This is a genomic window from Burkholderia sp. 22088 (genome assembly GCF_052045915.1).
Taxonomy (GTDB): domain Bacteria; phylum Pseudomonadota; class Gammaproteobacteria; order Burkholderiales; family Burkholderiaceae; genus Burkholderia; species Burkholderia cepacia.
The window spans coordinates 1-113,806 of the sequence record NZ_JBQEPY010000023.1; the positions used below are offsets into that span (position 1 = coordinate 1).

The window sequence follows — 113,806 nt, forward strand, 5'->3', positions numbered from 1 at the left end:
GAGCTGCACGACGCCGGCGCCGGTCAGCGGCACGCCGTCGTACAGGCTGTCGCCGAGCTTGAAGGCACGTTCGCAAGCCCGTTATTAGCGTGAACAGCCCCTTGAACACTGCCGCGTCTCGCGCGGCAGTGTGAAGAGTGCGGATCAGGGCGAGATCATGCCCAGGCGTTTCTTCAACGACTGTGGTTTGCCCTCGAAGAGCGCCGCGTAATAAACGGTGTTCGACAGCACGTTCTTCACGTAGTCGCGCGTCTCGTTGAACGGAATCGTTTCTGCGAAGATCGCGCCTTCGACCGGCTGCGTCAACACCTGGCGCCACTGGCGCGGCCGGCCCGGGCCCGCGTTGTAGCCGGCCGTGGCGAGCACCGGCGAGCTGTCGAAGTTGTTGTAGATGTCCGCCAGATACCAGGTGCCGAGCTGGATGTTGGTATCGATGTCGTGCATCTGCGTGCGCGAGATCGTGCCGAGGCCGAGCTTCTTCGCGACCATCTGCGCGGTGGCCGGCATCAGCTGCATCAGGCCGCCCGCGCCTACCGACGAACGCGCGCTCGTGATGAAGCGCGACTCCTGGCGGATCAGGCCGTACGCCCATTCGGTGTCGAGGCCCGTCGACTGCGCGTAGCGCTCGACGATGTTGCGGTACGGCGACGGGTAGCGCAGCGTGAAATCGTGCTCGGCTTTCGTGCGGTCGGCCGTGTTGACCGTGCGGTCGAGCAGGTCGACACGCTTGCCGTACTCGGCGGCCGCGAGCAGCTGGCGATCGGTCATCCCGCGCAGCGGCCAGTTCCATTCGCGGTTGCCCTCGAGGCGCAGGTTCAGCGCGTAGAAACGCTGCGCGAGCGCGAAGCCCGGAATCTTGCCCATCGCGTCGATCTCGGCGTCGCTCACCTTCGTGCGCGGCGGGATCGTCGTGCGCTGGCCGAGCTCTTCCCCGGCGAGCTGCCCGTAGAAGTTGTACTGCCCGGCGACCTGCTCGAATTCCTGGTTCGCCTGCAGCGTGTCGCCGCTCTGCTTGAGCGCGCGCGCATGCCAGTAGATCCAGGCCGGATCGTCGCGCAGCGACGGCGGCATCTGCTCGATCGACCAGCGCACCATCGGCCAGTTGCCGGCGAGCAGCGCGGCGCGCGTGCGCCATTCGTAGCCTGGGTTCGACAGCGGCGCATTCGCGGATTTCGCGTACCAGACCGACGCGAGCGGCGAGCGCTTGATCGCACCCTGGTAGCCGATCGCACCCCACGCGATCGCCTGCTCCTGTTTGGTCAGCGAAGGCGCGACCGTCGTGAGCATGCCGGCGGCCGCGTCCGGATCGTTGCGCGCCATGCGGCCGAGCGCGATCAGCGCGAGCTGGTGCGACGTCGCGTCGGGGCCGACGCCGCGCGCGAGGTACAGCGGCGGCGCGCTCGTCGCCTGGTCGAAGCCGACCGGACGCGCGCCGAGCGCGTCGACGATCTTGCCGCCGAGCGTCGTGTAGTTCTGCTCGTACGCGAGGCGCGCCTGCTGCCACACGTCGTCGCTCGTGAACTGCTGGTTGACCGTGAGCGCGGTGATCAGGTCGACGCATGCGTCGCCGTAATTCTTCGGCTCGACGAGCAGCGCGCGTGCCGCATCGGCGACGTTCTCGCCGCGCGCCGCGCGCGATTCGAGCGCATAACACTTGACCTGCGTGTCGTCGTCGAGCACGAAGCGCTTGTATTGATCGTCGAAGTTGCGCCAGTCGTGGCGCGCGCCGAGCACGAGCAGGTAGTCGTTGCGCAGGCGGTCGGCGATCGCCTGGCCGTCGTAGCGCTGCAGGAACGACTGCACGGGCGCGTCCGGCGCATCCACGCGCGCGCGGCCCGTCGAATCGAACAGCTGCGGCTTGATCTGGAAATACTCGACGTAGGACGGTACCGGATAGTTCGGAATCATCGACGCGAGCTGCGCGGCTTTCGCGGCGTCGTTGCGGCGCGCGGCTTCACGAAGCTGCACGAAGGTCTGGTCGTCCCCGGAGACCGTATCGTCGTTCGGTGCGGCGCACGCGGCCGTGCCCGCGACGAGCGCGGTGGCCGAAAGCGTCAGCGCGACCGCGCGATATACTCGGAAAAGGCTGTTCGACATCGTTTTGAATGGAGCACGAAGTGAGCGAAAGCATAGCACGCAACCCTGTGCCGAACCCGAAGGTTGCGCTACGCAAAACGCTGTCCGGCGCGCGTCGCGACGCCGCGTCGCAACCCGCCGCGAACGCCGCGCTCGACGCGCGGCTGCGCACGCTGCTCGAGCGGCTCGCGCCGCGCACGGTCGGATTCTACTGGCCGCTGCCGGGCGAATTCGATGCGCGCGATGCGGTGCTCGCCTGGTGCGCGGCCGGTGCCGGCCGGCGCGCCGCGCTGCCCGTGATCGGCGAGCGGCACACGCCGCTCGAGTTCCATGCATGGGACACGCATACGCCGATGCGCGAAGGCCATCACCGGATTCCGGAACCGGCGTCGGGAATCGTCGTCGTGCCCGACCTGTTGCTGATTCCCTGTGTGGGATTCGATCCGCAGCGCTACCGGCTCGGCTACGGCGGCGGCTATTACGACCGCACGCTCGCCGCGTGGCCGGGCAGCCAGCCGCCCGTGACGGTCGGCATCGCCTATGAAGCGTGCCGCGTCGACGCACTGCCGGCCGAAGCGCACGATCTCGCGCTGCGCTGGATCGTGACCGACGGCGCGCTCTACCCGGCCGCCGGATGATGCGGCGGGCGGCGCGGCGTCCGTCGTCGCACGACCGTCAGCGCATTGCCGCGCGCCACCGCCGGCGCAACCCCGGCCCGACCCCGGTCCAACCGCTTACAGCGACGCCGCCGCGCGCGCGGCCGTGTCGTACAGCCCCGATGCGTTGCGCAGCAACTGCGCCGCGTCGCCGATCTGCTCGTTGGTGAGCCCGCTGTCCTTCAGCGTCTCGATCAGGCAGTGCTCGCGCACCTCGCGGTACTTCAGGCACAGGTCGCGGCCCGCGTCGGTCGCGAAGAAGAACACTTCCTTGCCGTTCTTCTCGCTCTTCACATAGCCGCGGGCGATCAGTTTTTTCAGCGCATAGGTCGCGACGTGCGTATCCTCGATATTGAGCACGAAGCAGATGTCGGCGAGCTTCTTCTTGCGTTCACGGTGGCTGACGTGATGCAGCAGCGACACCTCGACCGCCGTCATGTCCTTCGCGCCGGCCGCCGACATGCAGCGCACCATCCACCGGTTGAACGCGTTGCCTGCCATGATGAGCCCGTATTCGAGCTCCGACAGCTCCGCGCTCGAATCGGAAACGAGGTGTTCGGATGACACGATCTTGGTCGCAGGACGCTTCATGTAAAGACGGAGCAAGCCGGATGACAGGGTGTGCCGAGTGTACGCCAGAAGCCCGGACATCCGGGCTAGGCGAAAACGCTTATTGGGAAGTTGTCGATATTTTATTGACAATGTGCGCTAACATTGCCGTCCGAACCGTGCCAGTCCGATGACGCAACCCCGCATTTATCCGCTCGGCGATGCCGCCCTCGTCTGCGAGGTGCCGCCGCCCGCCACGCTCGATTGCCAGCGCCGCGTCTGGGCCGTTGCCGAGGTCGCGCGCGCGTGGCCCGACGTGGTCGACGTCGTGCCCGGCATGAACAACCTGACGATCGTGTTCGACGCGCTCGCCACGACGGCCGAATCGCTCACGCCGGCGCTGCGCGACGCGTGGGAGACGGCCGACGTCGAGCATGCGGACGGTCGCGAGGTCGAAATCCCGGTCGAGTACGGCGGCGCCGCCGGCCCCGACCTGGCGGCCGTCGCCGCCCATACCGGCCTGTCGGCCGACGAGGTCGTCGCGCGCCACGCAGCCGGTGCCTACGTCGTATTCTTCGTCGGCTTCCAGCCGGGCTTCGCGTATCTCGGCGGGCTCGATGCCGCGCTGCACACGCCGCGCCGCGCGGCGCCGCGCCTCGAGGTGCCGGCCGGCTCGGTCGGCATCGGCGGCGCGCAGACAGGCATCTACCCGGCCACGTCTCCCGGCGGCTGGCAACTGATCGGCCGCACGTCGCACGTGCTGTTCGATCCGGCGCGGCCGCAGCCGACGCTGCTGCTGCCCGGCGACCGCGTGCGCTTCACCATTGCGGGAGTCGACGCGCGATGACCCAGAGCAACGCACCGGGCACCATCGAGGTGGTGCGGGCCGGCCCGCTGTCCACCGTGCAGGATCTCGGCCGCCGCGGCACGCGCCATCTCGGCGTCGCGCAGGGCGGCGCGCTCGACAGCCTCGCGCTCGAGGTCGGCAACCGGCTGGTCGGCAACCGTCCCGACGCGGCGGCCGTCGAAATCACGATCGGCCCGGCCGCCTTCCGCTTCACGCGCGCGACCCGCATCGCGATCACCGGCACCGAGTTCGGCGCCACGCTCGACGGCCGGCGCGTATATTCGTGGTGGAGCCTGCCGGTCGAGGCCGGGCAGACGCTCGTGCTGCCGGCCGCGAAACGCGGGATGCGCGGCTACCTGTGCATCGCCGGCGGCATCGACGTGCTGCCGATGCTCGGCTCGCGCAGCACCGATCTCGCGTCGCGCTTCGGCGGCCTCGGCGGCCGCGCGCTGCGCGACGGCGATCGCCTCCCGGTCGGCGTGCTTCCGGCCGGAATGGGCTGCCTCGCGGCCGATGCGCCCGAATTCGGGGTAAAGGCGCCGGCGTGGTGCGCGTTCGCGCGCGTCGACGAGCCGCCGCGCCGCCACCGCCCCGCGCATGCGCCGTGGGCGATGCCCGTGCGCGTGCTGCCGGGCCCCGACTACGCGTCGTTCGCCGCCGATGCGCAGCAGGCGTTCTGGGACGAGGAATGGCTCGTCACGGCGAACAGCAACCGCATGGGCTATCGGCTTGCGGGCGTCGAACTCGTGCGCGAGCGGCCGGCCGAGCTGCTGTCGCATGCGGTACTGCCCGGCACGATCCAGGTGCCGCCAAACGGCCAGCCGATCGTGCTGATGCACGACGCGCAGACCACCGGCGGCTACCCGAAGATCGGCACGGTGATCCGTGCGGATCTGTGGAAACTCGCGCAGGCGCGGCTCAACCTGCCGGTCCGCTTCGTGCGCACGACACCCGACGCCGCGCGCGCCGCCCTGGCCGCAGAACGTGCCTATCTGCGGCAGATCGACGTGGCGATCGACATGCGCGAGGAAGCGCGCCGCCGCGCCCAGTCGCGCGCGGCATGACAATGGCGGTAGCAGTACCGAAGGCAGTAGCAGCAAGGACGGGCCACGCAATCAGTGGACGAGGAACACCATGGAAATCGATCTGAATGCCGATCTCGGCGAAGGCTGCGGTTCGGACGAGGCGCTGCTCGACCTCGTCACGTCCGCGAACATCGCATGCGGGTGGCATGCGGGCGGCGCGAACGCGATGCGCGACTGCGTGCGCTGGGCCGTGCAGAAAGGCGTGGCGATCGGCGCGCATCCGAGCTTTCACGATCCGGAGAATTTCGGCCGCAAGGAAATGCAGCTGCCGGCCGGCGACATCTACGCGGGCGTGCTGTACCAGCTCGGCGCGCTGTCGGCGATCGCGCAGGCCGAGGGCGGGCGCATCGCGCACGTGAAACCGCACGGCGCGCTGTACAACCAGGCCGCACGCGACCCGATGATCGCCGATGCTGTGGTGTCCGCGATCCGCGATTTCGATCCGTCGCTCGCGGTCTTCGGGCTCGCGAACAGCGTGTTCGTCGCGGCCGCGCGGCACGCGGGGCTCGCCGCGGTGGAGGAAGTGTTCGCCGATCGCGGCTACCGCGCGGACGGCTCGCTCGTGCCGCGCAACCAGCCCGGCGCGCTGATCGACGACGAAGACACGATGATCGCGCGTACGCTGGACATGGTGCGCAGCCGTCAGGTGCGCGCGATCGGCGGCGAGTGGGTAATGCTCAATGCGCAGACCGTCTGCCTGCACGGCGACGGGCCGCATGCGCTGGTATTCGCGAAACGGATTCGCGCCGCGCTCGAGGCGGTGGGCGTCGACGTCGTCGCGCCCGGCATGCTGCAGGCCGACGAACGCACGTGACCCGGCCGGCTGCCTGATCCGTCGCACAAAAGAAAAAAGCGCCCTCGTGGCGCTTTTCCGTTGGCGCAATCGCTGCGGCTTCGCCGTCTGTCGATTCGCCCCCCGAAACCGTCTTTCGACGGTGACCGGAAAAAACTTCCGGATTAAAAAACGTCCGCCGCCGCCCGATCACTGCATTCCCCGGTCAGACGACGGAACGTTGCTTTATCTGCAAGTCGGCCTGCATGCATGTTTTGTACGACGATGATTGGCCCCGCCGTGCATGCAGACACTCCGCGGCCGGCACGTGCTTCACGTGCCGGCAACGCTAACCCCGCGCTTATTTCTGCTACCCCGTAGAACTTATCTATTCTTTTCATTTTTTCAACTTGTGGGGTGAAGAATAGATATTGGCAGAACGGGATGTCAATCGTTTTAAACGCTATTTTCCGACGATTCAAGGGTTTTCCTTATCGATTGCCGCCCACGCGCACGCGTTTCGCCGCGGGTGCGCGAGGCCAATCAAACAGGGGAAGATCGGTGCGGGCCGTCGGGCGCGATCAGTTCGCGTCGACCCGGTATCCTTGCTGGCGCAACAATTCGAGCACGCCGCGCGGACCGCCCAGATGCAGCGCGCCGATCGCGACGAACAGCGGCCGGTTCGGTGCGGCGATTGCCGTCATCCGTGCAACGAAGCGGCGGTTGCGCTCGTACACGATCTTGTTGTCGATCGACGCCGACAACACCTTCGAACGCGCGAGCCGTTCGCTCTTCGCGACGGCCCACGCCGAGATCGCATCGGCGTCGCCAATTCGCCACAGTCGGTGCAGCGCCTTGATGTCGTCGGCGTTCTGTGCGGGCGTCTGCACCATGTCCTGCGCGAGCATCTCGCGCTGCTCGGCGAGCGTCAGCCCGGTGAACGCGCGCATCTGTTCGGCGAGCGTCTCGAGCCCGATTACGCGGCCGCCCTTCTTCTTCAGGAACACGTTCTGCAACTGCGCCTCGGTGCCGTACTCGGTCTGCAGGCCGGCCGACAGCGAATCGTAGGTCTCGACGACGAGCGCCGCGAGCCACGGCCGCATCTTGCGGATCTCGGCGAGCGCGGCCGGGTTGCCGCGCAGGCGCGCCGCGAGCCGCTGCCACAGCGGATCCGGCAGCAGGCGCTGCAGGCACGGGTAGCGGCATACGCCGTACTTCGACACGTCGTCCTGGGATTCGAGCAGGTCGTCGGGCGACAGCTCGAGCGCGAGCGTCGGCGACGCGGCGAGCGCCGCGAGGATGCGCGGCCGGAACGGCTGCGCGCTCGGGTAATCGGACGGATCGCCCGTGTGCAGCGTGCCGAGCACGTAGAGCGTGACACGCCCCTTGGTCGCGACGTAGAACGGCATGCGCGCGGGCTGCACGCGCACCGCGCCGCTCGCGACCGTGCCGTTCGACACGGCGGGTGCGTGAAAGCCCGGCAGGCTCATGCCGGGCGGCGGGACTTGCGACGGATGGATCGGTGAGGTGGCCGGCGCGCGCCCTTCGGCGCGCGCGGATTCGACGGGAACCACGAGGCTGGCCGCCACGCACGCGCCGGCCAGCGCGGCGCCCGTGACGGTACGCACGCCCCAGCGCCGCGCGTAGCGGTACGCGCGCATCACGCGCGCGCCGCCTGCCCCCGCACGGCGCACGCCGGACGCGCGCGCCGCCAACGCTTCAGGCATTCGCCTCCCCTACCTCCTCGGCCCGATGGCAGGCCACGCGCCGGCCGTCGACCTCGCGCAGCTGCGGCTCCTCCGCACGGCAGCGCTCGACCGCATACGGGCAGCGCTGGTGGAACGCGCAGCCCGACGGCGGATTGAGCGGCGACGGCAGTTCGCCCTGCAGCTTGATCTGCACGCGGCGGTCTTCCTCGAAGATCGCCGGCGTCGCCGACATCAGCGCGCGCGTGTACGGATGGCGCGGCCGCGCGTAGATCGTCGCCTTGTCGCCGAGCTCGGCGACGCTGCCGAAGTACATCACCATCACGTCGTCCGCGACGTGCTCGACCACCGACAGGTTGTGCGAGATGAACACGTAGCTCGTCTTGAACTGCTCCTGCAGATCCATGAACAGGTTCAGGATCTGCGCCTGGATCGACACGTCGAGCGCGGACACCGGCTCGTCGGCGACGACGATGCGCGGATCGAGGATCATCGCGCGCGCGATCGCGACACGCTGGCGCTGGCCACCCGAGAACATGTGCGGATAGCGCTTCGCGTGTTCGGGCCGCAGGCCGACCGTGCGCATGATCTGCGCGATGCGCTGCGCGCGCTCGGCGGCCGTCAGGTTCGCGTTGATCTCGAGCGGCTCGGAGAGCGTCTGCTCGACGGTCTTGCGCGGGTTCAGCGACGCGAACGGGTTCTGGAACACCATCTGCACGCGGCGGCGCAGGTCGGCGACCGTCTCGCGGTTCGCGCCGGCGACGTCCTTGCCGTCGATCGTCAGGTGGCCCGCGGTGGGCGTCTCGATCATCGTGAGCTGGCGCGCGAGCGTGGATTTTCCGCAGCCCGATTCGCCGACGACGGCGAGCGTCTTGCCGCGCTTCAGCGAGAACGACACGCCGTTCAGCGCCTTCACCGTACCCTGCCCGAACATCCCGCGTTTCACCGAATAGTGTTTCGCGAGGCCGTCGGCCACCAGCACGGCTTCCTCGTCGTGCGGCGTGGCACGCGTCTGATTGACTGCATTCATCGTGCACCTCCCGTCAGGTCGAGGTTGGAAACATTGAGCGGCTTGATGCAGCGCGCACGCATCGCATCGTTGGCCGGCACCAGCGTATCGAGCGCCGGCCGCGCCTTGCGGCAATCGTCGACGACGTACTTGCAGCGCGGCGCGAACAGGCACCCGGACGGGCGATCATCGCGGCCCGGCACCATGCCCGGCAATGCGGCAAGGCGACGCGCCCCCTTATTGTGCTCGGGAATCGCGGCGAGCAGCGCTTCGGTGTACGGATGGTGCGGCGCGCGGAAGATGTCGGGCACGCGATTGGTCTCGATGACCTCGCCCGCATACATCACCGCGACACGCTGCGCGACTTCCGACACCACGGCCAGGTCGTGCGAGATCAGCACGAGCGCCATCCCGCGTTCCTTCTGCAGCTTCACGAGCAGGTCCATGATCTGCGCCTGGATCGTCACGTCGAGCGCGGTGGTCGGCTCGTCGGCGATCAGCAGCTTCGGGTTGCACGCGACGGCCATCGCGATCATCACGCGCTGGTTCATCCCGCCCGACATCTGGTGCGGGAACGACGCGATGCGGTTCTTCGCATCGGGAATGCCGACCTGGTCGAGCAGTTCGAGCGCGCGCCGGTGCAGCGCGTCGCCGCGCAGCCCTTCGTGCAGCTTCAGCACTTCCTTGATCTGGTAACCGACGGTGTAGCTCGGGTTCAGGCTCGTCAGCGCATCCTGGAACACCATCGCGATGTCCTTGCCGACGATCTTGCGGCGCGCTTTCGGCGATGCCTTCAGCAGGTCCACGCCGTTGAACGTGACCTCGTCGGCCGTCACCTTGCCGGGTGCGTCGATCAGGCCCATCAGCGCCATCATCGTCACGCTCTTGCCCGAGCCCGATTCGCCGACGACGCCCACCACCTCGCCCGGCGCGATCGACAGGTTGATCCGGTCGACGGCGGGCAGGCCGTTGAAGTTCACCGCGAGATTGCGGATGGTCAGTAGGTTCTCGCTCATGTCATGCCATCCGCTTCAGTTTGGGATCGAGCGCGTCGCGCAGCCCGTCGCCGAGCAGGTTGATCGCGAGCACCGAAATCAGGATCGACAGGCCGGGCATCGTCACGATCCACCATGCGTTGTCGATGTAGTCGCGCGCGGACGCGAGCATCGCGCCCCACTCGGCGGTCGGCGGCTGCACGCCGAGGCCGAGGAAGCCGAGCGCGGCCGCGTCGAGGATCGCCGACGAGAAGCCGAGCGTCGCCTGCACGATCAGCGGCGCCGTGCAGTTCGGCAGCACCTGCGAGAACATCAGGCGCAGCGTGCCGGCACCGGCCACACGCGACGCCGTCACGTACTCCTTCTGCAGTTCGCCGAGCGCCGACGCACGCGTGAGACGCACATAGGCCGGCAGCGCGACGATCGCGATCGCGAACATCGTGTTGGTGAGACCCGGGCCGATGATCGCGACGACCGCGACCGCGAGCAGCAGCGACGGCAGCGCGAGCAGCACGTCCATGATGCGCATCACGGGCGTGTCGGCCCACTTCTGGAAGAACGCGGCGACGAGCCCGAGCACGATGCCGGGGATCAGCGCGAGCACGACCGACACGAAGCCGATCCAGAACGACATCCGTGCGCCGAACATCAGGCGCGACAGGATGTCGCGGCCCGCTTCGTCGGTGCCGAGGATGAATTGCCAGTTGCCGCCCGCGAGCCACGCGGGCGGAATCTTCACGTAGTCGCGGTATTGCTCGACCGGGCTGTGCGGCGCGAGCACCGGTGCGAGCAGCGCGACCAGGATCAGCACGATCACGACGATCCCGGCGCCGACGGCGCCGCGGTTGCGCGAGAAGTTGGCCCAGAACTCGCGCAGCGCGAGCGCACGGCCGCCGGCCGGCGCGGATTCGCTCGGCAAGGTGTTTTGCAGATTGCTCATGGAATTACCTCGTGTGGCGGATGCGCGGATTCAGCACGCCGTACAGCAGGTCGACGACCAGGTTCACGACGATCACGAGCGTCGCGATCAGCAGGATGCCGCCCTGGACGACCGGATAGTCGCGACGGCCGATCGCATCGATCAGCCACTTGCCGACACCGGGCCACGAAAAGAGCGTCTCGGTCAGCACGGCGCCCGCGAGCAGCGTGCCGATCTGCAGGCCGATCACGGTGACGACCGGAATCAGCGCATTGCGCAGCGCATGCACGACGACCACGCGCGCGGGCGACAGCCCCTTCGCGCGTGCGGTGCGGATGTAGTCCTCGCGCAGCACTTCGAGCATCGACGAGCGCGTCATCCGTGCGATCACCGCGAGCGGGATCGTGCCGAGCACGATCGCGGGCAGGATCAGGTGGCTGACCGCCGACTTGAACGAGCCTTCGTCCGGCGCGAGCAGCGCGTCGATCAGCATGAAGCCCGTCGGATGGGGGAAGTCGTATTCGACGGCGATGCGCCCCGACACGGGCGTCCAGCCGAGGTATGACGAAAACACCATGATGAGGATCAGCCCCCACCAGAAGATCGGCATCGAGTAGCCGGTGAGCGCGGTGCCCATCACGCCGTGATCGACGACCGAGCCGCGCCGCAGCGCGGCGATCACGCCGGCCGGCAGGCCGACCGCGAGCGCGAACACGAGCGCGCACAGCGACAGTTCGACGGTCGCCGGGAAGCGCGCAAAGAACTCGCCCGCGACGCTCGTGTTGGTGATGATCGACGTGCCGAGGTCGCCATGCAGCGCCCGGCCGATGTAGTGGAGGTACTGCATGGGCAGCGGCTGGTCGAGCCCGAGGCGTTTCATCGCCTCCGCATGCATCGCGGGATCGACGCCGCGCTCGCCCATCATCACTTCGATGGGGTCGCCCGGTATCAGGTGAATCAGCGCAAACGCCAGGATGGTGATGCCGATGAAGGTCGGGATCACCATCCCCACGCGGCGCAACACGAATGTGAACATGATGCGTCTCGTATTTTCTTGTGGGAAATGTGCGACCGGCGACGGGAAGCTTTTGGCCTCCCGCCGCCGGATGAATTAGCCGGTCTTCGCGACAGCTTACGACAGGCGTATTACTTCACGCCAACACCGTCGAAACGGGCGTAGCCGAGCGGCTCGATACGCATGTCGACCACGTTCTTGCGCACCGGCTGGTAGACCGTCGAGTTCGCGATCGGCGAGAACGGCAGCTGTTGCGCGAAGATCTGCTGGGCCTGCGTGTAGAGCTTCGTCCGCGCGTCCTGGCCCGTCGTCGTGCGGCCCTTCTGGACCAGCTCGTCGAACGGCTTGTAGCACCAGTGCGAGAAGTTGTTGCCCTTGATCGCTTCGCAGCCGAGCAGCGTGCCGAGCCAGTTGTCCGGGTCGCCGTTATCGCCCGTCCAGCCGATCAGCATCGTGTCCTGCTCGCCCGAGTGCGCGCGCTTGATGTACTCGCCCCACTCGTACGTGACGATCTTCGCCTTCACGCCGATCTTCGCCCAGTCGGCCTGGATCATCTCGGCCATCAGGCGGGCGTTCGGGTTGTACGCGCGCTGCACGGGCATCGCCCACAGCGTGATCTCGAAGCCGTTCGCATAACCGGCCTTCGCCAGCAGCGCCTTCGCCTTCGCGGTGTCGTACGCGGCCATCTTCAGGTTCTTGTCGTACGACCATTGGGTCGGCGGCATCGGCGCGGAAGCCGCTTGACCGGCACCCTGGTAGACGGATTCGAGGATCGCCTTCTTGTTGATCGCCATGTCGAGCGCCTGACGCACCTCGAGCTTGTCGACCGGCTTGTGCTCGACGTTGTACGCGAGGTAGCCGAGGTTGAAGCCTGCCTGCGACGGCATGTCGACACCCGAATCGGCCTTCAGCGTCGCGATGTCGGCCGGACGCGGATAGCTCATCACCTGGCATTCGTTGCGCTTGATCTTCTGCACGCGCACGCCCGGGTCGGGCGTGATCGAGAAGATCAGCTTCGAGATCTTCACTTCGCCCTTCTTCCAGTAATCAGGATTGCCGTCGAACCGGATCGTCGCATCCTTCGTGTAGCTGCGGAAGATGAACGGGCCCGTGCCGACCGGCTTCTGGTTGATGTCGGCGGCCTTGCCGGCCTTCATCAGCTGGTCGCCGTATTCGGCCGACAGGATCGACGCGAATTCCATCGCCATGTTCTGGATGAACGGCGCATTCGGCTCGGCCAGCGTGAACTTCACGGTGTACGGATCGACCTTCTCGACCTTCGTGATCAGCTTGTCGAGGCCCATGTCGGTGAAGTACGGGAACGACACCGGGTACGCCTTGCGGAACGCCTGGTTCGGGTCGAGCATGCGCTGGAACGTGAACAGCACGTCGTCCGCGTTGAATTCGCGCGTCGGCTTGAAGAAGTCGGTCGTGTGGAACTTCACGCCGTGGCGCAGGTGGAACGTGTACACCTTGCCGTCGGGCGATACGTCCCATTTCTCGGCGAGGCCCGGCTCGACCTTCGTGCCGCCGCGCTCGAATTCGACGAGGCGGTTGTAGACGGTGAACGTGGCGGCGGTGAAATCGACGCCGGTCGTAAATTGCGCGGAATCGAAACCCGCCGGGCTGCCTTCTGAGCAGTAGACGAGCGTTTTGTTCGGAATCTGTGCGAATGCAGAACCCGCGACGCCGAGCGATGCCGCTGCCACGCCTGCAATGGCGGTAACACGCAGGGTGTGCAACAGACGGTTGTATTCCATGTTTCCTCCAGGTCTCCAGGTCGGAACCGGCCCGCCAGGGGCCGGCGTACGCGGATATTACTTGAGCTAACGATGTGGCAACAAGCTGGAGAAAAAACTCTTCTACATGACCGCGCGGGTTTGTGCCGATGTTTAGTGTGGGTAAAAAATGCGAAAACGCGCGCGAGCGACAATTTCGTTCATCTCGCGCAAGTTTCGTTCGGCAACTAAACAATTCGGGCGCGAACACGAAGGCTCGATACGCCGTTTCCGCGTGTTCCGCAGCACATCATTGCGTTTTGCGAAACGATCCGATGACCATCTTCAAATCGTCATGTCGTCATGCGGGTGCGTCGAGGTCGGCGCTGCGCGCGGGCACGAACGCGACCGCGACGATCGACAGCGCGATCCCCGCCATCACGTAGTAAGTCGGCGCGAGCGGCGTGCCCGTGACCTTGATCAGCCACGTGACGATGAACTGCCCGAAACCGCCGAACAGCATCACCGCGACGTTGTACGCGATCGACAGCCCGGTCGAGCGCACGTTGGCCGGGAACAGCTCGGCAATCATCGCGCCGAACGGCCCGTAGTAGCCCGCGAGCGTGATCGACAGCACGACCTGCACCGCGATCAGCCGCGCGATGCTCGGCGCCGCGTCGAGCCACGCGAACAGCGGATACATCAGCGCGAGCGTCAGCACCAGCGACCACAGCGACAGCCCCTTGCGGCCGATGCGGTCCGACCACGCGCCCGCGACCGGCGACAGCACCATCAGCAGCAGGTTGCCGGCGATCACCGCGTAGAACGATTCCGCGTAGGGCAGCTTCAGCTGCTTCACCGCGAAGGTCGGCAGATAGCTGATCAGCACGTAGATCGTCACCGTCAGCGCGATCACCGAGCCGAGCCCGCACAGCACCTCGCGCGGGTGGCGCGTGAACACTTCGCCGAGCGTCGCGCGGCGCGCGTTCTGCTGCGCATGCAGGAACGCTTCGGAATCGGCGAGATGGCGGCGGATGTAGAAGCCGATCGGGCCGATCACGAGCCCGAGGATGAACGGCACGCGCCAGCCCCAGCTGCGCAGTGCATCGTGCGACAGCCCGCGCGTGACGGCCGCGCCGACGAGCGCGCCGATCAGCAGCGCGGCCGCCTGGCTCGCCATCTGCCAGCTGCCGTAGAAGCCGCGTTTCGAGAACGGCGCGGCCTCGATCAGCAGCGCCGTCGCGCTGCCGAATTCGCCGCCCGCGGAGAACCCCTGCAGCAGGCGGCCCAGCACGATCAGGATCGGGCCGCCGATGCCGATCGCCGCGTAGGGCGGCGCGACCGCGAGCAGGAAGATGCCGCCCGTCATCAACAGGATCACGAGGGACAGCGCGGCCTTGCGGCCGGCGCGATCCGCGTACAGCCCGAACACGATGCCGCCGATCGGGCGCATGAAGAACGCGACGCCGAACGTCGCCGTCGTCAGCAGCAGCGACGAATATTCGCTGGAGGTCGGGAAGAACAGCTCGGCGATCACGACCGTCATGAAGCCGAACACCGTGAAGTCGTACCACTCGAGCGCGTTGCCGATCACGGCGGCGAACACCGCGCGGCGGTTCAGCGCACGCTCGGGCCGGATCGTTTTCGTTGAATTCGCAATCGTCGCCATGCGTGCCTCGTCCTCGTCAGTACGCCGTGTCGGGCGGCGCGGCGCGCGGGGTGCCCGCGGCGCGCTGGTTTGCAGCGAGTGTAGAAAGCGACGGAACCGTTTTCAAGCAATAAAAAACGCCCGCCATCGTTCGACGGCGGGCGTTTTGCGGTTTTCGCCACAATGCGGCATCGCACGATGCCGCACGGGCCTCAACCCATCTTCGAGAAGGCGCTGCACCAGCCCTTCGCCGACACCTGCTTGCCGGGGAAGGCGCCGCACGGGCCCGAGGCCGAGCCCTTCTTGCCCTGGTACAGCATGCAGGCCGCGCAATCCTGGCCCGCTGCGTATTTCGGGTACTTCGTCTTGTCGACCTTCGTGGCATCGGCCTTGTAGCCGAGCGCCACGGCGGTCGGATCGGTTTCCGACAGCATCGGCGCATCGGCCAGCGCTTCGCGCGACAGCGCCAGCGCGGACACGGCACCAATGCTCGTAATCAGGAAACTCCGACGGGATGTTTTCATGGGGGACTCGCTCCAACGTTATCGGTTTGAAAGCTGTTCTGGCGACAGCCGTTCGACAGAATAACGCTCAAGCGAATAAATGTGCGTGCCGAAATTCCAGAGATAAGGAATTTCACACGGCTGCCATGTGGCCGCAACCTGGCCGACACGTGCCCGCTACATATCCGCTACACGCCCGCCACATCAGCGGTAAGCCGCCATCTCGCCCACGCGCTGCGCGAGCGCGAGCGACGCGGTGAGCCCCGGCGACTCGATGCCGAACAGGTTCACAAGCCCGCGCACGCCATGCTGCGCGGCGCCCTGCACGATGAAATCGGCCGGCGGCTCGCCCGGCCCCGCGAGCTTCGGCCGGATGCCCGCGTACGCCGGCTGCAGCGCATCGTCGGGCAAGCCCGGCCAGAACGCGCGGATCGACGCGTAAAACGCGGTCGCACGCGCCGGATCGACTTCGTAGCGCAGCGAATCGCACCACTCGACATCCGGGCCGAAGCGCGCCTGCCCGCCGAGATCGAGCGTCAGGTGCACGCCGAGCCCCGCGCGATCGGGCATCGGGTAGATCAGGTGCGAGAACGGCGCGCGGCCCGACAGGCTGAAGTAATTGCCGCGCGCGAGATAGAGCGGCGGCACCCAGCGCGGGTCGAGGCCGCGCGTGCGGCGCGCCAGCGCCTGCGCGCCGAGGCCCGCGCTGTTGATCACGCACGCGGCCTCGATCTCGGCAGGCGCTTCGCCGCCCGTGCGCACGACGAAGCGCCCGCCGCGCAGCACGTCGATCGATTCGACCGGGGATTTCAGCGCGCACACGGCGCCGTCGCGCTCGGCGTCGCCGAGCAGCGCGAGCATCAGCTGGTGGCTGTCGACGATGCCGGTGGACGGCGAGAACAGCGCCTCGACGCATCCGAGCGCGGGCTCGAGCGTCTGCGCCTCGGCACGCGTGAGCGGCATCAGGTCGAGCACGCCGTTTTCGGCCGCGCGCGCGGCGATCGCCTTCAACTGCTTCACCTGCGCGGCGCTCGTGGCGACGAGCAGCTTGCCGGTGCGCCGGTGAGGCACGTGATGCGTCTCGCAGAATTCGTACAGCAGGTCGCGCCCGTGCACGCACGACGTCGCCTTCAGCGACCCGCGCGGATAGTAGAGCCCCGCATGAATCACTTCGCTGTTGCGCGAGCTCGTACCCGTGCCGATCGCATCGGCGGCCTCGAGCACGAGCGTTTCACGCCCGCGCGCGGCCAGTTCGCGCGCAATCGCAAGACCGACGACGCCCGCGCCGATCACGACACAATCCATCTGCTCCATGACGTTTCGCGCCGTTAGCGCGTCGAGGGGAGAGAAGAGAATTGTACGTCCCGGTTCTCCCGCTTGCCGAAGGTCGCGCACCGCGTCGCGACGACACGGTGCACGCCGCACGGCACGGCGCGCGCGTGCCGCCGCCGGGCACGCGCCGCCGGGCACGCGCCGCCGGTTCAGAAGCCGATCGGCCGGCGCTTCGCGGCGCCCTCGTCGGCCCGGATGTCGCGCGGCCCGATCGCGTCGCGCCCGTCGAGCCGGGCGGCGCCGAATGCGTGCAGCAGCGCGCGGCGCATCGTGCGCGGCGGTGTCGCGGCCAGCACGTCGAGCGCGTCGTCGCCCAGGGTATCCGGGAAGCGCCGCCCCCACGCATGCGACGTGCGGATCTCGTCGTAGATCGTCTGCGCGATCCGGCGCGCGCCGGCCGCATCGGGCGGCTCGATCTCGTACACGTTCATCCGGTTGAGCAGCGGCTCCGGGATCGCTTGCGCATCGTTCGCGGTCGCGATCCAGATCACGTTGCCCGCATCGATCGGCACTTCCGCGAATTCGTCGATGAACGCGCGCGCGGTGTCGTGCTCGAGCAACGCGTACAGCGCGCCGAGCGGATCGTATTGCGCATCGCTGCCGGCCTTGTCGATCTCGTCGACCGCGATCACCGGGTTCGCGTAGCTGCCGTTCACGAGCGCATCGAACACCTTGCCGGGCTTCGCGTTCTTCCATTGCGACGACGCCCCCGACAGGATCCAGCCGGCCGTCAGCGAACTCATCGGCACGTAGTGGTACGCGGTGCCGAGCAGCTGCGCGAGCGCCTTCGCGAAATGCGTCTTGCCGATGCCCGGGGGCCCGAGCAGCAGGATCGGCATCAGTTCGAGCCGGTCGTCCGTTTCGAGGCACAGCGCGATCTGCTTGCGCACGTCGTCGAGCGGCTCGGCGAAATTGGGCAATGCCTCGCCGAGCGCGTCGAACGACGGCATCCGGTTCGGCTTCACGCAAAAGCGCAGATTGCCCGTCTTGAGCATCTTCTCGTAGGTGGCGCGCAGTGCGTCGCTCGCGCTCTCGTTCAGGTCGCTCAGCGCCGTCTCGACCTGCTCGAGGTCGTACACCGTGCTGAAGGACGCCACCGCCAGTTCCTGTTTCACCATCGCCGTCGTCATACCAACCTCGCTGCCGCTTGCTGTCACACGATCATCAGACCCTTACGATTTCAGTGTAGCGATCCCGCATCCCCGCGCAAGCAAGCAGCCACGCGCGTGTGCTGCTAACACCCGCGCGCGCTGCACGCCGGCGCACCGCGGCGTATGATCGGCGGTTCACCCACCCGCCGCACCGGCCCGGCCGACGGCGCCCGCGCGGCGTGTCGGATCTCGCCCCGAAGGTATGCCGATGTCCGTCCCCACTGCTTTCCCGCGCGTCGATGCCGATGCGACCGGCGCCGTCGACGCGGCGCTCACGTCGCGCCGTGCGATCCGCGCGTTCCTGCCGACGCCCGTGCCGCGCGACACGCTCGAGGCGATCCTCGAAGCCGCGAGCCGCGCGCCGTCGGGCACCAACATCCAGCCGTGGCGCGTGTACGTCGCGACGGGCGCCACGCGCGACGCGCTCGCCGCCGCGCTCACCGCGGCCCACGACGATCCCGCGCGCGACGAGAAATACGTCGCCGAGTACGACTACTACCCGCGCGAGTGGGTGTCGCCGTATATCGACCGGCGCCGCAAGGTCGGCTGGGACCTGTACGGCCTGTTGAACATCCGCCGCGACGAGAAGGCGCGCATGCATGCGCAGCACGCGCGCAACTTCCGTTTCTTCGATGCGCCGGTCGCGCTGTTCTTTACACTCGACCGCGTGATGACCCACGGTGCATGGCTCGACTGCGGGATGTTCCTGCAAGGCGTGATGACGGCCGCGCGCGCACGCGGGCTCGATACCTGCCCGCAGGCCGCGTTCGTGCCGTTTCACCGGATCATCACCGAACATCTCGGCATTCCCGCCAACGAACAGTTGGTCTGCGGCATGTCGCTCGGCCATGCGGACCCCGACGCGATCGAGAACCGCCTCGTCACCGAGCGCGCGAGCGTCGCGGAGTTCGCGCGTTTTTTCGGTTGAAAACGCATGACGCGGCCCTACCTTTCGAACAGGACCACATCGTGCGGCGAACCTGTCGCGACGCGTCCTGTCACATCACGACCGAAATCGATCGGGCGTAAGATGTGCGTCCGTTCCCCGCTATCGCGCGTTCCCGGAGACGTTTCATGCTGAAACACGGCCTGGCCGTCCTGCTCGCGAGCATCGTGCTCGCCGCCCATGCGCAGAGCCCCGCGCCGGCCTCCGTCGCGTGGGAGATCCAGGTGGTACGCGACGGTCAGACCATCGACACGTTCCAGCAGCGCACCACCGTGGGTCAGACCCGCACCGACACCCATCGCTATCCGTCCGCCGTGCCGGTCGGCTGCGGCAATGCCGCGCGCGTCGTGCCGACCGAGCGCTCGCGCTCGGTGACGGTCGCGCCGCTCACCGTCGATGCCGGCGCGAACACCGTGTCGCTCGCGCTCGACGTGCAGGAAACGCTCGACGACGAAAACGCGACGCGCAGCGATCCGTGCGTACCCGCGTCGCCGCGGCAAATCGTCGCGAGCCACCCCGGCCTGACGGTCGGCGCCGACGCGTGGACCGACTGGACGCTCGTCGAACAGCGTCCGCACCTCGTGTACCGCGTGCGCGCGCACGTCGCGAAGGATTGAGCGTCATGTCCGCCGACGCTCTCTCCCTGCCGTTCGCCGAACCGCACGCCGCGCCCGACGAAATCACCGCGGTGAGCTGGAACCTGCACAAGGGCCGCTCGCCGCTCGGCTTCACCGCGTGGAACGCGATGCGCAACTGGATGCAGTCGACGCACGCCGACGTGTATTTCCTGCAGGAAGCGATGGCGCGCCGCATGCCGCGCCCGATGCTCGCCCCCGGCTTCGGCGCGCCGATGGACGACGCGGTCGACGACGTGTGGCACTGCCAGGCCACCGAGATCGCGCAGGCGCTCGACTGGCAGATCGCGCTCGGGCCGAACGTGTTCAAACCGTCGTGGCGGCACGGCAATGCGATCCTGTCGCCGCATCCGCTCGACCTCGGCGGCCGCTGGGACATCTCCGCGCACCGCTTCGAGCGGCGCGGGCTGCTGGTCGCGCGGGCGACGCTCGCGGGCGCGCGACCGGTCACGCTGCTGTGCGCGCACCTCGCGCTCACGCGCGCCGCGCGGCTGCGCCAGATGCACTGGATCGCGCACTGGATCGTGCGCAACGCGGGCGACGGCCCGCTGATGCTGGCCGGCGACTTCAACGACTGGCGCAACGATTCGGTCGCGCTGTTCGGCGAGATCGGGTTGTCCGAGGTCGCGACGCTGCTCGGCGAATCGGGCCGCACGTTCCCCGCGTTCTCGCCGGCGCTCGCACTCGACAAGATGTTCGTGCGCGGGCTGACGCCGCTCGAATGGCGCGCGCCGTCCGGCGAGGCCGCGTGGCTGTCGGACCACCTGCCGTACATCGCGCGGCTGCGCCTCGATCCGCAATAACGGCTAAACGGCTGCAAAACGCTCGCAACAGCGACCGCGACCGCGAGTCGATCACGCCTCCGGTCGCCCCCGGCCAAAGCGCGGCCGCGCGGCGCGCGCTACATTAACGGCTTGCCCGTTCCTCCCGCGCCCGCCGCCGGGCCGCGCCGCCATGAACTACCTGCCGATCCTGCTGCAAATCGCCGCCGTCTATCTCGTCGCCGCGATCACCCCCGGCCCGAATTTCTTCATGATTTCGCAACTGTCGCTCGCGGGGCGGCGCAGCCTCGGCGCCGCGTCGGCGCTCGGCGTCGGCACCGCGTCGGTCGCCTGGGCCTCGCTCGCGATGCTCGGCCTCGCGGCCGTGCTGCACCAGGTCGAATGGCTGTACGAGGCGATCCGGATCGGCGGTGCCGTGTACCTCGTGTATTTCGGCTTCAAGCTGCTGCGCTCGGGCGTGCGCCGCGACGCGGCACCGGCCGACGCGCCCGACGAACGCGCGCCGCTGGCCGCGCCGCACGCGCGCGACTACCTGCGCGCGTATCGCAGCGGCCTGTTCACCTGCCTGACGAACCCGAAATCGTGCGCGTTCTGGACCAGCGTGTTCGCCGCGATGCTGCCCGCGCACGTGCCGCTGTGGTTCAACGGCGCGGTGCTGGTGACGATCGGCGTGCTGTCGGCCGGCTGGTATTCGTGCGTCGCGTACCTGTTCGCGAGCCCGCGCGCGCAGCGCGGTTACCGGCGCGTGCGGCGCCCGCTCGACGCGCTGTGCGGCGTGGCACTCGTCGGCCTCGGCGCGAAACTCGCGGCCGAGCGCTGAAAACTGAAAGCAGATTGAAATAATTCGTTGCGCCAAATCCGCGCAGCCGCGGGGGTCAAGCCCGCGATCCGCGCCAACAGGGTAAAATAACGAGTTCCTCAATCGTCTGTCATCGAGAAGGCGCGTGTCCGACGCGCCGGCCGGCCGATCCTCGATCGGGCCGTCGCACTCGGTTTTTTGCCCGTTTTTGGGCCCGTTACTCGCGTTCGCTACGCGCGTCCGTTTTCAAAGCCATGAGCAAATACGACACCGCCACCGTCCAATCCGTCCATCACTGGACCGACACGCTGTTCAGCTTCACCTGCACCCGTGAGGCGAGCCTGCGCTTCAACAACGGCGAATTCACGATGGTCGGCCTCGAAGTCGACGGCAAGCCGCTCGCGCGCGCCTACTCGATCGTCAGCCCGAACTACGAAGAGCATCTCGAATTCTTCAGCATCAAGGTGCAGAACGGCCCGCTGACGTCGCGCCTGCAGCATCTGAAGGTGGGCGACACGGTGCTGATCGGCAAGAAGCCGACGGGCACGCTGGTTGCCGACAACCTGCTGCCGGGCAAGACGCTGTGGATGCTGTCGACGGGCACGGGCCTCGCGCCGTTCATGTCGATCATCCGCGACCCGGACATCTACGAACGCTTCGACAAGGTGATCCTGACGCACACGTGCCGCCTGAAGGGCGAGCTCGCGTACATGGACTACATCAAGCACGACTTGCCGGGCCACGAGTACCTCGGCGACATCATCAAGGAAAAGCTCGTCTACTACCCGACGGTCACGCGCGAAGCGTTCGACAACGAAGGCCGGATCACCGACCTGATCGCGACGGGCAAGCTGTTCACGGATCTCGACGTCCCGCCGTTCTCGCCGGAAAACGACCGCGTGATGCTGTGCGGCAGCACCGCGATGCTGAAGGACACGACCGACCTGCTGAAGCAGGCCGGCCTCGTCGAAGGCAAGAACAGCGCGCCGGGCCACTACGTGATCGAACGCGCATTCGTGGACTGATCGATCCCCAGATTTGCGCGCCATCAAGAACCGGAGCGAAAGCTCCGGTTTTTTTTCGTCCCTACTTGGCGAATTCGTAACAAATTGGGATCATTCCATCTCAAATAGTTACATTTGGATACGTCATCGTCCGGTGCTCGGGTGTCAGTGTTTTTCCTACAACACGTTCATTCCGATTATTCACATTTACCCTTAAATGTCCGCCCGACATGACCTTTTCGGAAATTTTGAGATATTATTCGCCGCGCGTGGTTGCCGTTCGGATGAGAGTGGAAGGGTCGGATGCAAGTGTTACAAGACGTAACTTTTGTTACCTCGGCAGGGTGCGATTCTCTGGCGGCGACCGTCTTCGAAACGGCAGCCGATCCACGCAGCCAGCCGGTGTCTGAACCGCTTTCTGACAGCAGGGAGAGTCATGGATACGTCGCTTAACGCGCCTTTGGGCGCCCACGCCCCGTTCCCGTCGCAACAGCTCGTGCCGGGCTGCGCCGCGACTCCGCCCATTACCGACGCCGCGCCGAAACGCGGCGCCTCCGCCGCGCGGATCGCAGCGCTGTCTGCCCAATTGCTCGCCGCCGACGAAGCCGCTCGCCGCCACCTGGCCGGCGAGTTGCATGACGGGCTCGGCGCCGAACTCACCGCCGCGCGTTTCGCGCTCGCAAACGTTCAAACGTGGCTGCCTGCCGACGCGCCGGACGGTTGCCTGCGCGCGCTGGAGCTGGCGCAGCAGGCGCTCGACGCCGCAACCGACGCGAATCGCCGGCTGATCGACGAGCGCGACACGCCGGCGCTCGACGCGGGCGTGGTCGGCGCGTTGTCGTCGTGGGTCGACACCCATGCGGCACGCACGGGCCTGCGCACCAGCTTCGTGTGCGCGGCCGATGCGCGCCTGACGCAGGTCGCCGGCGCCGGCGCACTCGCGGTGTTCCGCGTCGCGCAGGAGGCGTTGTCGAACGTCGCGAAGCACGCCCGCGCGACGTCGGTCGACGTGCGGATCGTCACCGACGGCACGCATCTGTCACTGATTGTCTCCGACGATGGTACCGGTTTCGCCCGCAGCCGCCGCAGCGGCTACGGGCTCGCCGGCATGCGCGCCCGCTGCGAGGCGTTCGGCGGCAGCTTCGAGACGGCCACGCCGGAAGCCGGCCACGGCACGCGCGTCACCGCGCGCTTCGCCTGGGATTCGCTGCTCGCGGTGCCCGTCACGGCCCGCCGCGCGTCGCTTTCGTGAGGTCGTCATGAGCCTGAACATCCTGCTCGTGGACGATCACGCGATCGTCCGGCAAGGGATCCGCCAGTTGCTGATCGACCGTGGCGTCGCGCGCGACGTCACCGAGGCCGAGAACGGCGGCGACGCCATGGCCGCCGTCGACAAACAGGAATTCGACGCGATCCTGCTCGACATCTCGCTGCCGGACACGAACGGCATCGAAGTGCTCAAGCGCCTCAAGCGCAAGCTGCCGCGCACGCCGGTGCTGATGTTCTCGATGTACCGCGAGGATCAGTACGCGGTACGCGCGCTGAAGGCCGGTGCCGCCGGCTACCTGTCGAAGACGGTCAACGCCGCGCAGATGATCGGCGCGATCCAGCAGGTCGCGGCCGGCCGCAAGTACGTGAGCCCCGCGATGGCCGAGGCGCTCGCCGAATACGTGTCGTTCGAGAACGAGCCGCTGCCGCACGAGAAGCTGTCCGACCGCGAATACCAGACGCTCTGCATGCTCGCGTCGGGCAAGCGGCTCACCGACATCGCGAACACGCTGTCGCTGTCCGTGAAGACGGTGAGCGTGTACCGGTCGCGGCTGCTCGAGAAGATGCGGCTGTCGAACAATGCGGAACTCACGTTCTACGTGATGAGCAACCAGCTCGTCGACATGGCGCCCACGGCCGGCGCCTGATTTCCCCGCCCGGCCCGACTCACCTGACCCGACCCGGCGACGCGGCGCATGCCGCGCCGCCGCCGAGTGCCGTCCGCCGACCGTCCTTTTGGCGCGCAAGCGCTTGTTTTATCGGACTATTTCGCGGCACACCGCTGCGCCGCAGCGAGTCTTGCGCGCCAAATCGGCTAAAATTGCGGGTTTTCACTCAGTCAGCGCTATCGCGCCCGCGCGCGCTGGCGATTCATCCGCAATGTCTCTCTTCCGCAAGAAAAACGTCGATCGCATGATCGCCGGCGCGCAAACCGCCGGGCTCAAGAAAGCGCTCGGCGCGATCGACCTCACCTTCCTCGGCATCGGCGCGATCATCGGCACCGGCATCTTCGTGCTGACCGGTACCGGCGCCGTGCAGGCCGGCCCCGCGCTGATGCTGTCGTTCGTGATCGCCGCGATCGCATGCGGCCTCGCGGCGCTGTCGTACGCGGAATTCGCGTCGACGATCCCCGTCGCCGGCTCGATCTACACGTACTCGTACGCGACGCTCGGCGAACTCGTCGCGTGGATCATCGGCTGGGACCTGATGCTCGAATACGGCCTCGCGTCGTCGGCCGTGTCGGTCGGCTGGTCGGGCTACCTGCAGTCGCTGCTGCAGGGCTTCGGGCTGACGCTGCCAACCGTGCTGACGGCCGCGCCCGGCGCGGTGCCGGGTGTCGTCACGTGGTTCAACCTGCCCGCGTTCCTCGTGATGATCGTGATCACCACGCTGCTGTCGATAGGCATCCGCGAGTCGACCCGCATCAACAACATCATGGTGTTCATCAAGGTGTCGGTCGTGCTGCTCGTGATCGCGGTCGGCGTGTTCCATGTGACGCCCGCCAACTGGAAGCCGTTCATGCCGCACGGCTGGAACGGCGTGTTCGGCGCCGCGGCCGTGATGTTCTTCGCGTTCATCGGCTTCGACGCGGTGTCGTCGGCGGCCGAGGAAGTGAAGAATCCGAAACGCGATTTGCCGATCGGCATCATCGCGTCGCTCGCGGTGTGCGCGGTGCTGTACGTGACGGTCGCCGCGGTCGCGACCGGCATCGTGCCGTCGGCCCGGTACGCGAACATCTCGCACCCGATCTCGTACGCACTGCAGGTCGCCGGCGAGACGTGGGTGGCGGGCTTCATCGATCTCGGCGCCGTGCTCGGCATGCTGACCGTGATCCTCGTGATGAGCTACGGCCAGACGCGCGTGATCTTCGCGATGTCGCGCGACGGGCTGCTGCCGGCGACGCTGTCGCGCGTGCACCCGCGCTACGCGACGCCGTTCCTGACGACCTGGCTCGTCGGCCTGTTCTTCGGGCTGATCGCCGCGCTCGTGCCGCTCAACGTGCTCGCCGAGCTGATCAACATCGGTACGCTCGCGGCGTTCTCGATGGTGTCGATCGCGGTGCTCGTGCTGCGCCGCACGCACCCCGACCTGCCGCGCGCGTTCCGCTGCCCCGGCGTGCCGGTCGTGCCGATCCTCGCGGTCGCATCGTGCCTGTTCCTGATGCTGAACCTGCAGCCCGTCACGTGGGCCGCGTTCGGCATCTGGCTCGTGATCGGTCTCGTGATCTACTTCCTGTACTCGCGTCACCACTCGAAGCTCGCGCACGGTCGCCACGACGCGCACTGAGCGCCGCCGTGCCGCACGCGGCACGGTGCGCACCCGCGGGGCCGCCATCCGGCCCCGCCCCCTCCTCTCCGCTCCCTCGCCCGTCTCGCCGCCGCGTTGCGTTTCCCGCAACGATTCGCGCGGCAGTTCCCGTTTTCATCGGCTGTTTTTCGAATACCGGTATATTCGATTCCGATCGACAAATTAATCGATGAAAAATGTAATTCAATTGAATTGAATATGAATAGAAGAAAATAATCTCGCGAACGACATTGAACTCTTTCATCCGCCAAACTAGTATTCAGGTCGGCCGGCCGCACACACCCGCCCAGCCTGCGTCAGACGGGGAATTCGCCGCAGCATGAGCGCAACGCGATGCAATCGGCTTCATCGAATCGCATTTCCATCAAACAGAAATTCATTGCGTGTTCACGAACGAATTTTCAGCATCTTTTTAATTAAAAACATTTAAAACCGGATAATCCGGTCGCTGGTATTGAATTGCCTCCGAGCGGAGGCATGTCGCTGCACCTGTCCGAAGTTCAACAAGAACCAGAGAGGTCTGTCATGAGCAATACATTGGTCAACGTCACGGCGAAGGTCGAAATCAGCGCGACCAACCAGACGATTGCGGGGCTCAGGGATTATCAAAGCAAGAACTGGGCGATCGGGCTGAACGGGGATACGCTCGCGCCGGATGGTTTCCTCACGTTCTTCACGGAACGCAACCTGCCGTTCAGCTACTACGTCCGCGCGCGTGGCGTCTCGGTCGGCGAGCCGAGCGCATACCAGGCGAACATCGAGACGCTGACGCAGCACATCGCCGCGATTCGCGCGTCGGAGACGAACCAGGTCCAGGCGACGATCCGCGAGCTCGAGCTGTACAAGTCGCGGAACTGGGCGATCGGCCTGAACGGCACGACGCTGCAGCCGGACAATTTCCTGCCGTTCTTCGGCACCCGCTCCGTGCCGTTCGAGTATTACGTGCGCAGCGGCGGCGTCGAGCTCGGCTCGCCGAGCGCGTATGACAACAACATCCGCAACCTGACGCAGTACCTGGGCTCGCTCTGACGCATCGCCCCGCCGGGCGGATGTGTCCGCCCGGCAACCTGCCGACGGCCCGGCACGGGCCGTCCCGCTCGCCTTCCCCGCCGCTGCGCGCCTCCCCCGCCCCGTTTTGCGCCTTCCCCCGTCCCTGCACGCTTGTCGCGGCCGGTTCATAATCGCGCCATCGAACGGCGGCCCGCATCGACGGGTGCGCCCGGCAACAGGAAGAAGATGATGGAAAGCGTCGATCTCGATGTATTGAAATCCAGCGCGCGCTGGCTCGAAGAAGGGCGCCGCGTGCTGCTCGTGACGGTCGTGAAGACCTGGGGCTCGTCGCCCCGCCCCGAAGGCGCGATGCTCGCGGTCCGCGAGGACGGGCTCGTGGTCGGTTCCGTGTCCGGCGGATGTATCGAGGACGACCTGATCGCCCGCGTGCATGCGAGCGGCATCGCGGCCGACGCGCGCCCGGAAGCGCTCAAGTACGGCGTGACGGCCGAGGAAGCACATCGCTTCGGGCTGCCTTGCGGCGGCACGATCCAGCTCGTGCTCGAGCCGCTCACGCGCGACAGCGGGATAACCGCGCTGTGCGCGGAAGTCGAGGCCGGGCGCCTCGTCACGCGCACGATGACGCTCGCGACGGGCCGCGCATCGCTGTCACCTGCGCAGGCCGCCGACGGGCTCGCGTTCGACGGCGAGCGGCTCGTGACGATCCACGGGCCGCGCTACCGGATGCTCGTGATCGGCGCCGGCCAGTTGTCGCGCTATCTGTGCCAGATCGCGATCGGGCTCGACTACCAGGTGACGGTATGCGATCCGCGCGAGGAATACACCGATGCGTGGGACGTGCCGGGCACGCGCGTCGTGCACACGATGCCCGACGATACGGTGCTCGAGATGAACCTCGATGCTCGCTCGGCCGTGATTGCACTGACGCACGATCCGAAGCTCGACGATCTCGCGCTGATGGAGGCGCTGAAGACGCCCGCGTTCTACGTGGGCGCGCTCGGCTCGCGGCGCAACAACGCGGCACGGCGCGAGCGGCTGCGCGAATTCGACCTGAGCGAAGCGGAACTGGCCCGGCTGCACGGGCCGGCCGGCATCTACATCGGCAGCCGGACGCCGCCGGAAATCGCGATCTCGATCCTCGCCGAGATCACCGCCGCGAAGAACCATGTGTCGCTGCCGACGATCCTGCAGGTCGAGGGCGCGAAGGCCGCGCGGGAGATCGCGGCGAACAGCGGCGCGGCGTGCGGCCTGTGATCGTCGGGCGGTCGCGCGGAATACGCGGCCGCGACGGGCGAAGCCGACGAAGCCGACGAAACTGACGACAGCGCACGCGCCGGCGCCCGGCCGGCGCGCCCGCCGGTCAGGTCAGGCCGGCGGCAAGCGCCGCGGCGACCGAACCGACCACCAGCACGACGCCGACCGTGCGGCGCTTGTTCAGCTCGGTCCACAGCAGCACGCCGGTCAGCGACAGCAGGATCAGCGAGCCCGCGATCGTGTCCATCAGCAGCACCCAGCCGAGATTCATCCCGACGCCGCGATGCAGGTTGTTCAGCGTCGTCAGGAACGTGTTGCCCGTACGCTTCACGGAGACGTAGCCGTTGCCGACCCAGTATTCGGCCTGCAGGTTCTGGTGCGGGCCGAACAGGCCGAACTGCCAGTGCTCCGGCTGCATCACGCGCTTGTCGCCCCACGCAACGGGCTGCGCGGCCTCCTTGCGCATGCGCCCCGGCTTGCCGTCGAAATTCAGCTCGTGCTGCAGCCACTTCGTCATCGCGGCGGGCGTCTTCGGCACAGGATCCGGCAGCGCGATCTGCATCTCCTCGACCTGCGGCTCGCCCGTCGAAATCTTCAGCGGCGGCGCGCGGTGGTTGAGCAGCACGCCCGTCACGCCGAACAGCAGCCCGAGCACCGCGCCCCACAGCCCGACCCAGCCGTGCACCTTGCGCAGCCACTTGATGAAGGTCGCGCGGCGCGAACGCTGGCGGCGCGCGGCCAGTTCGTCGTCGCTCAGCGGGCGGGCCGCCGGGTGCAGCACGGTGACGCCCGCGCGGGCAGTACCCGTCTTGGGCGGATTGATCGTTTCGGGCGCGTTCACGCGAAAGGTTCCATTCGTTCAAAACAACGGGCGGCGCGCAAAACGTGCGCGCCGCCCGGGCAGCATGAAAATGAGAATGGATATCATTACACAAACAAACCGGCGGCTCAATCCACCCGGGTGCGTCGCGGCACGCCCGGCAAGAGCAAGAAGGCGGGAAAAGCACGCGCGTTGCGCCACGATATCGGCCGATAGACGGAAAATGCCGCCCGAATGACCTTGCAAGACCAGGACAGCATTTCGTAAGAAGTCGCGCGATGCCGGGCGATTCAGCGCAGCGGCGGCAGCGGAAAGCGCGGTGTGGTGTCGTCCGGCGCGGGCTCGGTGCGGTCGAGCGCGTACAGCCACGCGAGCAGATCCGCGACCGCCTGGTAGAGCTGCGGCGGAATCCGGTCGTCGAGGTCGACCTGCATCAGCAGCGACACCATCTCCGGCGCCGTATGCACGTACAAGCCCGCATCGTGCGCACGCGCGACGATCATCTCGGCGAGCACGCCGTAGCCTTTCGCAACCACGCGCGGCGCCGCATCGCCGCCCTTCGGATCGTAGACGAGCGCGGCCGCGCGCTTGCGGGACGTCATGCTCATGGCAGCGCCTCGTCGTCGGTATCCGGCGCCTGCGTCGCCGGGCCGCCGGCCGAGCCGCGCGCATACGCGGCGGCCGCCGCCTGGGCTGCAAACAGGTCGAAGCCGTCCGGGCCGTCGTCGACCGCGCGGATCGACAATCCTCCCACCCGCAGCCCCGACACCTCGAGCCGCTGCCGCAGCGCGGCCTCGTGCCGCGTGAGGCGGTCGGCGCCCGTCTGGTTCGCACGCAATCGCGCGACCAGTTGCGTGCCGTTCAGCACCAGTTCCGCGTCGACCGTGCCGAGCGACGGCAACGTCAGCGTCAGGCGCGTGCGCCATGCGATGCCGTCGCCCGGGCCGTCGTCGCCGCGCGGCGCGCGGCTGCCCGGATCGTCCGGCTCGATCGTCCAGTCGAGCCGCGCGCCGGGCCACGCCTCGCCCGTCCAGCGGAACTGGTCGGTCGCGAGCGCGTCGAGCTGCTGCCTGACGAGCGGCACGGCGGCCGGATGCACGGGCGCCAGCGTCTGCGCCTGGGAGTCGGACGACGCGGTGGCCGGTTGCGCGGGCGTCCCGCGCACATCAGGGCGTTCGCCGAGCAGATCGAACGTGTCGGGCGGCAGCGACGCGCCGTGCCGCGCGCCCGCCGGCAAGCCCTGCGCAGAGTCGCGAGTCGGTGCGCCACCCTGGGCCGGTGTACCCGGCTGCGCCGTCGCCCGCGCGGTCGTGGGCAGCGGCGGCCGCTGCGCGAGCAGTTCGTCGAGCACGTCGGTCGAGTCGTGCTGCGCGGCATCCGGGTCGACCGGCGCGAGCGCGGCCGCAAGGCGCGCCTGCGGCTCGCGCATCAACGCCGCGAGCGGGCGCTGGCCGGCCAGCCACTGCGCCAGATGGGATTCGTAGAACAGGCCGCTTTCGCTCACGGCCTGCGCGAGCGCTGCGCGCAGCGCCGCGACCGGCAGGGCTGCGGCCGCTTCATGTGCCGCCGCAGCAGCGGAAGATGCCGCGGCGGAGGCCGGTGTGGAAGACGCAGCCGGATCGGAAGCGGCCGGCGCGCGGGCCGGCAAGGCCGTATCGGTCAGCAGCACGGTGGGATCGGCCAGCAGCGGCACGCGCCCGGCAATGGCCGGCGTCGAGTCGCCACCGGCCCGCGAGATCGCGTCGAGCACGCGCCCGACATCGGACAGTGCGGTCTGGGTAGAGGCCGGCGGCGCGGCCGGCGGACTGCCGGCCGAGGGCGTGGACGCCGTGCCGGTGCCCGGCGTGCCGACCTGCGAGGTCGCGCCGCCGCCGGCGGGCGCCGATACGGTGCCGGTCAGCAGGCTGTCGAGGCGGCTCGCCAGCAGCGCGGCCGCAACGGAGTCGATACCGGTCATGATCGGAGCCTGCTCACCTCAGCCACATCGTTGCGAATCCGGGAACGGCACGCCGGTGCCGCTCGCGGGAACTGCGCGCCTCCCGCAACGGGCTCGTGCGCCCCGCGCCCGCCCCTCCGCCTCCCCGTTTCCCGGGAAACGGGCCCTACCCGCGCGCGCGGTAGAGATCGGTCAATACCTTGGTCGAGCGCCGCGCCTCGAACAGCGCGGACAGCCGCGCGACGTCCGGGCTCGCGAGGTCGCGGATCGCGGCGTCGTCGGCCAGGATGCGGCGGATCAGGTCGAGCTTGCGGCCGAGATCCGATTCGTCGAGCACGACACCCGGATCGGCTTCCTTCAGCCCGTCGACGAGTGCCGTGAATTCGGCCTGCAACCCCGGCAACGCGCTCCAGTCGGCGCTGCGGGCGGCGCCCAGCATCCGGCCCGACACGGCGGCGAGCGCCTCGTAACGTGCGAAGTATTCGGCCTTGCGATTCATCTCGATGCTTCCACTGCCTGTTGCGCGGCCATCCGCGCGACTTCCGGGGCGATCCCCGTCCATGCTTCCTCGAGCGTCGCGAGCAGCCCGTCGACCTCGACCAGCATCGCGTCGCTCGCCTGCGCGTTCGCTTCCAGCAGACGCCGGCCGATATACGCATACAGCGCGTCCAGCCGTTCCGCGATCTCGCCGCCCGCGTCGCGGTTCAGCGACGCCTTCAGCCCGCTCTCGACGATCCGGATCGCCTTGCCGATCGCATCGCCGCGCGCGGACACATTGCCCTGCTGCAAATGCATGCGCGCCAGCGCAACCGCCTGCCGCGCGCCCTGGTACAGCATCGCGATCAAACGGTGCGGGGAGGCGCCCATCACCCCCGTCTCGACGCCGACACGCGCGTATGCACTGGCTCCAGCGTGTCCTGGGGAAAACATGCGCTTCTCCTTGTTATGCCTTGGCTATACGGGAACCGCCGCCGTGCATCGCACGACGCGGCCTTCACCGGAGTTATCGGAAGGGATTTGAAAAGCTTTAGGCAAGCGCGGCCTGCCTCCGGGGCGCCGAAGGCGCCGGCCCGGAGGCCTTCCCTGAACGACTTTCGCCGGATGGCCGCCCACGGGTGCCCGTCGCCGGGTACCCGTCCCCGGGTGCCGCGCGCATCACACCGACATCTGCATGATGTCGTTGTAAGCGCTCACCAGCTTGTTGCGGACCTGGAGCCCGAACTGGAAGCCGATGTTGGCTTTCTGCATGTCGACCATCACGTCGTTCAGCGAGACGTTCGGCGCACCGACCTCGAACGCCTGCGCCTCGCCGAGCGCGTGCTGCTGGTCGCCGCTGATCTTGTCGAGCGACGCCTTCATCGCGCTCGCGAACGTGCCGGCCGTCGCCGCGCCCGAACCGGCCAGCGCTGCCGTCGGGCTCGCGACGCCGCCGGACGCCTGCGCGGCCATCGACTGCATCTGTTGCAACACCGAACCGATTCCGCTGACGTTCGCAGTCATGCTGTCCCCAAAACCGAGAGAAGAAACCCGGCGCACCGGGTGTTTCCGCCGGCGCCGCACCACGCGCACCATGCCGGATCGCGAAAAAGGATAGCAGCGCGCCGCGCGTCAAAGCCGAGAAAGTACGGGGGAAACCCCGCTCTTTTCAGTCGATCGGAACAGGGCCCGGGTCACGATAATCGCATCGTGTCATTGTCCGCCCGCTCGTCCGAGCGAGCTCAGTCGTCCCGCTCCGGAGAAACTCGACGCATGGATTCGCAGGCCAACTCGCTGATCAACCCAGACGCCCGCGCGGGCCTCGCCAGCCCGGCGCCCGGCGCCGCCGCGGCCGCCGCGTTGCCGGGCGCGGGTGGCGCAGGCGCGGACTTCGGGCTTGGCGGCTTCGCGGAACGCATTCCCGGCATCTCGCGGATGAAGGGCAACCCGAAGCTGCCGTTCCTGATCGCCGTCGCGTTCGCGGTCGCCGTGATCACCGCGCTCGTGCTGTGGAGCCGCGCGCCCGACTATCGCGTGCTGTACAGCAACCTGTCGGATCGCGACGGCGGCGCGATCATCGCCGCGCTCCAGCAGGCAAACGTTCCCTACAAGTTCGCCGATGCCGGCGGCGCGATCCTCGTGCCGTCGAACCAGGTACATGAAACGCGCCTGAAGCTCGCCGCGATGGGGCTGCCGAAGGGCGGCTCGGTCGGCTTCGAGCTGATGGACAACCAGAAGTTCGGCATCAGCCAGTTCGCCGAGCAGATCAACTACCAGCGCGCGCTCGAAGGCGAGCTGCAGCGCACCATCGAATCGATCAACGCCGTGCGCGGCGCGCGCGTGCATCTCGCGATCCCGAAGCCGTCGGTGTTCGTGCGCGACAAGGAAGCGCCGAGCGCGTCGGTGTTCGTCGACCTCTATCCGGGCCGCGTGCTCGACGAGGGCCAGGTGCAGGCGATCACGCGGATGGTGTCGTCCGGCGTGCCCGACATGCCAGCGAAGAACGTGACGATCGTCGACCAGGACGGCAACCTGCTGACCCAGACCGCCTCGGCATCCGGCCTCGACGCGAGCCAGCTCAAGTACGTGCAGCAGGTCGAGCACAACACGCAGAAGCGCATCGACGCGATCCTCGCGCCGATCTTCGGCACGGGCAACGCGCGCTCGCAGGTCAGCGCGGACCTCGATTTCTCGAAGGTCGAGCAGACGTCCGAAAGCTACGGCCCGAACGGCAATCCGCAGCAATCCGCGATCCGCAGCCAGCAGACCAGCAGCGCGACCGAGCTCGCGCAGGGCGGCGCGTCGGGCGTGCCGGGCGCGTTGTCGAACACGCCGCCGCAGCCGGCGTCCGCGCCGATCGTCGCCGGCAACGGCCAGAACGCGCCGCAGACGACGCCCGTGAGCGACCGCAAGGACCAGACGACCAACTACGAGCTCGACAAGACGATCCGTCACCTCGAGCAGCCGATGGGCAGCGTGAAGCGGCTGTCGGTCGCGGTCGTCGTCAACTACCAGCCGGTCGCCGACGCGAAGGGCCACGTGACGATGCAGCCGCTGCCGCCGGCGAAGCTCGCGCAGGTCGAGCAGCTCGTGAAGGACGCGATGGGCTACGACGCGAAGCGCGGCGACTCGGTGAACGTCGTGAACAGCGCGTTCTCGACCGCGAGCGACCCGTACGCCGACCTGCCGTGGTGGCGCCAGCCCGACATGATCGCGATGGCGAAGGAAGCCGCGAAGTGGCTCGGCATCGCGGCGGCCGCGGCGGCGCTCTACTTCATGTTCGTGCGCCCGGCGATGCGCCGCGCGTTCCCGCCGCCCGAGCCGGTCGCGCCGGCGCTCGCCGCGCCGGAAGATCCGGTCGCGCTCGACGGCCTGCCGGCGCCGGAGAAGGCCGAAGAACCCGACGCGCTGCTGCTCGGTTTCGAAAGCGAAAAGAACCGTTACGAACGCAACCTCGACTACGCGCGCTCGATCGCCCGCCAGGATCCGAAGATCGTCGCCACCGTCGTGAAGAACTGGGTGTCCGATGAACGCTGAAGGCTTGACCAAGAGCGCGCTGCTGCTGATGTCGATCGGCGAGGAAGAGGCCGCGCAGGTATTCAAGTTCCTCGCGCCGCGCGAGGTCCAGAAGATCGGCGCCGCGATGGCCGCGCTGAAGAACGTCACGCGCGAGCAGGTCGAGGACGTGCTGCAGGAATTCGCGAAGGAAGCGGAGCAGCACACCGCGCTGTCGCTCGATTCGAGCGACTACATCCGCTCGGTGCTGACCAAGGCGCTCGGCGAGGACAAGGCCGGCGTGCTGATCGACCGCATCCTGCAGGGCAGCGACACGAGCGGCATCGAGGGCCTGAAGTGGATGGACTCGGGCGCGGTGGCCGAACTGATCAAGAACGAGCATCCGCAGATCATCGCGACGATCCTCGTGCACCTCGACCGCGACCAGGCATCCGAGATCGCGTCGTGCTTCACCGAACGCCTGCGTAACGACGTGATGCTGCGGATCGCGACGCTCGACGGCATCCAGCCGGCCGCGCTGCGCGAACTCGACGACGTGCTGACGGGCCTGCTGTCCGGCAGCGACAACCTGAAGCGCAGCCCGATGGGCGGCATCCGCACCGCGGCCGAGATCCTGAACTTCATGACGAGCGTGCATGAGGAAGGCGTGCTCGAAAGCGTGCGCCAGTACGACGCGGATCTCGCGCAGAAGATCGTCGACCAGATGTTCGTGTTCGAGAACCTGCTCGACCTCGAGGACCGCGCGATCCAGATGGTGCTCAAGGAAGTCGAGTCGGAAACGCTGATCATCGCGCTGAAGGGCGCGCCGCCCGCGCTGCGCCAGAAGTTCCTCGCGAACATGTCGCAGCGCGCGGCCGAACTGCTTGCCGAGGATCTCGACGCGCGCGGCCCGGTACGCGTGTCCGAAGTCGAGACGCAGCAGCGCCGCATCCTGCAGATCGTGCGCAACCTGGCCGAGAGCGGCGCGATCGCGATCGGCGGCAAGGCGGAAGACGCGTATGTCTGATTCGGCGAGCGATCGCGCGGGCACCCTCACCGCCTACCAGCGGTGGGAGATGGCGTCGTTCGACCCGCCGCCGCCGCCGCCGCCGCCCGACGACGCGGCAGCGGCCGCCGCCGCGCTCGCCGAGGACCTGCAGCGCGTGCGCGACGCCGCGCACGCCGAAGGCCATGCGGCCGGCCATGTCGAAGGCCAGGCGCTCGGCTACCAGGCCGGTTTCGAGCAGGGCCGCGCACAGGGGTTCGAAGCCGGCCAGGCCGACGCGCGCGAACAGGCCGCGCAGCTCGCGGCGCTCGCCGCGTCGTTCCGCGAGGCCGTGTCGAACGTCGAGCACGATCTGGCCGCCGACATCGCGCAGCTCGCGCTCGACATCGCGCAACAGGTCGTGCGCCAGCACGTGAAGCACGACCCCGCCGCGCTCGTCGCGGCCGTGCGCGACGTGCTCGCGGCCGAACCCGCGCTGTCCGGCGCGCCGCATCTCGCGGTGAATCCGGCCGACCTGCCCGTCGTCGAAGCCTATCTGCAGGACGATCTCGATACGCTCGGCTGGAACGTGCGCACCGACGCGTCGATCGAGCGCGGCGGCTGCCGCGCGCACGCCGCGACCGGCGAGGTCGACGCGACGCTGCCCACGCGCTGGCAGCGCGTCGCCGCCGCGATCGGCAAGGTGAGCACGTGGTGACGCGGCCGCCCGAAGCGCTCGCGCACGACGGCCTGACGCCGCTCGAACGCGAGCTCGCGCTCGCGTCGTTCGGCCCCGATGCCGCACACGACACGCATGACGCACACCCGCACGGCGCCGCCGCAGCGGCCGACGCTTCCGGCGCCACGCCGCCCGCCGGGCACGCGCCGCGCGCGCCGCACAACCCGCATCTCGCGCACTGGCGCACGCACCTGAACGGCCTCGCCGCGCGCAGCCACCGCGCGCTGCCGCTGCGCCCGTGCGGCCGCCTGACGCGCGCGGCCGGCCTCGTGCTCGAGGCGATCGGGCTGCGCCTGTCGGTCGGCGCCGAATGCACGATCGAACTGCCGCCCGGCAGCACGCTGCCGCACGCGGAAGCGGAAGTCGTCGGCTTCGCCGGCGACCGCCTGTTCCTGATGCCGACCACCGACGTCGCCGGCGTGCTGCCCGGTGCGCGCGTCTGGCCCCGCGAAACCGCGCCGGTGGCCGATCCGCTCGCGGGCGCGAAGCGTCTGCCGGTCGGCTGGGAGATGCTCGGGCGCGTCGTCGACGCGTCGGGCCGCCCGCTCGACGGCCTCGGCCCGCTCGCGTCGAAGGTCGACGCGCCGCTGTCGGCGCCGTCGATCAACCCGCTCGAGCGCGAACCGATCCACCACGTGCTCGACGTCGGCGTGCGTGCGATCAACGCGCTGCTCACCGTCGGCCGCGGCCAGCGGATGGGCCTGTTCGCCGGCTCCGGCGTCGGCAAGTCGGTGCTGCTCGGCACGATGGCGCGCTACACGAGCGCGGAAGTGATCGTGATCGGGCTGATCGGCGAACGCGGCCGCGAAGTGAAGGAGTTCATCGAACAGATCCTCGGCGAGGACGGGCTCGCACGCTCGGTCGTCGTCGCGGCGCCGGCCGACGTCTCGCCGCTGCTGCGGATGCAGGGCGCGGCCTATGCGACGTCGCTCGCCGAGTATTTCCGCGACCAGGGCAAGCACGTGCTGCTGCTGATGGATTCGCTGACGCGCTACGCGATGGCGCAGCGCGAGATCGCGCTCGCGATCGGCGAGCCGCCCGCGACCAAGGGTTACCCGCCGTCGGTGTTCGCGAAGCTGCCGGCGCTCGTCGAGCGCACCGGCAACGGGCCGGAGGGCGGCGGCTCGATCACCGCGTTCTACACGGTGCTGACCGAAGGCGACGACCAGCAGGACCCGATCGCCGATTCGGCGCGCGCGATCCTCGACGGCCACGTCGTGCTGTCGCGTGCGCTTGCCGAAGCCGGCCACTATCCGGCGATCGACATCGAGGCGTCGATCAGCCGCGCGATGACCGCGCTGATCGACGAAACGCATCTCGACCACGTCCGGCAGTTCAAGCAGATGCTGTCGCGCTACCAGCGCAATCGCGACCTGATCGCGGTCGGCGCATACGCGCCCGGCCGCGACGCGCAGCTCGACCGCGCGATCGCGCTTTATCCGCGCATCGAGGCGTTCCTGCAGCAGGGCTTTCGCGAATGCGCGCCGTTCGCGTCGAGCCTCGCCGGGCTCGATGCACTGTTCGACGCTTACGGAGGCTGATCCCGATGGCTCACGGCTTTCCCCTTCAGTTGCTGCTCGACCGCGCGCAGGACGACCTCGACTCGGCCGCGAAGCAGCTCGGCACCGCGCAGCGCGACCGCACCGCGGCCGCCGAGCAGCTCGACGCGTTGCTGCGCTACCGCGACGAATACCACGCGCGCTTCTCGCAATCCGCCCAGCACGGGATGCCGGCCGGCAACTGGCGCAATTTCCAGGCGTTCATCGACACGCTCGACGCCGCAATCGCGCAGCAGCGCAGCGTGCTGGCCGCGGCCGAAGTCCGCATCGACGAAGCACGCCCGAACTGGCAACAGAAGAAACGCACCGTCGGCTCGTATGAAATCCTGCAGGCGCGCGGCGTCGCGCAGGAAGCGAAGCGCGAAGCCCGGCGCGAGCAGCGCGATGCCGACGAACACGCCGCGAAGATCCTGCGCATGCGGGCCGACGCGGCCCGTTCGTCGTAACCGACCACCGCATTCGAACGAGAGAACGTCATGCCTCCCCTGCCCCTGCTCGGCGCGCTGCTCGACACCGCCGGCACCGCACTCCAGGCCGCCCGCGGCTCGGGTTCGTCCGGCGCCGCTGCCGGCAACGATGCCGCGACCGCCGTGCCGTTCGCGCAGACGCTGAAGCAAAGCGTCGTCACGCGTCGCGATTCGTCGAATGCCGGCTCGCCGGATGCTTCGACGAAACAGGCTTCGTCGAAGCCGGCCGCCGGCACGAAGCCGTCCGCGACCGATGACGACGACGCGACCGACGATACGACCACGAACGCCGCCGCCAACCCCGACGCCGCCGCGCTCGCGGCCGCCGCGGCCGTGCAGGCGCAACTGCAGGCGCGCATGGACAACGCAGCGCCGGTCGATCCGGCTGCTGCCGCCGCCGCTGCACAAAAGGCGGCCGTGTCCGGCCAGCCCGATGCCACGGCCACGCTGGCGGATCACGCGGCCACGGACGCCGCCGCGGCCGCCCAGCCGGCCGCGCCCGCGTCGGGCCGCGATGCGCTGCAGACCGCGCTCGACAGGCTGACGGGCGGCTCGGGCGCGATCGCGATACCCGCGGCCGGCGCGACCGCGTCGGCACCGGCATCGACCGCATCGACCGGCGCCACCGCGCCGCTGACACCGAAGGTCCCGACCTTCGACCGCACCCTCGCCGACGCGAAGGGTGCGCTCGCGCCCCAGCAAACGCCGACGCAGGCCACCGCGCAGGCGCTGCAGGCCAACGCGAATGCGCAGTCGGGCGAGCAGCACGCGCTCGCGGCAGCCGGCGACGCGACGGATCCGGCCGCCAGCGCGACGCTCGCGGCCGGCGCAACGGCGGCGGCCGCGACACAGGCGAACCTGCAGTTGTCGCCGGCCGCGGGAGCGATCGCTGCGGCGAACGCGCACGTGCTCGCCCCGCACGTCGGCACCCCGGACTGGACGGACGCGCTGAGCCAGAAGGTCGTGTTCCTGTCGAATGCGCACCAGCAGAGCGCCGAGCTGACCCTCAACCCGCCCGATCTCGGGCCGCTGCAGGTCGTGCTGCGCGTCGCGGACAATCACGCGCACGCGCTGTTCGTGTCGCAGCACGCGCAGGTGCGCGACGCGGTCGAAGCCGCGCTGCCGAAGCTGCGCGAAGCGATGGAATCGGGCGGGCTCGGCCTGGGCAGCGCGACCGTCAGCGACGGCGGCTTCGCTTCGCAGCAGCAGCAGAACCCGCAATCGTCCTTCGCCGGCGGGCCGTCGTCGCGGCGCGGGAGCGGCGGATCGTCAGCCGTCGATGCACCGGTCGACGCTGCGCAATCCGCACCGGTCGCCGCGAGCGTGAGCCGCGCCGGCCTCGTCGATACGTTTGCCTGAGCATGACTGCCCGCGTGCGCGCGCCGTTCAGCGGCCGTGCACCGCGGCAGCCGCCTCGCCGCGCGACACGCCGCCCTTGCGCGCCGCGACGATGAAGTCCGCCGCGCGTTCGCCGATCATCACCGACGGCGCATTCGTGTTCCCGCCGACCAGCGTCGGCATCACCGACGCATCCACCACGCGCAATCCTTCGACGCCGCGCACGCGCAGTTGCGGATCGACGACCGCGTGCGCGTCCGACCCCATCCGGCAGGTGCCGACCGGGTGGTAGATCGTGTCGGCATGCTCGACGATCGTCTTGCGCAGCTCCGCTTCGCTCTGGTCCGCCCGCGTGTATAGCTCGCGCCCGCCCTGCGACGCGAGCGGCGCCTGCGACAGGATCCTGCGCATCGCCTGCGTGCCCCGCACGAGCAGGTCGAGATCGCGCGAATCGCTGAAGAAGCGCGGATCGATCAGCGGTGCGTCACGCGCATCGCCGGTCGCGAGCGTCACCGTGCCGCGGCTGAACGGCCGCAGCGCGCACACGTGCAGCGAATAGCCGAAGCCCCAGTGCATCTTGCGGTTGTGGTCGTCCACGAGCGCCGTGCAGAAATGCAGCTGCAGGTCGGGACGCTCGAGCGACGGATCGCTCTTGATGAAGCCGCCGGCCTCCGCGACGTTGCTCGTCATCATCCCGGTGCGGCTCGAGAAATAGCGCGCGAGCGCGGGCGTCATCTTCGCGATCCCGCGCAGGCACACGCCGACCAGTTCCGATGAATTCACGCGCGTGTTGATGATGAAGTCGATATGGTCGATCAGGTTCGTGCCGACGTCCGGCGCATCCTGCACGACGGCGATCCCGTGCCGGCGCAGTTGCTCGGCCGGGCCGATTCCCGAGCACATCAGCAGTTGCGGCGAATTGAACGCGCCGGCCGACAGGATCACTTCCGCGCGCGCGTCGAGCGTCTCGACGCGCCCGTTGCGCGCGACCGCGACGCCGGCCGCGCGCTTGCCGTCGAACGTGACGCGCAGCACCGTCGCATCGGTGATCACGTGCAGGTTCGGCCGGTTGCGGCCGTAGATGTATGCACGCGCGACGCTGCAGCGCGAGCCGTCGCGGTGCGTGACCTGATAGAAGCCGACGCCTTCCTGCGTCGCGCCGTTGAAGTCGTCATTCAGCGGATAGCCGGCCGCATGCGCGGCCTGGATGAATCGTTCGGAGAACGGATTGCGAAAGCGCAGATCCGACACCGACAGCGGGCCGTCCGCGCCATGCCACGCATCGGCGCCGCGTTCGTTGCCTTCCGCGCGCCGGAAATACGGCAGCACGTCTTGCCAGCCCCAGCCCGTCGCGCCGAGCTGCGCCCATTCGTCGTAGTCGCCCGGGTGGCCGCGCGTGTAGATCATCGCGTTGATCGCGCTCGAGCCGCCCATCCCGCGCCCGCGCGGCTGGTAGCCGCGCCGCCCGCCGAGGCCCGGCTGCGGCACCGTCTCGTAGCCGTAGTTCGTGCCGAGCTTGAACGGTACCAGCGCCGCGATGCCGACCGGCATGTTGACCAGCAGGTTGCGCTCCGTATGCGAGCCGGCCTCGATCAGCGCGATCGTCGCATCGGGGCAGGCATCGGCGAGACGGCCTGCCAGGCTCGACCCGCCCGACCCGCCGCCGACGATGATGTAGTCGTATTGCATGTCACGTCTCCGTCGTCTCATGGAAGGCGCCCGGCACCGCCGCGCGACCGCGTCCTTGTAGTGTTCGGGCATTGTAGGAATCGCCACCGTGCGCGCGGCGCGCGGATTCAAGAGCGATTCCTCTAAACGCTCGCGTGAACTAAATTTAAGATGTATCGATTCGCTTTGCGCGACGCGCCGGCCACGAGAAGCCGATCCGTCGCGAAACGGGAGAGACGACGATGCAGCGCCAGGTTCTGCAGGCCGCGTGCCGACCGGGTTGTCCGGATGCGATGCGCGCAGCCCGCATTTCATTTCAAACGGCTGCCCGCGCGGAGGTGCCCCGCGTCATGCGCGCAGTCGATCGAAATCGAACGGCACGCGTCGTCGCCGACCGTTTGGACGGTTTGTCGCCACGGCGGCACGATGCGCCGCGGCATGGTTGGACGGCCCCGTCGCGCCACCCCGCTTCGGTGCGCAGGCGGGCCGTCGCGCCGCGGCGTCGCGCGCCCGGCACCGGTTGCATCGCACTGCATGCCCACGCGCCGCAACACGGTTTCCGGATGCACACACCGTCGCGTGGATGCGACGCCCGCTGCACGCTTGAACCGGTTTTCGAGCACACGTCGCATCCGGCCCCGCGCCGTGCGACACGCACCACCCCGATCCGCGTCGCCGCGCTCGCCGAGCGTGCGCATGCGGCGTGACGGCCGGCCGACAAGCCAGGCCCAACTGGAGGAGACGACATGAAGAACGACCTGCCCGAACTGGCCCCGCAAGCACTGCCGTCGGTCGATGCACTGACGTCGCTGCTGCGCGACCAGCGCGCGGCCTACCTGCGCGCACCGTACCCGGCATGGGAAACGCGCGTGCAGCACTTGCGCGCGCTGCGCACGATGCTGATCGATCACGCGGACGCACTCGCCGAAGCGATCAGCGCCGATTTCGGTCATCGCGCGAAGCAGGAAGTGCTGCTGTCGGAAATCTGGATGGCGAAGGAAGAGATCGACGACGCGCTCAAGCACGGCAAGCGCTGGATGAAACCGATCCGCAAGCCGATGAACAAGTGGCTGCGCCCGGCGCGCGCGAAGGTGATTCCGCAGCCCCTCGGCGTGGTCGGCATCGTCGTACCGTGGAACTACCCGGTGCTGCTCGCGGCCGGCCCGCTGATCTGCGCGCTCGCGGCCGGCAACCGCGCGATCATCAAGATGTCCGAACTGACGCCGCGCACGTCGGCGCTGTTCGAGCAGCTCATTGCGAAGACCTTCACGCGCGACCACGTCGCGGTCGTGAACGGCGATGCGGAAGTGGGCGCCGCGTTCAGCGGGCTGCCGTTCGATCACCTGCTGTTCACCGGTTCGACGCACGTCGGCCGCCACGTGATGCGCGCGGCCGCCGACAACCTCACGCCCGTCACGCTCGAACTCGGCGGCAAGTCGCCGGCCATCGTCGGGCCGAACGCGCGCTTCGATGCGGCCGTCGACGCGATCGTCGCGGGCAAGACGCTGAACGCGGGCCAGACCTGCATCGCGCCCGACTACGTGCTGCTGCCGCGCGGGATGGAGGCCGCGTTCATCGAGCGCGCGCGGGCACGGTTCGCGAAGATGTACCCCGACCTGTCGACCAACGGCGACTACACGACGATCGTGTCGCCGCGCCACTACGCCCGGCTGCAGCAGCTCGCCAGCGACGCGCAGGCGGCCGGCGCGCAGCTGCATCCGCTGTCCGACGCGCAATCCGATCCTGCATCGCGCCGCTTCGTGCCGTGCGCGGTCACGCAGGTGCCGGCCGCGTCGCAGCTGATGCAGGAGGAGATCTTCGGGCCGCTACTGCCGCTCGTGCCGTACGAGCGGCTCGACGAAGCGATCGCATACGTGAATGCGCGCCCGCGTCCGCTTGCGCTCTACCTGTTCGACGAGGACGGCGGCACGATCGACCGCGTGATGCGCGAAACGGTCTCGGGCGGCGTGTCGATCAACGAAACGCTGATGCACATCGCGTGCGGCAGCCTGCCGTTCGGCGGTGTCGGTGCGAGCGGCATGGGCGCGTATCACGGCTACGACGGCTTCGTGACGTTCTCGAAGATGAAGCCGGTACTCACGCAGACGCGCCTGAACACGCGCAACCTGCTCGCGCCGCCGTACGGCAAGCGCTTCGCCGCGCTGATCAAGCTGATGCTGAAGTTCTGAACGGAAGGGATCGAACGGGCCGCGCGCATCGCGCCGCGGCCCGCACCGGCAGGCCGCGCGGCGCCGGTGCCGCACGCGCCGTCATACGGGCCAGAGCGGCCCTTCCTGCATCGCGCCGATCTGCTCGCGCAACTCGAGCACGCGTGCTTCCCAGTAGCGGTGCGTGTTGAACCACGGGAATGCGGCGGGGAAGGCGGGATCGTCCCAGCGTCGCGCGAGCCATGCCGCGTAGTGGATCAGCCGCAGCGTGCGCAGCGCTTCGACGAGATGCAACTCGCGCGGCTCGAATTCGCAGAAATCCTCGTAGCCGGCCAGCAGGTCCGCGAGCGCACGCGACGCGCCTTCGCGATCGCCCGGCAACAACAGCCACAGATCCTGGATCGCGGGCGCCATCCGGCTGTCGTCGAAGTCGACGAAGTGCGGGCCTGCATCGGTCCACAGCACGTTGCTCGGATGACAGTCGCCGTGGGTGCGCAGCAGGCGGATCTCGCCCGCCCGCTCGAACGCGGCTTCGACGCCTTCGAGTGCGAGCGTCACGGCGGTCTCATACGCGGGCCGTACGTCGTCCGGAATGAAATCGTGCGCGAGCAGGAAGTCGCGCGGCTCGTAGCCGAACGTACTGATATCGAGCACGGGACGCGCGGCATACGGCTGCGTCGCGCCGACCGCATGGATCCGGCCGATGAAGCGGCCGAGCCATTCGAGCGTGTCGCTGCGGTCGAGGTCAGGCGCGCGGCCGCCGCGCCGCTCGAAGATCGAGAAGCGGAAACCGTCGAACGCGTGCAGCGTGCGGCCGTCGAATGTGCGCGCGGGCACCGCCGGAATCTCGCGCGCGGCGAGCTCGGCGACGAACGCATGCTCTTCGAGGATCGCTTCGTCCGACCAGCGGGCCGGACGGTAGAACTTCGCGACGACCGGCGGGCCGTCTTCGATGCCCACCTGATATACGCGGTTTTCGTAGCTGTTGAGCGCGAGCAGGCGCCCGTCGGTGCGCAGGCCGGCCGGCATCAGCACGCTGTCGAGCGCGTCGAGCACGCACTCGGGCGTGAGTCCGGCGAACGGCGGGCCGGCGGGAGAAGCGGGAGCGGAAGTGACGTCTTTCATGCCCCGCATTGTGCCGCCAGCCGGGCCGAAAGACGAGCGCCCGGTGCGGCGTTATGCGCTCAGTGAAGCGCCGCGCCGGCCGGCAGCACGGATTCGCCGGTGTCGATCAGGTCCTCGAGAAAGAACGGCTCGGTGTTGAGTTCCTTCGACTCGCCCGGTACGCCCGCGTACCAGGTCACCATGGCCATGTCGCCCAGGATGCGCTGGACGATGCCGCGTGCGCCCTTCGGCACAGCGATATGGGTAGTGCAGACAATCGACCCGACATGCATGATGGTTCCCCACTCTTGACTCTTGAAACCCGGCTCGGTGGCGAGCCGGCAAATGCACGATCCGCGCGCTCTCGTCGGAGCGTTGCGCGTAATCCCATTGTTCACGGTTTATCGAAGCGCGAAAAGAAGAAGAAGCAGGCGAAGTGCCGCGAATTCGTCGAATGTCTCCAATCAACCACTGCGCCGGACAGGCGCTTGCCCGCCCGGTTACCCCCATCATACCCTGTCGAATGTGACTGCCCGCCGAATCCGCGTCGGCACCGCGACCGCGCCCGTGACGCATGCCGCACGCGCATCGCGGGCCCGGTGCCGCATCACCGGGAAATTTCGCGCGACCGCCGTGGCCGCACGACGTCGCACCGTCATCGCCTTCCCCGTACCTCGAACGCAACCGGCACGACGACGGTTGCGCACACACCGCCCGCTTCGCCGCCCGCATCACCGCGTGCTTCACCGCACGCCGCGCTGCGTCATGCAATGCCACCGACAGTGGTTGCGTCCGATGTCGGCCTTGCGGTACCTTTGATGCTTCATTCGCGTTCCAGCGCATTCCGATCCGATGCATCCGCTCACGTCCGCCCTTGCAAAATCCCGGCCGCAGTTCGACTCGCGGCCGCAGGCGTGCGCGCATCCGTCGGTTCTTCCTCCTCCTGTCGCGGCGCCGCTCGTCGGCGCCGCGCCGCCCCCTCCGGCGGCACGCGCCGGCTGACCAGCCGGCTTCCGTTTCGTATTCCATTCGCCCGCAGGCTTGCATTCGTGCGTCGTGACGCACGGCTCGCTGCTGCGCGCGCGAATGGAACGTTCCGATCCGTTCGACAGGTGGATTCACATGGTTTCGTTCAAACGCGCGCTCGCCGCGCATGGCGCGACGTCGCTCTTCGTGCTGCTGTGGAGCAGCGGCGCGATCTTCGCTGAACTCGGTCTGCGTCACGCATCCGCGTTCGTCTTTCTCACCGCACGTTTCGCCCTTGCATCGCTCGCGCTGCTCGGGCTGGCCTTCGTGCGCAAACGCTGGCTGCCTCCGCGCGGCGAACGGCGCATGGCCGCGCTGACCGGCTTGCTGATGATGGGCGGCTATTCGATCTTCTACCTGCTCGCGCTCGAACGCGGGATCGCGCCGGGTGTGCTCGCCACGATCCTCGGCGTGCAGCCGATCCTCACGCTCGCGCTCGTCGAGCGACGCTGGCAGCCCGTGCGCATCGCGGGACTCGCGCTGTCACTCGCCGGCCTCGCGCTCGTCGTGTGCCGCGGCGTGGGCGACGGCGGCCTGTCGCTCGCGGGCATCGCGTGCGCGCTCACCGCGCTCGTCGCGCTGACCGCCGGCTCGCTGCTGCAAAAGCGCGTACGGGCGGCGCCTGCCGACGTGCTGCCGTTGCAGAATGCGATCGGCCTCGCGCTGTGCGTGGCGATCGTGCCGTTCCGGCCGGTGTCGTTCGACATGAGCTGGGCGTTCGTGATCCCGCTGCTGTGGCTCGGCATCGTGATTTCGGTGATCGCGCAACTGCTGTTCTACCGGTTGATGCAGCGCGGCGATCTCGTCAACGTGACGAGCCTGTTCTATCTCGTGCCCGTCGTCACCACGCTGATGGATGCCGTGTGGCTCGGCAACCGGCCCGAGCCGCTCGCGCTCGCCGGCATGGGCGCGATCATCGCGGGGCTCGCGCTCGTGTTTCGCGCGGCGCCCGCCCGCGTGCGGCCCGACCGCGCATGAGCGGGCGTGCCGCCGCGCCCGCGGGTGCGGCGGCACGCACCGGACACATGCGATGAATCCGCAGAAATCGAAAGGCACGAGAAAGATGTGCGCAAGGCGTTCGTCTGACTTGCGGGAAAAATGCGTGATACGCCAGGCATTCCGCTGATTTTTAATGGTTCGGATAGCGAAAAGCGCTGCCGGTTGCCTATACTCGAATTGACCGGCCCGCTCGCAATCGGGTCGCGACCAACACTAGAAACACCCGGCATGGAGCCGGAGCAAACGCTGAAGTGCCGACTCCGCCCGAGATCCCACAGGGATGGGGCCGGAGTAAGCGCTGAAGTGCCGACTCCGGCCGAGATCCCACAGGGATGGGGCCGGAGTAAGCGCTAAAGCGCTAACTCCGGCCGACACTGGAGACACGCATGACAACCTACTTCACGATCGGCGACTTCATCCTGTTGATTCCGATGGCGCTGGCCGGAGCGCTATTTCTCGGCGCGGTGCCGTGCGCAACCGAATTCCGCCACAACCTGCTACGCGTGCTGGGCGTCATCCTCGGCGTCGGCGTCGCGGTATTGCTCGTCGAAGGCCTGCCTGCGCTGATCTAGCGGCGCACCACCCGTGCGTGCCGTGCATCGCTGCACCGCAGCGATGCGACAGGCCACACGCGAGCCATTGATACGGCACGCGATATTTCGCATGCCGTATCGACCGCCGGTCAGATCGCCTGATCGGTGGACGGCTTTTCCCACAGATTGATGCCGCCTTCCGTCGCGTAACGGTCGATCTCCGCGAGTTCCTCCGCCGAGAATTCGAGGTGCTTCAGCGCACCGACGTTTTCACGCACCTGCTCCGCACGGCTCGCGCCGATCAGTGCGGACGTCACGCGACCGTTGCGCAGCACCCACGCGAGCGCCATCTGTGCAAGGCTCTGCCCGCGCCGCTCGGCGATCGCGTTGAGCTTGCGCACGTGCTCGAGGTTGTCCGCGCTCAGGTGATCCTGCTTCAGCGAGCCGCCGCCCGGCTTGTTCACGCGCGCGTCGGCCGGCACGCCGTTCAGGTACTTCGACGTGAGCAGCCCCTGCGCGAGCGGCGTGAACGCGATGCTGCCCGTGCCGATCTCGTCGAGCGTGCCGAGCAGCTCGGTTTCGACCCAGCGGTTCAGCAGGTTGTACGACGGCTGATGGATCAGCAGCGGCACCTTGTACTGCGCGAGCAGTTCGGCCATCTCGCGCGTCTTCGCCGCCGAATACGACGAGATGCCGATATAGAGCGCCTTGCCCTGCTGCACGGCCGACGCGAGCGCGCCCGCCGTTTCCTCGAGCGGCGTGTGCGCGTCGAAGCGGTGCGAATAGAAGATGTCGACGTAGTCGAGCCCCATCCGCTGCAGGCTCTGGTCGAGGCTCGCGAGCACGTACTTGCGCGACCCGCCGCCGCTGCCGTACGGCCCCGGCCACATGTCCCAGCCGGCCTTCGTCGAGATCAGTAACTCGTCGCGATACGGCCGGAAATCCTCCTTCAGCAGCCGGCCGAAGTTGGTTTCGGCACTGCCGTACGGCGGCCCGTAGTTGTTCGCGAGATCGAAGTGGTTGATGCCGAGGTCGAACGCGGTACGCAGGATTTCGCGCTGCGTCGAGATCGGCGTCGAGTCGCCGAAGTTGTGCCACAGGCCGAGCGACAGCGCGGGCAGTTTGAGCCCGGATTTGCCACAGGTGCGGTATTGCATGTCGGCATAACGTTCGGAAGCTGCTTCGTAGGCCATGAGTCTGTTCCGTCAGGACATCGGAGGAAGGGACGCGCGCCGGCCGCGCCGATGGCGCGACGGCGGCGAAGGAGTCATACGACGACTATGGTAGCGAAAGCGGCCGGATCGCGCACGGCGGCACGGCGATGGACGCGGCCGCGGTCGTCGCCTACACTGCGGCGTCTCGAATCACCGTTTCAGCGAGGTTGGTATGTCCCGGGTCATCTCGGTTGCACTGCTCGTCGGCGGCGTCGTGCTGCTGTATTTCGGCGGCCAGTCGTTCCATTCGATCAACGACAACGTGTCGCGCTTCTTCACCGGTTCGCCCGCGACGAAGACGATCCTGCTGATCGCGGGCGGCGCCGTCGCATCGTTCATCGGCCTGATCGGCCTCGCGATGCCGGGCAACAAGCGCTGATCGCGCAGCCGCGCGATGCACACGCGACCCGCGTCGTGCGACCGCGCCGCGCCAAGCGAAACGGGCGGCCAGGCCGCCCGTTGCTTCATCCGCCGGCGATGCACCGCATCGCGTGACCGCGGTGGTGTCACCGCCCGTCCGGTCCGAACCTAGAACTGCACTTCCGGCTTCGACGCCGAGCGCGTGCCGGGCAGCGGCCGGTTGCTCGCGCCGTGATAGGTATACACGAGCGAGAACTTCACCTGGTCGGAACGGTTCTGTCCGGCCGAATGCAGCGTGTTGCTGTGGAAGAACACCACGTCGCCCGTCTGCAGCGACGGGCACGTGGCCGCATCGATCATCTTCCGGTTCGCCGGCAGGTCGCTGCGGAAGAACTTCGCATCGTCGAACGCTTCAGGCCCGAATTCGGCCGTATGCGACCCCGGTACGAGCCACAGTGCGCCGTTCTCGTTCGTTTCCGGCCCGAGTGCGAGCCACACCGACACCATGTCCGGGCGCTCGAACGACCAGTAGCGGAAATCGCGATGCCAGCCGGTCAGGCTGCCGTACGCGGGATGCTTCGTCATCATGCAGTTGTGATGCGCGCGCGACAGCACGGGTTCTTCGCCGAAATACTCGCGCATCCACGCACCGATTTCGGGTGCGATCGCGCGCTCGGCGAACGCCGGATCGCGTGAATACGCATCGAGCAGCCGCCGCACCGTATGCCCGCCCGGCGCATGCTTGGACTCGGGCGCGCCCGGGTAGCGCAGATCCGCCTCGAACTCGATCGGCTCGGCCGCCTCCCGCAACTGGCGCTCCGCGATCTGCCTGAGCGCCGCGCACTGCGCTTCGCCGACGAGGCCACGCGCGACGACAAAGCCGCGCTCGCGCAATTCCGCGACTTGCGCGCGGATCGATTCCGACTGCAATGGAGACGACATGGGATGCCAGACGTTTATTGTGTGAATGTGACGATTGTAAATCGGCGCCGGATGCCGCGAACAGCACCATTGTCATGCGCAGGGGCATGCCAATCGCGGATTTGATCCGGCTCAAGGGAACTGTTCGTCGCGGCACCTGCCTCACCGACAGGCGGTATGCGGCACACGCCTTGTGGCACAAGGGTTTATCGCGACTTTTGCCCGTCATGAATCCCCTGTAGCCTGTCGCGGCCTGTCAATTCTGGCGGGCGCGGCGCGCAGCGAGTTTCAGTAAGATCCGTTGCGTCATCCGAGGCCGTTCATACCAGTGCGCTCTCCAGGGCGCCATCCATACAAGCGAAGCATCGTTCACATGCCATTCCGTCTGACTTCCCGTCTCAGCCGCGCTGCGAAGCGCGTCGTGCCGACCGCTCCTGCCCGCTCGCTGCGCCATCACCGCGCACGCACGCAGGCGCTGGCCGAGCGCACGCCCGCCCACAGCCGGCTGGACGGTATCCGTGCGTGGTTCCACGCATTTTTCTCGATGATGAGTGCACAGGCCTTCTCGCGCCGTGCCGGCCTGCGCTCGCTGCTGCAGAAACCGTCGTCGCTGCGCGCGCTCGCGCTGCGCCGCACGCTCGGGCCGCAACGCCGCGTCAACCGTCCGCGCCGCCTCGCGGCCAGCAACGGCTGGTTCGGGTTCGGCGCGCGCTGAGCGCACGCCGGCGGGCACCGCGCACGACGATCGCCGTCGCGCCGTTTGTCCGGTTGCCCCGACGATCGGAGCCCATAAAAAAACCCCGGCTAGCCGGGGTTTTTCATTTCAGGCGAACGACGCTTACGCGACGCGTGCCGTCGGCTCGACGCCGGCCGCTTCGGCCAGTGCGAGCGCCTTGTCGGTCGCTTCCCACGAGAATTCCGGCTCTTCGCGGCCGAAGTGGCCGTAAGCAGCCGTCTTCTCGTAGATCGGGCGCAGCAGGTCGAGCATCTTGATGATGCCCTTCGGACGCAGGTCGAAATGCTCGCGCACGAGCTTCGTGATCACCGCATCCGACACGCGGCCCGTGCCGAACGTGTTGACCATCACCGAGGTCGGCTCGGCGACGCCGATCGCGTACGACACCTGGATCAGCGCGCGCGACGCGAGGCCGGCGGCGACGATGTTCTTCGCGACGTAGCGGCCTGCGTACGCAGCCGAACGGTCGACCTTCGACGGATCCTTGCCCGAGAACGCGCCGCCGCCGTGCGGTGCGGCACCGCCGTACGTGTCGACGATGATCTTGCGGCCGGTCAGGCCGCAATCGCCCTGCGGGCCGCCGATCACGAACCGGCCGGTCGGGTTCACCAGGAACTTGATGTCGCCCTTGATCAGGTCGGCCGGCAGCGTCGGCTTGATGATTTCCTCGATCACGGCTTCGCGCAGCGCGGGCAGCTCGATGTCCGGTGCGTGTTGCGTCGACAGCACGACGGTGTCGATCGAATGCGGCTTGCCGTCGACGTAGCGGACGGTGACCTGCGACTTCGCGTCCGGGCGCAGCCATTGCAGGCGGCCGTCGCGGCGCAGGCTGGCCTGGCGCTCGACGAGACGGTGCGACAGGTAGATCGGCAGCGGCATCAGTTCCGGCGTTTCATCGCACGCGTAACCGAACATCAGGCCCTGGTCGCCCGCGCCCTGGTCGAGGTTGTCGTCGTGTGCACGATCGACGCCCTGGGCGATGTCCGGCGACTGCTTGTCGTACGCGACGAGCACCGCGCAACCCTTGTAGTCGATGCCGTAGTCGGTGTTGTCGTAGCCGATGCGCTTGATCGTGTCGCGCGCGATCTGGATGTAGTCGATGTTGGCCGTCGTGGTGATTTCACCGGCCAGGACGACGAGACCCGTGTTGCACAGCGTTTCCGCCGCGACGCGGGAATACTTGTCTTGCTCGAGGATGGCGTCGAGGATCGCGTCCGAGATTTGGTCCGCGACCTTGTCCGGATGGCCTTCGGAGACGGATTCGGACGTGAAGAGATAATCGTTTGCCACTTTTTCAGGCTCCTGTGTGGTTACGGTTGGTTTCACGTAGCCAGCTTCGTTGGGCCTGAAGCGGCGACGCTTTAGCGGATTACCAGGACCGGGCAGCGCGTATGACGCCAACCGGCTTCGCCCCGCAAGTTGTCAGTTAACTCGGCGAAGCCCGTATTATAGCGGCTTTCCTGAATTGTCACAGAGCGCCGCCCGTGCTGCATCTTCCGCTGTCTCACCTACCTGTTCGCAACGCGCCGGCCAGCCGGTTCCACGGAGGTTTCGCATGCTAGGTCGTCTAGGCACGCACCTCGCCATTGGCTTGCTGAAACTGCTCGCCCTGTTGCCGTACGGCCTGACCGCACGGTTCGGCGATGGTCTCGGCTGGCTGCTCTACAAGATCCCCAGCCGGCGAAAACGCATCGTACACACCAATCTGAAACTCTGCTTCCCGGATTGGAGCGACGCACGCCGCGAGGAAGTGGCAGGCCAGCATTTCCGCCATGCGATCCGCAGCTACGTCGAGCGCAGCGTGCAGTGGTTCGGCTCGGAGAAAAAGCTCGCGAAGCTGATCCAGGTCGACAGCGCGGTCGACCTCGACGATCCGGACCTGCCGCCGACGCTGTTCCTCGGCCTGCATTTCGTCGGCATCGAAGCCGGCTCGATCTGGCTGAACCGTTCGCTCCACCGCCGCTGCGGGTCGCTCTACCAGCCGTTCTCGAACGCCGTGCTCGAGGAAGAGGCGAAGAAGGCGCGCGGGCGTTTCGACGCCGAGATGGTCGGCCGCGCGGACAGCGCGCGCGTCGTGCTGCGCTGGCTGCGCGACCGCAAGCCGGTGATGCTCGGCGCCGACATGGATTACGGGCTGCGCAATTCGACGTTCGTCCCGTTTTTCGGCGTGCCCGCGTGCACGCTGACGGCGGTCGGCCGGCTCGCGAAGACGGGCCGCGCGCAGGTCGTGCCGTTCATCGGCGAGGTGCTGCCGAACTACAAGGGTTATCGCCTGAAGGTATTCAAGCCGTGGGATCACTACCCGACGGGCGACGACGATCTCGACGCGCGGCGAATGAACGAATTCCTCGAGGAACAGATCCCGCTGATGCCCGAGCAATACTATTGGGTCCACAAGCGCTTCAAGACGCGCCCGGCCGGCGAGCCGAGCCTGTACTGACCCCGCCGGAAGACGTTCGCAGGCGGGGCGTCATGTGCGCGCCTGCGCCCTCGCCACCTTCGGCGCGCCCTTCGCGCGCGCCCGCCACAGATCGTGGGCCGACTGCTGCGCGAGCCGCAGATCGGCCCGCCCCCCGTTTTCCTCGCCGAGCCACGCTTCGAGGCGCAGCGCCATTTCCGGCGAGATGCCGGCATGGCCGTGCAGGATCCGCGACAGTGCGGCACGCGTCACGCCCAGCTGCGACGCGGCCTCGGTGACGGTCAGGCCAAGCGCCGGCAGCACGTCGTCGCGCAGCGTTTCGCCCGGATGGGGCGGATTGAAGATGCGGTTCATGGCTTGAATGAGCTCGCTGGAGGTTGACAGGGCGTATGGCGAAACAATACGAATCTCCGGGTGGCCTCATCAATTGAACGAGTACGAAAACGCCCGGAACGCCCGCGCAGGACGCCCCTGTCGGCTGCATGTATCATTTGCGGTTGAGATCAGCACGACGAACGAGGCCGCCCGGCATGGCGCGGCGTCGCGCGAGCCGTGCTGACCGCCTTGTTCGCCATGGAAATCCGGACCCAGTGAAACTCTCGTTCACCAAGATGCACGGCGCGGGCAACGACTTCGTCGTGCTCGACGGCTATTCGCGCGCATTGCCGCCGCTCACCGAAGCGCAGGTGCGCGCGCTCGCCAACCGCCACTTCGGCATCGGCGCCGATCAGTTGCTGCTCGTCGAAAAACCGACCGTCGACGGCGTCGATTTCAAGTACCGGATCTTCAATTGCGACGGCGGCGAGGTCGAACACTGCGGCAACGGCGCGCGCTGCTTCGTGAAGTTCGTCAGCGACCGCGGCCTGACCGACAAGCGGAGCGTGCGCGTGCAGGTGATGAAGGGCCTGATCACGCTGACGATGCAGGACAACGGCGAAGTCGTCGTCGACATGGGTGCGCCCGTGTTCGCGCCGGCGCAGGTGCCGTTCGATGCGGCGGGCCTCGACGGCCGCACCGAGGGCCGCGACACGTTGTGGCCGCTCGACGTCGGCGGCGCGACGCGCTGGATCTCGACGGTGTCGATGGGCAACCCGCACGCGGTGCAGATCGTCGACGACGCCGAAGCGTATCCGGTGCTCGAGGAAGGCCCGCTGATCGAGCACCATGCGCGCTTCCCGGAGCGCGTGAACGCCGGCTTCATGCAGATCGTGTCGCGCAGCGAAGTGCGGCTGCGCGTGTACGAACGCGCGGCGGGCGAGACGCTCGCGTGCGGCACCGGCGCGTGCGCGGCGGTCGCGGCCGGCATCCGGCGCGGCCTGCTCGATTCGCCCGTGACCGTGCACACGCACGGCGGCACGCTGACGATCAGCTGGGACGGCGCACGCGACGAAGCTGCCGCGCTGATGATGGCCGGGCCCGCCACGACCGTGTTCGAAGGCGAGATCGACCTGCCTGCCTGACCCTGCAACGTCCTTGATAACTGAACGCTCCAGCCACATGAACGATCGCGAAGTCGCCGACTACCTGCTCGCCAATCCCGAATTCTTCGCGCAGCACGCCGAACTGCTCGCGACGATCCGCCTCGCGAACCCGCACGGCAAGGCCGCGATCTCGCTGCAGGAGCGGCAGATGGAGATGTTGCGCGACAAGAACAAGCATCTCGAGCGCCGGCTCGCCGAACTCGTGCGCTACGGCCACGAGAACGACAGCCTGTCCGCGAAGTTCAGCCGCTGGACCGCCCGCGTGATCGCGGAACGCGATCCGTACGCGCTGCCGCGCACGATCGCCGACGGCATCGCCGACGTATTCGACGTGCCGCAGACGGCACTGCGCGTGTGGGACGTCGCCGACACCTATTCGCAGGCCGACTTCGCGCGCCAGGTCGGCGAGGAAGTGCGCCTGTTCACGAACGGCCTGTCGACGCCGTACTGCGGTGCGAACACGGGCTTCGAGGCCGCGCAGTGGCTCGCGCCCGCGGTCGCCGCCCCGGCTGCGAATGCGGCTGAAGGCGCGGAAGCCGCGCCGCCGGCCGGCGACGGCTCGGCCGCTTCGGTCGTACTGCTCGCGCTGCGCGCGCCGCTCGCCGGCACCGATGCGCCCGCGTTCGGCCTGCTCGTACTGGGTTCGCCCGACCCGCGCCGCTTCCACGATGGGATGGCCACCGACTTCCTCGCGCAGATCGCAACGCTCGCGAGCGCCGCGCTCACGCGCCTGCTGCCGCACTGAGCCTGCCGCACGCGATGACAGACGATCCGGTCGCCGCCTACCTGTCGAACCTGAAGCACGTCAGGCAGCTGTCGGAGCACACGCTGCGCGCCTACACGCACGAACTCGACGAACTGAAGAAGCTTGCGGCCGGCCGGTCGCTCGAAGTGCTGACGGCCGCCGACATGCGCGGCGCGGTCGCGCGCGCGCATGCGGGCGGGCTGTCCGCACGGTCGATCGCGCACCGGCTGTCCGCGTGGCGCGCGTTCTACCGCTGGCTCGCGCAGCGCATCGACATGCCCGCGAACCCGGTCGCCGCGGTGCGCGCGCCGAAACGCCCGAAGACCTTGCCGAAGGCGCTGTCGGTCGACGACGCATCGGCCCTGATGGACGCACCGCTCGCCGGCACGACCGAAAGCATCCGCGATCACGCGATCCTCGAGCTGTTCTACTCGTCGGGGCTGCGCCTCGCGGAGCTGATCGGGCTCGACGTCATGTACACGCAGGCCGACGGCTACCGCTCGGCCGGCTGGCTCGATCTCGCCGAAGCCGAAGTCACCGTGCGCGGCAAGGGCAACAAGGAGCGCAAGGTGCCGGTCGGCCGCAAGGCAATCGATGCGCTGAACGCATGGCTCGCGGTGCGCGGCGAATTCGTGAAGCACGATCCGCATCCGCTGTTCGTGTCCGTGCGCGGCAACCGGATGTCGCCGGGCGTCGTGCGCGAGCGCGTGAAGCGCGCGGCGCTCGCCGCGGGCATCCCCGCCAACGTCCATCCGCACGTGCTGCGCCACTCGTTCGCGACGCACGTGCTGCAGTCGAGCGGCGACCTGCGCGCGGTGCAGGAACTGCTCGGCCACGCGAGCGTGTCCGCGACGCAGGTCTACACGTCGCTCGACTTCCAGCATCTCGCGAAGATTTACGACAGCGCGCATCCGCGCGCGAAGAAGCGCGACTGACGCGCGTCCCGTGTTACCCGCCGCGCGCGGCGACCGGCCACGGTCGGCTTCGCGCACGGCCCATTTCGATCTCATCATGCAAACCGTCACCCTCAAGCCATCCAAGGACAAATCGCTGCTGCGCCGCCATCCGTGGATCTACGCCAATGCGATCGACCGCGTCGACGGCAAACCCGCGCCCGGCGCGACCGTGATCGTGCGCGCGCACGACGGCCGCTTCCTCGCGCGCGGCGCGTACAGCCCGCAGTCGCAGATCCGCGTGCGCGTGTGGAGCTTCGACGAGAACGAGCCGATCGACCACGCGTTCTTCAAGCGCCGCGTGCAGCGCGCCGTTGCGCACCGCACGACGATGGTGTCGGGCACGGGCGCGGTGCGGCTCGTGTTCGGCGAAGCCGACGGGCTGCCGGGGCTGATCGTCGACTATTACGTCGCGGACACCGCCGAAGCCGGCGCGGCGCCGCGCGGCCAGCTCGTCTGCCAGTTCATGGCCGCGGGCGTCGAAGCATGGAAGGACGCGATCGTGAAGGCGCTCGTCGGCGCGACCGGCTGCCCGAACGTGTACGAGCGCTCGGACGTGTCGATCCGCGACAAGGAAGGGCTCGAGCAGACGACCGGCGTGCTGGCCGGCGATGCGCCGCCCGCGACGCTGATCTCGAACGAAAACGGCGTGCGCTATCACGTCGACGTGCCGAACGGCCACAAGACGGGCTTCTACGTCGACCAGCGCGACAACCGCGCGCTGGTTGCGCAGTACGCGGCCGATCGCGACGTGCTGAACTGCTTCTGCTACACCGGCGGCTTCTCGCTCGCGGCGCTCAAGGGCGGCGCGAAGCGTGTCGTGTCGATCGACTCGTCGGGCGATGCGCTCGCGCTCGCGCAGCAGAACGTCGTCGCCAACGGCTTCGACGCCGAACGCGCGACCTGGCTCGACGCCGACGCGTTCAAGACGCTGCGCCGCCTCGTCGACGAAGGCGAGCGTTTCGACCTGATCGTGCTCGATCCGCCGAAGTTCGCGCCGACCCGCGACAGCGTCGATCGCGCGGCGCGCGCGTATAAGGACATCAACCTGAGCGGCTTCAAGCTGCTGCGTCCGGGCGGCCTGCTGTTCACGTACTCGTGCTCGGGCGCGATCGACATGGACCTGTTCCAGAAGATCGTCGCGGGCGCGGCAGCCGACGCAAAGGTCGACGCGCGCATCCTGAAGCGGCTCGGCGCGGGCGTCGATCACCCGCTGCTCGCGGCATTCCCGGAAGGCGAATATCTGAAGGGCCTGCTGTTGCAAATCGTCTGATCGCCCCGATCTACGCGCGTAACCTTCCGCCGGCCGCGGCCTCGCGCCCGGCGGATTCGCGTTCCCGCCTGTCGTTCGGACGACGGGCGGGGGCTTGACAGGTATGTTTCAATGGATGGTTGTGCGCCCCGGCTGGCAGCGCGAGCGGGCGCAACGCACATCCTGGTTTTGACCCCGATTCACGAACCACAGGCGATTGACATGGCCACTCCCGTCACCATCCTCACCGGCTTCCTCGGCAGCGGCAAGACGACGCTGCTCAAGCGCATCCTGAACGAACAGCACGGCATGAAGATCGCCGTGATCGAGAACGAGTTCGGCGAAGAGAACATCGACAACGAAATCCTCGTGCAGGATTCGAACGAGCAGATCATCCAGATGAGCAACGGCTGCATCTGCTGCACGATCCGCGGCGACCTCGCCCGCGCGCTCGGCGACCTGGCCGCGAAGAAGCGCGAAGGCAAGCTCGACTTCGACCGCATCGTGATCGAAACCACCGGCCTTGCGAACCCGGGCCCCGTCGCGCAAACCTTCTTCATCGACAGCGAAATCGCCGACGATTTCCTGCTCGACGCGGTCATCACGCTGGTCGACGCGAAGCACGCGAACGCGCAGCTCGACGAGCACGAAGTCGTGCAGCGCCAGGTCGGCTTCGCCGACCGGCTGTTCATCACGAAGTCGGACCTGGTCGACGACCAGACCGTGGCCGGCCTGAAGCACCGCCTGATGCACATGAACCCGAAGGCCGCGATCAAGGTCGTGAACTTTGGCGAAGCCGACATCAAGGAAATCTTCGACCTGCGCGGCTTCAACCTGAACGCGAAGCTCGAGATCGACCCCGACTTCCTCGCCGAGGACGATCACGCGCACCATCACCACAATCACGACCATGATCACGATCACGCCAATTGCGACCACGATCACGGTCAATGCGCGCACGATCACGACCACGGCCACCACCATCACCACCACGCGCACCACGACGACAAGATCAAGTCGTTCGTGTATCGCAACGACCGCCCGTTCGACCCGAACAAGCTGGAAGACTTCCTCGGCGGCATCCTGCAGATCTACGGCGAGCGGATGCTGCGCTACAAGGGCGTGCTGTACATGAAGGGCGTCGACCGCAAGGTCGTGTTCCAGGGCGTGCATCAGATGATGGGCAGCGACCTCGCCGCGAAGTGGCTGCCGATCGAGAAGAAGACGAACAAGATGGTGTTCATCGGCGTCGATCTGCCGCAGGACCTGATCACCGACGGCCTCGACGCCTGTCTCGCCTGACGCGCGCGGGCAACCGCCGCACACGCCGCCGCGCGGCCGCCCCGCGGGCGGCTGCGGCCGCCGCGGGGCGCCCGTTTCGGGCAGGGTTTCGCCGTCATCGCTTTTTCGCGATTTGCGCGTTATATTTTCTAGATATTGGCGCAGCCGACGGGGATCGACCCGATACGGCGCCCGCTTGCGATTCAGTTACAATACGTGCCCGCTGGAGTACGGCAACAAACAGGCCCGGTTCTTGCTGAACCAGTTTTCCGGGCATCGCAACCGCGCCGGATCGCCAATCCGCCTCCCGGCCGCGGCCGATGCGATGTGCCGCGCAGCACACCGGTTCGCAGCGCGCGCAACTCCGCGCCAGGCCTATCCTGGTATTTGAGAACCGGTTTTCCAGAGGCTTTCGGCCCCGCGGCGGCAAATCGCAAATGATTGCAAGCGCGGTTGCGGGTAATCCCAAAGTGCAGGCAATATCTCTCGATTTGCCGCACATTGAAGAAGCAAGCAGATGACGAAGAAACTCTTGACCGAAGCCGAAATCCTGAAGATGAGCGACAAGGATTACATGAATGAGGATCAGCTCGCCTTCTTCAAAAATCGGCTCGAACAGTTGCAGGCGGACATCCTCAAGAATGCAGGCCAGACGACCGAGAACCTGCGCGAGACGGTGATCGTCCCCGATCCCGCCGATCGCGCGACGATCGAGGAAGAGCACGCGCTCGAGCTGCGCACGCGCGATCGCGAACGCAAGCTCCTCAAGAAGGTTCAGCAGTCGCTCGCCCGCATCGATTCCGGCGATTACGGCTGGTGCGAGGAAACCGGCGAGCCGATCGGCATTCCGCGGCTGCTCGCCCGTCCGACCGCCACGCTGTCGCTCGAGGCGCAGGAGCGCCGCGAGTTGCGCCAGAAGCTGTTCGGCGACTGATCGAGCGGCGTTCCGCTCAGACACGCTGCTTCCCGAAAGCGCGCGGCCTGCCGCGCGCTTTTTGTTTTTCCGGCACCGGCTCGCGGTTGGCCGGTTTTCCGATTTGCCTCCCGCCTCTTGATATCCCCGCGCCCGCCCTAAAATGAAACGGACGCGCGCCGGGCCGCTTCCCGGCGCACTGCGAGTTACGCGGCGGCGCCTCGCGCCGCCCGACTCTTCCCCGTTTTTCTCAAGGAACGCAGATGGAGCAATTTCACGGCACGACCATCGTTTCGGTCCGGCGCGGCGACAAGGTCGCGCTCGGCGGCGACGGCCAGGTAACCCTCGGCAACATCGTCATGAAGGGTGGCGCGCGGAAAGTGCGGCGGATCTACAACAACCAGGTGCTGGTCGGATTCGCGGGCGGCACCGCCGATGCGTTCTCGCTGCTCGACCGCTTCGAGGCGAAGCTCGAGAAACACCAGGGCAACCTGACCCGCGCGGCCGTCGAGCTCGCGAAGGACTGGCGCACCGACCGGATGCTGCGCCGCCTCGAGGCGATGCTGATCACGGCAGATGCCACCACCACGCTCGTGATCACCGGCAACGGTGACGTGCTCGACCCGGAAGAGGGCATCTGCGCGATCGGTTCGGGCGGTGCATATGCGCAGGCCGCGGCCCGCGCGCTCGCGGAGAACACCGAGCTGTCGCCGCGCGAGATCGTCGAGAAGTCGCTGAAGATTGCCGGCGACATGTGCATCTACACGAACCACAACCGCATCATCGAAACGATCGAGTAAGGACCGCACCATGAGCACCATGACCCCTGCCGAGATCGTCTCGGAACTCGACAAGCACATCATCGGCCAGGCCAAGGCGAAGAAGGCCGTCGCGGTCGCGCTGCGCAACCGCTGGCGCCGCCAGCAGGTCGCCGACCCGCTGCGCCAGGAAATCACGCCGAAGAACATCCTGATGATCGGGCCGACGGGCGTCGGCAAGACCGAAATCGCACGCCGCCTCGCGAAGCTCGCCGACGCGCCGTTCATCAAGATCGAAGCGACCAAGTTCACCGAGGTCGGCTACGTCGGCCGCGACGTCGACAGCATCGTGCGCGACCTGATCGAGATCTCGGTCAAGCAGACGCGCGAATCCGAGATGCGCAAGGTGCGCAGCAAGGCCACCGACCAGGCGGAAGACCGCATCCTCGACATCCTGCTGCCGCAGCCGCGCGCGGTGGGCTTCGGCGGCAATGCCGACCACGCGAACGACGACAACAACGCGACGCGCCAGACCTTCCGCAAGCGCCTGCGCGAAGGCCAGCTCGACGACAAGGAAGTCGAGCTCGACCTCGAGCAGCCGTCGGCCGGCATGGACATCATGGCGCCGCCGGGGATGGAAGAGATGACCGAGCAGATCCGCTCGATGTTCTCGAACCTCGGCAGCGGCAAGAAGCAGCGTCGCAAGGTGAAGATCAAGGAAGCACTGAAGCTGCTGACCGACGAGGAAGCGGCGAAGATGCTGAACGACGAGGAAGTGAAGACGAAGGCCGTGCAGAACGTCGAGCAGAACGGCATCGTGTTCCTCGACGAGATCGACAAGATCACGTCGCGCAACAACGAAGGCAGCGGCGGCGAAGTGTCGCGCCAGGGCGTGCAGCGCGACCTGCTGCCGCTCGTCGAGGGCACGACGGTCAACACGAAGTACGGGATGGTGAAGACCGATCACATCCTGTTCATCGCGAGCGGCGCGTTCCACCTCGCGAAACCGAGCGACCTGATTCCCGAACTGCAGGGCCGCTTCCCGATCCGCGTCGAGCTCGACTCGCTGTCGGTGAACGATTTCGAGGCGATCCTCGTCGCCACCGATGCCAGCCTCGTCAAGCAGTACCAGGCGCTGCTCGCGACCGAAGACGTGCAGCTCGAGTTCGCCGACGACGGCATCCGCCGTCTCGCGGAGATCGCGTATGCGGTCAACGAGAAGACCGAGAACATCGGTGCGCGCCGGCTGTACACGGTGATCGAGAAACTGCTCGAGGAAGTGTCGTTCTCGGCCGGCAACCATGCCGGCGAGCGCGTGACGATCGACGCGAAGTATGTCGACCGCGCGCTGGGCGAAGTGTCGCAGGACGAAGACCTGTCGCGCTACGTGCTGTAACGCGAGCGGCGTCCGACGAAAAACGGGCGGCCCCTTGCGGGGTCGCCCGTTTTTTCATGGTCAGGCGATGCGGCGCCCGTACCTGCCCCTGGAATGCGGCTGATGGCAAGCGCGCTGGTGCGTCCCTATAATCTGGACTCCTCCGGCCAAGTACCGACGCATTCGTCACCGCCTTCGAATGACCATCTACCCGTCCGTCGCCGGCCGAATCGTGCCGGCCTTGCTCGCGCTCACGCGCGCCGACATCCTGTCGCTCCTGCGCCGGATCAGGCGGGATTCGCTGCGGCGCTACAGCGTCGCGTTTGTACTCGCGTGGCTGGGCACGCTGGCGGGCATCGCATTCGCCAGCGTGGCGATCAGCATCGGCATCCAGTTCGTCGCGCGTGGCGTATCGGCAACGCCGTGGCCGCTGGCCAGCGCCATCGTCGTCGGCGGATGCGCGCCGCTGCTCGCCAACGTCTTCTACTCGGCGCTGCTCACGCTCCTGCTGAAACGCGAGATCGTCGCCTGCCTGTCGCGAGCCCCGGGTTCGCCCGGCTGACGCGCCGGGCGCAAGTACCCGCTTACTGCCGCACCGGCTTCTTCGCGAGCTTGCGCTGCAGCGTGCGGCGGTGCATGTTCAGCGCGCGCGCCGTCGCCGAGATGTTGTTGTTGTTCTCGGCCAGCACGCGCTGGATGTGCTCCCATTCGAGCCGGTCGACCGACAGCACGACCGGATTCTCGAGCGCTTCGTCGGCCTGCACTTCGGTTGCGTTGGTCTGCAGCGCGGCCAGGATCGACTCGACGTTCGCGGGTTTCGCGAGATAGTTGTCGGCGCCTTCCTTCACCGCCTGCACGGCGGTCGCGATGCTCGCGTAGCCGGTCAGCACCAGGATTCGCGCATCGGGCTGCAGGTCGCACAGCGGCGCGATCAGGCTCAGGCCCGAATCATCGCCGAGATGCAGGTCGACGGTGATGAACTGGAACTTGCCGCCCGCGGCAAGCCGCAGCGCCGCCTCCTTGTCGTGCGCCTGCTGGACCGCGTAACCGCGGCGCTCGAGGCCGCGCGCGAGCGTGCCCGCGAACACCTCGTTGTCGTCGATCACCAGGAAATTGTTCTCGCTCATGTGGTTTCTCCGTCTACGTGTTGGTTGAGGCGGCCGGCGCCGCGACGCGCACCGCCGGCAGGCGCAGCACGGCCCGCGTGCCGCGCGCGGCGGATGTGCCGGCCGTGCGGCTGTCCGGCGTGCCGGTTGTCCGTTCGGACGCGCGCTGGCCCGCACGCTGTCCCGAGCCGGTTGTGGCGTGACCATTCGCCGCCCCGCCGGCCCGCCCGTTGCCGCCCGCCGCGCGCGGCACGACATCGGACAGTTCGATCTCGCCGCCGAGCCGCGCGGCCGCGCTGAACGCGAGATACAGGCCGACCCCGTGCCCGCCCTGCGTGCTGTCGACCGGCATCGCGCCGAGCGACTCGCGCAGCGCGGCCGGAATGCCGGGCCCGTCATCGCACACCTCGAATTCGATCTCGTCGGCCGCGCCGGCGTGCGCGACCTTCGCGGCCAGCGTCACGCGCTGCGGGCTCGCGCGCGCGGCGTTGTCGAGCAGGATCGTCAGGATCTGGCCGGCCGCGACCGTGTCGTCGAGCGCGACGCCCGCCGGGCGCGCACCGAGCAGTTCGAACTGCACGTGCGGATGCCGCAGGCGCCAGTGCTCGACGAACGTGTCGAGCCAGTCGTCCACCGGCTGGCGGCTCGCGGGTGCGCTCGCGCGGCTGCGCAGGCGCGCGAGCGCCGACGTGCAGAGCGTCATCTGCTCCTCGAGCACCTTCAGATCGGCTTCGTAGCGGGCCAGCCCCGGATCGGCGCGCGCCGCGTCGCGCAGCTCCTCGGCAAGCATCGCGATCGTCGACAGCGGCGTACCCATCTCGTGCGCAACGGTGGCGGCCTGCACGCCGAGCGCGACCGCCCGCTCGTCGCGCAGCAGGTGCGCCTGCGCTTCGCCGAGCGCCGCGTCGCGCTGGCGCAGCGCGTTCGACATGCGCGCGACGAACCACGCGATCAGCCCGACGCTGACCATGAAGTTCGCCCACATCCCGGTACGGTAGTAGTCGAACAGGTTGGCCGGGTTATCCATGTTGAGCGGCACCGAGTCGAAGCCGAGCGCCGCGTAGCACGCGACCGCGAACGCCGCGAGCCAGATCATCAGGTGCCACGGCAGCACGGCCGCCGCGATCGCGAGCGAAGGCAGGTACAGCGACACGAACGGATTGGTCGTGCCGCCCGACAGGAACAGCAGCGCGGACAGCGCGCCGAGGTCGACCCACAGCTGGCCGAGCAGCTCGAAATTGGTCTCGGGCCGCGCGCGCAGCACGCGCACCCAGGTCAGCGCGTTGAAAACGATTTCGAGCGCGATGACCATCAGCATCGCCGGCAACGGCAGATGCACGCCGAAATAGGTCTGCACGACGCCGATCGTCACGAGCTGGCCGATGATCGCGAGATTGCGGAGCCAGAACAGGTGACTGAGGTTGACGCGCCCGGTGGTGGTGATTCGTTGCATCCGGGCAGTTTACCCGTTTAGCGGGCAGCGCCTCTAGCGGGGCCGGATCGGAACGCGGTGAACGGGATGCGCTGCGTGCACGGCCGGTGCCGTCAGCCGGCCGCGCCGGCCATCCGCTGCGCGATCTCGTCGGCCAGGCATTCGGGGCACCGGCAGCGCGCGCCGGCAGCCGGCGGCGTACTGCCGGGCAAGACCGGCATCGACGCGCACCAGCATTCGAACGGTTGCGAGCGGGCGCCGCAGTCGAAGCTGCGCCCGCAGTGCGGGCAACGCGCGCGGCGCGGGGCGGAACGGGCGTCGGCGGCGGGATCGGTCATGGCGGAAACGCGGAAGCGGGCGTGAAACCGCCCTACGCGACAAGCATAGCGCGGCGAACGGATTTTGCACGCCGTCCATCCGGCCGACGACCGTCGTAAACGCTCGCGAGCCACCTCGGCGCCGCTACCCGCACACCGTTGCGCACACCGCCGCCCGAATGGCCGCCCGCATCGCGCCGCGCCATAGCCGGCGGGCCGCCGCGCGCTGTACCCGAGCCGCGCCGCACGTGTTCCGGCCCGTCCAAAAACCCGATGCTGCGCTGCGCCACTCCTGTACAATTCGCCGTGTTTCAACCGTTCCCAGCCAGAGCCGCCGCCATGTCCGAGCCCATCGACCTCTCGCAGATCGCCCCCACGCTGAAAGCAGAAATCCTCGCCGAGGCGCTGCCGTATATCCGCCGTTACCACGGGAAAACCGTGGTCATCAAATACGGCGGCAACGCGATGACGGAAGAGCGGCTCAAGCAAGGCTTCGCGCGCGACGTGATCCTGCTGAAACTGGTCGGCATCAACCCGGTGATCGTCCACGGCGGCGGTCCGCAGATCGATCACGCGCTGAAGAAGATCGGCAAGGCCGGCACCTTCATCCAGGGCATGCGCGTCACCGACGAAGAGACGATGGAAGTCGTCGAATGGGTGCTGGGCGGCGAAGTGCAGCAGGACATCGTGATGCTGATCAACCACTTCGGCGGCCACGCGGTGGGCCTGACGGGCAAGGACGGCGGCCTGATCCACGCACGCAAGCTGCTGATGCCGGACCGCGACAACCCGGGCCAGTACATCGACATCGGCCAGGTCGGCGAAGTCGAGGCGATCAACCCGGCGGTCGTGAAGGCGCTGCAGGACGACGCGTTCATCCCGGTGATCTCGCCGATCGGCTTCGGCGAGGACGGCCTCTCGTACAACATCAATGCCGATCTGGTCGCGGGCAAGCTCGCCACGGTGCTGAACGCCGAGAAGCTGCTGATGATGACCAACATCCCCGGCGTGATGGACAAGGACGGCAACCTGCTGACCGACCTGTCGGCGCGCGAGATCGACGCGCTGTTCGAGGACGGCACGATCTCGGGCGGCATGCTGCCGAAGATCTCGTCGGCGCTCGACGCGGCGAAGAGCGGCGTGAAGTCGGTGCATATCGTCGACGGCCGGATCGAACATTCGGTGCTGCTGGAAATCCTGACCGAGCAGCCGTTCGGCACGATGATCCGCTCGCATTGAGCGCGCGCCGCAAACCCTCCGGCCCCGACCTGCCGGCGTCGCTGCGACGCCGGCGCATCTCCCGCAGCCGGCCGCACGCCGGCTCGCCCGTCTGGCTGTTCGATCTCGACAACACGCTGCACCACGCATCGCACGCGATCTTTCCGGAGATCAACCGCGCGATGACGCAGTACATCATCGACGCGCTGCAGGTCGAGCGCGCCGAAGCCGACCGCCTGCGCACCGGCTACACGCAGCGCTACGGCGCCGCGCTCCTCGGCCTCACGCGCCATCACCCGATCGATCCGCACGACTTCCTGCGCGTGGTCCACACGTTCGCCGATCTTCCCGCGATGGTGCGCGCCGAGCGCGGCCTCGCGCACATCATCGCCGCGCTGCCGGGCCGCAAGTTCGTGCTGACCAATGCGCCCGAGAACTATGCGCGCGCGGTGCTGCGCGAATTGCGCATCGAGCGGCTGTTCGAACGCGTGATCGCGATCGAGCACATGCGCGACCGCCGCACATGGCGCGCGAAGCCCGATCACACGATGCTGCGCCGTACGCTGCGCGCCGTGCGTGCCCGTGCGTCCGACGCGATCCTCGTCGAGGATACGCTCGGCCACCTGAAGCGCTACAAGCGCCTCGGCATCGGCACGGTGTGGATCACCGGCCACCTGCCAGGCCACCTGCCAGGCACCGGACGCCCACTTTATGTCGACCAGCGCATTCGTTCGCTAAAATCGCTCCGACTGGGCACACGATCGGGGCGACAAAAATGCAGCCGACTTACCCGCAGGACCAAGCCGTAACCGAAGGCCGGACCACACCTGCCCGCCCGCGCCCGAAGCCGGGCGAGCGCCGCGTGATGATCCTGCAGACCCTCGCGGCGATGCTCGAGGCGCCGAAACCCGAAAAAATCACGACCGCCTCGCTCGCGGCCCGGCTCGACGTGTCGGAAGCCGCGCTGTACCGGCACTTCCCCAGCAAGGCGAAGATGTACGAAGGGCTGATCGAGTTCATCGAGCAGGCGCTGTTCGGGCTCGTCAACCAGATCGTCGCGAAGGAGCCGAACGGCGTGCAGCAGGCGCGCACGATCGCACTGACGATGCTCAATTTCGCCGCGAAGAATCCGGGCATGACGCGCGTGCTGACCGGCGAGGCGCTGGTCGGCGAGGACGAGCGTCTGACCGAGCGCGTGAACCAATTGCTCGACCGGATCGAGGCGACCGTCAAGCAGTGCCTGCGGGTCGCGCGTACCGAGGCGCAAGCGCCCGACGGCGCGGCGCCGTTCGCGCTGCCCGCCGACTACGATCCCGCCGCCCGCGCGAGCCTGCTCGTCAGCTATGTGATCGGCCGGTGGCATCGCTTCGCGAAAGGCGGGTTCCAGAAACCGCCCGGCGAGCAGGCCGATGCGCATTTGCGGCTGATCCTGCAGTAAGCGTGGTCGGCGGCAAAACGGTTCATCGTCGCCACGCGCGGTCGGCAAAGCGTGCGACACATCGGGCCGCCCTCCGCCAGCGACGCCTCACTGGTAACTGAGCGTGAACGTCATTCGCCCCTTGGCCTTGCCCGCGGTAACGGTCGGCGACGTCTGAATGAATCGGGCGCTCAACGGGATCGAGAAGAAGCCGTTACCTGTCGTGCCGGCATACCACTGATTCTTGTTCCCCGCCACTGACGAGTCGGGCCCGTAGCTGAGCAGCGTCGAATCCTTGAAAACCTGGATGCCCAATCCCTTGGCCGTCGAATCGGACGAGAGATTCAGCGTATTCGACGTGTTGGACTGGTACGTGACGTCGGTCAAAGTCATATAGAGCTTCGCATCGACGCTCTCGTCACCACCGGAACAGATCAAGTTGATCGCGAAAGGCTTCAAATCCGAGGTCGAGCCGATCCCGGTGAATTTCTTTGTGGAATAGGTACCGAGATCCACATTTTGCGTCGCCGCAGCAGCATTACAGGTCGGCGCCTTGATCTGTAAATCACCGGACCATCGATAGCTGACGACTTTGTCCGTCAGAGAGGTCACCGAGTGAAAAGCAAACTCGCCCGACAATCTGCCTTTTCCCGTAATGGGGCCGATTTTGTAAAATTGCAGCATCACGGACGCTTTGTTACCACCACCAACACCTATCTCATATTCCGGATAATACGCATCCCGACTATCTATCGGAAGAAACTTCCCACTGCTCGCTATTTTTACCGCAACGCCTTCAATCCCCGATTGAAACATCTTCTGATTGACACCGTATGCCGGCAAAGGAGAATGCCAATAAGAAAGGCTAAATATAGGGTACACACATCGAATCCAAAACGGCGGCGGGACATTGTCCGACTCTAGCGTTATGCCGAGTAACAGCGTGCCATCCGGCACATTGGGATTGAATGGCGGTATTTTATTTGCGTCGAAATTGTACTCTGCCGTCTTTAACGGACCAGTCGGATTGATGGTGAAGCAATAAGGGGCTGCGTGCGCGAGACCCGACAGCCCCGACATCATCGCCATCGCAATAATCCATTTCCATTTTTTCATCGCAATTTCTCTATCGATCAACTTGAATGTCTTTCGCGGGGCATCGACCGCCACGATCTTTCCGCGACGCGCCGCGTCTCTTCCAGTCAGCGCCCCGTCGGTGCTGGCGTCGCGGCTTGACGAGCGCGCGGCGCCTGCGACGTTGTCCGCGTAGACGCGTGTTACTCGCCGGGTGCAGCATCCATTCCATCGGTCGGTGGCTCTGCGCTGCGACAAAGCGCATCAACACGCTGGTAGCTGTCCGATCCCGAATGTTTTTCACGCACCGGCAGGTCATATGTGATGCGGCACCGCGCGTCGGGCTCCTCGCCCCATCTGACCGAGAGTTCGCCGCGATCCTCCAGCCCCCGGGCGAATATCTTGCTGGCCTGCCCGACTATGCCGACACGCTTGCCGTGTACGTCGATCACATCTGCACCGAACGGTAACGGCTTGCCGTTCGACCGCATGGTGTGGATCACCGCCGAGCGGCCCATTTCGGTTTCATACTTCAGCATCACGATCGCCCCTGCGCGGGGAGCGATCTGCTGACTGGTGGATTTCAATTCGACATCGGTGGACAGCCCCTTCGGATCGATATCGACCGAATTGACGCTATAGGGTGTCAGGTAAGGCACGATCGCGTAGCCACGGCCATCCACTCGCAAACCCGATGAATTGAGGACGCGCGCCCCCTGGGCATTCTTTGCCTCGACGATCCCGAATGTTTCAGAAACCGGCTGCGACAGCGTGATCCCGCCCGGATGCGCAACCAACGCGCCGCGCACGCCGAGCGAGCCTTGCGAATACCCCTTTCCGGTGCCCGCGCTGGCCGAAATATCGGCTACGCGGCCGTGATACAGCGCATTTGCACTGCCCGACGTGCTGCCCTGATCGTTGCCGGAAACGTGGTTGACGTTCACGCCGTACGAAAGATTGCGATCCGCGCCAAGCGAACCCGTCATGGCCGTCCGAACCTGCGTGCTGCCGCCCGTATCGCGTGACACGCTTGAACTGATGGTGACCGGGCGATCACGGCCGAGCGGAATCGTCAGACTCGCGTAGTAAAGCGTGCTCTGCCGGCCGAATTGCATCTGCTGCCGCGTCGCCTGGAGGTTCACGCTGATGTTGCGGATCGTATTGCTGTAACCGACCGAGTAGTTGATATCGGAACCGGCGCGATTCCAGTAATTCACCGTCGACGCCGTCAGCGATACGACGCCGCCTCGCTGGCCGAGCGACTGACTGATCGTCGCCTGTGCGCGGTTGCGCGGACGCACCACGTTGCCTCCCGCAGTCAGGCCACGCTTGCTTGCGTCGCGCATCTGCATGGCATTGACCAGGTCAAGGAAGCCGCCGGTCGAATAGCGATAGGCTGCGATGGAAATGTCCGAGCCGGTCTGCGGAAGATTCTTCGAGTAACCGATTCGCATGCTGCCGCCCACCATCCGGCCCGATCCCGGAATCAGCGCGTTCGATTGCGTGTAGTCGAAGCTGAACGCACCGACCTTCGTGGCCAGCACGCCGCCCACCAACGCTGTCGCGTAACCCTCGGCGGCCGCCGCACCGACATATCCGGTCAGTGCATTCGTGAAACCGCGCTGCCAGGTCCCCTGGATGAACGGCGGATTGCCGGAGAGCGATGCATCGCGAAGCGTGCCCGCCGTGATGCTGTAACGGCTGATGCCCGGCCGCAACGACAACGGCAGCGCGGCATAGGGCACGCTGAAGGAATGCACGCGGCCGTCCGCCTCGGTAACGTCCACCTTGAGGTCGCCGCCGTACCCTGTCGCATAAAGATCGTTGATCTCGAATGCACCGGGTGCGACGACCGTCTCGTAAATCGTCGCGCCGTTCTGCCTGATCGTCACCCTGGCGTTGCTGTTGGCCACGCCCCGTACGGTCGGCGCGTAGCCGCGCAGCGAGTCGGGCAGCATCCGGTCGTCGCTTGCGAGCCGGGCACCACGGAACGCAACCGAATCGAAGAGTTCACCGGTGGTATACGACTCGCCAAGCGTGAGTTGGGACGACAGGCGCGGCACATCGCGTTGCACGAAAATCCTGAGGCTTTGATATTGCCCCTTGCTCTGCGAACTCCAGTTGTATGAACCGTCATGCCGAAAATGCCACGGGCCGAGGTTCATGCCGGCGCTCAGCCCGACATATCCCTGCGTTTGCGTTTCCGCACCGTGGCTGTTGTACATATAGACATTCGTGTCGTAGCCGAGAAATGCGGCGTTCACCCCGCTATCCCAGTACGCCTGGCCGACATAACCACGCGGATTTCGGCTGAGCGACATTTGCTGGATCGTCAGATCGAGACGTTGCGTGCCGAAATCGAAGTCTGCCTTTGCGCTGTCGATGACCTGTTCTATCGGCAGGCACGCGCCCGGCACGTCCAGCGCCTCGGCGGTTGCGGAGGCGAGCCGGGTCAGATCGACGCCGGTGCGAAGCAGCAGTGACTTGTCAAAGCAGGCGCGCGCATTGCTGCCACGCAATCCGTCCGGCTCCTTGAACGGGACGTCGATACGGCCGACCCAGCGTTCGTTGACGTAAACGTCGACGTTGTATGTACCAGGCAGCACCGTGTCGCCCTTTTCGAAGCGCGAAAGATTGGTCGCCGCGCTGCTGCCAGGCGCGAGAAATTCCTTTTCGAACTCGATCGGCGCGACCATGAATCGCGCATTGCTCGATTCGACTTCAGCGGCCACCACCTGATAAGTGGACAACATCGACAGCACCGCGGCAGAAAGCGGCCGCAGGCGTGGCAGGATACCCTGCGCTTCGGGTTTTACGGTCTTCGTCATGGTGTCACGCACTTCATTACTCGGTGCGCCCGGAGACCGGGCAAAATGCTCCGTTGAAGGCGCGGTTGTGTCTTTCGACGTCGGGAGGCAATTCAGGGAAGGACGGCCGCGTCGATGCGGCCGGTCAGGCACGGCGCGGCATGCGGGCCGCGCCGCCTCGGGTCAGCGTTGCGCCGGGCTCTTGAGCGGGTGCGTGCCCGGCACGCCGGCACCGTAGTCGTTGATGGACAGGTAATCGACTTCGGCGTCGGCATCCGGCTGCCGTGCCAGCCTTTCGATCGGGAAAGTTTCGGACGAGAACGGCGGGACGTAACCGTTTCCGGCGCTATAGCTGCGGCCGCCAGACTTCAGCGTGACCTCACCGAGATTGACGAAATACGGCGTCGGGTTCTCGCCTTTCAGCACATAACCGCCGCCCCCTTCGCTTCGCATAACCGACCATCTCACCTTCCCGGGTGCGTCCAGAGGATCGCCGGACAGCCCCTTCGGTCGGTACATCACCTTGATGCGGGTACGGAAGGCGAATTGCAGGTAGTTCTCGCCGGCTTCCTCATCCGTCGCTTTCGGCGGCACCTCGAGCGCGTTCAGCCAGAACAGCGTTTCCCTGTCCTGCGCAAGTGGTTCCCGGGTATAGATCATGCGGACCGTCTGCCCCTTCTTTGCATCGAGCCGGAACATGGTCGGCGTCAACGTGAACGGTACGTCGATCGTCTCAGGCGACGCCTGAACCTCACCCTTGTCGATCCAGACCTGAACGAATGCGGGCCGGTCACCTGCATTCGTCATCTTGATCGACGTTTCACGCTCGGTGCCGCGGAAAATCACGCGCGTGTTGTCGATCACCACGCTCGCGTGTGCACTGTCGATCGCCGCGGCCGCGCTCAGGCCAAGCAGCGCGGCATACAATCCGTTTCTCCACGAAATTTTCATACGCATTCCTATTTAATATGTACTCGCGTCATTCCTGAGAAGCCGTCTCGCGTGACGACGAAACGGCTTGATACGAGAACGCGAAGGGGCGGCGGTGAAATTACCGGCCGCCTACGCGGCGTGCTTATTGATACGTGATCGTGTAGTTCACGCGCGACTTGACCGCACCCGCCGTGGCGTTGCCGAGCGACTGGTACTGTGCGTAGAACTGCAGGTCGGCCTTGCCCGAAGCAAGGCTGACCTTGTCGACGTTCTGCTGACCGATCGGCTTCGATGCATCAATCGGGTCGTAACTGCTGTTGAGCAGGGCAACTTCGACCTTCGTCGCCCCGCCGGCGTCAGGCTTCAGATTGCCGGTGGCCGAATTCACCGTCGGACCGGGCTCAAGGTACGCACTCACGATGCCCGTGGACGGCGTGCAATCGGTCAGGGACAGCTTGAACCCCTGACGACCGGCCCAGGAACCCGGCGCGGCCAGCGTCTTCGTGGACATCGGCGGCAGCGTGACGGTGAAATCCTTGCTGCCGTTATTGATCGTGCAGGTTGCCGATGTCAGCACACCATCGAACTCGACCAATCCGTCCGCGGCGTGCGCGGCGGGGGCAAGCATCAAGACTGAAATACCGGCCAGCAGCATCGGAACAAACGCTTTTTTCATGTCGATAATTGCCTATAAGGTTTAAGGTAAAGTTGAAATGTTCCGTCGCTTTTTTTCAGGACAAATCGATCATCCCCGTTGCCGGCGACGGCATTTCGCTGGGAATTTTCCGAAAAAACACAAGTTCATCACACCCATCGTCGTCCTAATTTATCGTCGGATTTCATCGTAAATGTACGAAAGTTCGTCGATCGACAGGCGTCACGCCATGTTTTATCGCCCACTGTCATCGATACGTAACAATTGATGTCCGGCAGCGGTGCTCCTGCTTACCCTGTCTCGGGAACACACAACACTCGCACCTGCTTTGCCGCACCAGTTGATCGCGGTGCGATCACGCCCCAGCGCCCCGACCGCATCGCACGGCCGATTCACGACATGAATCGGATCAGTCACGGTGACCGTCTCCGTCGCCATTCAGTGCATGGCCCGTACCCGACATGACGGGTACGAACAGCGTGGCGCAATCGGGCATTCGCGATGCCGGTACGGCAACAATTCGGTCTGCAAATTCGAACTCGTCAAATTTCCAAACCCTCTCTCACAAGATACATTTCGCTCGAACATTCAAGCAAAACCGGAGTGAACCAGTGAAATGCAGGCATGTGCTCTTCAAATTTGGCATCGGTGGGCATTTCGCCCGCGCGGCGATACTCGCCGGCACGGCGATGTCATTGCCGTCCCAGGCCCAATCTCCCGGCGGTAACGGCCAGCGTGCGGACGGCACCGCGCTCGAAGTCGCGCCCGGCGACTATTCGACGTTCAGCCATGGCGCTCCAGCATTGGCCGCACTCAACGGCGGCACGCTCACTACCGGCGGCAAGACGCGCCTGTTCACGTTCGGCCACGGTTCAAGCGGCGCAATCGCCGAAGGGGCCCGCTCATATATCGAATTGAACAACGCCGAAATCCGCACGCGCGGCATATTCGGCACGGGAATCGATGCGCGCCAGGGAGGCAGCGTGGTGGCGCGACAGCTTTCCATCGATACGGACAATGACAGTGCCCACGGCGCCTATGTCGACGGCGCCGACAGCCACATCGATCTCTCCGACAGCCTGATTGCCACACGCGGCCGTGAAGCGCATGGCGTCGCCGTGCACTATGCGCCGGGCGCCTCCGTGAGCGTCGCCGATACGAAGATCATCACCGGCGGCGAATTCTCTTTCGGCGTGTTCGTGAGTCACGGCGACGTGCGTGCGGCCTTCGATCGAGTCGACATCATGACAATCGGCGACTACGCGTCGGCGCTGTCCAAACCGGGCACATCCACCGTCACGTTCAGCGACTCGCTCCTGCAAACGAGCGGCTATGCCGCGCTCGGCGTGGATGCCCGCGAAGGCCGTGTCGAACTCGCCCGCTCGAACGTGCTCACGCACGGCGAGAGCGCCCATGGCCTGTATGCCTCGAAGGAATTTGCGAACGCGCCCGTCGCACAAGCGATCGATACGTACGTCACCACAACCGGTACGCGCTCGATCGGCGCCATCGCCCGGCTCGGCGGCAAGGTCGCGATGACACGCGGCGGCATCGTGACGAGCGGCGAACGCGCGCGCGGCGTGCTGTCGGCCGGCACAGGCTCCGTCGCCTCGCTCACCGAGACGAGCGTCGAGACGCACGGCGCCGAAGCCACCGCGTTGCATGCGAGTGTCGGCGGCACGGTCGATCTGCTGCGCAGCGACGCCCGCACGACCGGCGCCGACGCGTATGGGGCGGCCGTCCATGGCGGCACGCTGACGATCGACGACGGCACGCTCGTCAGCGAGCGCCATGGCGCGATCGACGCATCCGATGCGACGGTCACACTGAAAAACGGCACGCGCGCGATCGGCGGCAACGGCAAGCTGCTGTCCGTCCATGCCGAGTCGGGTGCGCCGGTACGCCTGACGCTCGACGAGCGCTCCCATGCCGCAGGCGACATCGTCAACCACCCGACCGACGACGGCAGTCCGACGCACGCGGTGACGGACGTCGCGCTCACGAACGCGTCCGCGTGGACGGGCGCGACCGACGCGGTTCGCACGCTGTCGCTGGACACGAACAGTCTCTGGACCGTCACCGCGGATTCGTCGGTCGGCTCCGTCGCGCTGCACGATTCGACGATCGCATTCGACGCGCCGGCGGCCCGAGGCGCGCCGACACCGCGCACGCTCGTGGTGACGGGCGACTATGCGGCCCGCAACGGCAAGCTCGTCCTCCATACGACGCTGCAGGACGACGCGTCGCCCACCGATCGTCTCGTGATCGACGGCGGCCACGCATCGGGCGATACCGGCATCGTCGTGAAGCGCGCGGGCGGCGACGGCGCGGCGACGACCGTCGGCATCCCGCTCGTCGAAACCCGCAACGGCGGCACGACCGATGCATCGGCATTCACGCTCGATGCGGCATCGGACGGCTACCGGAACGGCTTCGGTACGTTGTCGGCAGGCGGCTACGATTACATGCTCAAACGTGGCGGCGACGGCGGGCAGGCGGAAGACTGGTATCTCGTCTCCGCGGCAAAGCCACTGCCGCCGGTCCAGCCCGACCCGCCGATCGTGCCGGAAGTCGCTCCCCCTCCTCCGCGCGCCGCCGCACCGGAACCCGACGCGTATCTGGCAAACGCAGACGCCGCAGCGACGATGGCGATTCATTCGCTGCATCAGCGTGACGATCGTTCGCTACGCGCCGAGGCAACCGGCCCGCTGGACGGCGCCGTGTGGCTGCGCGCCGAGGGCCAGATGACGTCGATGTCGGGCGGCAACCGCAGCGTGTCGGGCAACGGCCGCCTGATTCACGCGGGCGCCGACCTGCTCCGCTTCGACGACGGCCGCGGCGGCAGCGTGCGCATCGGCGCGATGGGCATGTACGGCAGCCAGACGAACTGGTCGACACGCCCGCTGTGGAACCCGATCGAGGGGCGCGTCACGAACGCCACCGCGCGCGGCAGCGTGGCCGGCTACAACGTCGGCGTGTACGGCACGTGGTACGGCAGTCGCGACATCCTGACCGGCCCTTACGTCGATGCGTGGTTCATGTACGGCGCCTACGCGAACAGCGTCGGCGGCAGCCTCGCGGCCGATTCGTATCGGTCGCGCACCGAGACCGGTTCGATCGAGACAGGCTATTCACTCGGGTTCTACGAGCGGGGCGACACGCGGTTCTTCGTCGAGCCCGAAGCGCAGCTCGTCGTGTCCGACTATCGCGCGGACGCGCACGGCACCGCCGGCGGCCGCCTCGACGGCCAGGGCGCCACCGATGTGCTCACCCGCCTGGGCGTACGCGTGCACGGCGTGACCGCGATGTCGCACGGCCGTGAGTTGCGCCCGTTCATCGAGGCGAACTGGTGGCACGGCCCCGGCTCGCGCACGCTGACGCTCGACCGCAATGCTTTCTCGTTCAGCGTCCCGCGCGACCGCGCGGCGTTCCGGGTCGGCGCGCGAGGCCAGGTGTCGAAGCGCTTCGCGATATCGGCGGGCCTCGGGGTGGAGGCGAACCTGTCCGACTATGCGGTGGTCAAGGGCGAGCTGGCGGCGAAGTACCGCTGGTGACGGGGCGCGGCCTGCGCCGCCTGCTCCCGCGCAGGCGGTTCCGGCCACCCCGCGCACCTCCCGAATCCGGGTCCCGCAATTTCCGCTATACTCGTCCGACTTGCCGCCTCCCTGGCGGCAGGTCGGAAGCGCGCCGATTTGCTGACTCGATTGCGGGCGCGCGAACCGGCCGGGGCCTTGATGCGTCGCGCGTCGCTCCCCGGCGGTTCACTACAAATGCGGCTAAAGAGGTCGTCAGCCGCGCACCTTCGACTCCGCGCCCCGCCGACACCATTTAGCCGCCCAGTCATATGGCATAAGGCGGAACGAATGGAATCGATCGGCATCGTCGCTCCACAGACCATGCACTTCGCCGAACCGCTGCGCTTGCAAAGCGGCAGCGTGATCGGCAACTATCAGCTCGTCGTCGAGACGTACGGCGAGCTCAACGCCGCGCGCTCGAACGCAGTGCTCGTCTGCCACGCGCTCAACGCGTCGCATCACGTCGCCGGCGTCTACGCGGACGATCCGCGCAGCACCGGCTGGTGGGACAACATGGTCGGCCCGGGCAAGCCGCTCGACACCAACCGCTTCTTCGTGATCGGCGTGAACAACCTCGGCTCGTGTTTCGGCTCGACCGGCCCGATGAGCGTCGATCCGTCGACCGGCACGCCGTACGGTGCACGCTTCCCGGTGGTCACCGTCGAGGACTGGGTGCACGCGCAGGCGCGCGTCGCCGACGCGTTCGGCATCGAGCGCTTCGCCGCGGTGATGGGCGGCAGCCTCGGCGGGATGCAGGCGCTCGCGTGGAGCCTGATGTATCCGGAGCGCGTCGCGCACTGTATCGACATCGCGTCGACGCCGAAGCTGTCCGCGCAGAACATCGCGTTCAACGAGGTCGCGCGTTCGGCGATCCTGTCCGACCCCGACTTCCACGGCGGCGACTATTACGCGCACGGCGTGAAGCCGAAGCGCGGCCTGCGCGTCGCACGGATGATCGGCCACATCACGTACCTGTCCGACGACGACATGGCCGAGAAATTCGGCCGTGCGCTGCGCCGCGCGGACGGGGCGCTCGACGCGTACAACTTCAGCTTCGACGTCGAGTTCGAGGTCGAGTCCTACCTGCGCTACCAGGGCGACAAGTTCGCCGACTACTTCGACGCGAACACCTACCTGCTGATCACGCGCGCGCTCGACTACTTCGACCCGGCGAAGGCGTTCGACGGCAACCTGACGGCCGCGCTCGCACACACGCAGGCGAAATACCTGATCGCGAGCTTCTCGACCGACTGGCGCTTCGCGCCGGCGCGTTCGCGCGAGATCGTGAAAGCGCTGCTCGACAACAAGCGCACGGTCAGCTACGCGGAAATCGACGCGCCGCACGGCCACGACGCGTTCCTGCTCGACGACGCGCGTTATCACAACCTGCTCCGCGCGTATTACGAACGAATCGCCATCGAGGTGGGGGCATGAACCAGCAAGCACTGAATTCCCTGTCCGCGCGCGCGGACTTCCGCACGATCGCCCGCTGGGTCGAGCCGCGCTCGACCGTGCTCGACCTCGGCTGCGGCGACGGCTCGCTGCTCGCGCTGCTGATGGAAGAACTGGACGTCACCGGTTATGGCATCGAACTGAACGACGCGGGCGTGCTCGCGAGCGCGAAGAACGGCATCAACGTGATCCAGCAGAATCTCGAGGACGGCCTGCGGCTGTTCGAAGACCACAGCTTCGACATCGCGATCCTGTCGCAAACCCTGCAGACGATCCACCAGACCGCCGCGATCCTGCGCGAAACGGCGCGCGTCGGCCGCGAGTGCATCGTGTCGTTCCCGAACTTCGGCTACTGGTCGCACCGGCTGTCGGTGCTGCACGGCCGGATGCCCGTGTCGAAATCGCTGCCCTACCAGTGGCACAACACGCCGAACGTCCGGGTGCTGACGATCAAGGATTTCGAGGCGCTCGCGCCGGAAGTCGGCGTCACGATCCTCGACCGCGTCGTGCTGCACGAAGGCCAGCCGATTCGATGGGGAGCGAACTGGCGTGGTAGTCTTGCTGTCTACCGCGTCAAGCGCAGCTGAGCCGGGGGGCCGTTGACGGAAGATCCGGCCCGCACGGAGCGTGCGGCCGCCCCTCTCGCGTCGCTCGCACCGCCGCCTGCGCTGCCGCCGCAATCAGTCAACGCTACCCAGTTTCTGTCCATGTCGAAATCGCCACACGAGGCGCCCGCACTCACCGCTCACGAGGATCACCCCGGCTGGCGAGCCTATCTGAACACGCACATGCTGATCTGCGTGTTCCTGGGCTTCACGTCGGGCCTGCCCCTGTTCACGCTCGTCTACCTCGTGCAGGCTTGGCTGCGTTCGGAAGGCGTGAACCTGAAGGAAATCGGCCTGTTCGCGCTGATCCAGTTCCCGTATACGTGGAAGTTCCTGTGGGCGCCGCTGATGGACCGCTACATCCCGCGCCTGCCCGGCTGGCGGCCGGGCCGCCGGCGCGGCTGGATGCTGCTCACGCAGGTGCTGGTCGCGGGCGCGATCGCCGCGCTCGGCTTCGTGTCGCCGCGCGATTCGATCTGGACGGTCGCCGCGCTCACCACGCTCGTCGCGTTCTTCGGCGCGAGTTCCGACATCGTGATCGACGCATACCGCCGCGAGCTGCTGCGCGACACCGAGCAGGGCCTCGGCAACGCGGTGCACGTGAACGCGTACAAACTCGCCGCGCTGATTCCCGGTTCGCTCGCGCTGATCCTGTCCGATCACATGCCGTGGGACGCCGTGTTCGCGCTCACCGGTGCGTTCATGCTGCCGGGCATCCTGATGACGCTGCTGGTGCGCGAGCCCGAAGTGGTCGGCGCGCCGCCGCGCAACCTGCGCGACGCGATCGTGCTGCCGTTCCGCGAATTCATCCAGCGCGACGGCTGGGCCGGCGCGCTGCTCGTCATCGCATTCATCTTCCTGTTCAAGATCGGCGACACGATGGCCACCACGCTGTCGACGTCGTTCTTCCTCGACATCGGCTTCTCGCGCACCGAGATCGGCATCGTCGCGAAAACCACCGCGCTTGTCGCGAGCGTCGCCGGCGGCATCATTGGCGGCGTCTGGCTCGTGAAGATCGGCATCGGCCGCGGGCTGTGGGTCTTCGGCGCGCTGCAGATGGTGTCGACGCTCGGCTTCGCGTGGCTCGCGCAGGTCGGCCCCGGCTCGCCGGTGCTCGCGGCGCTCTATGACTTCACGGTCGCGGCCAGCCATGCGCTCGCGTCGTTCCTGTCGATCTTCGGCTTCGAGGTCACGCCGCATCTGAGCCCGATGACCGTCGCGCTCGCGCTCGTCTACGGCTTCGAAACCTTCACGACCGGCCTGACGATGGCCGCGTTCGTCGCGTACATCGCGAGCACGACCGACCCGCGCTATACGGCCACGCAGTTCGCGCTGTTCACGAGCCTCGCGTCGGTGCCGCGCACGCTCGCGTCGGCCGCGAGCGGCTTCATCGTCGCGAAGATCGGCTGGTTCGACTACTTCATCGTGTGCACCGCGCTCGCGATTCCCGGCATGCTGCTGCTGTTCAGGATCGCGCCGTGGAACGGCGCCGCACGCAACGGCGAGGCCAGCCGTGCGCAGTAACCGCCTGCACCGCCTCGCGCGCGTTGCGGCTTCGTGGAGCGTCGGTGCCGCGGCGCTCGCCGCCGGGTTCGCCGCCCATGCGTCCGACACCGGCGCGACCGCTGCAACCGCCGCGGGCTCCGCGCCGGCCGCCGCACCGGCTTCACCGCCGGCAACATCGACTTCCGCCGCCCCCGCCCAGCCGGCCACCGCCGAACCCGCGCAGCCGACCGGCGCCGCCGCGTCGACGAAGGCTTATACGCCGACACCGCAGCAGGTTCGCTACGGCAATGCGATCGCATTCCGCACGCTGATCCCGTCGCCGCTGCTCGAGCAGCTCACCGCGAGCGAATACGCGCAGATCGTGCAGGCGGCCGCCGACAGCAACCGCCTGCTGCCGGCAAACCAGCCGCGCGTGAAGCGCCTGCGCGCGATCGTCACGAAGCTCGCGCCGTATTCGGTGAAGTGGAACGATCGCGTGAAGAACTGGGCGTGGGACGTGAACGTGATCCGCTCGCGCGACATCCGCCTGACCTGCCTGCCGGGCGGCAAGGTGCTCGTGTACGGCGGCCTGCTCGAGCGCCTCCGGCTGAACGACGACGAACTCGGCGTGCTGGCCGCGCACGGCATCGCGCACGCGCTGCGCGAACATGCGCGCAGCAACTTCAGCGCGGCATCGCAAACTTCGCTGCGCGCCGCCGCGCTGCCGCCGCTGTTCGGCGTCGGCGATCCGCTGCCGCAGGCGCTGAACCTCGGCGAGCGCCTGCAGTCGCTCCACTACGACCCGACCGACGAGACCGAAGCCGACGTGATCGGCGGCGACATCGCCGCCCGCGCGGGCTTCGATCCGCGCGCGGCGATCACGCTGTGGGACAAGCTCGCGGCCGCGACGCGCGCGAACAAGGCCACGGGCTTCATCTACACGCACCCGTACGGCACCGCGCGGCGCCAGGATCTGCTGAACCGGCTGCCGGACCTGATGCCGCTGTACGCGAAGGCGATCGGCAAGCGTGTCGACTCACTGCCCGACTACGCGGGCATCAGCGCGCAGCGGCGCAAGGTCGTGCGGCGCGGCGCCACCGGCTGACGCCGGACGCTACGCGTCCGTATCGGCCACGGCCGGGCGAATCCCGATTTCGCGCATCCAGCGCACTTCGTCACCGGGACTGCGGCCGAACAGCCGCTTGAACTCGCGGCTGAACTGCGACGCGCTCGCATAACCGACGCGCGCGGCCGCCGTACCGGCGCCGACGCCGTCCTGCACCATCATCAGCCGCGCCTGGTGCAGGCGCGCGGCCTTCACGTACTGCATCGGCGACGTCGCCGTCACGTGCTTGAAGTGCGCGTGGAACACCGCGAGGCTCATCCCGGCCTCGCGCGCCAGGGTCTCGACATCGAGGTCGGCCTTCAGCTCCGCATGGATGCGCCGCAACGCCTTCGCGATGCGGCCGAAGTGATGCTGCTGCACGAGCGCCGCGCGGATCGCGTCGCCCTGCGCGCCTGTCAGCACGCGATACGCGATCTCGCGCATGATCGCGGGGCCCAGCACGCGCGTGTCGTGCGGCGAAGCCAGCGCTTCGAGCAGCCGCACGACCGCATCGGCCAGCGGCGCGTCGAGCGGCGTCGAATAGACGCCGAGCGGTTCGCTCGCGGCCGCGCCGAGCGTCTCGTCGAGCAGGATCGCGAGTTCGGCGATCACCGCGAGATCGACGCGGATCGAGATCGCGAGAAACGGCTCCTCCGCGCTCGCGAAGGTCTCGCATTCGAACGGCAGCGGCACCGACAGCACCAGGTATTGCTGCGCGTCGTACACGAACGAGCGGTCGCCGAGATAACCGAGCTTGCGCCCCTGGCACACGACGATGATGCTCGGCTCGTACAGCACGGGCATGCGCGGCCCCGGACGGCTCACGCGAATCAAACGCACGCCGTCGAGCGCCGCGAGCGTGTCGCCCTCGTTCGGCGCGAGGCGCGTGTGCAGCTCGACCATGCGGCGCTGCACGCGGTCGCCCGTGTCGGCGAAAAGGGGCTCGAAGCTCATCTGCGTCATCCTGTCCGGCAAGAGAATCTGGCTCGCAATGTAGCATCTTGAATGCGTTTTGGCGGCCGTTTGCACGCAGTTCGAGAGGAATAGGCAAATCTTCCAGACCTTCGTGTATTTCATCGCGGCGCCGTGCTCCTTACGATGACGTCCTGCCTCGCCGCATCGCCATAGGGTGCGACGGCAGTTCGTTTCGCCGGATGTTTTCCCGGCCAAGGAGCCCCCTGCATGAGCACCACCTACGCTTACGCGGCAACCGATTCGCAGTCGCCGCTCGCCCCGTTCGAATTCCAGCGTCGCGCGCTGCGCGACCTCGACGTCCAGATCGACGTCCTCTACTGCGGCGTCTGCCACTCGGACCTGCACCAGGCGCGCAACGAATGGCGCAACACGATCTACCCGGTCGTGCCGGGCCATGAAATCGTCGGCCGCGTGACCGCGACCGGCCCGCAGGTATCGCGCTTCAAGGTCGGCGAGCTGGTCGGCGTCGGCTGTCTCGTCGATTCGTGCCGCACCTGCCCGAGCTGCGCCGACGGGCTCGAGCAGTATTGCGAGAACGGCTTCGTCGGCACCTACAACGGCCAGGACCGCGTGACGGGCGACGTCACCTACGGCGGCTACTCGACGCAGCTCGTCGTCGATGAGGCGTTCGTGCTGCGCGTGCCCGAGACGCTCGACCCGGCCGGCGCCGCGCCGCTCCTGTGTGCGGGGATCACGACCTACTCGCCGCTGCGGCAGTGGAACGTCGGCCCCGGCAAGAAGGTCGGCATCGTCGGGCTCGGCGGCCTCGGCCACATGGGCGTGAAGCTGGCGCGCGCGATGGGCGCGCACGTCGTGCTGTTCACGACGTCGCCGTCGAAGATCGAGGACGGCAAGCGCGTCGGCGCGCACGAAGTCGTGATCTCGAAGGACGAAGCGCAGATGAACGCGCACCTGAACAGCTTCGACTTCATCCTGAACACGGTCGCCGCGCAGCACGACCTGAACCCGTTCCTGCACCTGCTGAAGCGCGACGGCACGATGACGCTCGTCGGCGCGCCGGAGCACGACCATCCGTCGCCGCAGGTGTTCAACCTGATCTTCAAGCGCCGCCGCCTCGCGGGCTCGCTGATCGGCGGGATCGCGGAAACGCAGGAAATGCTCGACTTCTGCGCGGAGCACGGGATCACGTCGGATATCGAGACGATTCCGATGCAGCAGATCAACGCCGCTTACGAACGGATGCTGAAGAGCGACGTGAAGTACCGGTTCGTGATCGACATGGCATCGATCAAGCAATAAGCGCCACCGCCGGGCGGCCCGCACGATCGCCGCCCCAAATGAAACGGGCCGCATGTTCGACATGCGGCCCGTTCTGCATCCGGCGACCGGCGGGTTCGGGCGCTACGCGCGCGGCGCGGCGCCGGCAATCACTTCTTGTAGTCGTAGTCCACCGTCAGCGGCGCGTGGTCGCTGAACTTGATGTCCTTGAAGATCGACGTGCTTTTCGCGGTGCCGGCGACGCCCGGCGTCGCGATCTGGTAATCGATCCGCCACCCGACGTTCTTCGCATACGCCTGGCCGCGGTTGCTCCACCACGTGTACTGCTCGGCGCGCGGGTCGAGCGTGCGGAACACGTCGACGTAGCCGACATCGTCGAACAGCTTCGTGAGCCACTCGCGCTCTTCCGGCAGGCAGCCCGAGTTCTTCTGGTTGCTCTTCCAGTTCTTGATGTCGATTTCCTTGTGGACGATGTTCACGTCGCCGCACAGGATCACCTCGCGCTTCTTCTTGAGCTGGGCAAGGTGCGGCATGAACTCGTCCATGAAGCGGTACTTCGCCTGCTGGCGCTCTTCGCCGCTCGAGCCGGACGGCACGTACACCGACACGACCGACAGCTTGCCGTAGCGCGCCTCGACATAGCGACCCTCGGCATCGAATTCGCTGCTGCCGAAGCCGATGATCACGTCGTCGGGCTCGCGGCGGCTGTACACGCCCGCGCCGCTGTAGCCCTTTTTCTCGGCGTGGTGAAAATAGCTCTTGAAGCCGTGCGGCTCGACGAATTCGGCCGGCAGGTCGTCGGCCGAGACCTTGATTTCCTGCACGCACACGCAATCGGCGTTCTGTTCGCCGAGCCACTCGAAGAAGCCCTTCTTCGCGGCGGAGCGGATGCCGTTCAGGTTGGCGGTAATCACTCGCATCATGTCGGATTCCGTTCAGTTCGATGTTTTACAGGGTGGCAGCTTAACGGATCTTCACGCCTTCGAGCTCCGGCTTCGGCGGCGGGAATTCCAGCTTCATGTCGGTCATCGTGCGCAGCAGCAGCTCGGCGATCATCACGTTGCGGTGCGTCTTCGAGTTGGCCGGGATCACGTACCACGGCGCATGCTCGGCGGACGTCGCGGCGAGCGCGTCGCGGTACGCGGACTGGTACGCGTCCCAGTGCTTGCGCGCGTCGAGATCGGAGATGTCGAACTTCCAGTGCTTGGTCGGATCGTCGATGCGCGCCTGCAGCCGCTCGCGCTGCTCGTCCTTCGAGATGTGCAGGAAACACTTGATGATCGTCGTGCCGTTCTCGACCAGCATCGTCTCGAAATCGCGGATCTGCCGGTAGCGGCGCTCGCATTCCTTCGCGTCGATCAGGTCGAGCACGCGCGGCACGAGCACGTCTTCATAGTGGCTGCGGTTGAAGATCGCGAGCTCGCCCGCGGCCGCCACCTGCGCATGCACGCGCCACAGGAAGTCGTGCGCGGCCTCGATCGGCGTCGGCGCCTTGAACGACACGACGCGCAGGCCGAGCGGATCGACCTCGCGGAACACCGCGCGCACGGTGCCGTCCTTGCCGCTGGTGTCCATCCCCTGCAGCACGAGCAGCACGCGCTTCTTCTGCTGCGTGTGCAGGCGCTCCTGCTGCACGTCGAGTTCGGTCGACACGACCGACAGCCGTTCGCGGTCGTCATCCTTCGAGCCGGACGAAAACGGCTTCGCGGCCGGGTCGAACGCATCGAGCCTGAATGCGGCGGCTTCCTTCTCGCGCGTGAAATAAGGCACGCGGAAATCGTCGAGCGACGGTTGTTTCGCCATTCGTTCCTCCGTTGGACGGTGTGACGCATACGATAACGCATCCGCCAAACGCAACGGGCCGCCCCGAACTGGTTCGGGGCGGCCCGTCGTCAAGCGCGGTTCAGGCGCGCGCTCATGCTCAGCCGAGCTTCTTCTTCAGCAGTTCGTTGACCTGCTGCGGATTGGCCTTGCCCTTGGTCGCCTTCATCGCCTGGCCGATCAGTGCGTTGAACGCCTTTTCCTTGCCCGCGCGGAATTCCTCGACCGACTTCGCGTTCGCCGCGAGCACTTCGTCGATGATCGCTTCCAGCGCGCCGGTGTCGGAGATCTGCTTCAGGCCCTTCGCGTCGATGATGCGGTCGGCCGCGCCTTCGTCGTCCGGCTTCTCGTCCCAGATCGTCGCGAAGATCTCCTTCGCGATCTTGTTCGAGATCGTGCCGTCGGCGATGCGCTGCAGCAGCAGCGCGAGCTGCGCGGCCGACACGGGGATCGCGTCGATCTCGATGCCGTCGCGGTTCAGCTGCGACGACACGTCGCCCATCAGCCAGTTCGCGGCGATCTTCGCGTTCGCGGCGCCGGCCTTCGCGACCACCGACTCGAAATACGCGGCCATCGCCTTGCTCGACGTCAGCACGCCCGCGTCGTACGCGGACACGCCGTACTGCTCGGCGAAGCGCTGCTGCATCGCGGCCGGCAGCTCGGGCATCCCGGACTGCACGCGATCGATCCAGCCCTGGCCGATCACGAGCGGCATCAGGTCGGGGTCGGGGAAGTAGCGGTAGTCGTGCGCGTCTTCCTTGCTGCGCATCGAGCGCGTCTCGCGCTTGTCCGGATCGTAGAGGCGCGTTTCCTGCACGACTTCGCCGCCGTCCTCGATCAGCTCGATCTGGCGACGCACTTCGTAGTTGATCGCTTCCTCGAGGAACCGGAACGAGTTCAGGTTCTTGATTTCCGCGCGCGTGCCGAACTTCTCCTGGCCGACCGGTCGCACCGACACGTTCGCGTCGCAGCGGAACGAGCCTTCCTGCATGTTGCCGTCGCAGATGCCGAGCCACACGACGAGCCCGTGCAGTGCCTTCGCATAGGCCACGGCCTCGGCCGCGCTGCGCATTTCCGGCTCGGTGACGATCTCGAGCAGCGGCGTGCCTGCACGGTTCAGGTCGATCCCGGTCATCCCGGCGAAGTCTTCATGCAGCGACTTGCCCGCGTCTTCCTCGAGGTGCGCGCGGGTCAGGTTGACCGTCTTCTCGTACGCTTCCTTGCCGGCCTTTTCGTTGGCGGGCACCTGGATCGTGATCTGGCCGCCCTGCACGACCGGAATCTCGTACTGGCTGATCTGATAGCCCTTCGGCAGATCGGGGTAGAAATAATTCTTGCGCGCGAAGATGCTGCGCGGCGCGATGGTCGAGCCGATCGCGAGGCCGAAGCGGATCGCCCGCTCGACCGCACCGCGGTTCAGCACCGGCAGCACGCCCGGCAGCGCCAGGTCGACCGGGCACGCCTGCGTGTTCGGCTCGGCGCCGAACTGCGTCGACGCGCCCGAGAAAATCTTCGAGACGGTCGACAGTTGCGCGTGCGTCTCGAGACCGATAACGACTTCCCATTGAGTAGCCATGTGCTTACACCCCTGCCGGAACTTGCTTGTGCCAGTCGGTCGCGCGCTGGAACGCGTCGGCGACCTGCAGCATCCGGGCTTCGTTGAAATAGTTGCCGATGATCTGCAGGCCGACCGGGCGCTTCGCGTTCGCGCCCGCGCCGAAGCCGCACGGCACGCTCATGCCGGGCAGGCCCGCGAGGCTTACCGACAGCGTGTAGATATCCGCGAGATACATCTGCACCGGATCGTCGCCCTTCGAACCGAGATCCCATGCGACCGTCGGCGAGGCCGGGCCCATGATCACGTCGCAGGTCTTGAACGCTTCCTGGAAATCGTTCGCGATGATGCGGCGGATCTTCTGCGCCTGCAGGTAGTACGCGTCGTAGTAGCCGTGCGACAGCACGTACGTGCCGACCAGGATCCGGCGCTTCACCTCGGGGCCGAAGCCTTCCGCGCGCGACTTCTTGTACATGTCGAGCAGGTCGCCGTATTGCGCGGCGCGGTGGCCGAAACGCACGCCGTCGAAACGCGACAGGTTCGACGATGCCTCGGCCGGCGCGATCACGTAATACACGGGGATCGACAGCTCCGTCTTCGGCAGCGACACGGGCACGAGCGTCGCGCCGAGCGCTTCATACTGCTTCAGTGCCGCGTCGATCGTCGCGCGTACGTCGTCGGCCAGGCCGTCGCCGAAATACTCGTTCGGCAAGCCGATGCGCAGGCCCGCGAGCGGCTTGCCCGCATCGTTGCCGGCCGCCCACGGCTGGCCGAGGTGGCGCGTGAAGTCTTCATCGTCGCGATCGAGGCTCGTCGAGTCGCGCTCGTCGAAGCCGGCCATCGCGTTCAGCAGCAGCGCGCAGTCGGACGCGCTCTGCGCCATCGGGCCGCCCTGGTCGAGCGACGACGCGAACGCGATCATCCCGTAGCGCGACACGCGGCCGTAGGTCGGCTTGATGCCCGTCACGCCCGCGAACGACGCGGGCTGGCGGATCGAGCCGCCGGTGTCGGTGCCGGTTGCCGCCGGCGCGAGGCGCGCGGCGACGGCGGCCGAGCTGCCGCCCGAGCTGCCGCCCGGCACGGCATTCGTGTCCCACGGGTTCTTCACCGCGCCGAACGCCGAGTTCTCGTTCGACGAGCCCATCGCGAACTCGTCCATGTTGGTCTTGCCGAGCGTGACCATGCCGGCCGCCTGCAGGCGGGCGACGACGGTCGCGTCGAACGGGCTCGCGTAGTTCGCGAGCATCTTCGAGCCGGCGGTCGAGTGCCAGCCGCGCGTGACGAACACGTCCTTGTGCGCGATCGGCAGGCCGGTGAGCGCGCCGCCCGCGCCGCGCGCGAGCTCCGCGTCGGCAGCTTTCGCCTGCGCGAGGGTCAGGTCGGCATCGACGTGGACGAACGCGTTCAGGTCGCGCGCGGCGTCGATCCGTTTCAGGTAGAGCTGCGCGAGCTCGACGGCCGAGCATTCCTTGGCGGCGAGCGCGGCGCGCAGTTCGGTCAGGCTTTTTGCGTGCATTGAGTGGTTTTCCTGGGAATTCTGGGTGGCGCGCGGCGCTGGCCGGCGCGCTTGTCGTCGAATGCTTACTCGATCACCTTCGGCACGAGATAGAGGCCGTCCTGGACGGCCGGCGCCGGACGCTGGTTGTCGTCGCGATTGACGACTTCCGTCACGGCGTCGTCGCGCAGGCGCTGCGCGACTTCCTGGATCTGTTCGATCGGGTGGGCGAGCGGCGCGATGCCGGCGGTGTCGACCGCCTGCATCTGCTCGACGAGGCCGAAGAGATCATTGAGCTGGCCGAGCATGTGCTCGGCGTCGGCGTCGGCCATTTCGAGTCGCGCCAGGTGCGCGATGCGTTTCACATCGGTCAGGGTCAGGGCCATGCGATCACCGGAAAAACAAGACTGCGCAATGCATCGAAAGCAGCACTGCGGCGGGGGGTTGGAGGGTGCGATCCCACCCTCAAAAATCGGGGCCGAAGCGGCAAAAATACCGCCCGTTTCGATTCAAATACCGTGAAATTATAAGGTATCATTACGCGTTCGACCCAAACCCGGCAGCCTTTTCCCGCACCGTTTCGCCCCGCTTCGGCAAGCCGTGCGTGCTTCGTGCGATCCCCGGTAGACATCACTCGCAGCTTCGTGCGCCGCGGCGGCCGCTTCCGCCACGCTTCCCGAGGCTGTTATTTTTTCCGCTGCCGCCCTCAGCGCTCGCTATGCAGGGCCGGCCCAGAGCGAAACAGGATTCTGAATGTTCGGTTTTTTGCGCAGCTACTTCTCCAACGATCTCGCGATCGACCTCGGCACCGCAAACACCCTGATCTACATGCGCGGCAAGGGCATCGTGCTCGATGAGCCGTCCGTCGTGTCGATCCGCCAGGAAGGCGGCCCCAACGGCAAGAAGACGATCCAGGCAGTCGGCAAGGAAGCCAAGCAGATGCTCGGCAAGGTACCGGGCAACATCGAGGCGATCCGCCCGATGAAGGACGGCGTGATCGCCGACTTCACCGTCACCGAGCAGATGATCAAGCAGTTCATCAAGACGGCCCACGAGTCGCGCATGTTCTCGCCGTCGCCGCGCATCATCATCTGCGTGCCGTGCGGCTCGACCCAGGTCGAGCGCCGCGCGATCAAGGAAGCCGCGCACGGCGCCGGCGCATCGCAGGTCTACCTGATCGAGGAGCCGATGGCGGCCGCGATCGGCGCAGGCCTGCCGGTGTCGGAAGCCACCGGCTCGATGGTCGTCGACATCGGCGGCGGCACGACCGAAGTCGGCGTGATCTCGCTCGGCGGCATCGTCTATAAAGGCTCGGTGCGCGTCGGCGGCGACAAGTTCGACGAAGCGATCGTCAACTACATCCGCCGCAACTACGGGATGCTGATCGGCGAGCAGACCGCCGAGGCGATCAAGAAGGAAATCGGCTCCGCGTTCCCGGGCTCCGAGGTCAAGGAAATGGAAGTGAAGGGCCGCAACCTGTCGGAAGGCATTCCGCGCAGCTTCACGATCTCCAGCAACGAAATCCTCGAAGCGCTGACCGATCCGCTGAACCAGATCGTGTCGTCGGTGAAGATCGCGCTCGAACAGACGCCGCCGGAACTCGGCGCCGACATCGCCGAACGCGGGATGATGCTGACGGGCGGCGGCGCGCTGCTGCGCGACCTCGATCGCCTGCTCGCGGAAGAAACCGGCCTGCCGGTGCTCGTCGCGGAAGATCCGCTCACCTGCGTCGTGCGCGGTTCGGGCATGGCGCTCGAGCGCATGGACAAGCTGGGCAGCATCTTCTCGTACGAGTGATCGTCTAGGCAGTCTTCCTGACATGACGCACCCGCGGCGTGGCCGGCTCGCTCATTCAGAACGAACCGCCGCGCCGTTTGCGCGTCTGAGCTTCATTTAACCGATCATTCGCGCCCGGCGCCGACCATGGAATACAGTCCGCCGCCCCTCTTCAAGCAAGGCCCGCCCGCGCTCGCGCGGCTCATCTTTTTCGTCGCCGTCGCGATCGCACTGCTGGTGTCGGACGCGCGCTTCAACACGCTCGAAATCGTCCGCGGCGTGCTCGGCACCGTGCTCTATCCGCTGCAGCGCGCCGCGCTCGTGCCGCGCGACCTGTTCATGGGCGCGGCCGACATCGCCGTCACCGGCGCGTCGCTGCGCCACGACAACGACGATCTCCGCAAGCGCAACCTGCAGCTGTCCACGCAGGCCAACCAGGCCGCCGTGCTCGCGCAGGAGAACGCGCACCTGCGCGCCGTGCTCGAGCTGCGCCAGCACATCGCGACGCAATCGACGCCGGCCGAGATCCAGTACGACACGAGCGATCCGTTCACGCAGAAGATCGTGATCGGCCAGGGTTCGCAGCAGGGCATCCAGAACGGCGCGCCCGTCGTCAGCGAGAACGGCGTGGTCGGCCAGGTCACGCGCGTGTTCCCGCTGCAGTCCGAAGTCACGCTGGTCACCGACCGCGATCTCGCGATTCCCGTGCAGGTGCTGCGCACCGGCCTGCGCAGCGTGATCTACGGCACGCCGAAGGGCGATTCGCTCGACCTGCGCTTCGTGCCGACGAGCGCGGATCTCGTCGTCGGCGACGAGCTCGTCACGAGCGGCCTCGACGGCGTCTATCCGCCCGGCCTGCCGGTCGCGAAGGTCGTACGCGTCGACAAGCTCGCCGATACCGCATTCGCGCGCGTGACCTGCGCGCCGATCGCCGCCGTGCGCGGCGCGCGCCAGATGCTCGTGCTGCATTACCAGAACGACATCCCGCCGCGCCCGGCCGAGCCCGATCCGGCCGCCGACAAGAACGCGAAGGGCAAGAAAGGCGCGAAAGCCGCCGCGAAAGGAGAGAAGGCCGACGCCGGCGCGAAGCCGGCCGCCGCGGCCCAGCCCGGCGCCAAGCCGGCGCCTGCCGCGCCTGCGCCTGCGGCCAAGCCCGCCACCGCGCCCGCGAAGCCCGCGGCCGGGCAACCAGGAGCCCAGCGATGAATCGCCCGCAATACATCCTGCAGCCGGTCAATCCGTACTTCATCGTCTTCAGCCTCGCCGCCGCGTTCCTGCTGAACCTGATGCCGTGGGGCCGCCTGCCCGGCGTGCCCGACTTCGTCGCGCTCGTGCTGCTGTTCTGGAACATCCATCAGCCGCGCAAGGTCGGGATGGGCGTCGCGTTCGCGCTCGGCATCCTGATGGACGTGCATGACGCGGGGCTGCTCGGCGAGCACGCGCTCGCCTATACGCTGCTGTCGTACGGCGCGATCACGATCCACCGTCGCGTGCTGTGGATGCCGATCGGCGTGCAGGTGCTGTACGTCACGCCGCTGCTGGTCGTCGCGCAGCTCGTTCCGTTCGTGATCCGCCTCGTGATGGGCGCCGCGTTCCCGGGCTGGCGCTACCTGGTCGACGGCTTCGTCGAGGCCGCGCTGTGGCCGATCGCGAGCCACCTGCTGCTGATGCCGCAACGCCGCCCGGTCGATCCGGACGATACGCGCCCCATCTGAACCCTGGGCCTGCCTTGACTACCCGCCGCCTCCACGCCCGCCGCGCTCCGGGGCGGCCCCTCGCCCGCAGCCGCATCGTGCGCGGGCCAGATCGATCGTAACCGCATGACCGAATTCAACGACACCCAACAGCAGCTCTCGAAGTTCCGCCTGCGCGTCGCGGCGGCGGGCGTGTTCGTGTTCGTCTGCTTCGGGCTGCTCGCGAGCCGCTTTTTCTACCTGCAGTTGATGCAGCACGGCAAATACGCGCTGCAGGCCGAGGAAAACCGCATCTCGGTCGCGCCGATCGTGCCGAACCGCGGGATCATCACCGACCGCAACGGCGTGATCCTCGCGAAGAACTATTCGGCGTACACGCTCGAGATCACGCCGTCGAAGCTCGACGACACGCTCGAGAACACGATCGACAAGCTGTCCGAGATCATCCCGATCGACGCGCGCGACCGCCGCCGCTTCAAGAAGCTGCAGGAAGACTCGAAGAACTTCGAGAGCCTGCCGATCCGCACCCGGCTCACCGACGAGGAAGTCGCGCGCTTCACCGCGCAGCGCTTCCGCTTCCCCGGCGTCGACGTGCGCGCACGGCTGTTCCGCCAATATCCGCTCGGCACGACGGCCGCGCACGTGATCGGCTACATCGGCCGGATCTCGAAGCGCGACCAGGATCGCATCGACGCGATGAGCGACGACAACGACAGCGACCAGGAAAACTACGATCCGCGCCGCGACGCGAACAACTACAAGGGCACCGACTACATCGGCAAGATCGGCGTCGAGCAGAGCTACGAAACCGAGCTGCACGGGCTGACGGGCTTCGAGGAAGTCGAGGTGACGGCCGGCGGCCGGCCGGTGCGCACGCTGTCGCGCACGCAGGCGACGCCCGGCAACAACCTCGTGCTGTCGCTCGACATCGGGCTGCAGCAGGTCGCCGAGCAGGCGTTCGCCGGCAAGCGCGGCGCACTGGTCGCGATCGAGCCGAAGACGGGCGACGTGCTCGCGTTCGTGTCGTCGCCGAGTTTCGACCCGAACTCGTTCGTCGACGGCATCGACCAGCAGACCTGGGACGAGCTGAACAACTCGACCGACAAGCCGCTGCTGAACCGCCCGCTGCACGGCACCTACCCGCCCGGCTCGACGTACAAGCCGTTCATGGCGCTCGCCGGCCTGACGCTCGGCAAGCGCACGCCGGGCTGGGGCTTCCAGGATCCCGGCTACTTCACGTTCGGCGGCCACACGTTCCGCAACGACGTGCGCTCGGGCCAGGGCTGGGTCGACATGAACAAGGCGATCATGGTGTCGAACGACACCTACTTCTACATGCTCGCGCGCGACCTCGGCGTGAACGCGATCGCGAACTTCATGAAGCCGTTCGGCTTCGGCCAGATCACCGGGATCGACATCCAGGGCGAGGCGCGCGGGATCCTGCCGTCGACCGACTGGAAGAAGAAGGCGTTCAAGAAGGCCGCGCAGCAGAAGTGGTTCGACGGCGAGACGATCAGCCTCGGGATCGGCCAGGGCTACAACTCGTTCACGATCCTGCAGCTCGCGCACGCGACCGCGACGCTCGCGAACAACGGCGTCGTGATGAAGCCTCACCTGGTGAAGGAAATCGAGGATCCGATCACGCGCGGGCGCCGCCTGACCGTGCCGAAGGAAAGCGAAGTGATCCCGCTCAAGCAGGCCGACATCGACGTCGTGAAGCGCGGGATGGAGAACGTGATCGAGAACCCGTCCGGCACCGCGTACAAGGTGTTCCGCGGCGCGCCGTACCTCGCCGCCGGCAAGACCGGCACCGCGCAGGTGTTCTCGCTGCAAGGCTCCAACTACAAGGGCCACCTGCTCGCCGAGCACCTACGCGACCACGCGCTGTTCATCGCGTACGCACCGGTCGACCATCCGCAGATCGCCGTCGCGCTGGTCGTCGAGAACGGCGGCTGGGGGGCGCAGGCCGCGGGCCCGATCGCGCGCCGCGTGCTCGACTTCTATCTCGTCGACCGCCAGAACCCGCAGAACGAGGCCGCGGCCGTGGCTGCCGCGGCGTCGGCGACCGAACCCGTCAACGCGCCGGTGATCGGCGACGCGAACCGGCCCGCCGCCGTCGCGGCCGGCTTCACGGCGCTGCCGCAGCCGGTCGTGCCGAGCGCGGCCAGTGCGGCGGAAGCGGCATCGGCCGCCGCGGCCTCCGAAGCGTCGGCCGCCGGCGCAAGCGCCGCCCCGCCGGCGAGCGCCGGTGCCGATGCGCCGAGGGCCGCGAGCCTGCCGCCGATCCGGCGCCCGCACCGGCCGCGCCGGCCCGCCAGTGACGCGCAGCCGCTCGTCGCCACGCCGCGCGACGACAACCACCGTGCGACGGCCTCCGCGAAGGCGGCGGACGCCGGCACCGCTCATTAACGGAGAAAGGCATGCAATTCGACAAGCGCGCCTGGCTCGACAAGATCAAGCAGATGTTCGCGGGCTTCGACCGCCCGCTCGCCCTCATCGTGTTCCTGCTGCTGTGCGTCGGCATCGTCACGCTGTACAGCGCGGCGATCGACATGCCGGGCCGCGTCGAGGACCAGTTGCGCAACATCCTGCTGACGTTCGTGCTGATGTGGGTGATCGCCAACATCCCGCCCACGACGCTGATGCGCTTCGCGGTCCCGCTCTACACGTTCGGGGTCACGCTATTGGTCGCGGTCGCGCTGTTCGGGATGACCAAGAAAGGCGCGAAGCGCTGGCTGAACGTCGGCGTCGTGATCCAGCCGTCGGAGATCCTCAAGATCGCGACCCCCCTGATGCTCGCGTGGTACTACCAGCGCCGCGAAGGCGGGCTGCGCTGGTACGACTTCATCGCCGCGTTCGGGATCCTGATGGTGCCGGTCGGGCTGATCGCCAAGCAGCCCGACCTCGGCACGGGCCTGCTCGTGTTCGCGGCCGGCTTCTTCGTGATCTACCTCGCCGGCCTGTCGTTCAAGCTGATCGTGCCGGTGCTCGTCGCGGGCGTGATCGCGGTCGGCTCGATCGCCGTGTTCGAAGATCGCATCTGCCAGCCCGAAGTGCAGTGGCCGCTGATGCACGACTACCAGAAGCACCGCGTGTGCACGCTGCTCGACCCGACTTCCGACCCGCTCGGCAAGGGCTTCCACACGATCCAGGCCGTGATCGCGATCGGCTCGGGCGGCGTGCTCGGCAAGGGCTACCTGAAAGGCACGCAGGCGCACCTCGAGTTCATTCCGGAGAAGCACACCGACTTCATCTTCGCGGTGTTCTCCGAGGAATGGGGGCTCGTCGGCGGGCTCGTGCTGCTGACGCTTTACATGGCGCTGATCGCACGCGGGCTCTATATCGCCGCGCAGGGCGCGACGCTGTTCGGCCGCCTGCTCGCGGGCTCGCTCACGCTCGCGTTCTTCGTCTATGCGTTCGTCAACATCGGGATGGTGAGCGGCGTGCTGCCGGTCGTCGGCGTGCCGCTGCCGTTCATGAGTTATGGCGGCACGGCGCTCACGACGCTCGGCATCGCGATCGGGATGATCATGAGCGTCGGGCGGCAGCGGCGGTTGATGAAGAGCTGACCGCGCGGTACGCATCGCAGAAAGAAAAACGGCGCCGCGGCGCCGTTTTTTTTCGACCGTCCTTGCCGAACGCGGCCGCGCGGCGCGGTGTGGCGCGGCCTCCGTTCACGGCGCCGGCGCATGCGTCCCGCCCGGCTCCGCGCCGGCACCCGACGCCGGCCCCTGCACCTTCAACCGCGCACTCAGCTCCTTGAATTTCAGCCCGGCCGTCTCGTCGCCCTGCGCGGCCGCCGCCGCGTAATACGCCCGCGCGATGTTCAGGTTCTGCGCGACACCGTCGCCCCCGCGCTCGTAGAACGACGCGGTCACGTACTGCGCGGTCGGCTCGCCTGCATCGGCGGCCTGCTTGTACCACGCGAATGCCTGCCGGTTGTCGCGCGGCGTGCCGCGCCCGTCGAGGAACTGGTTCGCGAGCGACAGCGCGGCCTGCACGTGCCCCTGCTTCGCCGCCCGCAGGAACCAGCGATGCGCTTCGGCCGGATTGCGCGCGACGAACTCACCGTCGTCGAGCATCCGCCCGTACACGTACTGCGCATGCGACATGTTCGCGTCGGCCGCGCGCTTCAGCCAGCGCAGCCCTTCGTCGACGTTCGCCGTCACGCCTTCGCCCGTCAGCAGCATCATCGCGTAGTTGAATTGCGCGAGACGGTCACCGCGCTCGGCCGCGTCGTGGAACTGCACCAGCGCCGCGCGATAGTCGCCGGCGTTGTAGTCGGCGACCGCCGACTGCGTCTCGCGCGATGGATCGGGCTTCGCTTGCGGCACGCCCGGTGCGCCCGCTGCAATACACACGCCATAGACGCCACACACGCACCACAGGCCGAGCATCGCGCCGATCCGCCTGCGCGCCCCGGCCCCACCCTGCACGCGCCCACGGCACGCGCCGTCGCCATCGTTCATGACCGTACCTCCTGCAGCGCCTGCCGCGTGGCGCGCAACAGCCAGCTGACGTCGGCCGACAGCGTGATCATCCGGTAGCCGGCCTCGCGATACTGGCGCGCGGCCGCCGTATCGCCCGCGAAGATGCCGACCGCGACGCCGGCCTGCCGGCCGGCCGCGAGCACGCGCGCCATCGCGGTGTCGACGTCCGGATGGCGGATGTCGCCGAGATGCCCGAGGCTCGCCGCGAGATCGGCCGGGCCGACGAACAGGCAGTCGACGCCGGGCAGCGCCGCAATCCGCTCGACTTCGTCGACGCCGCGCGCCGATTCGATCTGCACGATCACCGCGACCTGCGCGTTCGCCGTCTGCACGTAATCTCGGCGCATCCCGAACGCCGCCGCGCGCACCATGCCCGCGACACCGCGCAGCCCGTCCGGCGATTCGGGCGACGGATAGCGCGTCAGCCGCACCGCGTGCGCGGCGTCGTCGAGCGTCTCGATGCATGGAAACATCAGCGTGCGCGCACCGGCATCGAGCGCGCGCTTCACGAGCCACGGCTCGCGCGCCGGCACGCGCACGACGGGTTCGCTCGGCAGATGGGCGGCCGCGATCGCGCGCAACTGCGATGCAACATCGCGGCTGTCGTTCGGCGCGTGCTCCATGTCGATGCAGAGCCAGTCGTAGCCGGCATGCGCGAGCGCTTCCGCGGCCGAGTCGCTGCCGAGCGACAGCCACAGGCCGTACAACGGGTCGTCGCCGTCGTGCAGGCGTTGTTTGAGGGAATTGGTGAGCGTGCTCATCGATACGGCCTCCTGGACGGAACGGCAATCGAACGGGACAAGCAACGGGCAAAGCGGAGCGCGACACGCCGGGCAGCGAAGCACGGCGACGCCAGGACCGAGCCCTGGATCGTTGGTCGGCCGTGGACGGCCGATCTGACAGCGCCGGCCGCGCGATCGCGCACGGCCGCGTTTTCCGGCGCCACGCAACGATCATAGCGCGGCGTTACGCGGAATGTGGGAACGGACGGGGGCGGGACGAAGCCGCGGGGTGCGGCGTCAGGCAGCCCGCGCCGGCTGGCGGGGCTGCCGGGAAGGCGGGATCAGCGGCCGGGCTGGCGCTCGACGTCGGCCCAGCAGTTCGGCGTTTCGTACAGGCGCACGCGCTCGAGCCGCAGGTTCACGCCGTAGTGCGCGTCGTACACGTTCGCGAGGATGTCGAACGCGATCGCCGCGAGGTTCTCGACGGTCGGGATCCGGTCGATCACGACCGTCTTGTGGTCGGCCATCTGCTCGAGGAACGAGCGCACGACCTCGTCGCGGGCGTAGACCAGGAACGCGTGGTCCCACTTGCCGACCAGGTGCTCCATCGCGAGCGCCTTCACGTCGGCGAAATCCATCACCATGCCGCGGTCGGGCGCCCCCTCGGTATCGACGAGATCGCCGCGCAGCGTGACTTCGAGCACGTAGCGATGACCATGCAGGTTCCGGCACTGGCTGCGGTGATCGGGAATGCGGTGGCCCGCGTCGAATTCGAGTTTTCGGGTAATCAGCACGATGTCAAAAGCCGTGGCTCAGGGAATGTTCAGATATTTGTGGGTCTGCATCGACAGCCGCCACTGCGGATGACGCTTGCACCAGTCGATCGCGAGCTTCGTATTCAGGTCGCGCGACGGGCCGTCCATCGGCTGGACGAGGAAATACTCGAAGTCGAGCTTCGCGTAGTCGGCCAGCCGCTGGTTGTCCTGCGGGATCACGACCTTGAGTTCGTTGCCCTTCGTGACGACGAGCGGCGCGTCGGCCTTCGGGCTCACGCAGATCCAGTCGATCGATTCGAGCACCGGCAGCGAACCGTTGGTCTCGATCGCGATCTCGAAGCCGGCCGCGTGCAATGCGTCGACGAGCGGCTGGTCGAGTTGCAGCATCGGCTCGCCGCCCGTGCAGACGACGAAGCGGTGCGCCTCGCCCTCCGGCCACAGGCCGGCGATCGTCGCGACGAGCGCTTCGGCGTCCTTGAACTTGCCGCCGTTCTCGCCGTCGGTGCCGACGAAGTCGGTATCGCAGAAGCGGCACACGGCCTCCGCACGATCCTCTTCGCGGCCCGACCACAGGTTGCAGCCGGCGAACCGGCAGAACACGGCCGGCCGGCCCGCGTTCGCGCCCTCGCCCTGCAACGTGTAGAAAATTTCCTTGACCGCGTAAGTCATCGTGCTTCGTCCGGCTCGCGCCGCTCGTTGTCGATCAGAATCCGTTATTCGTCCAGCGCTGCCGGCGCGCCCGCGTCACAGCGGCGCTTCGGTCACCCGCTCGCCCTTCAGGTAAGCCTCGTAGCCGCGCTTGCGCAGCTTGCAGGCGGGGCATTCGCCGCAGCCGAAGCCCCATTCGTGCAATTCCGCGCGCTCGCCCACGTAGCACGTGTGCGTCTCGACGCGGATCAGTTCGACGAGCGCTTCGCCACCGAGCTGCTCGGCGAGCTGCCACGTCTGCGCCTTGTCGAGCCACATCAGCGGCGTCTCGAGCACGATGCGCGTGTCCATCCCGAGGTTCAGCGCGACCTGCAGCGCCTTCATCGTGTCGTCGCGGCAGTCGGGGTAGCCCGAGAAATCGGTCTCGCACATTCCGCCGACCAGCACACGCAGCCCGCGGCGATAGGCGATCGCCGCGGCGATCGTCATGAACATCAGGTTGCGGCCCGGCACGAACGTGTTCGGCAAGCCGTTCGCCGCCGTCTCGATCTCGATCGTGCGCGTCATCGCGGTATCGCTGATCGCGCCGAGCACCGACAGGTCGATCATGTGATCGTCGCCGAGCCGGTCCGACCATGCGGAAAAATCGCGCTTCAGTGCTTCGCGCACGCCTTCGCGACACTCAAGCTCGACGCGGTGGCGCTGGCCGTAATCGAAGCCGAGCGTCTCGACCGTCTGGTAGCGTTCCAGAGCCCAGGCCACGCACGTGGCCGAGTCCTGCCCGCCGGAAAACAACACGAGCGCGCCGTCTTTAGCGTCTGTCCGAATCACCGTGATACTCCGTGAATGTGTAGGCTCGCGTCGCGCTGCGCCCCGGGGCCGGCTGCCGCCGGGCGGCCCGACGCGTGCCGGCCTGGGCCGGCTCGACCAGTATAGGCAGCGCAATCGGCCGCGAACGCGGCGGAGCGCTTATACCGCCCATCGCGCGGCATCGTTGCCGCGCGCCACGGCGGCGCCACGCTGGCAGCCTGCTGCGCGCATGAAGCGATGCGCTAAGTTATTGAGCGGACACGGATTTTATCATGCCATCTCGAATACTGCCGGGCTCGCGGGCCCGCGGGCCTCATCACGCCAACCCCACCACAAACGAAAAACCCCAAGAACCTTCCGATTCTTGGGGTTTTAATTCTGGTGGCCTGGGACGGAATCGAACCATCGACACGCGGATTTTCAATCCGCTGCTCTACCAACTGAGCTACCGGGCCAACGAAGAATGAAAGTATATCGAGCTATTCGTACCTGAGCAAGTGTTTTCGCAAAATATTTTATACGGCGCCTTCGGACGGTTTCTTGCCGAGCTCGACACCGAGCTGCTTGAGCTTGCGATACAGGTGCGTGCGCTCGAGGCCCGTCTTCTCCGCGACGCGCGTCATGCTGCCGTTTTCGCGCGCGAGGTGATATTCGAAGTACGCACGCTCGAACGCATCGCGCGCTTCACGCAACGGAATGTCGAACGGGATCGCGGCCGTCTGGCCCGCGAGGCCGAGCGCCGAAGCCATGTCGTCGCCGAGCGTCGGCAGCGCGGCCGCGGATGCGACCGCCGCCGGGCCCACCGGCTGCCCCGCACCGGCCTTCGCCGCCGCGTTCGCGGACACCGGCGCCGCACCGCGTGCGAGGCCGTGCTCGACGGACTTCAGCAGCTTCTGCAGCGCGATGGGCTTCTCGAGGAAATCGAGCGCGCCGATCTTCGTCGCCTCGACGGCCGTATCGATCGTCGCGTGCCCGGACATCATGATCACGGGCATCGTCAGCAGCCCCTGCGCCGCCCACTCCTTGAGCAACGTCACGCCGTCGGTATCGGGCATCCAGATATCGAGCAGCACGAGATCGGGCGCCTGATTCAACCGGTATTCCCGCGCGGCCTGCGCGTTCTCCGCTGCCTCGACGACATGTCCTTCATCGCTGAGGATCTCCGAGAGCAATTCCCGGATGCCCATTTCATCATCTACCACCAGGATGGTTGCCATTTACGCTGCCTTTGTCTGCTCACTTGCTTTTGTCTTGGCGGGAGCCGTCCCGTCCTGCACGCCCGATTCGGCGCCTGGCGCATCGCTCGCCATCTGCAGGAACAGAATCGACACCTGCGCACCCTCGACGGTCTCGCCGTGCATGCGATTGCGCAGATCGATCCGCGCACCGTGCTCATCGACGATTTTCTTGACCGTGGCCAACCCCAGCCCCGTGCCCTTCGCCTTCGTCGTCACATAAGGCTCGAACGCGCGGGTCAGGATGCGCGCCGGAAAACCGGGCCCGTTGTCGGACACGGTAAGACGTACCGCGACGCGTGTTTTGCCCTCGGCGTCGGGATCGCCATATTCTACTGTCTTGGTTTCGATCAACACACGCGGATGCGCTGTCTCCGCGACCGAATCCTGCGCATTCTGCAGCAGGTTGTGAATCACCTGGCGCAATTGCGTCGCGTCGCCGCGAATCACCGGCAGCGACGGCGCGAGCTCGGCGACGATCGCGCTCTTGCCTTCGCCCACCCCGTACAGCCCGAGCACCTCGCTCGCCAGTTCGTTCAACTGCAGGTTCGCGAGCACCGCCGGCGGCGTGCGCGCGTATTCGCGGAAATCGTCGACCATCCGCTTCATCGCGGCCACCTGGTTGACGATCATCGTCGCGCCGCGCTTGAGCACATCGGCGTCGGGCGGCGCGAGCTTGTCGGACAGCTTCATCTGCAACCGCTCCGCCGACAGCTGGATTGGCGTCAGCGGATTCTTGATCTCGTGCGCGAGCCGGCGCGCCACTTCGCCCCACGCAACCGAACGCTGCGCGGAAATCACGTCGGAAATGTCGTCGAACACGACGACGTAACCGGACGTCTGCGGATCGTCGGCCTGCCCCTCGATCGTCGATACGAGGCGCGTGCCGCGCACGAGCAGCGTCAGCGGATCGGCTTCGCCCGGCACCTCGATCGCGAACTGCTGCTGCCAGTGGCCGCGATCGCCGCTGGCGCCGTCGGATGCCGCCTCGCGATCGGCGAACGCCTTGCGCACCATCGCGCCGAACCCGGCGGCCACGCCGATCCGGTCGAGCGTCGTGCCGATCAGCGCGTTGAACGGCTGCCGGAAGATCCGCTCGGCGCCGCGATTGGCCGTCGTCAGCCGGAACTGGCGGTCGAGCACGAACACACCGGCCGTCAGGTTCGCGAGGATGCTCTCGAGATACGTCTTCGAATGCTCGAGCGCGACGCGGTTCTTCTCGACCGCGAGCCGCGCCTCGGACAACTGGCGCGTCATCGCGTTGAACGACTGCGTGAGGAAGCCGAGCTCGTCGCGCGTCTTGATCTCGCGCTTCGGCGTGTAGTCGCCTTCCGTAATCTCCTTCGTGCCCTGTGCGAGCAGGAACAGCGGCCGCGCGAGCTGCTGGCCGAGCGCGAGCGCAAGCATCATCGCGATGAACGTCGCGAGGAACAGCGCGAGCGTCAGCGTGCCGATGTACATCTTGCGCAGCCCCGTGCGGCCGAGCGCCTTTTCCTGGTACTCGCGATACGCGCGCTGCACGGCATCCGCGTTGTGGGCAAGGGTGGGCGGCACCGGCTGGGTGAGTTGCAGGAAACGCTCCGCCGGCTGCAGCAGCGATGTCGACGCATCGGGAATCGGCCGCACGACGCGCAGCCGCAGCGCGCCCTTCGCGCCGTGCGCGCGCGGGTCGCCGTCGACTTCGCCCTCGATCGCCGCGTACGCGCCGTGTTCGCGCGCCTGGCTCAGCATCAGCGGCGTCGGCAGGTCGTCCGGAATCAGCGCCGCGAAATTGCCCGACGCCTGCGCGACGATATGCAGGTCGGGCGCCGCGCCCGAGCCGCCGCGGCTCGGCTCGACGATCGTCGCGTCCTGCACGCCGAACTGGTCGCGCAGCCGCAGCAGCGTGAGCGTCGTGCCGTTCGTGTTCGCGTCGGCGCTCGCGAGCTGGTCGGACATCAGCCGCGCCTTCGTCTGCAGATCGGACAGCGACGCATCGAGCATTCCGCGGCCGAGATTCAGGCCGGCCGTCAGCGCCGTCTCGACGTTCACGTCGAACCACGACTCGATGCTGCGCGACACGAACTGGTACGACACGATGTAGATGATCCCGCCCGGCACCACGCCGACGAGCGCGAAGAACACCGCGAGCTTCGCGAGCAGCCGCGTGCCGAACTTGCCCTTCCTCAGGCGCACGACGATCATCCCGATCAGCCCGAGCACCACGAGCAGGAACACGAGCGCGACGACGATGTTCGTCGCGTACAGCCACGAGTAGTAGCGATCGAAGAATTCGGTGTTCGCGCTCGCGGCCGCGAGCAGCACGAGCAGCAGCAGTGCGGTGAGCGCGACGGTCGAGACGATCACGCGAACGAGGAGGCTCTTCCCGCTGGCCGCGCGGCGCACTTTATTTAGCACGTTCGGTCACCGTGAAAGTGAAGCGCTTCCAGTCCGACCCGAGCGTCCAGTCGCGGTTGTTCACCGCATCGACCTGGAACGGCTTCGGCATCAGCGCCGTATCGAGCTGCATCCGCACCGATGCCGTGTAGGTTTCGCCCGCGCGCACCTGGCTGCGGTCGATCACGTGCCACGACGTGATGTGCCTGATGACCGCAAGCGCATCCTTCAGCGACGGGAAACCGAGCTGCAGGCCGCCCGTCGACACGCGATACTCGCGCGTGAGCGGCTGGAACGACAGGCGGATCGTCTGCGACACCGATACCGGCTGTTCGTCAAGCCAGTACCAGCGCGCACGGCTCAACTCGAAATCCGTCGTGAAATACACCGGAATGCCTTTGTTGACGGCATCCTCGAGGCTCGGGTTCAGCTCGAAATCGAAGCGGGCATCGAGGCTCCAGCCGCTTCCGTCGGCCTGGAGCGACGCGCGCTGCACGGCGATCGACTCGGCATGCGCCGGCCGGACGACAGCCAGGCACAGCGTCAACGCGACCATCAGGACGGCCGCGAGCCGAAGTGGAAAAAGGTGTTTGATCGTCACCGTTTCTGAAACCGCGCGTAGAAAAATCCGTCGTGATCGGTGTTCTGGTCGAGTGCGCCGGCGGCCGCCCCTCCCTGCACTCCGCCCGGCAGCAGTTGGCCGGGGGCGTCCAATCGTACCGCATCTTCACAGGCCGCTTCAAACCAGCGGGCCTGCAATTCGCCTTCTTCGGGGAAGACCGAACAGGTCACGTAAAGCAGTTCGCCGCCCGGCTTCACGAGCGGCCACAACGCCGACAGGATGCGACGCTGTTCCGCGACGAGCGCCGGGATGTCGGCCTCGCGACGCAGCCAGCGGATGTCCGGGTGACGACGCACGATACCGGACGCCGAGCACGGCACGTCGGCCAGGATACGATCGAACGGGCGCCCGTCGTACCACGCGTCGGGCGCACCCGCATCGCCGACGCGCACGTCCGCCGCGAGCGACAGCCGCACGAGGTTCTCGCCGATCCGCGCCGCGCGCGCGGCGTCGCTTTCCAGCGCAACGACTTCCGCATCGGCGAGTTCGAGAATATGACCGGTCTTGCCGCCGGGCGCCGCGCATGCGTCGAGCACGCGCATGCCGTCACGCGCACCAAGCCATTCGGCTGCGAGTTGCGCACCGGCATCCTGCACCGACACGACGCCGTCGGCAAACCCCGGAATGCGATCGACCGGCAGCGCCGACGCGAGCCGCACTGCATGCTTGCCGATCGCGGTCGCTTCGATTCCGCTCGCCCGCAGCGTATCGAGATACGCGTCGACGCTCGCGCGGCGCGCATTCACGCGCAGCGTCAGCGGCCCCTGGCGCTCGCCGGCCGCGAGGATCGCCTGCCATGCGTCGGGCCATGCGCGCTTCACCGAATCGACCCACCACGCGCGGTAATTCCAGCGCGCGACGACATCGTCCTGCAGCGCCGCGACGAGCGCGTCGCGCTCGCGCAGGAAACGGCGCAGCACCGCGTTGACCATCCCCTTCGCGAACGCGCATTCGCGGCGGGCGCCGATCACGGTCACGGCCTGGTCGACCACCGTGAACGGCGGATACGCGGCCTCGTCCGCCGGATCGAGCAGCAGCGCGAGCGCGCCGGCAAGGACTGCGTGCACGTGCGCGGGCGGCGCCTTGCTGACGAGCCGGCCGATCAGCCAGTCCGCACTGCCGAGACGGCGCATCGTCCGGTAGGCGACGTCCTGCGTCGCCCCGCGCGCAAGGGCCTGCGTACCGGACGCCATCTGCGCGAAAACCGCCGAGAGTGCCGCCGGCAGCGCGGTGCCGCGTCGTACCGCATCGACCGCCTGCGCGGCCGCGTCGAGCGCGAAGCCGAGCGAATCGGGCGCGAGATGCAGCGCGGACAGGCGCGCCGGGCGGCCGGAAGAAGACGGAGCGGTAGAACGGGTTCGTGTCATCGGAGCAAATTCGGCAAACAAGCGCGGCAAGCAAATACGGCAAACGGCGGGATCGCGGCACTCGCATGGCCCGCGGTCCCAAACCGGGCATTGTAGCGTGCGACGTTGCAGCCCCTTTGGCCCCTTTACGGCACGCACAAATGAAAACCCCGCAGCGCGAAGCGTGCGGGGTGGCGTGACGGCCCCCGAACGGCAACTGCCGCACGGGGTGCCGGGGCTCAATCGAAGCGGCCGGTACGCGCCATCTCCATCAAGCGCGCGATGCGCTCCTCGGTGGCCGGGTGCGTCGAGAACAGGTTCTGCAATCCGCCACCATGCAGCGGATTCATGATCATCATCTGCGCCGTGGCCGGATGCGCTTCCGCCGCCTGGAACGGAATGCCTGCCGCATAGCGATGGATCTTGTCGAGCGCGGTCGCGAGCGACTGCGGATCGCCGGAAATCTGCGCGCCGCCGCGGTCGGCCTCGAACTCGCGTGCCCGCGAGATCGCCATCTGGATCAGCGCGCCGGCGATCGGCGCGAGCAGCGCGACCGCGATGCCCGCGATCGGGTTGGCCGGCCGGCCGTTCTCGTCGCGCCCGCCGAAGAACATCGCGAAGTTCGCGAGCGCCGAGATCGCGCCCGCCATCGTCGCGGTGATCGTCGAGATCAGGATGTCGCGATGCTTCACGTGTGCAAGCTCGTGCGCCATCACGCCGCGCATCTCGCGCTCCGACAGCACGCGCAAGATGCCCGTCGTCGCGGCGACCGCCGCGTGCTCGGGGTTGCGGCCCGTCGCGAACGCGTTCGGCGCATCCTCGTTGATCAGGTAGACGCGCGGCATCGGCAGGTTCGCGCGCGTGGCCAGCTCGCGCACCATCCGGTAGAACTGCGGCGCCGTGTTCTCGTCGACTTCCTGCGCGTTGTACATGCGCAGCACCATCTTGTCGGAGAACCAGTACGAGAAGAAATTCATGCCGAGCGCGAACAGCAGCGCGATCGTCATGCCGCGTGAGCCGCCGATCATCCCGCCGATCACGATGAACAGGGCCGTGATCGCGGCCATCAGCATCGCCGTTTTGACCCAATTGAACATACCCACTCCTTATCCGTCAGGGGACCCGCCGCACATCACAAGGCACGGCGGAAAATTGTAAGCGCTTTGTTAGATAAGGTCTTGCCGGAAAAATTCAATCTCAGCGTTGCGATGCCGCAAGACGAAGGCCGAGGCCGACGAAAGCGCTGCCGACCGTGCGGTCGAGCCACTTCCTGACACCTGGCTTGCCGGAAAAGCGCGCCGTGACACTGCCCGCGACCCAGGCGACGAGGCTGGTCCATACCGTGCTCATCGCGACGAACACGCCGCCGAGGGTCAGAAACGCCAATGCCTTGTGCGGGCTGTCGGCCGACACGAATTGCGGGAAGAACGACACGAAGAACAGCACCACCTTCGGGTTCAGCACGTTGGTCCAGAAACCCTGCATGAACAGTTGGCGCAGCGGCTTCGCGGCTTGCGCGGCCGCCTTGCCCGACGGCTCGCCCGCCTGCTTCGCGATGATCATCCGCACGCCGAGGTAGATCAGGTAGGCGGCGCCAACCAGCTTGATCACCGTGAACGCGGCAGCCGATGCCGCGAGCAGCGCGGTCAGGCCGAATGCGCAGGCGAGCGCGTGCACGCAGCAGCCGGCCGAAATGCCCAACGCCGACATCAGCCCCGCGCCACGGCCCTGCGCGACACTGCGGCCGACGATATAGGCCGTATCGGGGCCGGGCGTGACGTTCAGCAGGAAGACTGCCAGCACGAAGAAGCCGAAATGGGTGATGCCGAACATGAAAACCTCGAAACCGGAGAGCGCAGGGAAATTCTACGCGCGCCTGCCGCACCGCGCGACTCGGCCGTCCGGCCGATTGCGCACGCCCGGCAGGCCGTGTCGAATAGCGGTCAGGCCGCCTCAGGCAACGTCGGTCAGCGCAAAACGCTGGCCCGCGGCGAGCGGCGAACCGGCCAGAAACTCGCGGGCGGGCAGCCGCTTGCCGCCCGGCTTCTGCAACTGCGTGACGCGCAGTGCACCGCTGCCGCACGCGACGACCACGCCTTCCGGCGCGGCTTCGACGATCGTGCCGGGCAGCGCGTCGCCGCGCGCCGCCACGGGCTCGGCCGCCCACAGCTTGATCGCCGCGCCATCGAGCGTCGCGACGCCGCCCGGGAACGGATCGAACGCACGCACCTGGCGCGCGAGCACGTCGGCCGGCTTGCGCCAGTCGAGCGCCGCTTCGTGCTTGCCGATCTTTTCCGCGTAGGTCACGCCGTCGGCCGGTTGCGGCGTGGCCGGCAGCACACCGTCGCGCTCGAGCTGCACGAGCGCGTCGACGATCAGTCGCGCACCTTCGGCAGCGAGCCGGTCGTGCAGGGTCGCGGTTGTCTCGTCCGGCGCGATCGCGATGCGCGCCTCCTCGATCATCGCGCCGGTGTCGAGGCCGATGTCCATCTGCATCAGCGTGACGCCCGTCTCGGCGTCGCCGGCCTCGATCGCGCGGTGGATCGGCGCGGCGCCGCGCCAGCGCGGCAGCAGCGATGCATGAATGTTGATGCAGCCGCCGCGCGGAATGTCGAGCACCTCCTGCGGCAGCAGCAGGCCGTATGCGGCGACCACCATCACGTCATGCGGAGTCGAGCGCAGCAGCTCGATAGCGTCGGCCGCCTCCGCCGGGTACTTGCCCGCGCGGCGCAGCGACGGCGGCTGCGCGACGGGCATCCCGTGCTCGACGGCGTAGCGCTTCACCGCGCTTGCCTGCAGCTTCATCCCGCGCCCGGCAGGGCGATCGGGCTGGGTCAGCACGAGCGGCACCGGAAAACCGGCCTCGTGGATCGCGGCCAGGGCAGCCGCGGCAAATTCCGGCGTGCCGGCAAAAATCACGCGCAACGTATGGTTCATGACAGCTTTCGGGGTCGGGCAGGGCGAACGCGCGTCACATCGCGCGTTCGAGTTTCTTCATCTTCGTCTTGATGCGTGTCTGCTTGAGCGGCGACAGGTATTCGACGAACACACGCCCCATCAGGTGATCCATCTCGTGCTGGACGCACACGGCCAGCAGGCCCTCGCAGTCGAGCTCGAAGGTCTCGCCCTGCTCGTTGAGCGCACGTACGCGCACATGATCGGGACGCTCGACTTCGTCGTAGATGCCGGGCACCGACAGGCAACCCTCTTCGTAGATCTGCTTCTCGTCGCTCGACCACACGATCTCGGGGTTGATGAACGCGCGCAGCTCGTTCTTTTCCTCCGAGACGTCGATCACGATCACGCGCTCGTGCACGTCGACCTGCGTGGCCGCCAGGCCGATGCCGGGCGCTGCGTACATGGTTTCGGCCATGTCGGCGACGAGCTTGCGGATCCGGTCGTCGACCTTGTCGACGGGCTTTGCGACCTTGTGCAGCCGCTTGTCGGGGTAATGAAGAATATTGAGTAAAGCCATGGCGTTCGGTATTCGGTGGGGCGGCATGCCGCATCGGCCATCCGGCCAGCTGGCGGTGCCGCCGGGATGCAATGAAGATGAGGCGGACGCGCGGCGAATCAATGCCGCGGATCACGCCTCCTGCAATTGGCCGGGCGCCTGCGCGCGCGGCCCTGTCGAGTATTTCGGATGATGAAAATTTTATCATGGCGCCACGCGGTCCGCTGGCCGCCGCATTCGAGGAGCGCCTCATGTCGCCGCAAGTGCTGACCACCTCCGCGCTGCGTGCGTGGCTGCAGCTCGCGCATGCGCCCGGCCTCGCACCCGCCGTGCTGCAGGCACTGCTCGACGCGTTCGGCTCGCCGGATGCGCTGCTGCGCGCGTCCGGCCAGGCGATCGCCGCCGCAACCAGCCCCGCCGCGGCCCAGGCCGTGCGCGCGAGCGAGCGCGGCGACCTCGACGCGCGCACCGACGCCGTGCTCGCCTGGCTCGACGCGCCGGGCAACGCGCTCGTCACGCTCAACGATCCGGCCTACCCGCCGCGGCTGCGCGACCTGCACGATCCGCCGCCGCTGCTATATGTAAAGGGCCGTCTCGACCTGCTGCACGCGCGCGGTCTCGCCGTGGTCGGCAGCCGCCACGCGACGCCGCAGGGTCTCGCCGACGCGACGCGCTTCGCCCGCGAGCTGTCCGACACCGGGCTTCCGGTCGTGTCGGGCCTCGCGCTCGGAATCGACGGCGCCGCGCATCGCGGCGGGCTCGACGGCCGGTCAGGCACGGTCGCGGTGATCGCGACCGGCGCCGATCTCGTCTATCCGGCGCGACACCGTGCGCTCGCCCACGAAATCGCCGCTCACGGCGCGATCGTGTCGGAATGGCCGCTCGGCACACCAGCCCGCGCCGCACACTTCCCGCAACGCAACCGGCTGATCGCCGCGCTCGCGATCGGCGTACTCGTCGTCGAGGCCGCCCCGCGCTCCGGCTCGCTGATCACCGCGCGGCTCGCGAACGAACTGGGGCGCGATGTGTTCGCGATGCCGGGCTCGATCCACGCGCCGCTCGCGCAGGGCTGCCACGCACTGATCCGCGACGGCGCGAAGCTGACGGCGGCGCCGCTCGACGTGCTCGAGGAGTACGGGCTGGGCGAACCGGCTGTTCACGCGGCGGGCGATGCATCGTGCACCGGAAATCAGCTCGCCAGCGCCGCCAACCTCCGCGGAACCGAGGCTGCCGGCGTCATGCAGGCCGATCCGCTCGTTGCAGCCGGCCCGCCGGCGCGAGTCGAAGCATCGCCGGCGCTACCCCACTGCCCGTCCGAACAGGCCGTACTCGCCGCACTGGGATACGGCCCCGTCACCTACGAATGGCTCGCCGAACACAGCGGCCTCGCCGACGACGTGCTGCACGGCGCGCTGCTGGCGCTCGAGCTGGCCGGTCGCGTCGCGAGCGTCCCCGGCGGACGCTTCGCGCGCCTTGACGCAGCGCCCACCCCGGCCGCGCACGGCGTGCTACATTCCCCCGCATAGGGGCGGCCAAGCCGCCGACGATATCCAAGGAAATCCATGCCCGCGCTGAACCTCGACACCGATGCGGATCGGATCGCCGAGCGCCTCGCCGATCCCGGCACGTTGCTCGTCGCCTGCCTGTGCGCCGAGTGGTGCGGCACGTGCCGCGACTACCGGACGGCCTTCGACCAGCTCGCCGACGCGCATCCGGACGCCTGCTTCGCCTGGATCGACATCGAAACGCATGCCGACCAGCTCGACGATCTCGACGTCGAGAACTTCCCGACGATCCTGATCGAAGATACCCACACCGCACGTTTCTTCGGCACGGTGCTGCCGCATGCGGCAATCGTCGAGCGGATGCTGTCCGACCTGAGTGCGGTACCCGGTGCGCCGCACGCACCGAAATTGCGCAACGTCCTGACCGTCGAAGCCTGAATTCACGAGCCGGCCCGGTGGTTTTGCGCCCGTTTGCGCGCGCCGCCGCGCCGGGCGCTTGCCGCCGTTGCAGGCCCCCTCTATGATGAGCCGCTTTTTGCACGCCGAGCCGCCGTCGCGTCGGCGTGTGCTATAAAGCGGTCGTTAAAGGGACCCACAACCGGCGAACCCGGTCTACCAACACACACCTGTCATGTCCAAAGCACTGATCATTGCGGAAAAGCCTTCTGTCGCGAACGACATCGCACGCGCTTTGGGCGGCTTTACCAAGCATGACGAGTATTACGAGAGCGACGATTTCGTCCTTTCGTCCGCTGTCGGCCACTTGCTGGAAATCGCCGCCCCGGAAGAGTACGAGGTCAAGCGCGGGAAATGGAGCTTCGCGCATCTGCCCGTCATCCCCCCGCATTTCGACCTGAACCCGATCGCAAAAAGCGAGTCGCGCCTCAAGGTGCTCACGAAGCTGATGAAGCGCAAGGACGTCGACCGCCTGATCAACGCATGTGACGCGGGGCGCGAGGGCGAACTGATTTTCCGTCTGATCGCGCAGCACGCGAAGGCGAAGCAGCCGGTCCAGCGCCTGTGGCTGCAGTCGATGACCCCGCAGGCGATCCGCGACGGCTTCGCGAACCTGCGCAGCGACACCGACATGCAACCGCTCGCCGACGCCGCACGCTGCCGCTCGGAAGCCGACTGGCTCGTCGGGATCAACGGCACCCGCGCGATGACCGCGTTCAACAGCAAGGGCGGCGGCTTCTTCCTGACGACAGTTGGCCGCGTTCAGACGCCAACGCTGTCGATCGTCGTCGAACGCGAAGAGAAAATCCGCCGCTTCATCCCGCGCGACTACTGGGAAGTGAAGGCGGAATTCGCGTGCGCGGGCGGCTTCTACGAAGGCAAGTGGTTCGACCCGAAATTCAAGCGCGACGAATTCGATCCGGAAAAGCGCGACTCCCGCCTGTGGAGCCTGCCGGCCGCCGAAACGATCGTCGCCGCGTGCCGCGACCAGGTCGGCACGGTCTCGGAGGAATCGAAGCCGTCGACCCAACTGTCGCCGCTACTGTTCGACCTGACGAGCCTGCAGCGCGAAGCGAACAGCCGCTTTGGCTTCTCCGCGAAGAACACGCTCGGTCTCGCGCAGGCGCTGTATGAAAAGCACAAGGTGCTGACCTACCCGCGTACCGACGCGCGCGCGCTGCCGGAAGACTATCTGTCGACGGTCCAGTCCACGCTCGAGATGCTCAAGGAGAGCCACAACTACCTGCCGCATGCGAAGCAGGTGCTCGACAAGGGCTGGGTGAAGCCGAACAAGCGCATCTTCGACAACTCGAAGATCAGCGACCACTTCGCAATCATCCCGACGCTGCAGGCACCGAAGTCGCTGTCCGAGCCGGAGCAGAAGCTGTACGACATGGTCGTGAAGCGCTTCCTCGCCGTGTTCTTCCCGGCCGCCGAATTCCGTGTCACGACGCGGATCACCGAAGTCGCCGGCCATCACTTCAAGACCGAAGGCAAGGTGCTCGTCGAGCCGGGCTGGCTGCAGGTGTACGGCCGCGACGCCGAAGGCGCGGATGCGAACCTCGTGCCGGTGCAGAAGGACGAGAAGGTGAAGACGGACGAAATCGCCGCCGTCGCGCTCGTCACGAAGCCGCCCGCACGCTATTCGGAAGCGACGCTGCTGTCCGCGATGGAAGGCGCGGGCAAGCTCGTCGAGGACGACGAACTGCGCGAAGCCATGGCCGCGAAGGGCCTCGGCACGCCGGCCACGCGTGCGGCGATCATCGAAGGCCTGCTAGGCGAAAAGTACCTCGTGCGTGAAGGCCGCGAACTGATCCCGACCGCGAAGGCATTCCAGCTGATGACGCTGCTGCGCGGGCTCGGCGTGAAGGAACTGACCGCGCCGGAGCTCACCGGCGAATGGGAATACAAGCTGTCGCAGATGGAGCGCGGCAACCTCGGGCGCGACGCCTTCATGCAGGAAATCGCCCGCATGACGCAGCAGATCGTCAAGCGCGCGAAGGAATACGATTCCGACACGATCCCCGGCGATTACGCGACGCTCGAGACGCCGTGTCCGAACTGCGGCGGCCAGGTGAAGGAAAACTACCGCCGCTTCGCGTGCACGAAGTGCGAGTTCTCGATCTCGAAGATCCCGGGCAGCCGGCAATTCGAGATCGCGGAAGTCGAGGAGCTGCTGCGGGAAAAGACGATCGGTCCGCTTTCCGGATTCCGCAGCAAGATGGGCCGCCCGTTCTCGGCGATCCTGAAGCTCTCGTTCGACGACGAGACGAAGAACTACAAGCTCGAGTTCGATTTCGGCCAGGATACGGGCGGCGAGGAAGGCGAGGCGCCCGACTTCTCGACGCAGGAGCCGGTCGGCGCGTGCCCGAAGTGCAAGGGCCGCGTGTTCGAGCACGGGATGAGCTACGTGTGCGAGCACTCGGTGGCCAACCCGAAGACGTGCGACTTCCGCTCGGGCAAGGTGATCCTGCAGCAGGAAATCACGCGCGAGCAGATGGGCAAGCTGTTGGCCGACGGCCGCACGGATCTGCTGCCGAACTTCAAGTCGTCGCGCACCGGCCGCAACTTCAAGGCGTTCCTCGTGAAGCAGCCGGACGGCAAGATCGGCTTCGAGTTCGAGAAGAAGGAACCGAAGGCTGCCGCCGCGAAAAAGACCGCGAAATCGGCGACGAAGGATGCCGAAACCGTGACGGAAGGTGCAGAAGAGAAACCGGCACCGGCTCGCAAGACCGCCGCGAAGACTGCAGCCACCAAGACGGCGGCTCGCAAGACGACGGCCCGCAAGACGGGCTCGTAACAGCCTGGACGCCGGGACGGGCTTTCTCCCGGCGCGTCCTGCTTCGGCAGGCAGCTATAAAAAAACGCGGATCGACTGCTCGATCCGCGTTTTTTCTTTGTGCCGGCGGTAACCGACGCCCGGCCGCCCCGGCCGTCGCGCCGTTACAGCGGCGACGGCGCCGCGACGCGCGTGCGCGGCGAACGCGGCAGGCGCGGCGACAGGTTCGGGTCGGCCGATTCCGGTTGCTCGGCACGCGTCTCGACACCGATCGGCGCGAGCGCGGAGCTCTGCGCGGCCCACTGCTCACCCATCGTCGCGTCGGTCGCGTGGCTGAAATGCTCGACGAGGTGGTCGATGAACGTGCGCACCTTCGCGGGCAGATGGCGCCGGCTCGGGTAAGCGATGTTGATCTCGACCTGCGGCAGCCGGAAATCCGGCAGCAACCGCACGAGCGCACCGCGCGCGATGTCGCTGCCGATCAGGTAACTCGGCAGGATCGCGACACCCATCCCGAGCAGCGCGAACTGGCGCAGCATCGCGGTGTTGTTCGCGACAATCACGTTGGTCGGGCGCACACGCACTTCGCCGTCCTGTCCCGTGAACACACGCTCGTCGCCCCAGTATTCGGTCGGCAGGCTCAGGCTCGGATGCTCGGCAAGATGCTCCGGATGGGTCGGCACGCCGTGCTTCTCCAGATAGCTCGGCGTCGCGCACACGGTCATGCAGCCGGTGGTCAGGCGCCGCGTGACGATGCTCGCGCTGCGCATCTGGCGCGTGACGACGATGCCGACATCGAAACCTTCCTCGACCAGATCGACCTGCCGGTCGACCAGCGTGAGATCCGGCACCACTTTCGGGAAATTCTCCGTGTACGACTGCAACACGGGCGCGAGGTTATGCAGGCCGAACACGACCGGCGCGACGATGCGCAGCGTGCCGACCGGCTCGTGATTGCGCGCGACGACCATCTGCTCGACGTCTTCCAGCTCATCGAGGATCTGGCGGGCACGCTCCAGATAGACCTGGCCTGACTCCGTCAGGGAAAGGCTGCGCGTGGTGCGGTTCAGCAAACGCGTGCCGAGCCTGCCCTCCAGATCGGCGACGTGACGCGTCGCGACCGCGTTGGAGATATCCATTGCACTCGCGGCCCGCGCGAAACTGCCGAGATCTGCAACCTTGACGAACACGCGCATCGACTGCAAATGATCCATAAACGACTCCTGCCGCTGTTACAACTTCAAAAAGATGAAGCAAATGCGTAATTCTCCTACGACAGCGGAAATGATGCAGAGTTGCTCAACAAGGCCCCGGTTGACGATAAAAATAGTCAAAAATCCTCGCCCTCTGCGGATAGTTGATCCAATTATTCCGATTGGGACAACAATTGGGTGAACCTCGTCGTGTAAGCGGCCGAATCAGGAAGGACGTATTTGATGCGACACAACAGCGCACCCTTCTGCCCTTCCCGCGAGCGGCGCCGGGTCAGGCCGCCGCCAATTGCGGCGGAGCGTAACAACCTGTTAAAAAGACACCACGAAGGCGGCTGACATAGCATCATGTCGGCCCCGGCCGGGCGGGACGGGTGCGCGAGGTGCGCCGCCGCCGCCGCCGCTTTCAACGCGCGACACCCGCTCATCAT

Annotated in this window: 107 protein-coding genes and 1 tRNA gene (1 of these 108 cut by a window edge); 54 read left to right on the top strand and 54 right to left on the bottom strand. The window is 67.3% G+C overall.

Features of this window, described 5'->3' with window-relative positions:
• Positions 1-144: 144 nt before the first annotated feature.
• A complete protein-coding gene (locus ACTJLD_RS34730) occupies positions 145-2,097 on the bottom strand; it encodes a lytic transglycosylase domain-containing protein (protein WP_027788910.1) in 1,953 nt (650 codons plus the stop codon).
• An 8-nt stretch (positions 2,098-2,105) separates the two neighbouring features.
• Here ACTJLD_RS34730 and ACTJLD_RS34735 point away from each other — a divergent pair, with 8 nt between their 5' ends.
• A complete protein-coding gene (locus ACTJLD_RS34735; RefSeq protein ID WP_049096978.1) occupies positions 2,106-2,714 on the top strand; it encodes a 5-formyltetrahydrofolate cyclo-ligase in 609 nt (202 codons plus the stop codon).
• Positions 2,715-2,810: 96 nt separating this feature from the next.
• Here the strand turns inward: ACTJLD_RS34735 and ACTJLD_RS34740 are convergent, their stop codons facing one another.
• The gene (locus ACTJLD_RS34740; protein WP_027788908.1) at positions 2,811-3,323 is read right to left on the bottom strand and encodes a winged helix DNA-binding protein; all 513 of its coding nucleotides are present in this window, start codon (positions 3,321-3,323) and stop codon (positions 2,811-2,813) included.
• 148 nt (positions 3,324-3,471) lie between these two features.
• Between ACTJLD_RS34740 and pxpB the strand changes: the two genes are divergently transcribed.
• From pxpB to pxpA, 3 genes are all read left to right on the top strand, one after another.
• Positions 3,472-4,128, top strand: a complete 657-nt coding sequence (gene pxpB / locus ACTJLD_RS34745) for a 5-oxoprolinase subunit PxpB (RefSeq protein WP_059700422.1) — start codon at positions 3,472-3,474, stop codon at positions 4,126-4,128.
• On the top strand, positions 4,125-5,192 hold the full coding sequence (locus ACTJLD_RS34750) for a biotin-dependent carboxyltransferase family protein (RefSeq protein ID WP_027788906.1): 1,068 nt from the start codon (positions 4,125-4,127) through the stop codon (positions 5,190-5,192). Before pxpB ends, ACTJLD_RS34750 begins: the two co-directional genes overlap by 4 nt.
• Before the next feature lie 70 nt (positions 5,193-5,262).
• Positions 5,263-6,027 carry a 5-oxoprolinase subunit PxpA gene (gene pxpA / locus ACTJLD_RS34755; protein ID WP_027788905.1) on the top strand — a complete coding sequence of 255 codons (765 nt, stop codon included), beginning with the start codon at positions 5,263-5,265 and terminating at the stop codon, positions 6,025-6,027.
• A gap of 143 nt (positions 6,028-6,170) precedes the next feature.
• Here the strand turns inward: pxpA and ACTJLD_RS34760 are convergent, their stop codons facing one another.
• The 11 genes from ACTJLD_RS34760 to ACTJLD_RS34810 form a co-directional block, all read right to left on the bottom strand.
• Positions 6,171-6,467: a hypothetical protein gene (locus ACTJLD_RS34760; protein WP_124534604.1), complete on the bottom strand. Its 297-nt coding sequence runs from the start codon at positions 6,465-6,467 to the stop codon at positions 6,171-6,173.
• 99 nt (positions 6,468-6,566) lie between these two features.
• Positions 6,567-7,712, bottom strand: a complete 1,146-nt coding sequence (locus ACTJLD_RS34765; protein ID WP_049096980.1) for a TraB/GumN family protein — start codon at positions 7,710-7,712, stop codon at positions 6,567-6,569.
• Positions 7,705-8,721 (bottom strand): peptide ABC transporter ATP-binding protein, encoded by a 1,017-nt coding sequence (locus tag ACTJLD_RS34770; RefSeq protein ID WP_021163770.1) that lies wholly within the window; start codon positions 8,719-8,721, stop codon positions 7,705-7,707. The genes ACTJLD_RS34765 and ACTJLD_RS34770 overlap by 8 nt, the downstream gene beginning before the upstream one ends.
• Entirely contained in the window at positions 8,718-9,716 is a 999-nt protein-coding gene (locus ACTJLD_RS34775) for an ABC transporter ATP-binding protein (protein WP_021163769.1), read from the bottom strand. The genes ACTJLD_RS34770 and ACTJLD_RS34775 overlap by 4 nt, the downstream gene beginning before the upstream one ends.
• A 1-nt stretch (position 9,717) precedes the next feature.
• Positions 9,718-10,635 carry an ABC transporter permease subunit gene (locus ACTJLD_RS34780; RefSeq protein ID WP_027788903.1) on the bottom strand — a complete coding sequence of 306 codons (918 nt, stop codon included), beginning with the start codon at positions 10,633-10,635 and terminating at the stop codon, positions 9,718-9,720.
• Between the two features lie 4 nt (positions 10,636-10,639).
• Positions 10,640-11,650: an ABC transporter permease subunit gene (locus ACTJLD_RS34785; protein WP_011353491.1), complete on the bottom strand. Its 1,011-nt coding sequence runs from the start codon at positions 11,648-11,650 to the stop codon at positions 10,640-10,642.
• 110 nt (positions 11,651-11,760) lie between these two features.
• A complete protein-coding gene (locus ACTJLD_RS34790) occupies positions 11,761-13,389 on the bottom strand; it encodes an ABC transporter substrate-binding protein (RefSeq protein WP_059700427.1) in 1,629 nt (542 codons plus the stop codon).
• Between the two features lie 319 nt (positions 13,390-13,708).
• A complete protein-coding gene (locus ACTJLD_RS34795) occupies positions 13,709-15,016 on the bottom strand; it encodes an MFS transporter (protein ID WP_021163766.1) in 1,308 nt (435 codons plus the stop codon).
• A gap of 191 nt (positions 15,017-15,207) precedes the next feature.
• Positions 15,208-15,519 (bottom strand): high-potential iron-sulfur protein, encoded by a 312-nt coding sequence (locus ACTJLD_RS34800; RefSeq protein WP_021163765.1) that lies wholly within the window; start codon positions 15,517-15,519, stop codon positions 15,208-15,210.
• 183 nt (positions 15,520-15,702) lie between these two features.
• A complete protein-coding gene (locus ACTJLD_RS34805; RefSeq protein WP_440660974.1) occupies positions 15,703-16,812 on the bottom strand; it encodes an NAD(P)/FAD-dependent oxidoreductase in 1,110 nt (369 codons plus the stop codon).
• Positions 16,813-16,979: 167 nt separating this feature from the next.
• Entirely contained in the window at positions 16,980-17,960 is a 981-nt protein-coding gene (locus ACTJLD_RS34810) for an AAA family ATPase (RefSeq protein ID WP_027788900.1), read from the bottom strand.
• Between the two features lie 229 nt (positions 17,961-18,189).
• Between ACTJLD_RS34810 and ACTJLD_RS34815 the strand changes: the two genes are divergently transcribed.
• The 10 genes from ACTJLD_RS34815 to ACTJLD_RS34860 all read left to right on the top strand — a co-directional run bounded on the left by ACTJLD_RS34815 (position 18,190) and on the right by ACTJLD_RS34860 (position 27,988).
• A complete protein-coding gene (locus tag ACTJLD_RS34815; RefSeq protein ID WP_060373190.1) occupies positions 18,190-18,909 on the top strand; it encodes a nitroreductase in 720 nt (239 codons plus the stop codon).
• A gap of 146 nt (positions 18,910-19,055) precedes the next feature.
• Complete coding sequence (locus ACTJLD_RS34820) at positions 19,056-19,544, top strand: hypothetical protein (protein WP_027788898.1); 489 nt, start codon at positions 19,056-19,058, stop codon at positions 19,542-19,544.
• A 5-nt stretch (positions 19,545-19,549) separates the two neighbouring features.
• Complete coding sequence (locus tag ACTJLD_RS34825; RefSeq protein WP_021163082.1) at positions 19,550-20,365, top strand: endonuclease/exonuclease/phosphatase family protein; 816 nt, start codon at positions 19,550-19,552, stop codon at positions 20,363-20,365.
• A 151-nt stretch (positions 20,366-20,516) separates the two neighbouring features.
• Positions 20,517-21,164, top strand: a complete 648-nt coding sequence (locus ACTJLD_RS34830) for a LysE family translocator (protein ID WP_059700433.1) — start codon at positions 20,517-20,519, stop codon at positions 21,162-21,164.
• 233 nt (positions 21,165-21,397) lie between these two features.
• Entirely contained in the window at positions 21,398-22,168 is a 771-nt protein-coding gene (locus ACTJLD_RS34835; RefSeq protein ID WP_027788896.1) for a ferredoxin--NADP reductase, read from the top strand.
• A 415-nt stretch (positions 22,169-22,583) separates the two neighbouring features.
• A complete protein-coding gene (gene rqpS, locus ACTJLD_RS34840) occupies positions 22,584-23,399 on the top strand; it encodes a quorum system sensor histidine kinase RqpS (RefSeq protein ID WP_059700434.1) in 816 nt (271 codons plus the stop codon).
• A 7-nt stretch (positions 23,400-23,406) separates the two neighbouring features.
• The gene (rqpR, locus tag ACTJLD_RS34845) at positions 23,407-24,063 is read left to right on the top strand and encodes a response regulator transcription factor RqpR (protein ID WP_021157028.1); all 657 of its coding nucleotides are present in this window, start codon (positions 23,407-23,409) and stop codon (positions 24,061-24,063) included.
• A 232-nt stretch (positions 24,064-24,295) separates the two neighbouring features.
• Complete coding sequence (locus ACTJLD_RS34850) at positions 24,296-25,702, top strand: amino acid permease (protein ID WP_321967451.1); 1,407 nt, start codon at positions 24,296-24,298, stop codon at positions 25,700-25,702.
• Between the two features lie 546 nt (positions 25,703-26,248).
• Positions 26,249-26,752: a hypothetical protein gene (locus ACTJLD_RS34855; protein WP_027788893.1), complete on the top strand. Its 504-nt coding sequence runs from the start codon at positions 26,249-26,251 to the stop codon at positions 26,750-26,752.
• A 210-nt stretch (positions 26,753-26,962) separates the two neighbouring features.
• Positions 26,963-27,988, top strand: coding sequence for an XdhC family protein (locus ACTJLD_RS34860; RefSeq protein WP_119338902.1), 1,026 nt, complete (start codon positions 26,963-26,965; stop codon positions 27,986-27,988).
• A gap of 106 nt (positions 27,989-28,094) precedes the next feature.
• Here the strand turns inward: ACTJLD_RS34860 and ACTJLD_RS34865 are convergent, their stop codons facing one another.
• The 6 genes from ACTJLD_RS34865 to fliE form a co-directional block, all read right to left on the bottom strand.
• Positions 28,095-28,829, bottom strand: a complete 735-nt coding sequence (locus ACTJLD_RS34865) for a PepSY-associated TM helix domain-containing protein (RefSeq protein WP_059688321.1) — start codon at positions 28,827-28,829, stop codon at positions 28,095-28,097.
• 269 nt (positions 28,830-29,098) lie between these two features.
• Positions 29,099-29,416, bottom strand: a complete 318-nt coding sequence (locus ACTJLD_RS34870; RefSeq protein ID WP_021157023.1) for an EscU/YscU/HrcU family type III secretion system export apparatus switch protein — start codon at positions 29,414-29,416, stop codon at positions 29,099-29,101.
• Positions 29,413-30,765, bottom strand: coding sequence for a flagellar hook-length control protein FliK (gene fliK / locus ACTJLD_RS34875; protein WP_440660980.1), 1,353 nt, complete (start codon positions 30,763-30,765; stop codon positions 29,413-29,415). Before fliK ends, ACTJLD_RS34870 begins: the two co-directional genes overlap by 4 nt.
• A gap of 145 nt (positions 30,766-30,910) precedes the next feature.
• The gene (locus tag ACTJLD_RS34880; RefSeq protein WP_059523069.1) at positions 30,911-31,243 is read right to left on the bottom strand and encodes a flagellar protein FliT; all 333 of its coding nucleotides are present in this window, start codon (positions 31,241-31,243) and stop codon (positions 30,911-30,913) included.
• A complete protein-coding gene (fliS, locus tag ACTJLD_RS34885) occupies positions 31,240-31,674 on the bottom strand; it encodes a flagellar export chaperone FliS (protein ID WP_021164034.1) in 435 nt (144 codons plus the stop codon). The genes ACTJLD_RS34880 and fliS overlap by 4 nt, the downstream gene beginning before the upstream one ends.
• Positions 31,675-31,899: 225 nt before the next feature.
• Entirely contained in the window at positions 31,900-32,244 is a 345-nt protein-coding gene (gene fliE / locus ACTJLD_RS34890) for a flagellar hook-basal body complex protein FliE (protein ID WP_021164033.1), read from the bottom strand.
• A 249-nt stretch (positions 32,245-32,493) separates the two neighbouring features.
• On the opposite strand from fliE, the gene fliF reads away from it, so the two are divergent.
• From fliF to ACTJLD_RS34920, 6 genes are read left to right on the top strand one after another with little or no spacing between them, the layout of a single operon-like run.
• Entirely contained in the window at positions 32,494-34,257 is a 1,764-nt protein-coding gene (gene fliF, locus ACTJLD_RS34895; RefSeq protein WP_059700441.1) for a flagellar basal-body MS-ring/collar protein FliF, read from the top strand.
• Positions 34,247-35,242: a flagellar motor switch protein FliG gene (fliG, locus tag ACTJLD_RS34900; RefSeq protein ID WP_027788887.1), complete on the top strand. Its 996-nt coding sequence runs from the start codon at positions 34,247-34,249 to the stop codon at positions 35,240-35,242. The genes fliF and fliG overlap by 11 nt, the downstream gene beginning before the upstream one ends.
• Positions 35,235-35,918 carry a flagellar assembly protein FliH gene (gene fliH / locus ACTJLD_RS34905; RefSeq protein ID WP_059700443.1) on the top strand — a complete coding sequence of 228 codons (684 nt, stop codon included), beginning with the start codon at positions 35,235-35,237 and terminating at the stop codon, positions 35,916-35,918. Before fliG ends, fliH begins: the two co-directional genes overlap by 8 nt.
• Positions 35,912-37,480, top strand: a complete 1,569-nt coding sequence (fliI, locus tag ACTJLD_RS34910; RefSeq protein ID WP_027788886.1) for a flagellar protein export ATPase FliI — start codon at positions 35,912-35,914, stop codon at positions 37,478-37,480. Before fliH ends, fliI begins: the two co-directional genes overlap by 7 nt.
• Positions 37,481-37,485: 5 nt before the next feature.
• Positions 37,486-37,944 carry a flagellar export protein FliJ gene (gene fliJ, locus ACTJLD_RS34915; protein ID WP_021163734.1) on the top strand — a complete coding sequence of 153 codons (459 nt, stop codon included), beginning with the start codon at positions 37,486-37,488 and terminating at the stop codon, positions 37,942-37,944.
• Positions 37,945-37,974: 30 nt separating this feature from the next.
• Positions 37,975-39,324: a flagellar hook-length control protein FliK gene (locus tag ACTJLD_RS34920; RefSeq protein ID WP_440660983.1), complete on the top strand. Its 1,350-nt coding sequence runs from the start codon at positions 37,975-37,977 to the stop codon at positions 39,322-39,324.
• A 27-nt stretch (positions 39,325-39,351) separates the two neighbouring features.
• Here ACTJLD_RS34920 and ACTJLD_RS34925 read toward each other — a convergent pair whose 3' ends face one another.
• A complete protein-coding gene (locus ACTJLD_RS34925; RefSeq protein WP_027788884.1) occupies positions 39,352-40,992 on the bottom strand; it encodes a GMC family oxidoreductase in 1,641 nt (546 codons plus the stop codon).
• Positions 40,993-41,213: 221 nt separating this feature from the next.
• Between ACTJLD_RS34925 and ACTJLD_RS34930 the strand changes: the two genes are divergently transcribed.
• Positions 41,214-41,678, top strand: coding sequence for a hypothetical protein (locus ACTJLD_RS34930; RefSeq protein WP_440660985.1), 465 nt, complete (start codon positions 41,214-41,216; stop codon positions 41,676-41,678).
• Between the two features lie 39 nt (positions 41,679-41,717).
• Complete coding sequence (locus ACTJLD_RS34935; RefSeq protein ID WP_440660987.1) at positions 41,718-43,160, top strand: coniferyl aldehyde dehydrogenase; 1,443 nt, start codon at positions 41,718-41,720, stop codon at positions 43,158-43,160.
• 81 nt (positions 43,161-43,241) lie between these two features.
• Here the strand turns inward: ACTJLD_RS34935 and ACTJLD_RS34940 are convergent, their stop codons facing one another.
• Positions 43,242-44,264: a serine/threonine protein kinase gene (locus ACTJLD_RS34940; RefSeq protein ID WP_374702482.1), complete on the bottom strand. Its 1,023-nt coding sequence runs from the start codon at positions 44,262-44,264 to the stop codon at positions 43,242-43,244.
• A 59-nt stretch (positions 44,265-44,323) separates the two neighbouring features.
• Positions 44,324-44,536, bottom strand: a complete 213-nt coding sequence (locus ACTJLD_RS34945) for a hypothetical protein (RefSeq protein ID WP_004198969.1) — start codon at positions 44,534-44,536, stop codon at positions 44,324-44,326.
• Positions 44,537-45,365: 829 nt separating this feature from the next.
• On the opposite strand from ACTJLD_RS34945, the gene ACTJLD_RS34950 reads away from it, so the two are divergent.
• Together ACTJLD_RS34950 and ACTJLD_RS34955 are read left to right on the top strand one after the other, a co-directional pair.
• The gene (locus tag ACTJLD_RS34950; protein WP_440660990.1) at positions 45,366-46,247 is read left to right on the top strand and encodes a DMT family transporter; all 882 of its coding nucleotides are present in this window, start codon (positions 45,366-45,368) and stop codon (positions 46,245-46,247) included.
• A gap of 407 nt (positions 46,248-46,654) precedes the next feature.
• Positions 46,655-46,840 (top strand): hypothetical protein, encoded by a 186-nt coding sequence (locus ACTJLD_RS34955; protein ID WP_011353526.1) that lies wholly within the window; start codon positions 46,655-46,657, stop codon positions 46,838-46,840.
• Positions 46,841-46,950: 110 nt separating this feature from the next.
• On the opposite strand, the gene mgrA is transcribed toward ACTJLD_RS34955, so the two are convergent.
• Positions 46,951-47,994 carry an L-glyceraldehyde 3-phosphate reductase gene (gene mgrA / locus ACTJLD_RS34960; RefSeq protein WP_021163510.1) on the bottom strand — a complete coding sequence of 348 codons (1,044 nt, stop codon included), beginning with the start codon at positions 47,992-47,994 and terminating at the stop codon, positions 46,951-46,953.
• A gap of 193 nt (positions 47,995-48,187) precedes the next feature.
• On the opposite strand from mgrA, the gene ACTJLD_RS34965 reads away from it, so the two are divergent.
• Complete coding sequence (locus ACTJLD_RS34965) at positions 48,188-48,394, top strand: DUF3185 family protein (RefSeq protein WP_021163509.1); 207 nt, start codon at positions 48,188-48,190, stop codon at positions 48,392-48,394.
• A 149-nt stretch (positions 48,395-48,543) separates the two neighbouring features.
• Here the strand turns inward: ACTJLD_RS34965 and ACTJLD_RS34970 are convergent, their stop codons facing one another.
• The gene (locus tag ACTJLD_RS34970) at positions 48,544-49,317 is read right to left on the bottom strand and encodes a phytanoyl-CoA dioxygenase family protein (protein WP_027788879.1); all 774 of its coding nucleotides are present in this window, start codon (positions 49,315-49,317) and stop codon (positions 48,544-48,546) included.
• A 352-nt stretch (positions 49,318-49,669) separates the two neighbouring features.
• On the opposite strand from ACTJLD_RS34970, the gene ACTJLD_RS34975 reads away from it, so the two are divergent.
• Positions 49,670-50,011, top strand: coding sequence for a hypothetical protein (locus ACTJLD_RS34975; RefSeq protein ID WP_021163507.1), 342 nt, complete (start codon positions 49,670-49,672; stop codon positions 50,009-50,011).
• A gap of 123 nt (positions 50,012-50,134) precedes the next feature.
• Here the strand turns inward: ACTJLD_RS34975 and metK are convergent, their stop codons facing one another.
• Complete coding sequence (gene metK, locus ACTJLD_RS34980) at positions 50,135-51,322, bottom strand: methionine adenosyltransferase (RefSeq protein WP_011353531.1); 1,188 nt, start codon at positions 51,320-51,322, stop codon at positions 50,135-50,137.
• Between the two features lie 265 nt (positions 51,323-51,587).
• Between metK and lpxL the strand changes: the two genes are divergently transcribed.
• Entirely contained in the window at positions 51,588-52,472 is an 885-nt protein-coding gene (lpxL, locus tag ACTJLD_RS34985; RefSeq protein ID WP_021163506.1) for a lauroyl acyltransferase LpxL, read from the top strand.
• Between the two features lie 30 nt (positions 52,473-52,502).
• On the opposite strand, the gene ACTJLD_RS34990 is transcribed toward lpxL, so the two are convergent.
• On the bottom strand, positions 52,503-52,805 hold the full coding sequence (locus tag ACTJLD_RS34990) for a HigA family addiction module antitoxin (protein WP_322036437.1): 303 nt from the start codon (positions 52,803-52,805) through the stop codon (positions 52,503-52,505).
• Between the two features lie 236 nt (positions 52,806-53,041).
• Here ACTJLD_RS34990 and dapF point away from each other — a divergent pair, with 236 nt between their 5' ends.
• From dapF to ACTJLD_RS35035, 9 genes are all read left to right on the top strand, one after another.
• A complete protein-coding gene (gene dapF / locus ACTJLD_RS34995; protein ID WP_027788876.1) occupies positions 53,042-53,911 on the top strand; it encodes a diaminopimelate epimerase in 870 nt (289 codons plus the stop codon).
• A 37-nt stretch (positions 53,912-53,948) separates the two neighbouring features.
• Entirely contained in the window at positions 53,949-54,677 is a 729-nt protein-coding gene (locus ACTJLD_RS35000; RefSeq protein ID WP_440660994.1) for a DUF484 family protein, read from the top strand.
• 14 nt (positions 54,678-54,691) lie between these two features.
• Complete coding sequence (xerC, locus tag ACTJLD_RS35005) at positions 54,692-55,612, top strand: tyrosine recombinase XerC (protein WP_226152602.1); 921 nt, start codon at positions 54,692-54,694, stop codon at positions 55,610-55,612.
• A gap of 76 nt (positions 55,613-55,688) precedes the next feature.
• On the top strand, positions 55,689-56,903 hold the full coding sequence (locus ACTJLD_RS35010; RefSeq protein ID WP_027788873.1) for a class I SAM-dependent rRNA methyltransferase: 1,215 nt from the start codon (positions 55,689-55,691) through the stop codon (positions 56,901-56,903).
• 201 nt (positions 56,904-57,104) lie between these two features.
• Positions 57,105-58,184 carry a CobW family GTP-binding protein gene (locus ACTJLD_RS35015; protein WP_440660997.1) on the top strand — a complete coding sequence of 360 codons (1,080 nt, stop codon included), beginning with the start codon at positions 57,105-57,107 and terminating at the stop codon, positions 58,182-58,184.
• A 496-nt stretch (positions 58,185-58,680) separates the two neighbouring features.
• A complete protein-coding gene (gene dksA, locus ACTJLD_RS35020; RefSeq protein ID WP_006477498.1) occupies positions 58,681-59,097 on the top strand; it encodes an RNA polymerase-binding protein DksA in 417 nt (138 codons plus the stop codon).
• A gap of 242 nt (positions 59,098-59,339) precedes the next feature.
• Entirely contained in the window at positions 59,340-59,876 is a 537-nt protein-coding gene (gene hslV, locus ACTJLD_RS35025) for an ATP-dependent protease subunit HslV (protein WP_021156275.1), read from the top strand.
• 10 nt (positions 59,877-59,886) lie between these two features.
• Complete coding sequence (hslU, locus tag ACTJLD_RS35030) at positions 59,887-61,230, top strand: ATP-dependent protease ATPase subunit HslU (protein ID WP_042972634.1); 1,344 nt, start codon at positions 59,887-59,889, stop codon at positions 61,228-61,230.
• Between the two features lie 211 nt (positions 61,231-61,441).
• Complete coding sequence (locus ACTJLD_RS35035) at positions 61,442-61,771, top strand: hypothetical protein (RefSeq protein WP_230965505.1); 330 nt, start codon at positions 61,442-61,444, stop codon at positions 61,769-61,771.
• A gap of 22 nt (positions 61,772-61,793) precedes the next feature.
• Here ACTJLD_RS35035 and ACTJLD_RS35040 read toward each other — a convergent pair whose 3' ends face one another.
• The 3 genes from ACTJLD_RS35040 to ACTJLD_RS35050 form a co-directional block, all read right to left on the bottom strand.
• The gene (locus tag ACTJLD_RS35040) at positions 61,794-62,336 is read right to left on the bottom strand and encodes a response regulator transcription factor (protein WP_440661000.1); all 543 of its coding nucleotides are present in this window, start codon (positions 62,334-62,336) and stop codon (positions 61,794-61,796) included.
• A 13-nt stretch (positions 62,337-62,349) separates the two neighbouring features.
• On the bottom strand, positions 62,350-63,768 hold the full coding sequence (locus ACTJLD_RS35045) for an ATP-binding protein (RefSeq protein ID WP_440661002.1): 1,419 nt from the start codon (positions 63,766-63,768) through the stop codon (positions 62,350-62,352).
• 92 nt (positions 63,769-63,860) lie between these two features.
• Entirely contained in the window at positions 63,861-64,085 is a 225-nt protein-coding gene (locus ACTJLD_RS35050; protein ID WP_060358490.1) for a cysteine-rich CWC family protein, read from the bottom strand.
• Positions 64,086-64,403: 318 nt separating this feature from the next.
• Between ACTJLD_RS35050 and argB the strand changes: the two genes are divergently transcribed.
• From argB to slmA, 3 genes are read left to right on the top strand one after another with little or no spacing between them, the layout of a single operon-like run.
• Positions 64,404-65,303, top strand: a complete 900-nt coding sequence (gene argB / locus ACTJLD_RS35055) for an acetylglutamate kinase (RefSeq protein WP_006490510.1) — start codon at positions 64,404-64,406, stop codon at positions 65,301-65,303.
• Entirely contained in the window at positions 65,300-66,091 is a 792-nt protein-coding gene (locus ACTJLD_RS35060) for a pyrimidine 5'-nucleotidase (protein ID WP_059700460.1), read from the top strand. Before argB ends, ACTJLD_RS35060 begins: the two co-directional genes overlap by 4 nt.
• Positions 66,058-66,720 carry a nucleoid occlusion factor SlmA gene (gene slmA / locus ACTJLD_RS35065; RefSeq protein ID WP_059700462.1) on the top strand — a complete coding sequence of 221 codons (663 nt, stop codon included), beginning with the start codon at positions 66,058-66,060 and terminating at the stop codon, positions 66,718-66,720. The genes ACTJLD_RS35060 and slmA overlap by 34 nt, the downstream gene beginning before the upstream one ends.
• A gap of 87 nt (positions 66,721-66,807) precedes the next feature.
• On the opposite strand, the gene ACTJLD_RS35070 is transcribed toward slmA, so the two are convergent.
• The 4 genes from ACTJLD_RS35070 to ACTJLD_RS35085 all read right to left on the bottom strand — a co-directional run bounded on the left by ACTJLD_RS35070 (position 66,808) and on the right by ACTJLD_RS35085 (position 72,189).
• Complete coding sequence (locus ACTJLD_RS35070; RefSeq protein WP_155637993.1) at positions 66,808-67,869, bottom strand: fimbrial protein; 1,062 nt, start codon at positions 67,867-67,869, stop codon at positions 66,808-66,810.
• A 107-nt stretch (positions 67,870-67,976) separates the two neighbouring features.
• Positions 67,977-70,601, bottom strand: a complete 2,625-nt coding sequence (locus tag ACTJLD_RS35075) for a fimbria/pilus outer membrane usher protein (RefSeq protein ID WP_440661005.1) — start codon at positions 70,599-70,601, stop codon at positions 67,977-67,979.
• Positions 70,602-70,763: 162 nt separating this feature from the next.
• Positions 70,764-71,531, bottom strand: a complete 768-nt coding sequence (locus tag ACTJLD_RS35080) for a fimbrial biogenesis chaperone (RefSeq protein ID WP_134256952.1) — start codon at positions 71,529-71,531, stop codon at positions 70,764-70,766.
• A 124-nt stretch (positions 71,532-71,655) separates the two neighbouring features.
• Positions 71,656-72,189 carry a fimbrial protein gene (locus tag ACTJLD_RS35085; RefSeq protein ID WP_059700468.1) on the bottom strand — a complete coding sequence of 178 codons (534 nt, stop codon included), beginning with the start codon at positions 72,187-72,189 and terminating at the stop codon, positions 71,656-71,658.
• Between the two features lie 668 nt (positions 72,190-72,857).
• Here ACTJLD_RS35085 and ACTJLD_RS35090 point away from each other — a divergent pair.
• The 5 genes from ACTJLD_RS35090 to ACTJLD_RS35110 all read left to right on the top strand — a co-directional run bounded on the left by ACTJLD_RS35090 (position 72,858) and on the right by ACTJLD_RS35110 (position 80,390).
• A complete protein-coding gene (locus ACTJLD_RS35090; protein WP_440661008.1) occupies positions 72,858-75,722 on the top strand; it encodes an autotransporter family protein in 2,865 nt (954 codons plus the stop codon).
• A gap of 309 nt (positions 75,723-76,031) precedes the next feature.
• Positions 76,032-77,177 (top strand): homoserine O-succinyltransferase MetX, encoded by a 1,146-nt coding sequence (gene metX, locus ACTJLD_RS35095; protein ID WP_059700472.1) that lies wholly within the window; start codon positions 76,032-76,034, stop codon positions 77,175-77,177.
• The gene (gene metW, locus ACTJLD_RS35100) at positions 77,174-77,782 is read left to right on the top strand and encodes a methionine biosynthesis protein MetW (RefSeq protein WP_021156285.1); all 609 of its coding nucleotides are present in this window, start codon (positions 77,174-77,176) and stop codon (positions 77,780-77,782) included. The genes metX and metW overlap by 4 nt, the downstream gene beginning before the upstream one ends.
• 120 nt (positions 77,783-77,902) lie before the next feature.
• Positions 77,903-79,324 (top strand): AmpG family muropeptide MFS transporter, encoded by a 1,422-nt coding sequence (locus ACTJLD_RS35105; protein ID WP_059675221.1) that lies wholly within the window; start codon positions 77,903-77,905, stop codon positions 79,322-79,324.
• A complete protein-coding gene (locus ACTJLD_RS35110; RefSeq protein ID WP_060082936.1) occupies positions 79,314-80,390 on the top strand; it encodes a M48 family metallopeptidase in 1,077 nt (358 codons plus the stop codon). The genes ACTJLD_RS35105 and ACTJLD_RS35110 overlap by 11 nt, the downstream gene beginning before the upstream one ends.
• A gap of 9 nt (positions 80,391-80,399) precedes the next feature.
• Here ACTJLD_RS35110 and ACTJLD_RS35115 read toward each other — a convergent pair whose 3' ends face one another.
• Positions 80,400-81,344, bottom strand: a complete 945-nt coding sequence (locus ACTJLD_RS35115; protein ID WP_059700546.1) for an AraC family transcriptional regulator — start codon at positions 81,342-81,344, stop codon at positions 80,400-80,402.
• A 228-nt stretch (positions 81,345-81,572) separates the two neighbouring features.
• Between ACTJLD_RS35115 and ACTJLD_RS35120 the strand changes: the two genes are divergently transcribed.
• Positions 81,573-82,625, top strand: a complete 1,053-nt coding sequence (locus tag ACTJLD_RS35120; RefSeq protein ID WP_027788861.1) for an NAD(P)-dependent alcohol dehydrogenase — start codon at positions 81,573-81,575, stop codon at positions 82,623-82,625.
• Positions 82,626-82,753: 128 nt separating this feature from the next.
• On the opposite strand, the gene ACTJLD_RS35125 is transcribed toward ACTJLD_RS35120, so the two are convergent.
• From ACTJLD_RS35125 to gatC, 5 genes are all read right to left on the bottom strand, one after another.
• Positions 82,754-83,527, bottom strand: a complete 774-nt coding sequence (locus ACTJLD_RS35125; RefSeq protein WP_021158564.1) for an exodeoxyribonuclease III — start codon at positions 83,525-83,527, stop codon at positions 82,754-82,756.
• Between the two features lie 40 nt (positions 83,528-83,567).
• On the bottom strand, positions 83,568-84,407 hold the full coding sequence (locus tag ACTJLD_RS35130; protein ID WP_060197802.1) for a polyphosphate kinase 2 family protein: 840 nt from the start codon (positions 84,405-84,407) through the stop codon (positions 83,568-83,570).
• A 118-nt stretch (positions 84,408-84,525) separates the two neighbouring features.
• Positions 84,526-86,001, bottom strand: a complete 1,476-nt coding sequence (gene gatB / locus ACTJLD_RS35135) for an Asp-tRNA(Asn)/Glu-tRNA(Gln) amidotransferase subunit GatB (protein ID WP_440661013.1) — start codon at positions 85,999-86,001, stop codon at positions 84,526-84,528.
• Positions 86,002-86,005: 4 nt separating this feature from the next.
• Positions 86,006-87,496 carry an Asp-tRNA(Asn)/Glu-tRNA(Gln) amidotransferase subunit GatA gene (gene gatA / locus ACTJLD_RS35140; protein ID WP_027788859.1) on the bottom strand — a complete coding sequence of 497 codons (1,491 nt, stop codon included), beginning with the start codon at positions 87,494-87,496 and terminating at the stop codon, positions 86,006-86,008.
• A gap of 65 nt (positions 87,497-87,561) precedes the next feature.
• Positions 87,562-87,861 carry an Asp-tRNA(Asn)/Glu-tRNA(Gln) amidotransferase subunit GatC gene (gatC, locus tag ACTJLD_RS35145; RefSeq protein ID WP_027788858.1) on the bottom strand — a complete coding sequence of 100 codons (300 nt, stop codon included), beginning with the start codon at positions 87,859-87,861 and terminating at the stop codon, positions 87,562-87,564.
• A 367-nt stretch (positions 87,862-88,228) separates the two neighbouring features.
• Between gatC and ACTJLD_RS35150 the strand changes: the two genes are divergently transcribed.
• From ACTJLD_RS35150 to rodA, 5 genes are all read left to right on the top strand, one after another.
• A complete protein-coding gene (locus tag ACTJLD_RS35150) occupies positions 88,229-89,272 on the top strand; it encodes a rod shape-determining protein (RefSeq protein WP_004189550.1) in 1,044 nt (347 codons plus the stop codon).
• A gap of 126 nt (positions 89,273-89,398) precedes the next feature.
• Positions 89,399-90,457, top strand: a complete 1,059-nt coding sequence (gene mreC, locus ACTJLD_RS35155) for a rod shape-determining protein MreC (RefSeq protein WP_440661016.1) — start codon at positions 89,399-89,401, stop codon at positions 90,455-90,457.
• Positions 90,454-90,966, top strand: coding sequence for a rod shape-determining protein MreD (gene mreD, locus ACTJLD_RS35160; RefSeq protein WP_009687274.1), 513 nt, complete (start codon positions 90,454-90,456; stop codon positions 90,964-90,966). The genes mreC and mreD overlap by 4 nt, the downstream gene beginning before the upstream one ends.
• A 105-nt stretch (positions 90,967-91,071) precedes the next feature.
• A complete protein-coding gene (gene mrdA / locus ACTJLD_RS35165) occupies positions 91,072-93,354 on the top strand; it encodes a penicillin-binding protein 2 (protein ID WP_059700478.1) in 2,283 nt (760 codons plus the stop codon).
• A gap of 11 nt (positions 93,355-93,365) precedes the next feature.
• Positions 93,366-94,514, top strand: coding sequence for a rod shape-determining protein RodA (gene rodA / locus ACTJLD_RS35170; RefSeq protein WP_027788855.1), 1,149 nt, complete (start codon positions 93,366-93,368; stop codon positions 94,512-94,514).
• 105 nt (positions 94,515-94,619) lie between these two features.
• Here the strand turns inward: rodA and ACTJLD_RS35175 are convergent, their stop codons facing one another.
• The 14 genes from ACTJLD_RS35175 to def form a co-directional block, all read right to left on the bottom strand.
• The gene (locus tag ACTJLD_RS35175; protein ID WP_321844420.1) at positions 94,620-95,414 is read right to left on the bottom strand and encodes a tetratricopeptide repeat protein; all 795 of its coding nucleotides are present in this window, start codon (positions 95,412-95,414) and stop codon (positions 94,620-94,622) included.
• Positions 95,411-96,196 carry an HpcH/HpaI aldolase family protein gene (locus ACTJLD_RS35180; protein ID WP_440661020.1) on the bottom strand — a complete coding sequence of 262 codons (786 nt, stop codon included), beginning with the start codon at positions 96,194-96,196 and terminating at the stop codon, positions 95,411-95,413. Before ACTJLD_RS35180 ends, ACTJLD_RS35175 begins: the two co-directional genes overlap by 4 nt.
• Positions 96,197-96,498: 302 nt before the next feature.
• Entirely contained in the window at positions 96,499-96,951 is a 453-nt protein-coding gene (gene queD, locus ACTJLD_RS35185) for a 6-carboxytetrahydropterin synthase QueD (RefSeq protein ID WP_021163975.1), read from the bottom strand.
• A gap of 18 nt (positions 96,952-96,969) precedes the next feature.
• Complete coding sequence (gene queE, locus ACTJLD_RS35190; RefSeq protein WP_021163976.1) at positions 96,970-97,602, bottom strand: 7-carboxy-7-deazaguanine synthase; 633 nt, start codon at positions 97,600-97,602, stop codon at positions 96,970-96,972.
• Positions 97,603-97,677: 75 nt separating this feature from the next.
• Positions 97,678-98,412 (bottom strand): 7-cyano-7-deazaguanine synthase QueC, encoded by a 735-nt coding sequence (gene queC, locus ACTJLD_RS35195; RefSeq protein ID WP_027788853.1) that lies wholly within the window; start codon positions 98,410-98,412, stop codon positions 97,678-97,680.
• Between the two features lie 358 nt (positions 98,413-98,770).
• A tRNA-Phe gene (locus tag ACTJLD_RS35200) sits at positions 98,771-98,846 on the bottom strand.
• Positions 98,847-98,906: 60 nt separating this feature from the next.
• Positions 98,907-99,608: a response regulator transcription factor EsaR gene (gene esaR, locus ACTJLD_RS35205; protein WP_440661023.1), complete on the bottom strand. Its 702-nt coding sequence runs from the start codon at positions 99,606-99,608 to the stop codon at positions 98,907-98,909.
• Entirely contained in the window at positions 99,609-102,023 is a 2,415-nt protein-coding gene (gene esaS, locus ACTJLD_RS35210) for a sensor histidine kinase EsaS (protein WP_060082941.1), read from the bottom strand.
• Positions 102,013-102,603 (bottom strand): DUF4390 domain-containing protein, encoded by a 591-nt coding sequence (locus ACTJLD_RS35215; protein WP_124818060.1) that lies wholly within the window; start codon positions 102,601-102,603, stop codon positions 102,013-102,015. Before ACTJLD_RS35215 ends, esaS begins: the two co-directional genes overlap by 11 nt.
• Positions 102,600-103,991, bottom strand: coding sequence for a 16S rRNA (cytosine(967)-C(5))-methyltransferase RsmB (gene rsmB / locus ACTJLD_RS35220; protein WP_021163981.1), 1,392 nt, complete (start codon positions 103,989-103,991; stop codon positions 102,600-102,602). Before rsmB ends, ACTJLD_RS35215 begins: the two co-directional genes overlap by 4 nt.
• A 218-nt stretch (positions 103,992-104,209) precedes the next feature.
• Positions 104,210-105,067, bottom strand: a complete 858-nt coding sequence (gene htpX / locus ACTJLD_RS35225) for a zinc metalloprotease HtpX (protein WP_006485774.1) — start codon at positions 105,065-105,067, stop codon at positions 104,210-104,212.
• A gap of 100 nt (positions 105,068-105,167) precedes the next feature.
• The gene (locus ACTJLD_RS35230; protein WP_059700490.1) at positions 105,168-105,803 is read right to left on the bottom strand and encodes a LysE family translocator; all 636 of its coding nucleotides are present in this window, start codon (positions 105,801-105,803) and stop codon (positions 105,168-105,170) included.
• A 120-nt stretch (positions 105,804-105,923) separates the two neighbouring features.
• Entirely contained in the window at positions 105,924-106,907 is a 984-nt protein-coding gene (gene fmt / locus ACTJLD_RS35235) for a methionyl-tRNA formyltransferase (RefSeq protein WP_059700492.1), read from the bottom strand.
• Between the two features lie 34 nt (positions 106,908-106,941).
• Positions 106,942-107,445: a peptide deformylase gene (gene def / locus ACTJLD_RS35240; RefSeq protein ID WP_011353573.1), complete on the bottom strand. Its 504-nt coding sequence runs from the start codon at positions 107,443-107,445 to the stop codon at positions 106,942-106,944.
• Positions 107,446-107,630: 185 nt separating this feature from the next.
• On the opposite strand from def, the gene dprA reads away from it, so the two are divergent.
• From dprA to ACTJLD_RS35255, 3 genes are all read left to right on the top strand, one after another.
• Positions 107,631-108,950, top strand: coding sequence for a DNA-processing protein DprA (gene dprA / locus ACTJLD_RS35245; RefSeq protein ID WP_440661028.1), 1,320 nt, complete (start codon positions 107,631-107,633; stop codon positions 108,948-108,950).
• A gap of 36 nt (positions 108,951-108,986) precedes the next feature.
• Positions 108,987-109,367, top strand: a complete 381-nt coding sequence (locus tag ACTJLD_RS35250; protein WP_021159864.1) for a thioredoxin family protein — start codon at positions 108,987-108,989, stop codon at positions 109,365-109,367.
• A gap of 193 nt (positions 109,368-109,560) precedes the next feature.
• A complete protein-coding gene (locus ACTJLD_RS35255; RefSeq protein WP_060174254.1) occupies positions 109,561-112,185 on the top strand; it encodes a DNA topoisomerase III in 2,625 nt (874 codons plus the stop codon).
• Positions 112,186-112,328: 143 nt separating this feature from the next.
• Here ACTJLD_RS35255 and ACTJLD_RS35260 read toward each other — a convergent pair whose 3' ends face one another.
• Positions 112,329-113,378, bottom strand: a complete 1,050-nt coding sequence (locus tag ACTJLD_RS35260; protein WP_027788845.1) for a LysR family transcriptional regulator — start codon at positions 113,376-113,378, stop codon at positions 112,329-112,331.
• 426 nt (positions 113,379-113,804) lie between these two features.
• Here ACTJLD_RS35260 and ACTJLD_RS35265 point away from each other — a divergent pair, with 426 nt between their 5' ends.
• Positions 113,805-113,806: a 2-nt sliver of a D-2-hydroxyacid dehydrogenase family protein gene (locus ACTJLD_RS35265; protein WP_027788844.1), read on the top strand. The gene runs 1,012 nt beyond the window's last position; a 2-nt sliver of its 1,014-nt coding sequence is all that appears in the window; its start codon straddles the right edge of the window (only 2 of its three bases are visible, at positions 113,805-113,806); the stop codon falls past the right edge of the window.

Bases quoted from the DNA above. Each gene is read 5' to 3' on its own strand.
- ACTJLD_RS34800 (WP_021163765.1), bottom strand. From the start codon at position 15,519: ATGAAAACATCCCGTCGGAGTTTCCTGATTACGAGCATTGGTGCCGTG.
- ACTJLD_RS35075 (WP_440661005.1), bottom strand. From the start codon at position 70,601: ATGACGAAGACCGTAAAACCCGAAGCGCAGGGTATCCTGCCACGCCTG.
- ACTJLD_RS34765 (WP_049096980.1), bottom strand. From the start codon at position 7,712: ATGCCTGAAGCGTTGGCGGCGCGCGCGTCCGGCGTGCGCCGTGCGGGG.
- ACTJLD_RS34835 (WP_027788896.1), top strand. From the start codon at position 21,398: ATGAGCAAATACGACACCGCCACCGTCCAATCCGTCCATCACTGGACC.
- queE (WP_021163976.1), bottom strand. From the start codon at position 97,602: ATGACTTACGCGGTCAAGGAAATTTTCTACACGTTGCAGGGCGAGGGC.
- fliG (WP_027788887.1), top strand. From the start codon at position 34,247: ATGAACGCTGAAGGCTTGACCAAGAGCGCGCTGCTGCTGATGTCGATC.
- ACTJLD_RS34740 (WP_027788908.1), bottom strand. From the start codon at position 3,323: ATGAAGCGTCCTGCGACCAAGATCGTGTCATCCGAACACCTCGTTTCC.
- gatA (WP_027788859.1), bottom strand. From the start codon at position 87,496: ATGCACGCAAAAAGCCTGACCGAACTGCGCGCCGCGCTCGCCGCCAAG.
- gatC (WP_027788858.1), bottom strand. From the start codon at position 87,861: ATGGCCCTGACCCTGACCGATGTGAAACGCATCGCGCACCTGGCGCGA.
- metX (WP_059700472.1), top strand. From the start codon at position 76,032: ATGGAATCGATCGGCATCGTCGCTCCACAGACCATGCACTTCGCCGAA.
- mgrA (WP_021163510.1), bottom strand. From the start codon at position 47,994: ATGGCCTACGAAGCAGCTTCCGAACGTTATGCCGACATGCAATACCGC.
- ACTJLD_RS34855 (WP_027788893.1), top strand. From the start codon at position 26,249: ATGAGCAATACATTGGTCAACGTCACGGCGAAGGTCGAAATCAGCGCG.
- ACTJLD_RS35080 (WP_134256952.1), bottom strand. From the start codon at position 71,531: ATGAAAATTTCGTGGAGAAACGGATTGTATGCCGCGCTGCTTGGCCTG.
- ACTJLD_RS35130 (WP_060197802.1), bottom strand. From the start codon at position 84,407: ATGGCGAAACAACCGTCGCTCGACGATTTCCGCGTGCCTTATTTCACG.
- ACTJLD_RS35255 (WP_060174254.1), top strand. From the start codon at position 109,561: ATGTCCAAAGCACTGATCATTGCGGAAAAGCCTTCTGTCGCGAACGAC.
- ACTJLD_RS35050 (WP_060358490.1), bottom strand. From the start codon at position 64,085: ATGACCGATCCCGCCGCCGACGCCCGTTCCGCCCCGCGCCGCGCGCGT.
- hslU (WP_042972634.1), top strand. From the start codon at position 59,887: ATGAGCACCATGACCCCTGCCGAGATCGTCTCGGAACTCGACAAGCAC.
- htpX (WP_006485774.1), bottom strand. From the start codon at position 105,067: ATGTTCAATTGGGTCAAAACGGCGATGCTGATGGCCGCGATCACGGCC.
- lpxL (WP_021163506.1), top strand. From the start codon at position 51,588: ATGCTAGGTCGTCTAGGCACGCACCTCGCCATTGGCTTGCTGAAACTG.
- ACTJLD_RS35260 (WP_027788845.1), bottom strand. From the start codon at position 113,378: ATGGATCATTTGCAGTCGATGCGCGTGTTCGTCAAGGTTGCAGATCTC.
- esaR (WP_440661023.1), bottom strand. From the start codon at position 99,608: ATGGCAACCATCCTGGTGGTAGATGATGAAATGGGCATCCGGGAATTG.
- pxpA (WP_027788905.1), top strand. From the start codon at position 5,263: ATGGAAATCGATCTGAATGCCGATCTCGGCGAAGGCTGCGGTTCGGAC.
- ACTJLD_RS34785 (WP_011353491.1), bottom strand. From the start codon at position 11,650: ATGTTCACATTCGTGTTGCGCCGCGTGGGGATGGTGATCCCGACCTTC.
- ACTJLD_RS35150 (WP_004189550.1), top strand. From the start codon at position 88,229: ATGTTCGGTTTTTTGCGCAGCTACTTCTCCAACGATCTCGCGATCGAC.
- def (WP_011353573.1), bottom strand. From the start codon at position 107,445: ATGGCTTTACTCAATATTCTTCATTACCCCGACAAGCGGCTGCACAAG.
- pxpB (WP_059700422.1), top strand. From the start codon at position 3,472: ATGACGCAACCCCGCATTTATCCGCTCGGCGATGCCGCCCTCGTCTGC.
- rqpR (WP_021157028.1), top strand. From the start codon at position 23,407: ATGAGCCTGAACATCCTGCTCGTGGACGATCACGCGATCGTCCGGCAA.
- ACTJLD_RS35115 (WP_059700546.1), bottom strand. From the start codon at position 81,344: ATGAGCTTCGAGCCCCTTTTCGCCGACACGGGCGACCGCGTGCAGCGC.
- ACTJLD_RS34975 (WP_021163507.1), top strand. From the start codon at position 49,670: ATGCCATTCCGTCTGACTTCCCGTCTCAGCCGCGCTGCGAAGCGCGTC.
- ACTJLD_RS35090 (WP_440661008.1), top strand. From the start codon at position 72,858: ATGTCATTGCCGTCCCAGGCCCAATCTCCCGGCGGTAACGGCCAGCGT.
- ACTJLD_RS34955 (WP_011353526.1), top strand. From the start codon at position 46,655: ATGACAACCTACTTCACGATCGGCGACTTCATCCTGTTGATTCCGATG.
- ACTJLD_RS35105 (WP_059675221.1), top strand. From the start codon at position 77,903: ATGTCGAAATCGCCACACGAGGCGCCCGCACTCACCGCTCACGAGGAT.
- rsmB (WP_021163981.1), bottom strand. From the start codon at position 103,991: ATGACACGAACCCGTTCTACCGCTCCGTCTTCTTCCGGCCGCCCGGCG.
- dksA (WP_006477498.1), top strand. From the start codon at position 58,681: ATGACGAAGAAACTCTTGACCGAAGCCGAAATCCTGAAGATGAGCGAC.
- ACTJLD_RS34770 (WP_021163770.1), bottom strand. From the start codon at position 8,721: ATGAATGCAGTCAATCAGACGCGTGCCACGCCGCACGACGAGGAAGCC.
- ACTJLD_RS34830 (WP_059700433.1), top strand. From the start codon at position 20,517: ATGAACTACCTGCCGATCCTGCTGCAAATCGCCGCCGTCTATCTCGTC.
- ACTJLD_RS34945 (WP_004198969.1), bottom strand. From the start codon at position 44,536: ATGCATGTCGGGTCGATTGTCTGCACTACCCATATCGCTGTGCCGAAG.
- ACTJLD_RS35125 (WP_021158564.1), bottom strand. From the start codon at position 83,527: ATGATGCGAGTGATTACCGCCAACCTGAACGGCATCCGCTCCGCCGCG.
- ACTJLD_RS34750 (WP_027788906.1), top strand. From the start codon at position 4,125: ATGACCCAGAGCAACGCACCGGGCACCATCGAGGTGGTGCGGGCCGGC.
- metW (WP_021156285.1), top strand. From the start codon at position 77,174: ATGAACCAGCAAGCACTGAATTCCCTGTCCGCGCGCGCGGACTTCCGC.
- ACTJLD_RS35120 (WP_027788861.1), top strand. From the start codon at position 81,573: ATGAGCACCACCTACGCTTACGCGGCAACCGATTCGCAGTCGCCGCTC.
- hslV (WP_021156275.1), top strand. From the start codon at position 59,340: ATGGAGCAATTTCACGGCACGACCATCGTTTCGGTCCGGCGCGGCGAC.
- ACTJLD_RS34850 (WP_321967451.1), top strand. From the start codon at position 24,296: ATGTCTCTCTTCCGCAAGAAAAACGTCGATCGCATGATCGCCGGCGCG.
- ACTJLD_RS34930 (WP_440660985.1), top strand. From the start codon at position 41,214: ATGCAGCGCCAGGTTCTGCAGGCCGCGTGCCGACCGGGTTGTCCGGAT.
- dprA (WP_440661028.1), top strand. From the start codon at position 107,631: ATGGCGCCACGCGGTCCGCTGGCCGCCGCATTCGAGGAGCGCCTCATG.
- ACTJLD_RS34935 (WP_440660987.1), top strand. From the start codon at position 41,718: ATGAAGAACGACCTGCCCGAACTGGCCCCGCAAGCACTGCCGTCGGTC.
- ACTJLD_RS34825 (WP_021163082.1), top strand. From the start codon at position 19,550: ATGTCCGCCGACGCTCTCTCCCTGCCGTTCGCCGAACCGCACGCCGCG.
- argB (WP_006490510.1), top strand. From the start codon at position 64,404: ATGTCCGAGCCCATCGACCTCTCGCAGATCGCCCCCACGCTGAAAGCA.
- ACTJLD_RS34775 (WP_021163769.1), bottom strand. From the start codon at position 9,716: ATGAGCGAGAACCTACTGACCATCCGCAATCTCGCGGTGAACTTCAAC.
- mrdA (WP_059700478.1), top strand. From the start codon at position 91,072: ATGACCGAATTCAACGACACCCAACAGCAGCTCTCGAAGTTCCGCCTG.
- slmA (WP_059700462.1), top strand. From the start codon at position 66,058: ATGCAGCCGACTTACCCGCAGGACCAAGCCGTAACCGAAGGCCGGACC.
- ACTJLD_RS34970 (WP_027788879.1), bottom strand. From the start codon at position 49,317: ATGTCGTCTCCATTGCAGTCGGAATCGATCCGCGCGCAAGTCGCGGAA.
- ACTJLD_RS35250 (WP_021159864.1), top strand. From the start codon at position 108,987: ATGCCCGCGCTGAACCTCGACACCGATGCGGATCGGATCGCCGAGCGC.
- ACTJLD_RS35015 (WP_440660997.1), top strand. From the start codon at position 57,105: ATGGCCACTCCCGTCACCATCCTCACCGGCTTCCTCGGCAGCGGCAAG.
- ACTJLD_RS34730 (WP_027788910.1), bottom strand. From the start codon at position 2,097: ATGTCGAACAGCCTTTTCCGAGTATATCGCGCGGTCGCGCTGACGCTT.
- ACTJLD_RS35175 (WP_321844420.1), bottom strand. From the start codon at position 95,414: ATGAACGATGGCGACGGCGCGTGCCGTGGGCGCGTGCAGGGTGGGGCC.
- ACTJLD_RS34790 (WP_059700427.1), bottom strand. From the start codon at position 13,389: ATGGAATACAACCGTCTGTTGCACACCCTGCGTGTTACCGCCATTGCA.
- ACTJLD_RS34950 (WP_440660990.1), top strand. From the start codon at position 45,366: ATGGTTTCGTTCAAACGCGCGCTCGCCGCGCATGGCGCGACGTCGCTC.
- ACTJLD_RS35085 (WP_059700468.1), bottom strand. From the start codon at position 72,189: ATGAAAAAAGCGTTTGTTCCGATGCTGCTGGCCGGTATTTCAGTCTTG.
- ACTJLD_RS34735 (WP_049096978.1), top strand. From the start codon at position 2,106: ATGGAGCACGAAGTGAGCGAAAGCATAGCACGCAACCCTGTGCCGAAC.
- xerC (WP_226152602.1), top strand. From the start codon at position 54,692: ATGACAGACGATCCGGTCGCCGCCTACCTGTCGAACCTGAAGCACGTC.
- fliS (WP_021164034.1), bottom strand. From the start codon at position 31,674: ATGTTTTCCCCAGGACACGCTGGAGCCAGTGCATACGCGCGTGTCGGC.
- fliF (WP_059700441.1), top strand. From the start codon at position 32,494: ATGGATTCGCAGGCCAACTCGCTGATCAACCCAGACGCCCGCGCGGGC.
- fliH (WP_059700443.1), top strand. From the start codon at position 35,235: ATGTCTGATTCGGCGAGCGATCGCGCGGGCACCCTCACCGCCTACCAG.
- ACTJLD_RS34780 (WP_027788903.1), bottom strand. From the start codon at position 10,635: ATGAGCAATCTGCAAAACACCTTGCCGAGCGAATCCGCGCCGGCCGGC.
- ACTJLD_RS34925 (WP_027788884.1), bottom strand. From the start codon at position 40,992: ATGCAATACGACTACATCATCGTCGGCGGCGGGTCGGGCGGGTCGAGC.
- ACTJLD_RS34810 (WP_027788900.1), bottom strand. From the start codon at position 17,960: ATGACGACGGCGATGGTGAAACAGGAACTGGCGGTGGCGTCCTTCAGC.
- rqpS (WP_059700434.1), top strand. From the start codon at position 22,584: ATGGATACGTCGCTTAACGCGCCTTTGGGCGCCCACGCCCCGTTCCCG.
- ACTJLD_RS35000 (WP_440660994.1), top strand. From the start codon at position 53,949: ATGAACGATCGCGAAGTCGCCGACTACCTGCTCGCCAATCCCGAATTC.
- mreC (WP_440661016.1), top strand. From the start codon at position 89,399: ATGGAATACAGTCCGCCGCCCCTCTTCAAGCAAGGCCCGCCCGCGCTC.
- gatB (WP_440661013.1), bottom strand. From the start codon at position 86,001: ATGGCTACTCAATGGGAAGTCGTTATCGGTCTCGAGACGCACGCGCAA.
- fliK (WP_440660980.1), bottom strand. From the start codon at position 30,765: ATGACCGGTATCGACTCCGTTGCGGCCGCGCTGCTGGCGAGCCGCCTC.
- mreD (WP_009687274.1), top strand. From the start codon at position 90,454: ATGAATCGCCCGCAATACATCCTGCAGCCGGTCAATCCGTACTTCATC.
- rodA (WP_027788855.1), top strand. From the start codon at position 93,366: ATGCAATTCGACAAGCGCGCCTGGCTCGACAAGATCAAGCAGATGTTC.
- ACTJLD_RS34820 (WP_027788898.1), top strand. From the start codon at position 19,056: ATGCTGAAACACGGCCTGGCCGTCCTGCTCGCGAGCATCGTGCTCGCC.
- ACTJLD_RS34870 (WP_021157023.1), bottom strand. From the start codon at position 29,416: ATGAGCATGACGTCCCGCAAGCGCGCGGCCGCGCTCGTCTACGATCCG.
- ACTJLD_RS34805 (WP_440660974.1), bottom strand. From the start codon at position 16,812: ATGGAGCAGATGGATTGTGTCGTGATCGGCGCGGGCGTCGTCGGTCTT.
- ACTJLD_RS35180 (WP_440661020.1), bottom strand. From the start codon at position 96,196: ATGAGCACGCTCACCAATTCCCTCAAACAACGCCTGCACGACGGCGAC.
- ACTJLD_RS34815 (WP_060373190.1), top strand. From the start codon at position 18,190: ATGTCCGTCCCCACTGCTTTCCCGCGCGTCGATGCCGATGCGACCGGC.
- ACTJLD_RS34965 (WP_021163509.1), top strand. From the start codon at position 48,188: ATGTCCCGGGTCATCTCGGTTGCACTGCTCGTCGGCGGCGTCGTGCTG.
- ACTJLD_RS34940 (WP_374702482.1), bottom strand. From the start codon at position 44,264: ATGAAAGACGTCACTTCCGCTCCCGCTTCTCCCGCCGGCCCGCCGTTC.
- ACTJLD_RS34990 (WP_322036437.1), bottom strand. From the start codon at position 52,805: ATGAACCGCATCTTCAATCCGCCCCATCCGGGCGAAACGCTGCGCGAC.
- ACTJLD_RS34795 (WP_021163766.1), bottom strand. From the start codon at position 15,016: ATGGCGACGATTGCGAATTCAACGAAAACGATCCGGCCCGAGCGTGCG.
- ACTJLD_RS35040 (WP_440661000.1), bottom strand. From the start codon at position 62,336: ATGAGCGAGAACAATTTCCTGGTGATCGACGACAACGAGGTGTTCGCG.
- ACTJLD_RS34860 (WP_119338902.1), top strand. From the start codon at position 26,963: ATGGAAAGCGTCGATCTCGATGTATTGAAATCCAGCGCGCGCTGGCTC.
- fmt (WP_059700492.1), bottom strand. From the start codon at position 106,907: ATGAACCATACGTTGCGCGTGATTTTTGCCGGCACGCCGGAATTTGCC.
- ACTJLD_RS34920 (WP_440660983.1), top strand. From the start codon at position 37,975: ATGCCTCCCCTGCCCCTGCTCGGCGCGCTGCTCGACACCGCCGGCACC.
- fliJ (WP_021163734.1), top strand. From the start codon at position 37,486: ATGGCTCACGGCTTTCCCCTTCAGTTGCTGCTCGACCGCGCGCAGGAC.
- ACTJLD_RS35230 (WP_059700490.1), bottom strand. From the start codon at position 105,803: ATGTTCGGCATCACCCATTTCGGCTTCTTCGTGCTGGCAGTCTTCCTG.
- ACTJLD_RS35010 (WP_027788873.1), top strand. From the start codon at position 55,689: ATGCAAACCGTCACCCTCAAGCCATCCAAGGACAAATCGCTGCTGCGC.
- ACTJLD_RS34880 (WP_059523069.1), bottom strand. From the start codon at position 31,243: ATGAATCGCAAGGCCGAATACTTCGCACGTTACGAGGCGCTCGCCGCC.
- fliE (WP_021164033.1), bottom strand. From the start codon at position 32,244: ATGACTGCGAACGTCAGCGGAATCGGTTCGGTGTTGCAACAGATGCAG.
- ACTJLD_RS35045 (WP_440661002.1), bottom strand. From the start codon at position 63,768: ATGCAACGAATCACCACCACCGGGCGCGTCAACCTCAGTCACCTGTTC.